The sequence below is a fragment of the Variovorax robiniae genome (assembly GCF_037889955.1).
In the GTDB taxonomy this organism is placed as follows: domain Bacteria; phylum Pseudomonadota; class Gammaproteobacteria; order Burkholderiales; family Burkholderiaceae_C; genus Variovorax; species Variovorax robiniae.
Genome location: NZ_JBBKZS010000016.1, coordinates 57,672 through 140,819 on the forward strand (window position 1 = coordinate 57,672; position 83,148 = coordinate 140,819).

General features: G+C 63.9%; 78 protein-coding genes (1 of these 78 cut by a window edge). 37 read left to right on the forward strand and 41 right to left on the reverse strand.

Annotated features, from left to right (window positions below; all coding sequences use genetic code 11):
* The 6 genes from WKW79_RS27535 to WKW79_RS27560 all read left to right on the forward strand — a co-directional run.
* On the forward strand, positions 1–396 hold the 3' portion of the coding sequence (locus tag WKW79_RS27535; protein WP_340338413.1) for a GspH/FimT family pseudopilin. The gene continues 225 nt to the left of window position 1, outside the view; the window shows 396 of its 621 coding nt (coding positions 226–621); the start codon falls outside the window, past its left edge; its stop codon occupies positions 394–396.
* 17 nt (positions 397–413) lie between these two features.
* Positions 414–866, forward strand: a complete 453-nt coding sequence (locus WKW79_RS27540; protein WP_340338414.1) for a type IV pilus modification PilV family protein — start codon at positions 414–416, stop codon at positions 864–866.
* A gap of 1 nt (position 867) precedes the next feature.
* Positions 868–2,046 (forward strand): PilW family protein, encoded by a 1,179-nt coding sequence (locus WKW79_RS27545; RefSeq protein WP_340338415.1) that lies wholly within the window; start codon positions 868–870, stop codon positions 2,044–2,046.
* Between the two features lie 2 nt (positions 2,047–2,048).
* A complete protein-coding gene (locus WKW79_RS27550; protein ID WP_340338416.1) occupies positions 2,049–2,711 on the forward strand; it encodes a pilus assembly PilX family protein in 663 nt (220 codons plus the stop codon).
* 35 nt (positions 2,712–2,746) lie between these two features.
* Positions 2,747–6,739: a PilC/PilY family type IV pilus protein gene (locus WKW79_RS27555; RefSeq protein WP_340338417.1), complete on the forward strand. Its 3,993-nt coding sequence runs from the start codon at positions 2,747–2,749 to the stop codon at positions 6,737–6,739.
* 505 nt (positions 6,740–7,244) lie between these two features.
* Positions 7,245–7,529 (forward strand): energy transducer TonB, encoded by a 285-nt coding sequence (locus tag WKW79_RS27560; protein ID WP_340338418.1) that lies wholly within the window; start codon positions 7,245–7,247, stop codon positions 7,527–7,529.
* Between the two features lie 30 nt (positions 7,530–7,559).
* Here WKW79_RS27560 and WKW79_RS27565 read toward each other — a convergent pair whose 3' ends face one another.
* From WKW79_RS27565 to WKW79_RS27590, 6 genes are read right to left on the reverse strand one after another with little or no spacing between them, the layout of a single operon-like run.
* Positions 7,560–8,006, reverse strand: a complete 447-nt coding sequence (locus WKW79_RS27565; protein ID WP_340338419.1) for a type IV pilin protein — start codon at positions 8,004–8,006, stop codon at positions 7,560–7,562.
* Between the two features lie 11 nt (positions 8,007–8,017).
* The gene (locus WKW79_RS27570; RefSeq protein WP_340338420.1) at positions 8,018–12,661 is read right to left on the reverse strand and encodes a pilus assembly protein; all 4,644 of its coding nucleotides are present in this window, start codon (positions 12,659–12,661) and stop codon (positions 8,018–8,020) included.
* Positions 12,658–13,230, reverse strand: a complete 573-nt coding sequence (locus WKW79_RS27575) for a pilus assembly PilX family protein (protein ID WP_340338421.1) — start codon at positions 13,228–13,230, stop codon at positions 12,658–12,660. Before WKW79_RS27575 ends, WKW79_RS27570 begins: the two co-directional genes overlap by 4 nt.
* 5 nt (positions 13,231–13,235) lie before the next feature.
* The gene (locus WKW79_RS27580; RefSeq protein ID WP_340338422.1) at positions 13,236–14,150 is read right to left on the reverse strand and encodes a PilW family protein; all 915 of its coding nucleotides are present in this window, start codon (positions 14,148–14,150) and stop codon (positions 13,236–13,238) included.
* Positions 14,151–14,170: 20 nt separating this feature from the next.
* Positions 14,171–14,788, reverse strand: coding sequence for a type IV pilus modification protein PilV (pilV, locus tag WKW79_RS27585; RefSeq protein WP_340338423.1), 618 nt, complete (start codon positions 14,786–14,788; stop codon positions 14,171–14,173).
* Between the two features lie 15 nt (positions 14,789–14,803).
* The gene (locus tag WKW79_RS27590; RefSeq protein ID WP_340338424.1) at positions 14,804–15,394 is read right to left on the reverse strand and encodes a GspH/FimT family protein; all 591 of its coding nucleotides are present in this window, start codon (positions 15,392–15,394) and stop codon (positions 14,804–14,806) included.
* A gap of 363 nt (positions 15,395–15,757) precedes the next feature.
* On the opposite strand from WKW79_RS27590, the gene WKW79_RS27595 reads away from it, so the two are divergent.
* From WKW79_RS27595 to WKW79_RS27645, 12 genes are read left to right on the forward strand one after another with little or no spacing between them, the layout of a single operon-like run.
* The gene (locus WKW79_RS27595) at positions 15,758–17,245 is read left to right on the forward strand and encodes a lipid II flippase MurJ (protein WP_340338425.1); all 1,488 of its coding nucleotides are present in this window, start codon (positions 15,758–15,760) and stop codon (positions 17,243–17,245) included.
* 14 nt (positions 17,246–17,259) lie between these two features.
* Complete coding sequence (locus WKW79_RS27600) at positions 17,260–18,087, forward strand: aldolase/citrate lyase family protein (protein WP_340338426.1); 828 nt, start codon at positions 17,260–17,262, stop codon at positions 18,085–18,087.
* Entirely contained in the window at positions 18,087–18,641 is a 555-nt protein-coding gene (locus tag WKW79_RS27605; protein ID WP_340338427.1) for a sugar transferase, read from the forward strand. The genes WKW79_RS27600 and WKW79_RS27605 overlap by 1 nt, the downstream gene beginning before the upstream one ends.
* Entirely contained in the window at positions 18,642–20,468 is a 1,827-nt protein-coding gene (asnB, locus tag WKW79_RS27610; RefSeq protein WP_340338428.1) for an asparagine synthase (glutamine-hydrolyzing), read from the forward strand.
* A complete protein-coding gene (locus tag WKW79_RS27615; RefSeq protein ID WP_340338429.1) occupies positions 20,428–21,711 on the forward strand; it encodes a hypothetical protein in 1,284 nt (427 codons plus the stop codon). Before asnB ends, WKW79_RS27615 begins: the two co-directional genes overlap by 41 nt.
* Entirely contained in the window at positions 21,701–22,732 is a 1,032-nt protein-coding gene (locus tag WKW79_RS27620; RefSeq protein ID WP_340338430.1) for a hypothetical protein, read from the forward strand. The genes WKW79_RS27615 and WKW79_RS27620 overlap by 11 nt, the downstream gene beginning before the upstream one ends.
* A 3-nt stretch (positions 22,733–22,735) precedes the next feature.
* Positions 22,736–23,410, forward strand: a complete 675-nt coding sequence (locus WKW79_RS37080) for a class I SAM-dependent methyltransferase (RefSeq protein ID WP_422823976.1) — start codon at positions 22,736–22,738, stop codon at positions 23,408–23,410.
* Positions 23,407–24,126, forward strand: coding sequence for an acylneuraminate cytidylyltransferase family protein (locus WKW79_RS27625; protein ID WP_340338431.1), 720 nt, complete (start codon positions 23,407–23,409; stop codon positions 24,124–24,126). Before WKW79_RS37080 ends, WKW79_RS27625 begins: the two co-directional genes overlap by 4 nt.
* Positions 24,123–25,172, forward strand: coding sequence for an N-acetylneuraminate synthase (gene neuB, locus WKW79_RS27630; RefSeq protein ID WP_340338432.1), 1,050 nt, complete (start codon positions 24,123–24,125; stop codon positions 25,170–25,172). The genes WKW79_RS27625 and neuB overlap by 4 nt, the downstream gene beginning before the upstream one ends.
* Positions 25,169–26,311 carry a UDP-N-acetylglucosamine 2-epimerase gene (neuC, locus tag WKW79_RS27635; protein WP_340338433.1) on the forward strand — a complete coding sequence of 381 codons (1,143 nt, stop codon included), beginning with the start codon at positions 25,169–25,171 and terminating at the stop codon, positions 26,309–26,311. Before neuB ends, neuC begins: the two co-directional genes overlap by 4 nt.
* A 22-nt stretch (positions 26,312–26,333) precedes the next feature.
* Positions 26,334–27,839, forward strand: coding sequence for a DegT/DnrJ/EryC1/StrS family aminotransferase (locus tag WKW79_RS27640; protein ID WP_340338434.1), 1,506 nt, complete (start codon positions 26,334–26,336; stop codon positions 27,837–27,839).
* Positions 27,826–29,637: a polysaccharide biosynthesis protein gene (locus tag WKW79_RS27645; protein WP_340338435.1), complete on the forward strand. Its 1,812-nt coding sequence runs from the start codon at positions 27,826–27,828 to the stop codon at positions 29,635–29,637. Before WKW79_RS27640 ends, WKW79_RS27645 begins: the two co-directional genes overlap by 14 nt.
* A gap of 14 nt (positions 29,638–29,651) precedes the next feature.
* Here WKW79_RS27645 and WKW79_RS27650 read toward each other — a convergent pair whose 3' ends face one another.
* The 9 genes from WKW79_RS27650 to sucC form a co-directional block, all read right to left on the reverse strand.
* The gene (locus WKW79_RS27650; RefSeq protein ID WP_340338436.1) at positions 29,652–31,403 is read right to left on the reverse strand and encodes a PglL family O-oligosaccharyltransferase; all 1,752 of its coding nucleotides are present in this window, start codon (positions 31,401–31,403) and stop codon (positions 29,652–29,654) included.
* Between the two features lie 41 nt (positions 31,404–31,444).
* Positions 31,445–31,885, reverse strand: coding sequence for a pilin (locus WKW79_RS27655; protein WP_340338437.1), 441 nt, complete (start codon positions 31,883–31,885; stop codon positions 31,445–31,447).
* Positions 31,886–32,090: 205 nt separating this feature from the next.
* Positions 32,091–32,897, reverse strand: coding sequence for a 3',5'-cyclic-nucleotide phosphodiesterase (locus tag WKW79_RS27660; protein ID WP_340338487.1), 807 nt, complete (start codon positions 32,895–32,897; stop codon positions 32,091–32,093).
* 26 nt (positions 32,898–32,923) lie between these two features.
* Positions 32,924–35,197, reverse strand: coding sequence for a CHASE2 domain-containing protein (locus WKW79_RS27665; RefSeq protein ID WP_340338438.1), 2,274 nt, complete (start codon positions 35,195–35,197; stop codon positions 32,924–32,926).
* Positions 35,198–35,209: 12 nt separating this feature from the next.
* Positions 35,210–35,854, reverse strand: coding sequence for an FHA domain-containing protein (locus WKW79_RS27670; RefSeq protein WP_340338439.1), 645 nt, complete (start codon positions 35,852–35,854; stop codon positions 35,210–35,212).
* Positions 35,855–35,933: 79 nt separating this feature from the next.
* The gene (locus WKW79_RS27675) at positions 35,934–36,743 is read right to left on the reverse strand and encodes a Stp1/IreP family PP2C-type Ser/Thr phosphatase (protein WP_340338440.1); all 810 of its coding nucleotides are present in this window, start codon (positions 36,741–36,743) and stop codon (positions 35,934–35,936) included.
* Positions 36,744–36,768: 25 nt separating this feature from the next.
* Positions 36,769–37,449, reverse strand: a complete 681-nt coding sequence (locus WKW79_RS27680; RefSeq protein ID WP_340338441.1) for a TerC family protein — start codon at positions 37,447–37,449, stop codon at positions 36,769–36,771.
* Between the two features lie 108 nt (positions 37,450–37,557).
* Positions 37,558–38,451 (reverse strand): succinate--CoA ligase subunit alpha, encoded by an 894-nt coding sequence (gene sucD / locus WKW79_RS27685; protein WP_340338442.1) that lies wholly within the window; start codon positions 38,449–38,451, stop codon positions 37,558–37,560.
* Between the two features lie 8 nt (positions 38,452–38,459).
* On the reverse strand, positions 38,460–39,632 hold the full coding sequence (sucC, locus tag WKW79_RS27690; RefSeq protein WP_340338443.1) for an ADP-forming succinate--CoA ligase subunit beta: 1,173 nt from the start codon (positions 39,630–39,632) through the stop codon (positions 38,460–38,462).
* A 182-nt stretch (positions 39,633–39,814) separates the two neighbouring features.
* Here sucC and argC point away from each other — a divergent pair, with 182 nt between their 5' ends.
* Positions 39,815–40,738: an N-acetyl-gamma-glutamyl-phosphate reductase gene (gene argC, locus WKW79_RS27695; protein WP_340338444.1), complete on the forward strand. Its 924-nt coding sequence runs from the start codon at positions 39,815–39,817 to the stop codon at positions 40,736–40,738.
* Between the two features lie 236 nt (positions 40,739–40,974).
* Positions 40,975–41,412, forward strand: coding sequence for an inner membrane protein YiaA (yiaA, locus tag WKW79_RS27700; protein ID WP_340338445.1), 438 nt, complete (start codon positions 40,975–40,977; stop codon positions 41,410–41,412).
* Positions 41,413–41,481: 69 nt separating this feature from the next.
* Here yiaA and WKW79_RS27705 read toward each other — a convergent pair whose 3' ends face one another.
* The 3 genes from WKW79_RS27705 to recA form a co-directional block, all read right to left on the reverse strand.
* Positions 41,482–42,168, reverse strand: a complete 687-nt coding sequence (locus tag WKW79_RS27705) for a hypothetical protein (RefSeq protein ID WP_340338446.1) — start codon at positions 42,166–42,168, stop codon at positions 41,482–41,484.
* Positions 42,169–42,279: 111 nt separating this feature from the next.
* Complete coding sequence (gene recX / locus WKW79_RS27710) at positions 42,280–42,732, reverse strand: recombination regulator RecX (protein WP_340338447.1); 453 nt, start codon at positions 42,730–42,732, stop codon at positions 42,280–42,282.
* Between the two features lie 13 nt (positions 42,733–42,745).
* On the reverse strand, positions 42,746–43,855 hold the full coding sequence (gene recA / locus WKW79_RS27715; RefSeq protein ID WP_340338448.1) for a recombinase RecA: 1,110 nt from the start codon (positions 43,853–43,855) through the stop codon (positions 42,746–42,748).
* 143 nt (positions 43,856–43,998) lie between these two features.
* On the opposite strand from recA, the gene WKW79_RS27720 reads away from it, so the two are divergent.
* The 3 genes from WKW79_RS27720 to WKW79_RS27730 all read left to right on the forward strand — a co-directional run bounded on the left by WKW79_RS27720 (position 43,999) and on the right by WKW79_RS27730 (position 46,830).
* Positions 43,999–44,472 (forward strand): MarR family winged helix-turn-helix transcriptional regulator, encoded by a 474-nt coding sequence (locus tag WKW79_RS27720; protein ID WP_340338449.1) that lies wholly within the window; start codon positions 43,999–44,001, stop codon positions 44,470–44,472.
* Between the two features lie 83 nt (positions 44,473–44,555).
* Positions 44,556–45,230, forward strand: coding sequence for a response regulator (locus tag WKW79_RS27725; RefSeq protein ID WP_340338450.1), 675 nt, complete (start codon positions 44,556–44,558; stop codon positions 45,228–45,230).
* A gap of 166 nt (positions 45,231–45,396) precedes the next feature.
* Positions 45,397–46,830, forward strand: a complete 1,434-nt coding sequence (locus WKW79_RS27730; protein WP_340338451.1) for a sensor histidine kinase — start codon at positions 45,397–45,399, stop codon at positions 46,828–46,830.
* An 89-nt stretch (positions 46,831–46,919) separates the two neighbouring features.
* Here the strand turns inward: WKW79_RS27730 and WKW79_RS27735 are convergent, their stop codons facing one another.
* The 3 genes from WKW79_RS27735 to WKW79_RS27745 are packed head-to-tail and all read right to left on the reverse strand — an operon-like array spanning position 46,920 to position 48,693.
* Positions 46,920–47,222 (reverse strand): hypothetical protein, encoded by a 303-nt coding sequence (locus tag WKW79_RS27735; protein WP_340338452.1) that lies wholly within the window; start codon positions 47,220–47,222, stop codon positions 46,920–46,922.
* Positions 47,219–48,028: a biotin--[acetyl-CoA-carboxylase] ligase gene (locus WKW79_RS27740; RefSeq protein WP_340338453.1), complete on the reverse strand. Its 810-nt coding sequence runs from the start codon at positions 48,026–48,028 to the stop codon at positions 47,219–47,221. The genes WKW79_RS27735 and WKW79_RS27740 overlap by 4 nt, the downstream gene beginning before the upstream one ends.
* Positions 48,025–48,693 carry an SET domain-containing protein gene (locus tag WKW79_RS27745; RefSeq protein ID WP_340338454.1) on the reverse strand — a complete coding sequence of 223 codons (669 nt, stop codon included), beginning with the start codon at positions 48,691–48,693 and terminating at the stop codon, positions 48,025–48,027. Before WKW79_RS27745 ends, WKW79_RS27740 begins: the two co-directional genes overlap by 4 nt.
* Before the next feature lie 89 nt (positions 48,694–48,782).
* On the opposite strand from WKW79_RS27745, the gene WKW79_RS27750 reads away from it, so the two are divergent.
* Positions 48,783–51,740, forward strand: a complete 2,958-nt coding sequence (locus WKW79_RS27750) for a DNA topoisomerase III (RefSeq protein WP_340338455.1) — start codon at positions 48,783–48,785, stop codon at positions 51,738–51,740.
* A 75-nt stretch (positions 51,741–51,815) separates the two neighbouring features.
* Here the strand turns inward: WKW79_RS27750 and phaZ are convergent, their stop codons facing one another.
* The 3 genes from phaZ to WKW79_RS27765 form a co-directional block, all read right to left on the reverse strand.
* Entirely contained in the window at positions 51,816–52,709 is an 894-nt protein-coding gene (gene phaZ, locus WKW79_RS27755) for a poly(3-hydroxyalkanoate) depolymerase (protein ID WP_340338456.1), read from the reverse strand.
* Between the two features lie 59 nt (positions 52,710–52,768).
* Complete coding sequence (locus WKW79_RS27760) at positions 52,769–54,742, reverse strand: alpha/beta fold hydrolase (protein WP_340338457.1); 1,974 nt, start codon at positions 54,740–54,742, stop codon at positions 52,769–52,771.
* A gap of 297 nt (positions 54,743–55,039) precedes the next feature.
* Entirely contained in the window at positions 55,040–55,927 is an 888-nt protein-coding gene (locus WKW79_RS27765; protein WP_340338458.1) for a gamma-glutamyl-gamma-aminobutyrate hydrolase family protein, read from the reverse strand.
* 413 nt (positions 55,928–56,340) lie between these two features.
* Between WKW79_RS27765 and WKW79_RS27770 the strand changes: the two genes are divergently transcribed.
* The 3 genes from WKW79_RS27770 (at position 56,341) to dbpA (ending at position 58,617) form a co-directional block, all read left to right on the forward strand.
* Positions 56,341–56,586 carry a hypothetical protein gene (locus tag WKW79_RS27770; protein WP_340338488.1) on the forward strand — a complete coding sequence of 82 codons (246 nt, stop codon included), beginning with the start codon at positions 56,341–56,343 and terminating at the stop codon, positions 56,584–56,586.
* A 57-nt stretch (positions 56,587–56,643) separates the two neighbouring features.
* Entirely contained in the window at positions 56,644–56,910 is a 267-nt protein-coding gene (gene infA / locus WKW79_RS27775) for a translation initiation factor IF-1 (RefSeq protein ID WP_340338459.1), read from the forward strand.
* 321 nt (positions 56,911–57,231) lie between these two features.
* Entirely contained in the window at positions 57,232–58,617 is a 1,386-nt protein-coding gene (gene dbpA / locus WKW79_RS27780; RefSeq protein ID WP_340338489.1) for an ATP-dependent RNA helicase DbpA, read from the forward strand.
* Between the two features lie 20 nt (positions 58,618–58,637).
* Here dbpA and WKW79_RS27785 read toward each other — a convergent pair whose 3' ends face one another.
* The gene (locus tag WKW79_RS27785; protein WP_340338460.1) at positions 58,638–58,901 is read right to left on the reverse strand and encodes a hypothetical protein; all 264 of its coding nucleotides are present in this window, start codon (positions 58,899–58,901) and stop codon (positions 58,638–58,640) included.
* Between the two features lie 213 nt (positions 58,902–59,114).
* Here WKW79_RS27785 and WKW79_RS27790 point away from each other — a divergent pair, with 213 nt between their 5' ends.
* On the forward strand, positions 59,115–59,429 hold the full coding sequence (locus WKW79_RS27790) for a hypothetical protein (RefSeq protein ID WP_340338461.1): 315 nt from the start codon (positions 59,115–59,117) through the stop codon (positions 59,427–59,429).
* Positions 59,430–59,456: 27 nt separating this feature from the next.
* On the opposite strand, the gene WKW79_RS27795 is transcribed toward WKW79_RS27790, so the two are convergent.
* From WKW79_RS27795 to WKW79_RS27815, 5 genes are all read right to left on the reverse strand, one after another.
* Positions 59,457–59,798 carry a DUF6176 family protein gene (locus WKW79_RS27795; RefSeq protein WP_340338462.1) on the reverse strand — a complete coding sequence of 114 codons (342 nt, stop codon included), beginning with the start codon at positions 59,796–59,798 and terminating at the stop codon, positions 59,457–59,459.
* A gap of 127 nt (positions 59,799–59,925) precedes the next feature.
* Positions 59,926–60,804 (reverse strand): carbohydrate ABC transporter permease, encoded by an 879-nt coding sequence (locus tag WKW79_RS27800; RefSeq protein ID WP_340338463.1) that lies wholly within the window; start codon positions 60,802–60,804, stop codon positions 59,926–59,928.
* Positions 60,801–61,703 carry a carbohydrate ABC transporter permease gene (locus WKW79_RS27805; RefSeq protein WP_340338490.1) on the reverse strand — a complete coding sequence of 301 codons (903 nt, stop codon included), beginning with the start codon at positions 61,701–61,703 and terminating at the stop codon, positions 60,801–60,803. Before WKW79_RS27805 ends, WKW79_RS27800 begins: the two co-directional genes overlap by 4 nt.
* Positions 61,704–61,763: 60 nt before the next feature.
* Positions 61,764–63,095 (reverse strand): ABC transporter substrate-binding protein, encoded by a 1,332-nt coding sequence (locus tag WKW79_RS27810; protein WP_340338464.1) that lies wholly within the window; start codon positions 63,093–63,095, stop codon positions 61,764–61,766.
* Between the two features lie 57 nt (positions 63,096–63,152).
* Entirely contained in the window at positions 63,153–64,226 is a 1,074-nt protein-coding gene (locus tag WKW79_RS27815) for an ABC transporter ATP-binding protein (RefSeq protein WP_340338465.1), read from the reverse strand.
* Between the two features lie 169 nt (positions 64,227–64,395).
* Between WKW79_RS27815 and WKW79_RS27820 the strand changes: the two genes are divergently transcribed.
* The 3 genes from WKW79_RS27820 to WKW79_RS27830 are packed head-to-tail and all read left to right on the forward strand — an operon-like array spanning position 64,396 to position 68,068.
* Positions 64,396–65,178 (forward strand): FadR/GntR family transcriptional regulator, encoded by a 783-nt coding sequence (locus WKW79_RS27820; RefSeq protein WP_340338466.1) that lies wholly within the window; start codon positions 64,396–64,398, stop codon positions 65,176–65,178.
* Positions 65,175–66,191, forward strand: a complete 1,017-nt coding sequence (denD, locus tag WKW79_RS27825) for a D-erythronate dehydrogenase (protein WP_340338467.1) — start codon at positions 65,175–65,177, stop codon at positions 66,189–66,191. Before WKW79_RS27820 ends, denD begins: the two co-directional genes overlap by 4 nt.
* Positions 66,191–68,068, forward strand: a complete 1,878-nt coding sequence (locus WKW79_RS27830; protein ID WP_340338468.1) for an IlvD/Edd family dehydratase — start codon at positions 66,191–66,193, stop codon at positions 68,066–68,068. The genes denD and WKW79_RS27830 overlap by 1 nt, the downstream gene beginning before the upstream one ends.
* 90 nt (positions 68,069–68,158) lie before the next feature.
* Here the strand turns inward: WKW79_RS27830 and WKW79_RS27835 are convergent, their stop codons facing one another.
* From WKW79_RS27835 to WKW79_RS27850, 4 genes are all read right to left on the reverse strand, one after another.
* Positions 68,159–69,196 carry a hypothetical protein gene (locus tag WKW79_RS27835; protein ID WP_340338469.1) on the reverse strand — a complete coding sequence of 346 codons (1,038 nt, stop codon included), beginning with the start codon at positions 69,194–69,196 and terminating at the stop codon, positions 68,159–68,161.
* Positions 69,197–69,402: 206 nt separating this feature from the next.
* A complete protein-coding gene (locus tag WKW79_RS27840; protein ID WP_340338470.1) occupies positions 69,403–69,792 on the reverse strand; it encodes a hypothetical protein in 390 nt (129 codons plus the stop codon).
* 4 nt (positions 69,793–69,796) lie between these two features.
* Positions 69,797–70,369 (reverse strand): GAF domain-containing protein, encoded by a 573-nt coding sequence (locus WKW79_RS27845; protein WP_340338471.1) that lies wholly within the window; start codon positions 70,367–70,369, stop codon positions 69,797–69,799.
* Between the two features lie 119 nt (positions 70,370–70,488).
* Complete coding sequence (locus WKW79_RS27850) at positions 70,489–70,797, reverse strand: UBP-type zinc finger domain-containing protein (protein WP_340338472.1); 309 nt, start codon at positions 70,795–70,797, stop codon at positions 70,489–70,491.
* 181 nt (positions 70,798–70,978) lie between these two features.
* Between WKW79_RS27850 and glgX the strand changes: the two genes are divergently transcribed.
* Complete coding sequence (gene glgX / locus WKW79_RS27855; RefSeq protein ID WP_340338473.1) at positions 70,979–73,147, forward strand: glycogen debranching protein GlgX; 2,169 nt, start codon at positions 70,979–70,981, stop codon at positions 73,145–73,147.
* Positions 73,148–73,256: 109 nt separating this feature from the next.
* On the opposite strand, the gene WKW79_RS27860 is transcribed toward glgX, so the two are convergent.
* The 4 genes from WKW79_RS27860 to mnmH form a co-directional block, all read right to left on the reverse strand.
* Positions 73,257–73,790, reverse strand: coding sequence for a hypothetical protein (locus tag WKW79_RS27860; RefSeq protein WP_340338474.1), 534 nt, complete (start codon positions 73,788–73,790; stop codon positions 73,257–73,259).
* Positions 73,791–74,380: 590 nt separating this feature from the next.
* A complete protein-coding gene (locus WKW79_RS27865; RefSeq protein WP_340338475.1) occupies positions 74,381–75,340 on the reverse strand; it encodes a tripartite tricarboxylate transporter substrate-binding protein in 960 nt (319 codons plus the stop codon).
* A 37-nt stretch (positions 75,341–75,377) separates the two neighbouring features.
* Positions 75,378–76,580, reverse strand: a complete 1,203-nt coding sequence (locus WKW79_RS27870; RefSeq protein WP_340338476.1) for a M20 aminoacylase family protein — start codon at positions 76,578–76,580, stop codon at positions 75,378–75,380.
* A gap of 119 nt (positions 76,581–76,699) precedes the next feature.
* Positions 76,700–77,761 (reverse strand): tRNA 2-selenouridine(34) synthase MnmH, encoded by a 1,062-nt coding sequence (gene mnmH / locus WKW79_RS27875; protein WP_340338477.1) that lies wholly within the window; start codon positions 77,759–77,761, stop codon positions 76,700–76,702.
* An 18-nt stretch (positions 77,762–77,779) separates the two neighbouring features.
* Here mnmH and selD point away from each other — a divergent pair, with 18 nt between their 5' ends.
* The 4 genes from selD to WKW79_RS27895 are packed head-to-tail and all read left to right on the forward strand — an operon-like array spanning position 77,780 to position 80,117.
* On the forward strand, positions 77,780–78,835 hold the full coding sequence (selD, locus tag WKW79_RS27880; protein WP_340338478.1) for a selenide, water dikinase SelD: 1,056 nt from the start codon (positions 77,780–77,782) through the stop codon (positions 78,833–78,835).
* A gap of 20 nt (positions 78,836–78,855) precedes the next feature.
* A complete protein-coding gene (locus WKW79_RS27885; RefSeq protein WP_340338479.1) occupies positions 78,856–79,332 on the forward strand; it encodes an FKBP-type peptidyl-prolyl cis-trans isomerase in 477 nt (158 codons plus the stop codon).
* A gap of 13 nt (positions 79,333–79,345) precedes the next feature.
* Positions 79,346–79,609 carry a hypothetical protein gene (locus WKW79_RS27890; protein WP_340338480.1) on the forward strand — a complete coding sequence of 88 codons (264 nt, stop codon included), beginning with the start codon at positions 79,346–79,348 and terminating at the stop codon, positions 79,607–79,609.
* 25 nt (positions 79,610–79,634) lie between these two features.
* Positions 79,635–80,117, forward strand: a complete 483-nt coding sequence (locus tag WKW79_RS27895) for a GNAT family N-acetyltransferase (protein ID WP_340338481.1) — start codon at positions 79,635–79,637, stop codon at positions 80,115–80,117.
* Here the strand turns inward: WKW79_RS27895 and WKW79_RS27900 are convergent.
* Together WKW79_RS27900 and WKW79_RS27905 are read right to left on the reverse strand one after the other, a co-directional pair.
* Complete coding sequence (locus WKW79_RS27900; protein ID WP_340338482.1) at positions 80,107–80,886, reverse strand: aspartate dehydrogenase; 780 nt, start codon at positions 80,884–80,886, stop codon at positions 80,107–80,109. The genes WKW79_RS27895 and WKW79_RS27900 overlap by 11 nt on opposite strands.
* 1 nt (position 80,887) lies before the next feature.
* Positions 80,888–81,742: a DMT family transporter gene (locus WKW79_RS27905; RefSeq protein WP_340338483.1), complete on the reverse strand. Its 855-nt coding sequence runs from the start codon at positions 81,740–81,742 to the stop codon at positions 80,888–80,890.
* A gap of 89 nt (positions 81,743–81,831) precedes the next feature.
* Here WKW79_RS27905 and WKW79_RS27910 point away from each other — a divergent pair, with 89 nt between their 5' ends.
* Positions 81,832–82,863: an aldo/keto reductase gene (locus WKW79_RS27910; RefSeq protein WP_340338484.1), complete on the forward strand. Its 1,032-nt coding sequence runs from the start codon at positions 81,832–81,834 to the stop codon at positions 82,861–82,863.
* Between the two features lie 101 nt (positions 82,864–82,964).
* On the opposite strand, the gene WKW79_RS27915 is transcribed toward WKW79_RS27910, so the two are convergent.
* The coding region (locus tag WKW79_RS27915; RefSeq protein WP_340338485.1) for a hypothetical protein at positions 82,965–83,148 on the reverse strand (184 nt) is incomplete at its 5' end.

Below are 83,148 nucleotides of genomic sequence, written 5' to 3' on the forward strand. Positions count from 1 at the left end.
GATGCCAACACCATGGACAACAGCTGCGCACTTTCTGCAGCCAGCGGCTCATGGGTGGTGGCAGCGGCTTCGCCGGCCACCAAGTGCGGCGACAGCACCGTGGTGCTGGCCGGGCGGCCCATCGGCGACGCGGGCGGCAAGGTTGTCGTCACCGCAAGGTACTCGACCAACAACACCGACAAGACGGTGCTGGGAACCACCGCCGCCAATACGGTGACCTTCAACGGCTTCGGCCGCGTTGTCAATGTCGGCAGCGCGGTGAACCGGATCCAGGTCACGGGACCGGTGAGCACGACCAACTACCTCAACCTGATGCTGATCGTCGATGCGGGAGGCGGCGTGCGCATGTGCGATCCGCGCAGTTCGATCGCGTCCAACGATCCGCGCAAGTGCTGATAAATCAACGAACCGCCATGCGCGCTCACTACTCCGCCCATTCACCCAAGCGCCACGATGCACCCCGTCGGATGGGCAGCCGGGGCATCGCCCTGATCGAGGTGCTCGTTGCGCTGCTGATCTTCCTGTTCGGCATCCTCGGTTTCATCGGCCTGCAGACCGCCCTGACCAAGGTACAGACTGAAACGGACTTGCGCGCCACCGCCGCATACCTGGCCAACGAGGTCGTGGGCCGCATGTGGGCAGAGATGAGCAACCTGAACGGCTATGCCGGCACCACCTCCTGTTCCGCCACGGGCTGCACCGAATGGCGCAGCAAGGTGGCGCAGTTGCTGCCCAGCGGCGCGGCCACGATCACGGCCGACACCACGACCGGCAACGTGTCGGTCCAGCTCCGCTGGACCTTGCCCGGTGGCATCACGCACAAGTTCGAGACACAGAGCAACGTTTCTGCCAAGGCGGCCTTTTGACATGCGCACCCATTTCCTGAGCGGCCCCGCCGCCTCATTCGCGCCCAGCCGGCGCGCGCGCAATGGCGGCTTCACATTGGTCGAGCTCATGGTCGGGCTGCTCTTGGGCATGCTCACCGTCCTGGTGATCTCGCAGGTGCTGGCCATGTCGGAGGGCAAGAAGCGCTCCATCGCCACGGGCAGCAATGCGATGGTCAACGGTGCGCTCGCACTTTACACGCTGCAGCGCGAACTGCAGATGGCGGGCTACGGCCTGGCCTACAAGCCGGAGGCGCTGGGCTGCCCGCTCCAGGGCACCTTCACCGCACCCGGGACGCCCGCTGTCTCGGAAACCTTTACCGGCACCTTGGCCCCGGTCATCATCACCGACGGCGGAACCGACGGGTCGCCGGACACGCTGACGCTGCTGCAAAGCCGCAAGGCCAGCTATGCCGTTCCGGTGATGGTGAACTCGCAGAGCACCACCTACTACACGGTGCTGTCGTCGCTCGGCACCCAGGCCGGAGACCTGATGGTGGCCGTGCCCAGCGCCTGGAACGCGACCACGCCTTGCCGCTTGTTCAATGCGACCGATGACGGCGCGGGCTCTCCCAGCAATACCGGGCTGTGGGCACTGCGCGTGCCGCATACGGAGAGTACAACCACCACTTCCTGGAACAACAACACCACGCTGGCACTCTCGCCCGCCAGCTACCTGCTCAACCTGGGCAGCCTCGGCTACAGCACCTTCTCGATCAACTCCAGCACCCAGGCGCTGCAGACTACGACCCGCACTGCGACCGCTGCAAGCTCGACCTCGGAGTTGTTCCCGCAGATCGTCAACCTGCAGGCGATGTACGGCAAGGACACCAATAGCGACGGCGTGGTCGACACCTACAACAACGTCACGCCCGCCAACAACGCCGAGTGGCGGCAGGTGCTGACCATCCGCATCGCCGTGGTGGCGCGCAGCACGCAGTACGAGAAGAGCAAGGCGGACGAATCCGACGCGGTCACGCAGACCGCGCCGCTGTGGGACCTGGGCGCCAGCAGCACTGTCACGGGCGCCGCGGCTTGCCACAGCGGCAGCAAGTGCGTGGCATTGAAGATCGACCAGGTCCCGGACTGGAAACACTACCGCTACAAGGTCTACGACACCATCGTTCCGCTGCGAAACATCCTGTGGAACACCGCGAGCTAAACATGCGCCAACCCTCTTCACTCCGGCGCGCACGCGGCGCCACCCTCATCTTTGCGTTGCTCACACTGGTGGTGCTGGGACTGGCCACACTGGCGCTGGTGCGTTCCGTGGACACCAGCGCGCTGATGCTGGGCAACGCGACCTTCAAGCAGGACGCGACCGTGTCCAGCGACCAGGCGGTGCGGGCCGCATTCGTCTGGCTCAAGAACCAGACCGCCACGACACTGGGCGCCGACGTGACCGGACAGGGCTACTACGCGAGCACGCGCGACCTGGACCCGACCAAGCCGGTGGATACCACCGGCCAACAATACCCCAGCAACGCGCTGCGCCAACTGATCGACTGGGACGGGGATACCTGCGGCTACGTCTCGACCAACAAGAGCACTTGCGCGCTGGTTTCCAAGGATGCCGGGTCCACGCCGAACAGCAACAGCAAGTTGCGCTACGTGATCTTTCGCCTGTGCGGACTGACGGATGCCGCGGCCGCGGCCAGCGGCATCGCCAACAACTGCGCCACGCCCTCGGGCACCGCCGGCGGCGGCCACGAGGCCGGCGAGCGCGGTCCCAAGCTGATCGCCGGTGGCGCGTACTACCGCGTCGTGGTGCGAGTGCGCGGCTCGCGCAACTCCGTCAGCTTCATCGAAACGATCGTCCAACTTTAGCGATGTGCTCCGACGCACGAGAGGAGCCGCCGACCATGCAACGCCCTATGCCCCATCGATCAAGAAACACCGTCCGCCTTCAAGACATGGGGCGCACCTTCGTTTGCGGCGCCAGCCTGCTCGTCCTGAGTGGCATGGTCATCGTTGGCGGCGCGAATGCCACCGAGATTGCCGACACCCCGCTCATCACAAGCCCCAATGTCCAAGCCAAGCCGAACCTGATGTTCGTGCTGGACGACTCGGGGAGCATGGCCAACGACTACATGCCGGACGCCATGAAAGACGACGACAAATATGGCTTCTGGTCGTCTCAGTGCAATGGCGTCGCCTACAACCCGACTTTCACCTACACGCCCCCCATCAAGGCTAACGGCACAAGCAGCTATGCCGACTCGTCATTCGGCGCCGCATGGTCGGATGGATACGCTGGCACTGGCTCCGTCAACCTGGGCGCCGCCAGCACGGTAACGACCAGGCGAACCAGTGCGAGTTCCGTGGCCATCGGATCGGGATCAAAAACTTTCTCGATCAGAAGCTCAAGCGATACCAATACCTTCGTCGTCGGGGGCACGATAACGGCCAGCAACAGCGACAGCCGATGGATGGTCGGTACCGTCACCAGTTGGACCGGGTCCGGCAGCAACTGGACACTCGTCATCAACGTCCCCACGGGACAGTCGAGTGGAAGCTCGACACGGGATGACTGGGACATCAGCCAAGACGTCCAGGTCGGAACCCGCTACTACTACCAGTACACGGCAACGTCACCCCAGACGGCCATGAGTTGGAGCTTTGGCAGCACGGGCAGCGTGAACACCACGACCACGTTCTACAAGGAGTGCATGAGCGACATCGGGGCCTCACCAGGAAACGGCGTGTTCCAGAAGGTTCTCATCCTCGATCAGTCTGCCGCGCAGAAACAGAACTACGCGAACTGGTATTCGTACTACCGCACACGCACGCTGCTGATGCGGACGGCCGTCGGCCGGGCATTCGCGGCGCTCGACAGCGGCTATCGCGTGGGCTTCTCCACCATCAACAGCAGCACGGACGCAACCACTTCCGACGGCTTCCAGCCGCTGGCCGATTTCGACCAGACCCAGAAAAACGTGCTGTACAGCAAGTTGTACGGCGCGAGTGCCAGTGGCGCCACGCCCTTGCGCGGCGCCTTGTCGAAGATCGGCCGCTACTACGCGAACCTGCCTCTCGGCCAGACGAAGGATCCGGTGCAATACGCCTGCCAACGCAACTTCGTACTGCTGTCCACCGACGGCTACTGGAACAAGGGCAGCGGCAACAGTGAAGAAAGCAACTCCGGCTACGGGCCGCTGGATCTGTCGGGCAATCCCGTGGGCAACTGGGATGGCACGGAAAGTCGCCCCATGCACGACGGCGCGACTCCGGTCACCATCTGGCAGCGTACCCGCTACACGGTGACCAAGGGATCGAGGTTTGGCACATGCTCGAGCAGCAGCTTGTACAAGGTGACCTCTCAAGTGCAGACCTCGACAAGCCAGAACGGTACCTATTCCAACTCCGGCGATCCAGTCGACGGCGGATGTGTGGCCGGCACCACAGTGATCGTGGACACGACGGCCAGTGCACTTGCCGGAAACGGCACGGCCACCAAGGATACCGTCGCGACATCGTCGCAATCTACCTCGGGCGGCTCCTCCAACTCGCTGGCGGACGTGGCCGAGTACTACTACAAGACCGATCTTCGCGACGAGCAGAGAGATGGCACGACCAAGTGCACCTCCACCGCCTCGGGCACCTCACAGAACGTATGCGGCAACCTGGTGCCCACTTCGGGACGCGACACCGCCAAATACCAGCACATGACCACGTTCACCATTGGTCTGGGCGTGAGCGGAACGCTGACCTACGATCGGAACTACCTGACGCAACCGTCGGGCTCTTATGTCGACCTCATCAGCGGCGACGCCAGTTGGCCCGCGCCGATCACCAACCTCGCCGACATCAGCGGCAGCTCAGGCGATGCGCGTAACGTCGACGACCTGTGGCATGCCGCCGTCAATGGCCGGGGCCAGTACTACTCGGCGCTGAACGCCGCCCAATTGGCGGAAGCGATCAGCGGCGTCGTGGACACCATCGCGGAAGTGACCGGTTCCTCCTCGGCGGCAACCACCAGCACGCTGGAACTCGTCTCGGGTGACGACAACCAGGTCTACAGCGCGAGCTACACAACCGGCAGCTGGGTCGGCGACCTGAAGGCCTTCCCGCTGGACGGCGATACCGGCGAGATCGGCACAACTGCCACGTGGTCTGCCCAAGCCAAGCTGAGCGCCACGGCCTACACCTCACGCAACATCTACTACCTGAAGCCCAACGCGGCCACGGCCACGCTCGCGGACTTCAACTGGACCAACCTGAACGCGGACGGCTTGGGCAGCAACTTCACCGATGTGTGCCCTGCGCTTCCGGCGGTCGCAAAGCTGTCGCAGTGCACCAACCTCAATGCCGACGAGAAAGGCTGGGCCAACGACGGCACCCGCCTGGTGAACTTCCTGCGTGGCGACAAGAGCAACCAGGCCGCCAATACCACGCTCGGCTCTACGCAAGCCCTCTTCCGCGCGCGGGCCGGCCTGCTGGGCGACATCATCAACGGGGCGCCCAGGTACGTCAGCAAGCCCGCATTCAGCTACAGCGATGCCGGCTACACGGATTTCGTGCAGACGTGGAAGGATCGCAAGGCCATGCTCTACGTGGCGTCCAATGACGGCATGCTGCATGCGATTTCCGCCGGTGGCACCGATGGCGGCACGGAGCTGTGGGCGTATGTCCCCACGGCCGTGATGAAGAACATGTACCGGCTCGCGGATTCGTCCTACGAATCGAAGCATCGCTATTTCGTCGATGGCGCGCCGGTGGTGGGCGACATCTACGTGAACGGCGCCTGGAAGACCATCCTTGTGGGTGGCCTCGGCAAGGGCGGCCGCAGCTACTACGCGCTGGACATCACCGATCCGCAAGCTCCCAAAGCCTTGTGGGAGTTCACCGACAACAACCTCGGCCTGACCTTTGGCAACCCCGTCATTACCAAGCGCGCCAACGGCACCTGGGTTGTCGTATTCGCATCGGGCTACAACAACGATGGCTCCATCGGTGATGGCTCCACAGGCGACGGCCAGGGCCGTCTGTTCGTGCTGAACGCAAACACCGGCGTACGGGCACGGACCGACATCACCACCGGCGTGGGCGCCACCAACGCGTCCAGCGGCCTGGCCAAGATCAACGGCTGGATCGACCAGGACATCGACAACACGTCCAAGCGTTTCTATGGTGGCGACCTGCTCGGCAACCTGTGGCGCTTCGACATCGACGGTGTGGTGGCGCCCAACAATGCGGCACTGGCGTTGGCCAAGTTCCAGATCAATGCGACCACGCCGCAACCCATCACCACGCGGCCCCGCCTGGGCGAGTCCAATGGCAAGCCGGTGATCATCGTAGGCACCGGGCAATACCTGGGCACTGGCGACATCTCCAACACCACCACGCAGACCATCTACGCAGTGAAGGACTCGCTGACCAACACCAGCCTGGGTGACGTACGCGCCAACAACACGATGGTGCGCCAGACGCTCTCCGTGAACCAGGATGGCATCACGGCCTCCATCACCAACAACCAGGTCAGTTGGACCGCCAACAATGGCTGGTGGGTGGACTTGCCGCAGAGCGGCGAGCGGTCGGTGGTCGACATCGCGCTGCAAAGCAACGTGCTGGCCATCGCCACGGCGATTCCCGCCGGCGACGCCTGCAGTTCCGGCGGTAGTTCGTGGAACTACTTCCTCAGCGTGAGCGGCGGCACGGCGCTGCAGAACGTGGCGGGCGCACAGGTGAGCGCCAATGCGCTTGTGGTCGGCCAGAGCTTCGTCCGGATGGCCGATGGAACGATGCGATTGATCCGCCAGTTGAGCGACAGCACGACCAAGCTCGTGGACACGCCCTCCGGCGCCCCGTCGCCCGTCACGCCTCAGCGCACCTCGTGGCGCGAACTGGTGGACTGATCCGGGGGCCAGACAGACGATGACGACTGCCGCATTGGGGGCGGCTTGGGGGCCAGAGCCACACGGATGGCGCAACGCCGACAAGCGATATGCGCTGCCGCTGTGCGCAGCCATCTCGGTGCTCGCGCATGCACTGGTACTTGGGTATCGCGGTGCGCCGGAACCCGGGCTGATTGCAGGACACGCGCCATCAGGAGTGCCGCGGGCAGTTCAGGTGCGCATGGTGTCGCCCCAGGCCGAGACTGCGTCTCCGCCGACGGTGCGCGCAGTTCCGACGGCCCCGGCCACGCATGTCGAGGAGCCTGTGCGTCCTCGATCAGCGTCACGCTTGGCTCCGGCTCCCGCACCGACGCCGGCACCTTCTGACACCGTCTCTGCCACCACTGCGCCGCAGCCCGAAACGGAGACAGAAGCCCCCGCCCCAACACCAGCTGACGACCTCCTGGCGCAAGGCACGGAGTCAGCCGCGATTCGCGCAGGTCGAGACGAATACATTCCCCGGCCCTTGCTGACAGTCGCACCGGTCGCGCAAACGCCGGTCCACCTGATTGCCCCGCCAGACGAGACAGCGATCGCCCGCCACGCTGGCATCCTCGCGCTCTACATCGACGAGCAAGGCGAGGTTCGGCAAGTGACGGCTGACGACTCATCGGTCCTGCCACCCGCATTCGAACAAGCGGCGCGCGAAGCCTTCATGGCGGCACGATTCGCGCCGGGTCAGTTGGATGGCCTGCCCGTCAAATCAAGGGTCCGCGTCGAGGTCGTGTTCGACAACACGCCGCAGCAGTGACGCTCATGCGTCGCGCTGCAAGTCCACCCCTCACTTCAGGCACTTCCCCGGATCATTCGTCGCCGAAGCCAGCGGCGTCGTATTCGTCTTGGTGTACACCCCGCAGTAATCCCCCGCCATCGCACCGGCCGGCGTCGCGGTGATCGTGTAGGTACCCGTATCGGCGACCAGCGTGATGTTGTAGAGCGCGGCCCCCGTCGCCGGCACCGCGCCGAACATCCCGTTGAAGACCGTGTTGGTCGTCGCCGTCGGTGTGCTGCTGTACCGGTTGTTCTCCGTAAAGTACCGCTCCAGCCACCCCTCGCCCTTCAGCACCTCCGCCCTCACCTGGGCCCGGTTGGACCGCTTCACGTATTGCGAATACGCCGGCAGCGCGATGGCCGCGAGGATGGCCACGACCGCCACCACGATCATCAGTTCGATCAACGTGAAGCCGGCCTTGCGCCTGGCATGCGCTGGTAGGGGATGTGCTTTCATGGACAACTCGTTCAGCGGTTGCGGAAGATCTCGCGCCAGGTGATGCGGCCATCGGTGCAGGCGCCGCAGCGGTTGACCGTCCTCAGCGTGCCGTCGCCGGCGGAAATGATGGAGCGGAACAGGCATTGGCCCGCGCAGACGCCCGGCGTGCCGGCGCTGCCGTCCGGGTTGGGCGGCGGTGTCGCGGGGATCCTGAACTGGCCGCCGCTGGCGCCTTCGAAGTAGTTCAGGTTGCTGATTCCGACGGCCCCTGCGGTCGTCACGCCCGGCACCGCGCCGGGGATGGCCACGCCGTTGATCGGGTCGAGCGCCATGTCGAAGGAGTTGCCATCGAAGCGGCAGCCGTTCGACGTGGCCGCCGGGGCCAGCGAGCGGATGTTGACGCGGTTGGTGTCCTCGCCGAAGGGGTTGAACACCACGCCTTCCGATGTCACCGGCAGGTTCGCATACCAACCCAGTTTGCCGCCCGTGTAGCTGACCGTGGCCGAGGTGATGTACCGGATGCCCGAGGTGTCGGTCAGCGTCTGCTGCACCAGGTTGGTCTTGCCCGTGGTCAGCGTGCCCGTGGTGCCCGGCTTGTCGTAGATGCCGTACATGGTGTTGGTGTACACCGAGGTCATCGGGTAGTCGTTCGACTCGAGCGCCTTGCCGGTGCCAAACACCAGTTGGTAACCGCCCTGCGGGTTCGGGAAGGTGGTGATCGGCGTGGTGATCGGTTGCGGCGTGGTGACGGTGCCGACCAGCGTGGTGGCCTTGTACAGCGGCACCGGGTTGTTCGACCCGTCGACGTTGGCGATCTTCCAGTTGGCGGGGTTCGCGTTACTCACGTCGAACTTCCAGACGTTGCCCTTCAGGTCGCCGGCATAGATGCGGTCGATGATGCCGTCGTTGTTGGTGTCGATGGCCGTGGGCGATGCGAGCCCGTTGTCCGCGCCATCGCCCGTGACCACGGGCGTCACGATCTTGATGAACTCCGTGCCCGCGACCCAGCTCGTCGCGCCGGCCGATGCGGGACCATCGGCGAACAGGATGTAGAGCGCGGCCCGGCCGGTGGCGCTGTTGTAGCCATTGCCGTAGATCGCGGCCCACTTGCCGTTGGCCATGTAGCCGGACTGGAAGGGCTGGCCGTTGGAACGGGAGTTGGTGCGGCCGGTGATGTAGCCCATGTCACTGGGTGCGGTCTCCGATGCGTCGGTGAACTCCCACTTGACCAGGTTGGCGCCCGAAGTTTCATTGATGGTGTGCGGCTTGGTCACGTCCAATGCGTAGACGCCCTTCGCGCCGCGGCCAAAGGCGCCGAAGAGATAGGTGGCCCAGTTGCTGCCCAGCTTGACGTCAGCGGCCATGACGCTGCCGTCCATGGTCAGACGCTCGGTCGACTCGCCCAGGTAGAAGTCCTTGGCGGTGAGGGCCGTCAGCTTGGAATACGGCGGCGCCGAGGTGGTGGTGTAGAAGGCGCGCGGCAGGTAGGCGAAGAGTTCACGTCCGTCGTTGCCGTCGAAGGCATGCAGCATGCCGTCGTTGGCGCCGACAAAGACCGCGGCCCGCGCGTTGTTGCCGTTGGCCGCGACGATGCCGGTGCGGAAGGCGCCGTAGCCGCCGCCGTACTGCGCGTTGGTGTAGCCGGCGGACGGCGTGCCCACGTACCAGGGCGTGGAGTTGATGATGGCTCCGAGCCTGGACGTGCGGATGCGGTAACCGGTGGCGGATTCGTTGGATGCGTCGCCGCGCAGCCAGTCGAGGCGGCTGGAGCCGTTCGTGTCGACCACGCCGTTGGCCGGGTTGGTGTTCAGCGCGGTCTGCTGCGTCGTGGAGAGGTTGCCCCATCGGAAGGCGACCGGCCCCGTGTCGCGCAGGGTGAGCACGGTGCGGTTGCCGTTCCATCCGAGGCCGCTGAGCGCGGTCGTGAGCAGGGTGCCGGCCTTCCAGTCCTCGGTGAGCCTGACAACGCCGTTTGCATCGAAGCTGTAGCGTGCGAACTCACCGCTGTTGTCCGCATCGATGGCGCTGCCCACGGTCTTCGGCTTGACGTTGTAGGTGCTGGCATAGACATAGCCGCCGGTCTGCGTCCGGGATGTCGTGGCAGCGGCTGGCGCCGCGCCGCCGGCCGTGAAGACGGCCTTGAACACGCTGGCCAGCGAACGCTCCAGTTGCGCGGGGTCGATGGCGTAGAAGTACTTGTCCGGAATGCCGTCGCTGCCGTCGCTGCCGTCCACCTTCTTCGAATCCCAGGCATTGACCGGCAGCACGGAGCCGGAGATGTAGTTGCTGACCACGTTGCGATCGAAGCCGCCGTACTTGGCCGCGTACCACATCGGGTCGCGCAGGGCTTCGCCGGTGACGCCGGACATGGTGAAAGTGGCCGTCGTCGCCCCTTGTTGGACATAGCAGCCATTGCAACCGCCGCCGCTGAGGTTGGTGGCCGGCGTGACCGTCACGGGCGGATTCGGGTCCGCGTAGGTGGCGCCATTGATGCCGGAGTGCATGTGCACGCCATCCTTGTCGGTGCCCGCGATGGCGTAGCCGAAGCCGAGCGCATAGGGGGTGGACTGGAAGGCCGCATAGGTCTTGACCGCGATCGTACCGTTCAAAACGTTCACGGTGTATTCCAGCGTGCCCCACATGTCCTGGTCGTAGTCGCCGCCCTGCTCCGAGTCTTCCCACTGCACCACGAACTTGCCGCTCGTGGCCGACTGGTTGACCACGCGGAAGTCGACCAGCGCCCCGCCGCCGCCGGTGCCGGAGAACAGGCGCATGGCGGGCTGGATCACGACGAACTTGCCGGCCTGGTTGGGCACCGGGATCTTGATGCGCGGCGTGGAAGTGGCCAGCGCCACGCCATAGGTGTCGACCTTGAAGGCGTCCGTGAAGATGGCGCCCAGCGGAGTCGCGGTGTCCCGTATGCGGTTGGTGTGGGCGTATTGCGCCGCGCCCGCCATCAGGAAGCCGCCGTAGCCGGTGGGCGCTTCAGGGCAGATGCCGACGCTGTCGGCCAGCGCGGAGATGGTCTTGTCGCTGCACAGGTTGTTGGTATTGCCGGTGGTGCGGCCGACCGTCCACTTCTTGCCTGTCGCGTAGAGGCCTTCGGCCGATCCGATCTCGTTGGTGAGCGTGGTGACGATCGCCTGCGACAGGCCCCGCACGCCGGTCGCGCTGGCCCATTGGTCGTTGTCGTAGGAGCTGACGCTGGCATTGAAGTTCACCACGCTGGAGGCCCGGCAGCTCACCGCGCCGAAAGTGGCGACCGTGCTGTCCGCGAAGGGGTCGGTCCAGGCGGCGACGGTGAGGCCCAAGGCCGCATCCTTGCCGCCGCTGGTGTTGAAGTCGCCCGTGGGTGCCCCGCCCGCGAGATAGCGCAGCGACTCCAGGTAGATCTCGCCGATCGGGTTGCCCCAACTGGCGCAGCGGCCCTCGACCAGCCCGATCAAGCCGAAGTCGCACTGGTCGTTGCCGAGGTAGGTGCCGTCGCCGTAGTCGTAGCCGTAGATGCGCAGCTTGTTGAGCGTGGAGACGATGCCGTCGACGTTGTTGAAGATGCCGCTGGGCAGGTCCACTTCCGGCGCGAAGGGCGCGACGTTCTTGCGCAATACGCCGCCCGAGATGTTCTTCTGATAGCTGCCGGTCATCAGGCCGAAGCCGGCCTCGTTGCGCTCGCCGTACTTCTGCAGCAGCCCGACCGGCTTGTAGTTGCCGTTGGGGTAGAGCTTGCAGCGGTTCTTTTCGTCCTCGGTGAAGGTCCAGGAGTTGGGGTTGGCGGTGGTCAGGTCAAGGCCGGTCTTGCAGACCTGCACCCTGACGGTGTACGTGCCTGCGCTGAGGCCGCTGCCGCCGGGGCCGAGGGCCTGGCCACCGGAGCCGCGCGAGGGGTTGCTGCCGCCGGCGGTCAGCCCGGTGACGGAGGAGTTGTTGCCGTTGCTGGCGCCCTTGTCCTCCGCCCAGTAGCACTGCCAGCGCTCGTTGGAGTTCCAGAGGGAATAGTTGCCGCTGGCCACCAGCATGGCCGGCGGGCCGGGTGCGTCGTGCGAGAACTGCAGGCTGCCGTTTCGGAACGTGGCGTTGCAGATGGTGATTTCGTTGGTGGTCGGCGTGAAGGGCGTGAGCTTGTTGATGTCGGTGTTGTTGTAGTACTTGGCGAAGGCATGCGCATCGGTCGGCAGGTGCGCGCGCTCCAGGATGGTGTTCGGCGTGGTGTCGGTGGAACGCATGCCGCCATAGAGGATGCGGCGGATCACGTCCATCCGCGTCATGGTGGCCCAGTTCAGGAAGTTGCCGCTCCACTCGTTGGTCCCGGAGCCATAGTTGCAATAGTTGGTCGCGTCGACCTTTCGCGTCGGCACGTAGACGTTGGCGGCCGTGTCGTAGCTGTAGCAGCGCTGGTTGTCGAAGTAGCCGTAGTACTTGTAGCTGTGGCTGTACTGCGTCTCGATGACGCCGTCGCCGTCGAGGTCGGAGAACTCGTTGTAGGCCTTGTAGGAAAGCTGGTGGTCGCGCGACAGGTTCAGCATCACCATCGGGGAGCCCTTGGTCTCCGTGAGGTAGGGCGGCAAGGGGGTGAGGTTGACGGCGGAGGCGGAGGTCGTGAAGAAGCCGGTGGCCAGCAGCACCATCGCGCCGAGTGCACACATGAGCCAACGGTTCTGGGTGCGTGCGTTCATTTCAGCGCTTTCACGGTGGTTTGCAGCAGGACTTGCGTCGTCGGGTTGTCGCTGGTGCCGCTGGCGCCATAGCCCGTGGCCGAGACGCGGTACACGTAGGACTCGCCCAGCTTGAAGTACTCGATGAGGTAGCGGGGCTGCCTTGCCACCACCGGCAAGGCCGTTGCGCCCGTGTAGGCTCCGTAGACGGCGGCCCGGTCGTCGATGGTCCAGTTGTCCTTCAGCTCCCACACGGGCGTCGTGGCGTTGGGCAGGCACAGGCCCAGCGCGCAGGTGGTGTCGAACTGGTCGGCGGTCTCCGGGGCGATGGGCGTGGTGCGGCACTTGGGCGAGACGCAGGTGCCCTTGATGTCCTTCTCCGCATCGCGCAATGCCGACTCGGCCGCCTGGAAGGCCAGCGTGCGGTCGGCCTCGTTGCCCGCGATGCGCGCCGAGAGCGTGGAACTCTGGATCGCGGTGATGCCGAGGATGCTCAGGATGATGAGGAACATCATCACCAGGAACAGCGAGATGCCGCGCTGCCGTTGCGCGCTGCGGCGAGGCTGGATGCGGGCGTGTCCGAAGGTCATGGGGTTCATGGCGCCGCCGTGTTGCGCAGCGCCACCGTGGCGCGATAGGTGCGGTAGCTCTCGGACGGGCCGGCCGTGATGGCGGTGCCGTAGCAATCCGTGTAGCCGGTGGCGGTGTCGTTGCCCGACGCCTGGATGGTCCGGGCCAGCACGCAGACGTCGACGGCGGCGATGTCTTGCCAGTCGGGCGCGGAGGTCGGGATGGGCACCACCTTGCCCGCCGTCGAGATGTAGTTGAAGGCCAGTTGCTCGATGCCCGGCACCATGGGCTGGCTGCGCAGCACCAGGCCGACCGGCACGCCGTTCACCACCGGCGTGGCGTCGGATGCGCAGCCGAGTTGCCCCATCGACTTGGTGCCGCTCGGCGTCTGCACATTTACTTGCGAGACGAAGAAGTAGGAGCGCACTTCGTAGGTCTGCACGCCGCCCGCGAGCTGCTTGCTCGCGGCTGCGGCATTGGTGCAGTCGTAGCCCTGCTGCTTGCCGCCGGTGGCTGCCGGCGTGTCCGTCTCGTAGCGCGTGAAGATCGCTGCCGAGGGGCGCTGGCCTGTGGGCGTGGCGGTCCGGCAGGCGAGGTCGGCCATCGTCAGGGCTGCGGTGGAATTTGCATTCACGTAGCCGAACTCGCAGCCCGCGAGCTTGTCGCCCAGCGGCAGCGTGGGACCGGGCGCCGTCGGATCCACCATCGCGAAGCCGGCGCTCTGGATCGACTTGGTCAGCAGGTTGATCGCGAAGCGGCCGTTCTCCTCCATCTGCGAGTTCTCGGAGACGGCGTTGTACGACTGCTTGGAGTACAGGTAGATGGCCGAGGCGATGATGACCAGGATCAGGCCGATGGTCAGGGCGACCATGAGTTCGACGAGGGTGACGCCGCGCTGTCGCTGGGGGCGGCGGGGACGGCTGGGCGAATGAGGGCGCATGTCGTCTGGCTCCGCTGCGTTCACGGGATGATCGTGAAGTTGCGGCAGCGCACGCCTGCCGGCGCGGCCGCTGCAGTGGGGCAGCAGTTGCGTGCGTCGATGCCCGTGGGGGTTCCCGAGCAAGTCGGAGTCTGGTCGAGGGCGCCCGCCGTGGTCAGGAAGTCCTTGTCCATGTACATCGAGGTGACCACGAAGCCGTCGACCCGCGTGCCGGTGATCTGCATGGCGCCCTGCGGCAGCAGCGTCTGGGCCTTCAGCAACAGGTCCGTGATGTCGTCCGCGGCGATGTCTGCTGCGCTGCACGTGCCCGTGGTGCGGCAGTTGAGCTTGGTCCGCGTCGCGGCCTTGCCGGTCGCATAGTTTGCGTCGTACTTGTAGTTGGCATCCACCGCCTTGGGATTGGCGCGGATGCGCTCGCCGATGTCACTGGTGATGTCCGTCACGCGATGCATCGACCAGGCGGACTTCTGGAAGGTGAGGCCGCTCGCTTGCAGGCCGGCCAAGCCCAGCAGGCCGAAGGACATGACCAGCAGCGACACCAGCGCCTCGATCAGTGTTGCGCCCTTCAGTGATGTTTGCCGATGCTGGTGCCTTGGCGCGCGTGGCGGCTGGTGGCGGTCAGGAGTGGGTTGGCTCATTTCCGCGTCTCCGGGTCAGAAGTCGGGACAGGTGGTCAGCGCATAGTCGGCGACGCGGATGCGGCCCACCTTGCTGACGCAGATCGTTCGACCGAAACGGGCCTTGTAGGCGCTGTCGGCGGTGATCGCGTAGATCTTGAAGAGCTGAGCCTGGCGCGCGTAGCCGGCGCTGCCGAAGATCAGGATGCCGGTGCCGGAGCGGTCCAGCCCCATCTGTGAGTTGGCCGAATCGACGGCCGGCAGCGTTTTGAGGAGGATGTCGCCGGTGCTGAAGGCGCCATCGGCATCGACGTCGACGAAGGCCTGGATTTCGTAGGTGTTCCAGGCGGTGGTCGAGACACAGGCGTTGCTGCTGGCGTCCTTCGGGCAGATGATCACGTCCTGGTTGCGCACGATGGCCTCGCTGCGCGCGAAGTTGGCGAGGCCAATGAAGCCGTTGACGCTGGAGGAGAGACGGTTGCCAACCACGAAATCTCGCATGCTGGGCATGGCGAGGGCGACGATGACGCTGAGGACGACGACGGTGACGAGCAGTTCCAGCAGGGTCACACCGCGGGACGAGGCCGCGTTCGACTGGGAAAAGGACACAGCGCGTTTGTCACACATGTGTCAGATTGTGACCAAAATGCAACCAAAGTGTTACCGCCTGTCCCCACAACGGTGCCGTTTGTCGAGTAAGTGACTACCAACAGCCTACATTCTTTCTAGAGGTGTCCAACGGAATACTGTTAATCGCGCCGCGGACACCACAGCCCAAAGCAACCTGATCTGTGCATGCCCGCGTTGTTTTTGGCACAGCTTGGGACCTCTGCAGTCATATCGCATTTGCAATTGATTCACAATCTCCTCTAGTCCGGCAGGGCGTTCTGAAAGTCTTCGAAATTCGAAGGCAGGCCGATGCGACAACGTTTCGCATCCCAATCCTGGACAATTGAGTCATGCTTACCTTAGTTGATCGGCACACGAACAATGCTCGCTAGAGCGGGCGCAACCGCGCTGGCGCTGCTGTTGATAAGTCGACTACTCGGGGTGATTCGGGAGTCCGTTCAAGCGGCCGCCTTTGGTGCCTCAGGGTTTGGCGATATCGTCGTCTTGATGCTCGCGCTACCGGATTGGTTGACAGGTATTTCCATAGCCGGGGGCTTGGCCTATGTCCTGCTTCCGCATTGGGCTGCACTTGAGCAGCAGCCCCATTCCGTGACGAACGTTGCGCGTCTGCAGCGGCAAATTGCTAAGACTTTATTAGGGGGCGGCGCTCTTGCAGGACTGGCAATAGGAATTGCGGCACCAGTCCTCCCGGAATGGCTTGCCCCCGGCTTACCGTTAAACCTGACATCGGATGCGATAGCGGGACTGCGTTGGAGCGCTATCGCGCTGCCACTCGCGCTGATTGCCGCGCTCTGGAGCACCCGGCTACAGCATGAGCACGACTTTGCAGGCTTGTACTCGGCAAACCTCGTGGTCAACACGATGTTGATCACCGGCATGATTGCGATGGGAAGCTTGTACGGCGCGCTATCGACTCCCCACGAGATGGGCGTCGTCCTGTTTTGCGCGATGGCCGGTCGCCTCGCATGGCAAGGCGTTCGCTTGAGCAAGCTCAAGCCGCAGATCCTTGTTGCAAGTGAAGCCCCAATGCCGGCATTGAAGCTGCCACCCGTAGCGAGCTGGGTCTGGGCCGCGTTGGCGTCGGGCCTTCCGCTGGCATTGCCGTTCGCAGCGCGATCGCTTGCGTCGTCATCGGGTGAAGGCTCACTCGTGACATTCAATTACGCATGGAAGCTGGTCGAACTGCCTTTGGTGCTGGCCGTGCAGGTCGTCGCAAGCCTCTCATTTCCGTCGCTAACACGCGCTTTCGCAGCAAGAAGCGAGGTTTTCTCTTCGGTCCGCAAAAGCTTCGCGCTTTCTTGGGCAATGGGGTGCGCAACGGCCAGCGCGCTGGTTGTCGCATCGCCCGCACTGTCGCAGATCCTCTTCGGATGGGGGCGGATGACGCCCGACGCCTTGGCACGCATTTCCGACTGGAGCGCAATCGGCGCTTGGGGCCTTCTTCCGCAAGCCTTAACTGCAGTTGGACTTACCGTGCTGGCTACGCTCCGCAAGATGCGTTCTGCCGTGTTTGCCTACGCGATCGCACTGATGTTCCTCGTCGCCTCAGGATCGCAATGGCAAAGCGGAGCGCAACTGATGTGGATCATGAACATTTCATCGCTCTTTGTCGCGACTTCGGTATTGAGCACTATTCGCAGAGCTCTGAACGAACGGACCGACCAGGGTCCGTGGCTACCGTGGCGCGAGATGTTGTGTCCGCTTGCAGTGACATGCCTCGCTGGCACCTTCACCGTACCCACAGACTCTCGCGTTGTCGGCATCTCCGCCGCGGTACTCGCGGGCGCAATCACGATTGCTGCTGCGTGGCTTAGCGGCCCCACACTGCGCGAAGCAGTCCGCCAATAATTCAAGCGGCATACATGCTCGAACTTCTCCAGATCACCAACGACCCAGCATTGGCCCGACGCTGCGATGCAATCGGAGGGTTCAGATTGTTCGTGGACCTTGAGCAACACGGCAAGGCTCAACGACAGGCCGGACGCAACACCTTCATCAGCTCACATGTGCTGGCCGACATCGCTCCCGTCAAATCGGTGTTGACCCATTCAAGACTCATGGTTCGCGTGAACCCACTGCATGGCAGAAGCGCCGAAGAGATCGATGCTGTCATCGCGTGCGGGGCGGACGTGCTGATGCTTCCGATGTTCAACAGCGCGGACACCTTGCGACAATTTTGCGATCTGGTACGCGGCAGGGTCCCGGTCTCGGCATTGCTGGAGACGGCGGGCGCACTGGCAAGCATTGAAGAGTGGGCGTCTACGCCCGGGTTGCAGGAAATCTACGTTGGCCTCAACGACCTTCATATCTCTCTTGGCCTTCGCTTCGTATTCGAACCCTTGGCGCTGGGCTATGTGGAGCAGATAGCGGCCGTCGCCAAACGCCGCGGTCTGGACTTCGGATTTGGCGGCATTGCGCGACTTGCGGAAGGCCTGCTGCCCGGCCGCGACGTACTCGCTGAGCATGTCCGCTTGGGCTCAAATGCGGTCATCCTGTCGAGGACCTTTTATGCGAGCGAGAGCACGGTTTCACTCGAGCAAGAGGTCGCGGCACTGAGGGAAGCCGAGACCCGACTGGCTTCCCGTGACAACGACCAGGCTGCGCGCGAATCGCAGGCCATCAGGGAAAGTGTGGTGACCATAGCGGCGAGCCTGCGTGATCGAGATCGGCAGCAGGAGTTCCACTCTTGATGAAGCGATCATTCGACATTGCGTTTTCGTTGCTCGCAACGATCCTGTTGTGTCCGCTGTTCGTCCTGACCGCGATCGCCGTGTTCGCCGAGAGCGGACTTCCGGTGTTGTTCTCACAACCCCGTATTGGCAGACGGTGCAGGGAGTTTCGAATGTTGAAGTTCAGGAGCATGGTCAAGGACGCCGCCGCCCGCGGACCCTACTTCACGGGCACGAACGACCCACGAATCACGCGTGTAGGCCGCTTTATTCGCAGAACCAGCATCGACGAATTGCCGCAGTTGCTCAACGTCCTAAGGGGCGACATGAGTCTGGTCGGTCCACGCCCTGACGTACCGGCACAGCGGGAACTGTACAACGATGCTGACTGGGCTGAACGTCACAGCGTGCGACCGGGCATCACTGGTCTTGCGCAGGCGTTGCTGCGAAGCGAAGCGTCGCAAGCCGACCGATTGGCGCTGGACTTGCGCTATGTCCGCGAGCTGAGTTTCTCTCTGGACTTGCGTGTTCTGTGGTGGACCTTGGGCCGCTTCAGCGGCAAAGGAGCCAATTGAATGTGTGGCATCTTTGGCTATTGGGATCGTGCGGGCTCCGCATTGGATGACGCTGCGCTTGCCGCGATGGCGGGAATGCTGCGGCATCGCGGCCCTGACGACGAGGGCATCTGCCACACCCCCCAGCGCGGAGTCGCCCTCGGCAATCGCAGGCTCTCGATCATCGATGTCGGCGGAGGGCATCAGCCCTTTGTCAGCGACGATGGCCAAGTGACGGTGGTGCAAAACGGCGAGATATTCAACTACATCGAGTTGGCGCAGCAATTGCGCCGTGAAGGGATTCGGCTCCGCACCCACTCCGACACCGAAGTGATCCTGCGCTTGTACGAGCGAGAAGGAATTGCCTGCCTGACGAGGCTCAACGGGATGTTCGCCATTGCCGTCGATGACGCGCGCGAAGATGCTCTTTACCTGGCGCGGGACCGCGTGGGGGAGAAGCCGCTCTACGTCGCAGAAGACGGTGAAAGGATGCTGTTTGCCTCCGAGATCAAGGCATTTTGGCCTGCGGCACGTGCCGGCCTTTCACGCGACGCGCTCGATCTTGAGGCCATTCATCACTACCTGACTTTCAACTACGTCCCGCCGCCTTGGACTGTTTATCGCAACGTTCGCCATGTAATGCCGGGCACCTGGAAGCGTTTTTCGCGAAGCGGCGTTAAGACTGAGCGTTGGTGGCGACTCGCCGACCAGCGCGAGAGACCAATGGAAGAAGGCGCTTGGCGGGAAGAATTCTTGGCCTTGCTTGACGACGCCACCCGCATCAGATTGCGCGCAGATGTTCCCTGGGGAGCCTTCCTGTCGGGCGGCGTGGATTCGAGCACCATCGTCGGCCTGATGTCACGGCATGTCCGCGACCCAGTCAAGACCTTTTGCATCGGCTTTGAAGACTCGCGCTTCGACGAATCCCGTCACGCCCAGGAAGCCGCCCAACGCTTTGCGTGCGACCACACGAACGAGGTCGCCGAACTCAATATGCTCGACCGTTGGCCGCAAGTGCTTTGGCATCTGGACCAACCGCACGGCGATGCGTCATTCATGCCCACGCTGCGAATAAGTGAGTTGGCGGCCAAGCACGTGAAGGTGGTCCTGACGGGCGACGGCGGGGATGAGTTGTTTGCGGGATACGACAAATACGCAGGCTTTTTTGCGCAATCGGAGATGCAGATCATGGGTGACTCTGATTTCCGGCGCGCCTACTTCGACAGCATTTCGCTGTTTTCGCCAGGCGCCAAGCAAGCCCTATATCGTCCGGAGATTCGAAAAACGTTGAATGGGAGCGAAAGCTATGCTGATGTAGCAGAGCCATGGTTCGAAGAGGGTGCGCACTTTGGGCGTGTCAACCAGGCGCTTCATCTAGACATGCAATTGCTCTTGTCCGGCAACAACCTTGTCAAACCTGATCGCATGGGAATGGCGATGAGTATTGAGGCGCGCGCACCGTTCCTTGATCATCGCCTCGTGGAATTCGCATTCCGCGCACCGGATAACACGAAACTCATACCGACAGAGACAAAACATTGGTACAAAAATGCAGTTGAGTCTCTGATCGGCACAAGCCTTGCCCGTCGACGAAAGCAGATGTTCACGGTGCCGGTAGGTGAATGGTTCCGCAGTCATCGCTATCGTTGGCTTTGCGATGTAATTCGTAACAGCGCCTTGCTGGGCACACTATTCGATGTCGCAGTCATGGACTCGATGATTGAAAGGCACCGCAACGGAACTGCAAACCACACGCGGGAACTGAGAGCGTTGGCCGCGATTGCGCAGTGGGACACAAGAAGCCGACTTGGCCACCCGCGTGGTGCCATTGCTCATGATGATGCGTAGAGATTTGCCGCGTTGGCTGTTCGTATCCTACGGTGGCGGCCATGTGAAGGCGTTGCTGCCGGTGGCGTTGCGGGTGCGTGAGTTGGGTTTGGCGAGCCCCATATACCTGGCACTCACGACTGCTGCGCCGGACGTACGCCGAACCGGCATCCCCACGCTGGGTTTCCGCGATCTTCTTGAACCGGGTGACCAGCGTTCGAGAGAGCATGGCATGCGCTTGGCAGCGGAACTCAAGGTGCACGCGACCGAGTACGAAGAATCTGTCGCGTACTTGGGACTTTCGTACCGCGATTTGGAAGATTCATTGGGACCGCAGGGGGCAACAGCAGAATATGCCCGGTATGGACGGCAAGCGTTCCTTCCTGTTCCAACGCTGAGGCGTGCGTTGGATCTCTACAAGCCATCGCTGGTTGTTGCTACCAATTCACCCCGCGCCGAGCAGGCTGCGATCCATGCAGCCAACCAACATGGAACACCGGCCGTGTGCCTTGTGGATCTGCTTGGCGTGTGGGAGCAAGCTCTGCTTACGCAACCGACCTATGCGGACGCCCTTTGCGTTCTGAACGCAAGCGTCCAACGCCGCCTAATAGAGGCCGGTCGAAAAGAATCGCAAGTGCGAGTAACCGGCAACCCTGCATTTGACACCATCAACAATGTAGAAATGCGAGATCTGGGCAGGCGTTATCGCGCTCAAGCCGGCTGGGGCGCCCTGCATGTGTGCCTTTATGCATCGTCGCCTGAACCAGAACAAATTCCAGGGGTGGCGGGCGTAGGCGATCCTGCCCTTCCTCGACGGATCGAATCGGCACTTGTCGCAGCTGCCCTTAAAAACCCGCACATGGCCTTGTGGATCCGCCGGCACCCGAGCGAGGTTCCAATTGATTCGGAGCGCTATTCACACTTCCGCATCAGGGTATCAACGACCGACATGCCCTTGCACGCCTGCATTCACGCCAGCGACGAAGTGATCGTAACTACGTCAACCGTGGGGATTGAGGCGTCTCTGGCGGGCAAGTCCGTCGTGCAAGTGCGAGGCTCCATCCTGGATCACCTTGCGCCATACCTTGAGATGGGAATAGCACGCAAGGAAACAAAGTGCGAGAGCCTATTGACGTACTACTGTCATCAATTCGGCGAGGAAATTTCGGCACCGGCGGTAACGACGTGGCCCAATTCTGACGACGCTACTGGACAAGTCGTGCAGGTACTTCAGGAAGTCTGGGGCAATTCACATGATCGCTGAAGGCATCAAGTCGGTCGCATTGGAGGAAGCATCGCGCTACTTTGAGCGAATGCCCATATCAGTTCGTCCGTTCAGTCTGCATCCTTGCTATGTGGAAGCTGACGCCGTTCGGACACCACGACTGCAACCAATCCACCTTGTATATGAATCGCAAGGCGATACATGGATGCACAGTTTTCATCGAGGACAAGACCCTGTTAGCGGATTTTGGGACGCAAGCTCACCCTACGGCTACGGCGGCCCCCTCTTTACCAGTTCTGATTCCGAGTTCTTGAACCTGGCGTGGGCCGCCTACGTTCAATGGATGCGTGAACAATCCGTAGTCGTCGAATACCTGCGCTTCCACCCCATGACGGGAAACGATTACTGCTATCCCGGTAAGGTCACACCGAACCGCGAGGTAGTTTGGATTGACTTGGAAGCAGGCGATTGGACGGGACAGTACGCACACCGATTGAGATATTCCCTGAAGAAGGCAAGCAAATTCGCATTGCATGTGGAGGAGACGCCGCTATCCGTACACGTGAGTCGCTTTGGCCGCTTTTATCGCGATGCGATGGCGGAAATGGGCGCAAGTGATTTTTACTTTTTTACTGACCGCTATTTTCAGCTGTTGGCATCACGCCCGGACGCCCAACTAGCCGTTTGTCGCCAAGGCAGTGAGGAAGATGCTCCCTGGCTGGCTGCTTGCGTCTTGCTTCGAGGCTCAAGCATTTCAGAATATCATCTGGCGGGAACTACTGCGGAAGGACGCGCAGTCTGCGCATCCAATTTTCTGTTGCACGCTTGCACACGTTCCGCCAATAAGAGCGAACAGAAGATTTTTTACTTGGGCGGGGGCACTGATCCGTCCTCTGAGAACCCCTTGCTATTTTTTAAAGGCTCGTATTCTCCGCTGCGCAGGACGTACAAGACCGGAACCCAACTCTTTGACGCCGCACGCTACGCGCAGCTTAGAGAGCTTTATCCAGACGCAATCAAAGCTCATCCTGAACGGCCAATTTTCTATCGGATGGTATAGCCAATGACTTGGAATTCTTTGTGGGATGACGTGTTCAGGAGCCGCCCTTGGGGGCAGTATCCCGGGGAGGATGTTGTGCGCTTTGTCGCGCGAAATTTCTACGGCGCGACTCAACGCTCGGCCGTGCGCCTTCTAGAGGTAGGCTGCGGGACCGGAGCGAACTTGTGGTTCATGGCACGCGAGGGTTTCTGCGTTCACGGGATCGATGGTGCTGCAACCGGCGTACAAATTGCGCAGAACCGACTGGACAAAGATTGCCCGGGATGGCGAGACCGCGGAGGTCGAATTGACATCGGGAACATGTACCCACTTGACTACCCGGATGCACATTTCGACGGAGTTTTCGATGTAGCTGCAATCTGCTACTGCGACTGGGACCTGTCGCGGCGCACGTATGCCGAACTGGCTCGAGTCACTCGCCCTGGGGGGCGGCTGTTTGCGAGAACGTTTGCACGAGGGTGCTGGGGTGAAGGCACTGGGCAAGCCGTTGGCCGGCAAATCTGGCATTGCAGTGAAGGACCGCTCGCAAATTTGGGAGCAACACGCTTCACGTCTCATCGTGATGTGCCGTCTCTTTTTACGGATTGGCACATTGATGCCGTGGGAGAGAACATTGCAAAGGAAGATGAGGGCAGTCCGAGCATTCACCAGCTCCTGGTGCAAGCTACACGTAGATGAATACCAAGCGTTCCACTGTTATCGCGACGATCTGCGCGCGTGGCGGCAGCAAGGGTTTACCGCGCAAGAACGTTTTGCAGTTCGGACGCAAGCCGTTGATTGCGCACACGATCGCGCAGGCGCTCGCCTGTCCATCTATCGCCGAGGTCTACGTGTCCACCGACGACGAAGAAATCGCAGAAGTGGCAGCACATTATGGCGCGCAAGTTCCGTATCGTCGGCCATCCGAGTTGGCGACGGATACGGCATCAAAGATTCCTGCGATCGAGCATCTGGTACGTCATCTCGAATCGTATGGCCGACGAATTGAGACAGTGGTGGATCTACAGCCAACGTCGCCGCTCCGTGCTTCATGGGATATCTCGAAAGCAATTGACTTGGCGCACGACGCCGCCCTTGTCGTCAGCGTCACAGAACCCTCGCACAGCCCCTACTACACGCTGGTCGAGCAGAGCATGGATGGCGTCTTGCATTTGAGCAAACGCGCAGCATTCGTGCGAAGGCAAGATGCGCCGCAGGTATGGGGACTCAATGGATCGATCTACGTTTGGCGACGAGATGCTCTGGCAGAGGCAGCGAAACATGGATTTTGGAGCGTTGAAGCAAGACCGTACGTCATGCCGCGGAACCGGTCGGTGGATATCGACACCGCCGAGGACTTTGAATTGGCGCAGTGGCTCTATATGAAACAGCAAACGCAACAGGCACCGATATGAATTCAGACAGAGTTTTTATTATTGCGGAGGCGGGTGTCAACCATAACGGAAGCCTTGCACTGGCAATGGAACTGGCCGATGCCGCGCTCGCCGTCGGCGCAGATGCAGTGAAATTTCAATCGTTCCGGGCGGCAGATGTCGTAACCCCCGATGCCCGGACGGCCGAATACCAACTCAACAATACTGGGGAAAGCAACCAGTTCGAGATGATCAAAAAGCTCGAGCTCAGCGAGTTGGACCATCAAGCGCTCGCGCTGCATTGCAAGAAGATCGGCATCGAGTTCTTTTCCACCCCGTTTTCGGAAGATGCCCTCGCGATGTTGCTCAGGATCGGCGTGAGGCGCTTGAAGATTCCATCCGGAGAGATCACCAACAAGAGACTCATCGTCAGTGCTGCCAAGTCTGGACTGCCGCTTCTCTTGTCTTCCGGAATGTCCACAATGGAAGAGGTCAGCACTGCTGTCGGCTGGGTACACGAAGGGAGATTGATGAGGCCGCGCCAAAGCGACTGCCCAGGCAACTTGGTACTCCTGCATTGCACTTCGGCTTATCCCGCGCCTCCGGACAGCCTGAACTTGAGAGCACTTCAGACAATGTCTGATGCGCTGTTGTTGCCTGTTGGATACTCGGACCACAGTGAAGGGACTGAGGCCGCGCTCGCAGCCGTAGCGCTTGGCGCACGCGTGATTGAGAAACATCTCACCCTGGATGTCAACATGCCTGGACCAGATCATCGTGCATCGGCGGACCCCCGGACGTTTGCGGCGATGGTCCGTGGAGTACGCCTCGTCGAAGTCATGCGTGGTGACGGCGCAAAGCAACCCCAACCGATCGAGCGCAACACGCGCGACGTAGCGCGGCGCAGCTTGGTCTTGAATCGCAATGTGCGTCGCGGTCAGATCGTCGAAGCACAAGATTTGTGCCTCCGTAGGCCGGGCACTGGACTTCCACCCGAAATGTGGGAGTCGCTGCTTGGCAGGCGAATGAAAATCGATGCTGCCGCGCACACACTGCTTACGCTGGAAATGTTGGAGATCAAGGAGTGACTCGCCCGCGCAAGATCCTCTACGTCACCGGAACTCGCGCCGATTACGGGCTGATGGCTTCAACGCTTCGTCAGATCGATGCTCACCCGGCGCTGGATTTACAAGTTGCTGTGACGGGCATGCACCTCGTTCCGGATTTCGGGATGACCGTCCGTGAAGTTGAAGAGGATGGACTGCCGATAGTGGCGCGTATCCCAACGCAAGTTGCGAGGCGCTCCGGCGAGCACATGGCGATTGGCTTGGGTGAAGCAGTCATTGGTTTGACTGGGGCCATCCAGGAAGCACGGCCTGACGTGGTGCTGCTGATAGGTGACCGAGGGGAGATGCTTGCCGGGGCAATCGCTGCAATGCATCTGGGCATCCCAGTCGTGCATTTGCATGGCGGAGAAAGGTCGGGCACTGTCGACGAGTCCATAAGACACGCAATCACCAAGCTCAGCCACTGGCACCTGGTCGCTACCGAGGAGTCACGGGAACGCGTGATCCGCATGGGAGAACGGCCCGAGCATGTTTGGGTGGTTGGGGCGCCGAGCTTGGACGGGCTTGCCGAACAGGGAAATGAGCCACGTGCGAAAGTCTTGAGGGCGCTTGAAATTGACGAAGCCAAGGCGTTCGTCATGGTCCTGTTTCACCCTGTATTGCAAGAACAACTCGATGCTGGGGCGCAGACGCGATCCCTTGCCGAAGCGATCCAGCGAGCCTTGCCACTCGGTAGAGACATGGCGGTTGTATGGCTCGAACCGAACGCAGACGCCGGATCGGCTGAGATTTTGCGGGTGCTGGATGATTTGCCCGTTCGCCGAGTGAAGCATCTCCCCCGAAGACTCTACGTCTCTGCACTTCGTTGCGCTGAATTTCTGATTGGCAACTCGTCGTCCGGAATTATTGAAGCAGCGACTTTCGGGACACCAGTGGTGAATGTTGGCCATCGCCAGCGTGCACGTCAGCGAAATCGCAATATTTTCGACTGCGAGGGCGATGCAGCGTCCATTTGTAAGGCAATACAGCAAGCACTCAAAAAAGGTCGTTTTCCTCCCCACAACTTCTATGGCGACGGATTATCAGGCGAGCGCATTGTGGGTCTTCTCGCGCATCATCCTTTTGCGGAGGACCTGTTGGACAAGGTCAACCGCTACTGACCGTTGATCATCTCTTTGAAAAATGAATGCTGTTCAATTCGCATCAATGTGCGTGCCAATTTCTCTGCCCTGGATGGATGCGTTGGCCACAATGGATTCTGTCGGGTCCGGCATCCTCCTCGCCGTGGATGAATCGGGTCGCCTGATGCGCACGGTCACTGACGGCGATCTCCGTCGTGCCGTCCTTCAGCAGATTCCGCGGACGACCAATCTTGCCGGCTTGCCAGGACGCCCCCCAGTCGTCGCAACAGAGTCCTCGTCGCTGGCGGAGATTCAGCGCCTGATGGAGCTCAACTGTGTGTTGCACGTTCCGGTCCTGGATACACAGGGTCGTCCGGTCGACGTCATAACGGGACTGGAGGCGTCAAACCGGATTTGGCTATCGTCTCCACATCTGGGCGATCAGGAAACTTCGTTTGTGGACGACGCATTCAAAACGAACTGGATAGCGCCGCTGGGGCCACACGTGGATGGGTTTGAAAGGGAAGTCGCGGCACACGTCGGAGTACAGCACGCTGCCGCCTTGAGTTCAGGCACTGCCGCCCTTCACCTTGGCCTATTGTTGCTGGGTGTGAAAGCTGGTGACACCGTGTTTTGTTCAACTTTGACGTTTGTTGCAAGTTGCAACCCGATTGTCTATTGCGGGGCCCAACCTGTCTTCATCGATTCCGAGCCGTCGACTTGGAACATGTCGCCCCAAGCGCTCGAACGGGCATTGCACTGGGCGCGGCGGCGTGGCCAGCTACCGCGCTGCGTGGTTTTGGTCAATCTTTACGGCCAGAGTGCCGAAATGGATGCACTCCTTCCCATATGTTCACACTATGGAGTGCCAGTCCTTGAGGATGCAGCCGAATCCCTGGGCGCCAAATATCGTGGCCAAAGCAGCGGCACATTCGGTCGGCTCGGAGTCTTTTCTTTCAACGGCAACAAGATCATTACTACCTCAGGCGGAGGCATGTTGGTTTCCGACGACGGAGATCTGATAGGTCGAGCGCAGAAGCTGTCGACTCAGGCAAGGGACACCGCGCGTCACTATGAGCATTCCGAACTTGGCTTCAACTATCGCCTAAGCAATGTGCTGGCGGGCATAGGCCGGGGGCAGTTGCGCGTGCTTGACCAGCGGGTTCAGCAGCGCCGCCTTGTCTTCGAACGCTATCGCCAAGGGCTCGCAGATTTTTCATTTGTTGAATGGATGCCAGAGCCTGAGCACCACTATTCAACGAGGTGGCTGAGTTGCCTAACCCTTGACCTTCCTGACGCGGATGCCGCTTGCCTGAGCGTCATGCGCACGCTGGAGCGCCATTCCATTGAGGCTCGGCCGGTGTGGAAACCCATGCACATGCAGCCCTTGTTTGCGTCAGCGCCATACTTCGGCCACGCCGAGGGAGAGGACGTTTCGCGCAGGCTCTTCTTGAGCGGACTCTGCCTCCCTTCAGGGTCCAACATGGATACCCATCAGCAAGATCGAGTCATCAACCTCTTGCGCCGTTCACTGAGCCAGTGGGGTACCAGTCGTGCGGCCGTCTAGACATGTTCTTGCCGCACTGGCAATTGACCTGCTGCTCATCACTCTGGCTTGGTGGCTTGCATTCTGGCTTCGTTTCAATCTCGACGTGCCAGAGGAATTTGCAGATTTGGCTGCTCGGGCCGGAGGATGGTCCGTTGCTGCCTTCGCCGTCGGCCTCGCGACGTCAAAGGTATATCGGCAAATCTGGCGCTACAGCGGGATGGCAGAGCTTGGTCAACTCGTCACCGGTGTGGCAGCAGGCGCTCTGCTGTCTGCAATTTCGATTCTGATGTTGCGGTATCCGAACTTTCCGCGTTCGGTCCTTCTACTTCAGCCACTGATTGTGCTACTGCTTTTGGGGGCAGTCCGCGCTGGCTGGCGAACGCTGACTGAGAGATCGTCGCTCCCCCAGGGAGCGACCCCATTGCTCATTGTTGGGACGCTTTCTGAAGCTGCTGACGCGATGCGCGCACTCAAGACCTCGACTGCGTGGTACCCCGTTGCGATCATGTCTCCCGATTATCATGACCATGGGCGCTCACTCCAGAATGTGCCGGTTTTTGGTGGTAGTCGAACGCTCGACCAAATCGTCAAAGAAACCGAGGTCAAGACCGCACTGATCGCTGGAGCACCAGGCTCACCACAACGTCGAGAGGCACTGCTTCAATCGGCAATGGCGCCCGGCGTCAGGCTCCTCACCATGCCAAGGCCGGACGACTGGCTGAGAAGCGATCGTGGCGGCCCTCGTGAGGCCGAATTGGAAGATCTTTTGGGACGCGCACCGGTCGAGCTTGATTCAAGAGGTCTCTCCGAACTCCTGGGCGGACAAACAGCGTTGGTGACCGGAGCTGGGGGCTCGATCGGGGCAGAGCTCTGCCGCCAGATTGCGCGCTACGGCCCTTCCACCCTCGTCTGTGTGGACTGCTCAGAGTTCGCGATCTATCGCTTGGAACAGGAATTACGCAGTTCGCACCCCAAATTGCGAGTGCACTATTACACAGCAAACGTACGAGAGGCATCGCGGTTGAATGCAATAGCCTCCGAATACAAACCGAGAGCAGTATTTCATGCGGCGGCAAATAAGCATGTACCACTGATGGAAGAGTATAACGAAATAGAAGCTCTTCGCACAAATATTCTCGGCACCATGAATTGCGCAGAGGCCGCCGGAATTTGCGGAGCACTTCGTTTTGTTTTCATATCCACCGACAAAGCGGTCAATCCCACAAATGTGATGGGCGCGACCAAGCGTTTGGCCGAATTGATGGTCCAAGGGATTGCAGCACGTTTTCCTCGTACACAATTTGTTTCAGTCAGATTCGGCAATGTCCTCGGGTCGAGCGGCTCGGTCGTTCCATTATTTAATAACCAAATTGCACGAGGCGGTCCGGTGACCGTAACTCACCCAGATATCGTCCGCTATTTTATGACCATCCCCGAAGCTGTACAGCTAGTCCTTCAGGCAGGCCTCATGGGCGACTCGAAGGAAATTTTCGTCCTTGACATGGGGGAGCCCGTTAAAATTGCAGAACTGGCGCGCCTTATGATTTTTCTGTCGGGCAAAAGTGAATTGGATATTCCAATCGTGTACACCGGCCTGCGTCCAGGGGAAAAGCTTTTCGAGGAATTGTTGGCCAGTGACGAAAGCACCGCGCCAACGGCGCACCCAAAACTTCGGATTTCCAAGTCTTTCCGTACGGATGAAATCAACGTAGGCACCGTACGAAACTGGATAGAAAATTGCGGGGCATCACCCTCTGGCGTCGATATTCGCGAATGGCTTCGCCTCCACGTCCCCGAATACGCGCCACGCAGCTAAGCCAAGAGCAACTGTCAAGGCGCTATTTTTTCGGAGATCCCATTAACGCATTGCTCGGCAGTGCTATTTCTATTTGGCCATACGTACCTCCGCAACAACGAGTTGGAGCTTTGAAATTCGGCCCAAACTGCCGGCAATGCTTGCCGTGTTTTCTCATCCGTGAGATATTGAATTTTAATCATCCATCGACAGGCCTCGCTCGGTTGGTCGCTCAAGGCATAATATCGAATCAAATTAATCATATTTGAAAGCGATGGCATTGCTCGCGTTGCTTTTTCAAAGTCAAGGTGGTCGCCAGCTTGCCGCTCACCAAAATCGGTTTTCATCATGACCAAGCCGGCACGCAATTGATCAAGAACCAAAACTGAAGGAACAGTTGCCGGGACAGTCATTCTAATCCGCGCCTTTTCAAACCTGATCGCCTGCAATGCCGACTCGATTCGAAAATAGTCAATAACGGTCACAGACACCATCATCAAAACGACTGCCGTCCACGCTAGAACCATTTCTTTTCTAACTTTCAGAAGGCTCCGAAAGTTGAATCCAGCAATTTGCGAGCCTACTATTAGTCCCAGCGGCAATAAGAAATAGGCATAGTAAAGCGGGAACTCGAACATGCTATGGATAAATACTACCATCAGCATGGACGCGCAGATGAAGTCAAATACCGTTTCGACGCGGATCAGAACGTAGATTATCCAAAGAACAATTGCAAAACCCAGTGCCATCCCAAGGGGGAGCCCCGTCCAGACAATGAGATCCAAGAACAGATTGTGCGACTGCGCAGCAATCATGTGAGACAGCGACGGATACGCCTCGGCGACGCTCACGTGAGCCTCAATGGCATTGTTCCAACCAAATCCGAAGTAGAAATGATCTTTGAGTGCGTGCGACATCATCGACCATATTTCGATTCTGAGTTCCCTCGTATTTCTTGTCAAAAGATCAACGGGCACGTCAAGATAGAGTTGGGTACTGATAGTTCTGATGCAAAAAAAACTCACCAAAAACAGAGGCAGCAGCCACAGGCCATGTACGAACAGGCTGCGTGAGAAAATTTTGCGCTTTAACAATAACGCCACTCCGCATATGAGTATTGTAAGAAGCGCGGTTCTTGATTGCGTCAGGACTATACCCATGCCCGTAAACAGCAGCAAGAAAATAAACGTTGTTGCTCCAATGAGTTTTCTGGACTGCGCCCATCCAAAGGACAGGCAGCCGAGGAGCAACAAGGTCGCCAATTGATTTGGCTGTCCCAGATTTGCATAGGGTCTTGACCCGTCTTGAGCGAGCACCCAGATATCAAGAATTCCATCACTTTCAGTGAATCTCAGCCACTGGTAGAGTTGCAATCCAACAGAGACGATTGCGGCAATGCCAAAGGCCACCGAAACAAAACTCAACGCAGATCCTGGCAACTCTTCCTGCATTCGACGACCTGTTACGACTGCTGTCAAGAAGAGCAACAGATAACCGGCACCTATCCAAGACTGACCAAAAAAAGCCAATTCACCTTTCAAGTACTGAATGAGCGGTATCAGAGCGCAAAGCAGAACCACGCATTCAACTACGGAGACTCGATAGTTGGCTGCACCGGTCCATGACACGACGAGGGCTAATCCGCAAATTACAAGGCAACTCCATATCTCAGAATGAAACGCCGACCATGGAAATGCGTGGTTCGGTAAGAGCCAAGCGATGGCAAGGAGCCCGCCTCCTAGTGCTAGGCTGATGCTCTTATTGTTGGCGACGGTTTGCAGGTTCATAAAAAAAGGCCCCTTGCGGGGCCCTTATTGACAAGCTACTCTTACTTGCAGCTAGAGGGACGGTATTTAGCGTCAATCGTGCCTGAACAGGCCCACGTGACAACACCGTTGGAATCTGCAGTGCCGGTCAAGGTAATAGTGCCCGTGACACCCGTCGGCAGACCCTGAGAAGTCGCAGTGATAACGCCAGTTGTAGAGGCCGTCGATGAATACGCCACTCCGTTAACATATTTCGACGACTGCGAAGGAATAGTGAAGGACGCGGTGGCCGGGAACCCGCCTGTAGTACTGACGACTTCAGCGAGGTTAGTACGCGCGGCAGAAGCTGCCAGCACGACTTCGGACACCTTGGCGCGCGTCGTGTAGTCTTGGTAAGCGGGCAACGCGACCGCCGCCAAAATACCAATGATCGCCACAACGATCATCAATTCGATAAGGGTAAAGCCGGCTTGGGCGCGGCGGGCAATGGAACGACGGTTCATTCACTTACTCCAGATTGGTTGAGAGAGCCCGGGAACTCCCCGGAGCGATGTCACTATCGCAGCATCTGTGCCACAGGTAGCCACCCCCCTCTGGTCGCCAATTTGTTCACAATCCGCTTACAGCATCTGACATAACTTGTTGGTAGGCCGAAAGCGCAGGTGACATTTTTTGTCAATTGACCCAAACGCGTCATTCCCCGTCACCTCAAAGCGTCAGCACCGCAGCCGCCTTCAGCCATCGAATGTCCCGAGCCTCCACCCCTTCCGCCTTCCACCCCTCCGCCAGCGCATCGATCTGGCTCATGATCTCTTCCGTCTCCGCCGGCTTGGTGTGCGTGATGTAGATCGGGTAGTTCTTCCCCGGCCCGATCTGCGCCAGCTCATGCGCCAGCGTCGTGGGCGACAGGTGCAGGCTGCGTCGAGCGAGCGCTTGTTCTCGGTTGCTGAACGCCGTCTCGATCACCAACATTCCCACATCCAGCTCGTTCACCCGCCGCCAGAATGGCTCATTGCGCTCGGTGTCCCCACTGAAGACCCAATGCCGCGTCCCCTTCGCACAACGCACCGCATACCCACACGCCGGCACCGTATGCACAGCCGGCAGCACCTCGATGTGCTTCGGCAAGCTGCTCCCCAACTGCAAGGTCTCGCCAATCGCCACCGGATGAAAGGTGACAAACGGCGACTCCGTGCTGGGTATGCTGGCGAAGTCCGGCCAGATCACGTTGTTGAACACATGCGCCCGCAGCGCCTCGATGGTCGCGCGCAACGCATGCACGCGCAGCGGCTTGGTCCGCAGGCTCGCCACGGTGTCGAGCATCAAGGGGAGGGAAGCGACGTGGTCGAGGTGCGAATGGGTCAGCAGCACGTCGTCGATGCTGGCCATTTCTTCCAGGGTGAGGTCGCCCACACCGGTGCCGGCGTCGACCAGGAGGTCGTTGTCGATCAGGAACGAGGTCGTCCGGCAGTCCTTGGCAATGGCGCCTGAGCACCCCAACACTCGCACCTGCATGTTGCAGCCGCCTCTTCTCTTGATCGCTACTTGGAATCGAACCGGGTTGCGCCGTCCCATTCCGGGTCAAAGGGGCGCAATTTCATCGAGGCTAAACGCTCCGCATACAACCGGTAAAGGACTTTTTTGGCATCCAGTGCCTGGAGCGCGTCCAAGGCTGTCTGCGCTTCGTCGGGCTGCTGCGTTTGATACGCCCTCAGCATCCGGGCCCACAGGCGGAGTTGGCTGGCCTCTTCCTCGCTGATCCCATCTGCGCGGCCCACTGGCGCGTAGATCGTAACGGCCTGCTGCCGGCCCTTCACGCGCACCCGGTCCAGCTCCTGCCAGGCGTAGGCAGGGCCCGATTGCATCGTGGTTTCGCTGGCCACGACGGTCGCGCCGTAGATGACGCCAAGGCCTTCGAGGCGCGACGCCAGGTTCACCGCATCGCCCACCACCGTGTAGCTGCGCCGCACGGCCGAGCCCATGTCGCCGACGCTCATGACGCCGGTGTTGATGCCGATGCCCACGCTGATTTCCGCCCGGCCGTCCGCGCGATTCTGTTCGCTGAGTTCGCGGATCGACGCGGCCATGTCGATGGCGGCCTGCACGGCCAGCGCCGCATGATTCGGCGCGTCCACCGGCGCGCCCCAGAAGGCCATGACGCAATCGCCCATGTACTTGTCCACCGTGCCCCCATAGCGGTTGATGACCTGTGTGAGGCGGTTGAAGACGGTGTTGAGGAATTCCTGCAGTTCCTGCGGCGCGAGTTGCTCAGAGAGATGGGTGAAACCGCGCATGTCGCAGAACATGACTGTGAGCTCCTTGCTCTCCGCACGCATGCTGTACTGCTCCGGATGCTCGAGCATCTTCTCGACGAGTTCGGGCGGCACGTAGGTGCCGAACAGGTTGGCCAGACCGCGCCGGCCACGCTCTTCCACGAAATAGCCCCAACCCATGTTGGCCGCGAAGGCCAGGGCGATCATGAGCAGCGCCGACGCAATGGGCAGGACGAGCCCGGCCGACACGAACAGCCACGCGTTCAGTGCCACCACGCCAGCGATGGTGGCGATGAAGAGGATCACCGCTCGCGACATCCGCAGCAACGAAAGACCCACCGCCAGAACCAGTCCGGCGACGGTGAGTACGACGACCTCGTAGCCCAGCGCATAGTCCGGCACCGCGAGCAGCCGGCGGTCGAGCAGGGCGGAGACCACGTTTGCATGCACTTCCACGCCCGGGAAGGTCGCGTTCGTCGGCGTGGCGCGCAGGTCTTGCAAGCCCGGCGCGGTGGTGCCCACGAGCACGATCTTGCCTTCGAGCTCGCCGGGCGCGAGCGCGCCGTCCAGGACCGACAGGGCCGACACGTACCGGAACGAACCGCCCTGGTCGCCGCCCGGCCCGCGATAGGGAATCAGCATGCGCGCGCGCTGGTCGACCGGCACGCGCACCGCGTTCTGGTCGTCGCCCAGCAGCAGCGCCTGGAGAGGCGGCCGGTCGTCGTCGCCGCCCAGCGGAAACGCTGCAAAGATCGGCGTCACGCTCGACTTGCCCGACGCCAGCCGAAAGATCGCGAGCCCGAGCGACTCGTAGTACCCGGCCGACGCCGCACCGCCGTCGTACCTGGCCATCAGCGGCGCGGCGCGCAGCAGTCCGTCCCGGGTCAAACCCAGGTCCGCATTGATGAAACCAGCGGTGCTCGCCGCCTGCGCGAGCATGGCGATGTTGCCGCCATAGCCATTCCAATCCGGCGCATAGGCGCCATGCGCCGGAAAGGCCGTCAACGGGAGCACGGGCGGCGGCATCACGCCCTTGGACAGTTGCCGCTCGCTCTGCGTGAAGTAGTAGCCGAGCGCCACCCGATGCCCCTGCATGGCGCGCGCAAAGCTGCCGTCGTAGTCCAGTGAACTTTCGAGCCTTTTCAGCTCGGCCGCCAACGCCGCGTCATGCCGCAACGGACCGCTCGCCAACTCGCGCAGGTTGGCCAGGCCGGAGCTCTTGTCGTCTTCCGCGAACACCACGTCGAAGCCGAGCACCGCCGCCTTTTGCCGGCCCATGAGTTCAGTGGTCAGGCGCGCCAGTTCGTTGCGGCCCCAGGGCCACTGCCCCGTCGCCTGGATGCTCGCGTCATCGATGTCGATGATGACGATGCGCGGGTCGAGCGTCTGCGGCATGGTGGCGCGCAGGCGCCAGTCGTAGACGTAGCTGTCGAGACTGTCGATGAAGGGGCGCCGCGGGAGGGCCACGGCATGGATCAGCACCAGTGCCACCGGCACCAGCGTGATCAGGATGCGCTGCCAGTGTTTCAGCAGCGCAGCCATTGCGGCTCGGAATCAGGTGTGGACGAATTGCATCCGGGTGCCGCCGAGTTCGAGCACGTCGCCGTCCTGCAGCGCGACGGCGTCGGAGCCGAGCGGCTCGCCGTTGAGCACGGTGCCGCCGTCGATCGGCGCCACCACGTAGCCTTGCAGCCGGCGCGTGACCGCGGCCACCGCGACGCCCGGCTTGCCGATGGTGGTGACGACCTTTTGCAGCGAGAGTTCGCGCCCGGCGCCTGCGCCCGAGAGCACGCGGATGACCGCGATGCCGCCTGCCGGCACAAGCGGCGCGATTTCAGTCGGCGCGGTGGACAGGGGAATCGGGGCTGACGCCACATGACTGCGCACTGGCATCGCATGTTCGGACGCGGCACTGGTGGCCAGGTACCGGATCTTGTACTTGCCCACCTCGATGACGTCGTTGTGCTCCAGCGCCTGCTTCTTGATGGCGCGTGCGTTGACGTAGGTACCGTTGGTGCTGTTGAGATCTTCAAGATAGACATCGCTGCCGATCATGTGCAGAACGGCATGCTCCCCGCTGATCGCCAGATTGTCGATCACGATGTCGTTGTAGGGCCGCCGCCCTAGCGTGGTGCGGTCCTTGGCAAGCGTGACTTCCTTGATCACGACTCCGTCGATCGAAACGATCAATTTCGGCATGGCCGACTCCTGGATCTCAGTACGAACGTTTTATGCATCAGCAAGATGCTCGCCAGGCTTCTGTCCGTCCGAAGTCCCTTCAAGCGGTGGCATCGGGTGCGGAAATGTTACCTGCGCGAGCAAGAACCACAGATATGTTGTCCCGGCCGCCATTCTCGTTTGCAATTGCAACCAAAAGAGTTGCTTTTTCAGACAGTTCGATATCTTGTAACAAAAGCGTGAAAAGCTGCTCTTCGAGAACCATTTCACTTAACCCGTCCGAACATAACAGGTAGAGGTCGCCGGGGCGAACGCTGTGCTCGTGCATTTCCAGGTCGACATGGCGTTCGATGCCGAGTGCGCGAGTGACCAGGTTGCGGTGCGGGGACAGGGCGGCCTGCTCCGCCGTGATGGCCCCCGCGTCCATCTGTTCCTGCAGGAGGGAGTGGTCGCGCGTCAGCTGTTCCAGCTTGCCGGCCCGCAACCTGTAACAGCGCGAGTCGCCGATGTGGCCGACGATCACCCGATGCGGCCCAAAGGCCGCGACGACAAGGGTTGTCCCCATGCCCTGGAGTTGCAAATTAGCAACGCCCGCTTCCAGGATGGCGTCGTTGGCCTCGTCCACGCCGGCCTGGAGCGCACGCCGGACCGCGCGGGCATGCGCCCGGGGTCCCGCATGGGCCAGCCAGCGCCCGAAGCTCGCCTGCAGCAGCGCGATGGCCATGCCGCTGGCGACTTCGCCGCCGTTATAGCCGCCCATGCCGTCGGCCAGGATCGCCAGGCCCAGCGCCGGGTCGAAGGCGATGGCGTCCTCGTTGTTGGCCCGGACCCGCCCGGAGTCGGTCAGCGCCGCGAAATCCCAAGGCAAGGACACGGCTCCAGGAGAGTAGGCGGCGCCGGTGATTGCCATGTGCGGGTCTCGGTCCTTTGGAGGGTCAGGTCGCTGCGTGCGAACGTCTTTGCATGGTGCGGCCGACCGCCACCACGATGGCCGCGCCCGCCGCTGCCGCAGCGTAATGCAGCCACGCATTGGCCGCCAGTACATCGTGCAGCGAAGCGTCCTCGATGATCGTCTCGCCGCCGACCCAGCCGATCAGCGCGGCGCCCAGCATCACGATGATCGGGAAGCGTTCCATCACCTTGATCATCAGGGTGCTGCCGAAGATCACCAGCGGAATGCTGATCGCCAGGCCCAGGATCAACAGGATCATGTTGCCGCTGGCGGCTGCCGCGACGGCGATGACGTTGTCCAGGCTCATCACCAGATCGGCAATGAGGATGGTGCGGATCGCGGCCGCCAAGCTCCCGTATTCCTTGCCTTCGCCCTCGCCTTCTTCCTCGTCGCTGAGCAATTGCACGCCGATATAGAGCAGCAGCAAGCCGCCGGCGATCTGCAGGAAGGGCAGCGCCAGCAGCTTGGCGGCCACCACGGTGAGCACGATGCGCAGCACCACGGCCGCGCCGGAGCCGAACATCACGGCCCTCTTTTGCTGTTCTGGCGGCAGCGAGCGCGCGGCGAGCGCGATCACCACCGCGTTGTCGCCGGACAGGATGATGTTGATCCACACGATCTTCATCAAGCCCAGCCAGAAATCAGCCGAATACAGGAAATCCATTCATCGTCCTTCAGCCTGGTCCCGGAACCAAAAAAGCGCCTGCAACCGGGGTTGCGGGCGCTTTTTCTTCTCGGAAGCAGGCGTTTGTGTCGCTCAGCGCAGGCTTGCTTACAGCCGCGACTTCAGCAGTTTGCCCAATTCCGAGAAGTTGCGCGTCACGGTGAACCCGCACTCTTCCATGATCGCCAGCTTGGCTTCCGCCGTGTCGGCGCCGCCCGAGATCAGCGCGCCGGCATGGCCCATGCGCTTGCCGGGAGGTGCCGTGACGCCAGCGATGAAGCCGACGATCGGCTTCTTCATGTTGTCCTTGCACCAGCGCGCCGCGTCGGCTTCGTCCGGGCCGCCGATTTCGCCGATCATGATGACGGCGTCGGTATCCGGATCGTCGTTGAAGGCCTTCATCACGTCGATGTGCTTCAGGCCGTTGATCGGGTCACCGCCGATGCCGACTGCGCTCGATTGGCCCAGGCCGATTTCGGTCAGTTGCGCCACGGCTTCATAGGTCAGCGTGCCCGAACGCGAGACCACGCCGATGCGGCCCTTGCGGTGGATGTGGCCGGGCATGATGCCGATCTTGATTTCGTCGGGCGTGATGAGGCCGGGGCAGTTCGGGCCCAGCAGCAAGGTCTTCTTGCCGCCGGCGGCTTCCTTGGCCTTCATCTTGTTGCGCACTTCGAGCATGTCCCGGACCGGGATGCCTTCGGTGATGCAGATCGCCATGTCGAGGTCGGCTTCGCAGGCTTCCCAGATCGCGGCGGCGGCGCCCGGAGGCGGCACGTAGATCACCGACACGGTGGCGCCGGTCTGCGATGCGGCTTCCTTCACGGAGCCGAAGATCGGGATGTTGAAGATCGATTCGCCGGCCTTCTTGGGGTTCACGCCCGCGACGAAGCAGTTCTTGCCGTTCGCGTATTCCTGGCACTTTTCCGTGTGGAACTGACCGGTCTTGCCGGTGATGCCCTGGGTGATGACCTTGGTGTCTTTGTTGATGTAGATCGACATGATGTTCCTCAGGCCTTCTTGTTCTGAACAGCGGCCACAACCTTCTGGGCCGCTTCCGCCATGGTGTCGGCGCTGATGATCGGCAGGCCCGAATCGGCCAGCAGCTTCTTGCCTTCGACTTCGTTCGTGCCCTTCATGCGCACGACCAGCGGCACTTGCAGGTTCACGGCCTTGCAGGCTGCGATCACGCCGGTGGCGATGGTGTCGCACTTCATGATGCCGCCGAAGATGTTCACGAGGATGGCTTCCACGTTCTTGTTCTTCAGCATGATCTTGAAGGCTTCGGTGACCTTCTCGGGGGTGGCGCCGCCGCCCACGTCGAGGAAGTTGGCCGGCTCGCCGCCGAACAGCTTGATGGTGTCCATCGTGGCCATGGCCAGGCCGGCGCCGTTCACCAGGCAGCCGATGTTGCCGTCGAGGCTGATGTAGGCCAGGTCGAACTTCGACGCTTCCACTTCGGCCGCGTCTTCCTCGTCCAGGTCGCGCAGGGCGACGATCTCGGAGTGGCGGAACAGCGCGTTGCTATCGAAGTTGAACTTGGCGTCGAGCGCCATGACCTTGCCCTTGCTGTCACGGTTGAGCGGGTTGATCTCGACCAGCGAGGCGTCCGTCTCCATGTAGCACTGGTAGAGCTTCTTGAGGATGTCGACCGTTTGCGCGGTGGAATCGGCGGGCATGCCGATGCCGTCGGAGATTTCCTTGGCTTGCGCGTCCGTGAGGCCCACCTTGGGGTCGGCCATGACGGTGATGATCTTCTCGGGCGTGTCGTGCGCGACGGCCTCGATGTCCATGCCGCCTTCGCTGGAGGCGATGAACGCGACCTTCTGCGTGGCACGGTCGGTCACGGCCGAGACGTAGTATTCCTTCTGGATGTCGGCGCCGTCCTCGATGTAGAGGCGGCGGACCTTCTGGCCTTCCGGGCCGGTCTGGTGTGTGACCAGCTGCATGCCGAGGATCTCGCCGGCCAGGCGCTTGACGTCGTCGATGCTCTTCGCAACCTTGACGCCGCCGCCCTTGCCGCGGCCACCCGCGTGGATCTGGGCCTTGACCACCCACACCGGGCCGCCGAGCTTCTGGGCGGCCTCGACCGCCTCCTGAACCGTGTAAGCCGGAATGCCACGCGGCACCGGCACACCAAACTTGGCAAGGATTTCCTTGCCTTGGTATTCGTGAATCTTCATGAGGATGTCTCTCGGAAGAGGATGTTGGGACGGGAGATGGGGAGGCTGCTGTCCGGGGGCCGCGTGCGTTGCAGGACTGGCCGGCGAACAACCGGGGAATGTATCATGGTGCGCTGCACCAACCGCAGGCTTTCACTTGTGGTCAATACGTAGTTTCTCCAGCGACAAAAGAACTCAACACCATGGCCAAGGTCTTCATCGACGGCGAAGCCGGTACCACCGGCCTGCAAATCCGCGAACGTCTCGCCACCATGCCCGACATCGAGGTGGTCAGCATCGCGCCCGCCTTGCGCAAGGACGTGAATGCCAAGCGCGAACTGATGGCCGGGGTCGACCTGGTGATCCTGTGCCTGCACGACGATGCGGCCATCGAGTCGGTGGCGCTGATCGACCAGATGAGCGGCAAGAAGCCCAAGATCATCGACGCGTCGACGGCGCATCGCGTGAATCCGGCCTGGACCTTCGGGTTTCCGGAACTGGTGCCGGGCCACTGGGAGGCGGTGGCCAAGGCGGATCGCGTGGCCAACCCGGGTTGCTATGCCACCGGCGCGATCGCCATGGTGCGACCATTGATCGACGCTGGACTGCTGCGCGCCGACCAGCCGATCGCCCTGCCCTCGGTCAGCGGCTTTTCTGGTGGCGGCCGGACCATGATCGAGGCCTATGAGTCGGGTGCCGCGCCAGCCTTCGAGACCTATGCGCTCGGACTCAAGCACAAGCACATCCCGGAGATCATGAAGTACACGGGGCTCACGCACCGCCCGGTCTTCATCCCCTCGGTCGGCAATTTCAAGCAGGGCATGCTGGTGCAGTTGCCGCTGGACCTGGACGAACTGCCCGGCAAGCCGAAGGCCGGCGACCTGCATGACGCGCTCGCGGCCCACTATGCCAAGAGCAATACGCCGGCCCAGTACGTGAAAGTGCTGCCGCCCACCGACGGCGGCAAGATCGATCCGTTGGCGCTCAACGACACCAACGAGCTCGAGATCCGCGTGTTCCCGAACGAAGACCACCGCCACGCGGTCGTCATCGCGCGGCTGGACAACCTGGGCAAGGGCGCCAGCGGGGCCGCGGTGCAGAACCTGGAATTGATGCTGGGGCTCTGAGCTTCGTCGAAGCGAATGGACGATTGGCCGCCTGGGCGCCGACGCCGCATGCCGGAGCCGAGCGATGCTCGCGGAACCAAGTGCGCCTTTGCCGTCGTCCCGACACGAGGTTAGCTCCTCCTTCTTGTTCGCTACATATTTGATAGCAATCCGTGCAATTGTGGCGGGCATTCCCGCATGTTTTGGCGGAGGAATGTGGCTATCATGCGGCGACCAGAACAAGAGGAGAGCTCAACATGGCCGCCAAATTCCAGAAGCCCACGGGCGCATTCGTCGCTGCCTCGTGGGCCGCACTCTTCGTCGGTGCGATCGTCTTCCTGATCGGGTTGTGGAACGCGTCCATGCAGCTCAATGAAAAGGGCTACTACTTCACCATCCTGATGTACGGCCTGTTCTCCGCCGTGTCCCTGCAGAAGTCGGTGCGCGACCGGCTCGAAGGTATTCCGGTCACCAACATCTACTACAGCCTGTGCTGGTTCTCTCTGCTGCTGTCGGTAGCGCTGCTCGCCGTGGGCCTCTTCAACGCGACCTTGGCGGGGAGCGAGAAGGGCTTCTATGGCATGGCCTTCCTGCTCGCACTGTTCGGCGCGGTGGCCGTGCAGAAGAACGTGCGCGACATCGCTGCGCACAAGGCTGACTCGCCGCTGGGCGCAGACGAGGCTGACGCGGCCTGATCGGCGGAAGGAAGTTCGACGCCACCGCGCAGGAGGATGCGCGGCAATGCGATGGAGCGCAGCACTGCGTCAGCGCGTCAGGTAGAAGCCGGCAACCACCAGGGCGGCGTGTGCACCGATCGCGATCCACCAGATCTTGTGCGAGGGCGTTGCCGCCTCCTGGAGGGCATCGCCGATGCGCTGGGTGAGCATGGAGCGCAAGGCCGGGTCTTCCGCGCCTGCCGCCGCCGCGCCGAATTCGCCCTGGGTCTGCTGCCAATGCGCCACCATGTCCGACAGCGGCAACCGCGCGAGCACGAAGCCGATGGCGGCGCGCACCGCCTTGCTCTCGCCCAGGACGGGCTCCAGTTGACGGCCCAGCGTTTCGACGGTGAGCCAATCCGGCACACGCTGCAATGCGCCGTGCGTGCGGGGCATGGCCTCGATGCGGCCCGCGATAGCCGCCGCCGATCGCTGCGAAATGGTGCGGCCATGCGCCCTGACGATCTGTTGCAGCGCCCCAGCGTGACCCTGCTTGACGCCGATCATCACGTAGAGCGGGACGAACAGCATCATCAACATGGCCACCAGCAAGGGCGGCGAGGCCAGCATCGCCAGCACGCCGCCGACGCTGCCCGCATGGCCTGCCAACATGCCCGGCCCATTGAAGCGGCTCAGGTACCAGGCGAACGCGCCGCCGCCGAACACCAGCGCCAACAGTGCGCCTGCGACAACTGAACTCGCGTAGGCCGCGCTGGCCTTGAGACCAGTGCGCATGAGCGACGGCGAAGCCGCCGATGAAGCATTCGATGACACGATTTCTCTCCCGAATTTGCGGTCTGCGCCGCCTCTTCGAATCATGCCAGCCCACACCTCCGATGGGCACTTTTAATTGTTGTCTGCGTTCGTTTTGAGCACTCTGGCGACCACGTCGGCGGAGAAGCCGCGGGCCAGGAGGAAACGCATCTGCCGGGCTCGATCGGCCGCATCCCCCGGCGGCACGCCGAATCGGCGACGCCAGACTTCCAATGCACGGGGCAGTTCGGTCTCGCGCAGGCTGGCCACCGCATCCGCAATGGCTTCCGGCGCGATGCCCTTGTGGGCCAGTTCCTGCCGGACCCGCGCGGCGCCCATGCGCGACGCACGCTGGTTCAACACGGACTGGACCACGCGCGCCTCGCTGATGAAGTCCTTGGCGGCGAGTTCGTCGAGCGCCCGGCCCAGGGAGCCGGGCTCTTCCTCATGCCGCGCGAGCTTGCGTTCCAGTTCGGCGCGTGAATGCTCTCGTTGGCTCAGCAGGCGCAGCGCACGGCCTTTGAGGGAAGGGGCTGCAAATGCCATCGATGGGTGGCGCTTACTTTTCAGCCTTGTCGGCCTTGTCCGCCTTCGCAGGCTTGGCCGCGGGCGCTTCGGGCGCACCCGCATCGGCCGCCAGCAGCGGAATGCCCAGCGATTCGCGCACCTTGTTCTCGATCTCGCGCGACAGCTCGGGGTTCTCGCGCAGGAACTCGCGGGCGTTGTCGCGGCCCTGGCCGATCTTCTCGCCCATGTAGGCGTACCAGGCGCCGGACTTGTCGACGATCTTGGCATTCACGCCCATGTCGATGATCTCGCCCTCGCGGCTGATGCCTTCGCCAAAGAGGATGTCGAATTCGGCCGTCTTGAAGGGTGGCGAGACCTTGTTCTTGACGACCTTGACCTTGGTCTCGTTGCCGATGGCTTCGTCGCCCTTCTTGATGGTGCCGATGCGGCGAATGTCCAGGCGCACCGAGGCGTAGAACTTCAGCGCGTTGCCGCCGGTCGTCGTTTCCGGCGAGCCGAACATCACGCCGATCTTCATGCGGATCTGGTTGATGAAGATGACCATGCAATTGGTCTTCTTGATCGTGGCGGTCAGCTTGCGCAGGGCCTGGCTCATCAGGCGGGCTTGCAGGCCGGGCAGGGAGTCGCCCATTTCGCCTTCGATTTCAGCCTTGGGCGTGAGCGCGGCGACCGAGTCGACCACGATCAGGTCCACCGCGCCGGAACGCACCAGCGAGTCGACGATTTCCAGGGCCTGCTCGCCGGTGTCGGGCTGGCTGATCAGCAGGTCGGACAGGTTCACGCCGAGCTTCTGGGCATATTGCACGTCGAGCGCATGCTCGGCATCGACGAAGGCGCAGGTGCCGGCCTGCTTCTGCATGGCGGCGATGACCTGCAGCGTGAGCGTGGTCTTGCCCGAGGATTCCGGGCCGTAGATTTCAATGACGCGGCCGCGCGGCAGGCCGCCGACGCCCAGGGCGATGTCCAGGCCCAGCGAGCCGGTGGAGACCACCTGGATGTCTTCCAGCGCCTCGCCCTCGCCCAGCCGCATGATCGTGCCCTTGCCGAACTGCTTTTCGATCTGCGCCAACGCGGCTTGCAGTGCCTTGGCCTTTTCGCTGTTCGGGACCGAGATGCTGGTGCCCTTGACGAGTGCGTCCATGAAAAATCTCCTTGAATATCAACGGGTTGTGTTTGGTTTTGGCATCTGTGTTTGACAACAGGCTGGATGCTTGAACAGTAGTGTATGCGGCTGTATAAATCCGTAAAGGCGATTTTTAGTCAGTTTGCTTTACCATCTGCGCCATGACCACGGCACCCCACGAAGACGACTGGCGGCAGACCCACCTGGGCCGCCTGCTCGGCCATGCGATGCGCCGCTTCGACGAGCGCGTGTTGACGCTGATGGCGCACGACATCGAGGTGCCGCTGGCGTTGTCGAACCTCGCGGCACGGCAACAGGTCAGCGCCGCCCACATCCACATCACCCGGCACCTGGCGCGCAACGGCTCGCGCCTGACCGAACTCGCCGATCGCGCCGGCATGAGCAAGCAGGCGATGGGGATGCTGGTCGACCAGTGCGAGGCCTGGGGCATCGTCACGCGCGGGCCCGATCCGCTCGATGCGCGGGCGCGGCGCGTGATGTTCACCACCGACGGGCTGGCCTGGCTCGATGCCTTCCGCCGCGCCGTCGCGCAGGCCGAGCAGGAGTTTCGCGCCAGCGTGGGCGACGAGGTGGCGACGGTGGTGATGATCGGGCTGGAGGCCTATGCCACGTGAGCGGCAGGGCATGCACGCACTCCTAGAATCTCGGCCTGAAAGCTACAAGCGCAGGGAGGACACAAGACCAACGGGACACCCCCATGCGAATCCTGATTGCCGAAGATGACCAGGTCCTGGCCGATGCCTTGCTGCGCAGCCTGCGCACCTCGGGCGCCGCCGTCGACCACGTGGCCACCGGCTCGCAGGCCGATGCCGCGCTGATGACCAACAGCGAGTTCGACCTGCTGATCCTCGACCTCGGCCTGCCCAACCTGCACGGCCTGGAAATCCTCAAGCGCCTGCGCGCCCGCGGCTCCACCTTGCCGGTGCTGGTGCTGACGGCAGCCGACAGCGTGGAGGAGCGCGTCAAGGGCCTCGACTACGGCGCCGACGACTACATGGCCAAGCCCTTCTCGTTGCAGGAGCTGGAGGCTCGCGTGCGAGCGCTCACGCGGCGCGGCATGGGTGGCACCAGCAATGCCATCCGTCACGGCCCGCTGGTGTACGACCAGGCGGGCAGGGTGGCGACCATCGACGGCCGGATGATCGAGCTGTCGGCGCGCGAACTGGGCCTGCTCGAAGTGCTGCTGCAACGCGCCGGCCGGCTCGTCAGCAAGGACCAGCTGGTCGAGCGGCTGTGCGAATGGGGCGAGGAGGTGAGCCTCAACGCGATCGAGGTCTACATCCACCGCCTGCGCAAGAAGATCGAGAAGGGCCCGATCCGCATCGCGACGGTGCGCGGGCTGGGGTACTGCCTGGAGAAGATCCAGGCGTAGCGAGGCACGGCAGCCTCGAGGCTGCTGGCGCGGCAGATTCGAGATCGCCCCCGCTTCTTGGGTGAACGCGTGGAATCCGTCGCGCGACCATCGGCCCTGTTCCGCTTCGATATGCGGGAACTTGCGAACAATTGACAATCCGTTTCATTTCCATGGAAAACGTCAATTGAGATTCTTCAATCGCGGCCAGCGCTCGCTGTTCGGCGAGATCCTGGACTGGATGCTCACGCCGCTCCTGCTGCTGGTGCCGGTGAGCATCAGCGTGACCTGGCTGGTGGCTCAGGGCATTGCCAACCGGCCCTTCGACCGGGCGCTGGAATACAACGTCCAGACCCTGGGCACGCTGGTCACGGTGCAGGGAGGTAGCGTGCAGTTCTACCTGCCGCAGCCGACGCGCGACATCATGCGGGCCGACGACACCGACCATGTCTACTACCAGGTGCGCAATGCCGAAGGCGACCTGCTCGGCGGCGACGCCGACCTGCCGCCGCCGCCGGACGACGAGTCGCCATCGAACGAACGCGTGCTGATCCGCGAGGACCGGATGCGCGACGAGACGGTGCGCGTAGCCTACACCTGGGTGCAGCCGCGCCTGCCCGGCGCCGGCCTGGTGCTGGTGCAGGTGGCCGAGACGCGCCGCAAGCAGGAGGTGCTGGCCACCGAGATCATCAAGGGCGTGCTGCTGCCGCAGTTCGCGATCCTGCCGCTGGCGATCCTGCTGATCTGGCTGGCGCTGGTGCGCGGCATCAAGCCGCTGTCGGAGCTGGAAGACCGCATCCGCGAGCGCAAGTCCGACGACCTGAGCCCGCTCGACGACAGCGCGGTGCCTGTGGAAGTCGCACCGCTGGTGGCGTCGGTCAACGGACTGCTGAGACGGCTGAACGAAACCATCGCGACCCAGCGCCGCTTCCTGGCCGACGCGGCGCACCAGTTGAAGACCCCGCTGGCCGGGCTGCGCATGCAGGCCGACCTGGCGCAGCGCCAGGGCGCAAGCGCGGAAGACCTGAAGCAATCGCTCAAGCAGATCGGTCGCGCCAGCATCCGGGCCACGCACACGGTGAACCAGTTGCTGGCACTGGCCCGTGCCGAAGGCGGCGGCGTCGCCGTCGCAAGGCAGAGCTGCGACCTGGCGCGCATCACCATCGAGGTGGTGCGCGAGGCGGTGCCGCGTGCGATCGAGCGGCGCATCGACCTGGGCTACGACGGCGTCGAGGCCGGCGCGTCGGGCGTGATGATCCAGGGCAACCCGACCTTGCTGAAGGAACTGGTGCGCAATCTGATCGACAACGCGATCAACTACACGCCCTCATCGAGCGAACGGCCCGGCGTGATCACCGCGCGGGTGCTCTCGGACCCCTTCGGGCGGATCACGTTGTTGCAGGTGGAGGACTCGGGGCCCGGCATTGCCGAGCATGAGCGCGAGCTGGTGTTCCAGCCCTTCTACCGCGTGCTGGGCAACGAGGCCGACGGTTCCGGACTGGGCCTGCCGATCGTGATGGAGATCGCGCGCCATCACAACGCATCGGTGGAGCTGGGCGATGCGCGGCCGGACCGGCAGCCGCGCGGGGCGCTGTTCAGCGTGCGCTTCCAGACGAGTTAAGCCGCGGGGCCGGTGCGCATCCTGCTCGCTTGCGAGCGGGATCCCGTCGAACTCGCGAGCCGCATTCGCGAGGCCGGACCGTGCAGAGGTCAGAGGCCTTCGTGTTCGGCGTGCGGCGTGCTCGGCGTGCCCGGGGCCGACGGGCTCCCCTGAGTGGCCGCTGTTGGCGGCACCAACGGCGATGCCGCGGCGTCGGGCGGAGTTGCCACCGGCTCCGACTCCTTGCGGATCTGCAAGGCCGCAGGCCGGATCTGCCAGGCCATGCGCTGCGGCTCGCGCTCCGACAGCGACGCGGGCGCCGTGCCGAAGATGGCGAGCCAGCCCTGGGTCCATGCGAAGTACAGCACGTTGAGCGCCATCAGGCCGGCCAGCAGCAGGCGCGCCTGCTTCATGCCTGGGCCTCGCCCGCCGGCCGCACGCTGACCTCTGAACTGCTGACCGACTGCAAGCCCGCGGCCGTCCGCACCAGCAATTCACCACCCGGGCCCACGCCCTCGCAGGCGCCTGCCGTGCCGTCGCTCAGGCTGACCGCGCGCCCGCGCAGCGCGTCGCGCGCAGCGAAGTCCTGCGCGAAGGGCGCGAATCCCATTGCGGCAAAACGCAACACGCTGCGCAGCAGCGGCGCCGCGATGGCGGCCAGGGCCTGCGGCGCGCTCGCATCTGGGCGGAATTCCCGCAGCCAGGCGGGTGCCGTGGCCAGCCCCTCGGCCGGACGCGGGCCGATATTGATGCCGATGCCGATCACCATGAAGCGCTGCCCGTCGCCGCCCTGCGGCATGGCCGTCTCGATGAGGATGCCGCCGAGCTTGCGGTCCTGCACGGTCCACAGGTCGTTGGGCCATTTGAGGCGGAGCTGCGTGCCCTCCGGATCGAGACTGGCGGCCACGCTGGCGCCGACGGCCAGCGACAGGCCCGACCAGTCGGCCGGCGCCAGCGGAAGCCCCAGCGAAAAGGTCAGCGATTCATCGAGCGTGCCCGGCCCTGCTTCGGCCGCGCTCTGCCAGGGCCGTCCCAGGCGACCACGGCCCGCGGTCTGGCGCTCGGCCACCAGCAGCACCGGCGCCGCAACGCCCGAACGCGCGCGGCGCATGAGCTCCGTATTGGTCGAGTCGATCTCGGGCACCACCTCGACCGAAAGGCCTGCCACCAGCGCGCCGAGCGCGGTGCGCAGTTCGGTGACGGGCCAGGTGTTCGTCACGACTTGTCAGCCTTTTTCGCGGCCTTCTTGCCCGACTTGCCGGCCTTCTTTTCCTTCTTCGGCTTGTCCGCCTTGCCCGCGGCCTTGGCTTTCTTACTGGCCTTCTCCGCCTTCGCGGCCTTGCCTTCCTTGTCTGCCTTCTCCGTCTTCTTCTTTTTCTTCTTCTTGACCGGCTCCACCCTGGCGCCCTCATCCTCGTCCTTCGGCGACAGCAAGGTGCCGCGGCAGGTCTCGGCACCGCACCAGCACGGGTACTCGGCCAGCAACTCCGGCGTGTACTCCTCGTCGATGATCAGGCCGTAGTCGTAGTTGAGCTCCTCGCCGGCGGCGATGTCGCGCAGGGCCTTGATGAAGATGCGGCCGTCCTGTTCGTCGGCCTCGCAGTTGGGTGCGCAGGCATGGTTGATCCAGCGGGCGGCGTTGCCGTTCACCTTACCGTCGATCACATGCTTGTCGTCGATATGGAAGTAAAAGGTATGGTTCGGCTGCGCCGGATCATGCGGATGACGGCGCAGGGCCTCCTTCCAGCTGATCACCTCACCCTTGTATTCGACGATCGTCTCGCCTTCGGCGATGTCCTGCACGGCAAAAACACCGTTGCCGTGGACTTCGGAGCGGCGCGTCTGGATACGGCGACCTGGGTTCAAAGGGGATTTGGAAGGCATCGCCGAAGTCTGTTAGTTTGAATATGCACACGTATGCGTGCGCGCGCGTACACACGCGAGAAGCGGCAGATTGTAGATAGAGAGAAAAGATGACCAAGACTCTGGTGATTGCAGAAAAACCGTCGGTGGCGCAGGACATCGTTCGCGCGCTCACGCCTACGGCTGGCAAGTTCGACAAGCACGACGAGCATTTCGAGAACGAGCACTACGTCGTGACCAGCGCGGTGGGCCACCTGGTCGAGATCCAGGCGCCCGAGGAATTCGACGTCAAGCGCGGCAAGTGGAGCTTTGCCAACCTGCCGGTGATTCCGCCGCACTTCGATCTCAAGCCCGTCGACAAGACGAAGACGCGCCTCAACGCCGTCGTCAAGCAGGCCAAGCGCAAGGACGTGACGCAGCTCATCAACGCCTGCGACGCGGGCCGCGAGGGCGAGCTGATCTTCCGGCTGATCGAGCAGTACGCGGGCGGCAAGTCGTCCCTCGGCAAGCCGGTCAAGCGTCTGTGGCTGCAGTCGATGACGCCGCAGGCCATCCGCGAAGGCTTCGACTCGCTGCGCACCGAGAAGCAGATGCAGGGCCTGGCCGATGCCGCGCGTTCGCGCTCCGAGGCCGACTGGCTGGTGGGCATCAACGGCACGCGCGCCATGACCGCGTTCAACTCGCGCGACGGCGGCTTCTTCCTCACCACCGTCGGTCGCGTGCAGACGCCGACGCTGTCGGTGGTGGTGGAGCGCGAGGAGCAGATCCGCAAGTTCGTCTCGCGCGACTACTGGGAGATCCACGCGACCTTCGCGGCCGAAGCGGGCGTGTACCCTGGCAAGTGGTTCGACGCCAACTGGAAGAAAGCCAACGCGCCCTTGCTTGCCAATGGCGAACCGGATGCCGAGCAGCGCGCCGACCGCGTCTGGAGCGAACGAGAGGCGCGCGAGATCGCCGAGGCATCGCGTGGCAAGCCGGCCACCGTCACCGAGGAAAGCAAGCCCACGACATCGGCCTCGCCGATGCTGTTCGACCTGACCTCGCTGCAACGCGAGGCCAACAGCCGCTTCGGCTACAGCGCCAAGACGACGCTCGCATTGGCCCAAAGCCTCTACGAACGCCACAAGGCCCTGACCTACCCGCGGACCGATTCGCGCGCGCTGCCCGAGGACTACCTGCCCGTGGTGAAGAACACCATGGCAATGATCGCCAACAGCGGCATGAAGCATCTCGCCCCCTTCGCCAAGCAGGCGGTCGACGGCAACTACGTCAAGCCCAACAAGCGCATCTTCGACAACGCCAAGGTGTCGGATCACTTCGCCATCATCCCGACCTTGCAGGCGCCGAGCGGCCTCAGCGAAGCCGAGCAGCGCCTCTACGACTTCGTGGTGCGACGCTTCCTGTCGGTGTTCTTCCCGAGCGCGGAATACCAGGTCACCACGCGCATCAGCACGGTGGAAACCAACGGCAAGAAGTACCCGTTCCGCAGCGACGGCAAGGTGCTGGTCAAGCCGGGCTGGCTCGCCATCTACGGCAAGGAAGCCGTCTCCGACGACGACGAGAAGGACGGCAAGAACCTGGTGCCGGTGAAGCCGGGCGAGATCGTGAAGAACGAGACCGCCGACATGAAGGGCCTGAAGACGCGGCCGCCGGCACGCTACTCGGAAGCCACCCTGCTCGGCGCGATGGAAGGCGCCGGCAAGACCATCGACGACGACGAGTTGCGCGAGGCGATGCAGGAGAAGGGCCTCGGCACCCCGGCCACGCGCGCGGCCACCATTGAAGGCCTGATCGCCGAGAAGTACATGCTGCGCGAAGGCCGCGAGCTGATTCCGACCGCGAAGGCGTTCCAGCTCATGACGCTGCTGCGCGGTCTCGGCGTGGAAGAACTCTCGCGTGCCGAGCTCACCGGCGAATGGGAATTCAAGCTCGCGCAGATGGAACACGGCAAGCTCAGCCGCGACTCCTTCATGCGCGAGATCGCCAAGATGACGGAGCACATCGTCAAGAAGGCGAAGGAATACGACCGCGACACCGTCCCCGGCGACTACACGACGCTGCAGGCCCCCTGCCCCAACTGCGGCGGCGTCGTGAAAGAAAACTACCGCCGCTATGCCTGCACCGGCAAGAGCGGCACCGGCGAGGACGCCTGCGGCTTCTCCTTCGGCAAGTCGCCGGCCGGCCGCACCTTCGAGGTGGCCGAGGCCGAGGCGCTGCTGCGCGACCGGCACATCGGCCCGCTGGAAGGCTTCCGCTCCAAGGCGGGCTGGCCCTTCACCTCGGAGATCATCCTCAAGTTCGACGAAGAGGCCAGCAACTGGAAGCTGGAGTTCGACTTCGGCGACGACAAGAACGAGGAGAGCGGCGAGATCATCGACTTCAGCGGCCAATCCTCGCTGGGGCCGTGCCCGATCTGCGCGTCGAAGGTGTTCGAGTCCGGCAGCAACTACGTCTGCGAGAAATCGGTGCCGACCAACGAGCAGCCGACGCCAAGCTGCACCTTCAAGAGCGGCAAGATCATCCTGCAGCAACCCGTCGACCATGAGCAGGTCCACAAGCTGCTGACGACCGGCAAGACCGACCTGCTCGACAAGTTCGTGTCGATGCGCACGCGCCGCGCGTTCAAGGCCTTCCTGACCTGGAACAAGGAAGAGGGCAAGGTGACCTTCGAATTCGAGCCGCGCGCCAGCAAGTTCCCGCCGCGCAAGACCTTCGGCAAGGCCGCTGCGCCTGCGAAGACGGCGGCGGCGAAGAAGGCGCCTGCCGCGAAGAAGGCCGCTGCAAAGACCGCCGCGACCAAGAAGGCGGCCGCGCCCAAGGCCCCGCGCAAGACCGGCGCCGGCCTCAAGCCCAGCGCCGAACTGGCCGCAGTGATCGGCGCCGAACCGGTGGCTCGTACCGAAGTCATCAAGAAGCTCTGGGACTACATCAAGGCCAACGGCCTGCAGGATGCGACCAACAAGCGCGCGATCAACGCGGATTCCAAGCTCAAGCCGGTGTTCGGCAAGGACCAGGTGACGATGTTCGAACTGGCCGGCATCGTGGGCAAGCACCTCGCGAGCGACTGACGCCGACGCGCTCCATGCAAAAGGGCCCCGATCGCGAAGATCGGGGCCCTTTTCTTGTGGGTCGCTACGCCCCCGCTACCGCAGGAACTCGCGGATCACCGGCGCCACTTCGGTCGCCTTGTTCATGAGGAACAGGTGCCCGTCATCCACGATGTGCAGCGTGGCATTGCGCATCAGCGAGGCTTGCACGCGCGCATTGACCAGCGGCACCAGCGGATCGTCGCTGCCGGCCATTAACAAAGTCGGATGGTGGATGCGCCAAAGGAAGGGCAGGCTGCTCCAGCCGGCCATGGCCAGCAACTGGTAGCGATAGCCCTTGGGGTCGCCGCCGCGCGCATGGTCGGTGAACAGCTTGATCGCGTCCGGGTCCTTGCGCAGCAGGCCGCCGTAGATGTCCGGGGCGATACGCTTCATGTAGCCCTTTTCCAGGTAGCGCTTCGGATTGGCCATCTTCCAGAGCACGCTGGGCTTGCCGGGCAGCATGGTCGCGCCGCCCATGGTCGTGGCCGCGAGAATCAGCCGCCGCACGCGCGCCGGGAACTGGATGGTGAACTGCTGTGCCAGCCCGCCGCCCCAGGACACGCCCAGCACGTCGACCCGGTCGTAGCCCAGTTCGTCCAGCACCTTCGCCGCGAGGCTCGCCATCATGAAGAGCCGATACGGTCCCTTGGGCGGCGGCGACTTGCCGGCGCCGGGCACGTCGAAGATCACGGCCTCGGTGTCGCCGAGTTCGGCGATGAAGGGGTTGACCAGCTCCAGGTTGGCGCCGATGCCATTGAACAGCAGCAGCGGCGTGCCCGTGAGCGCACCGCCGACGCGCGCGCCGGGCCGGATGCCCACGCGAAGCAGCTGCTCGCCGATCGTCAGCGTGCCGATGTGCATCCCGGATTCGGGATCGAACTTGACGTCCTGCAGCCGGTCCTGGGGCGCGGTGACCGCGGTTCTGGTTTTTTTAGTAGCGGTTCCCATGAATGATGTAGCCCAATTCGCGAAGCGCAGCGGCGCGCAGAGGCGCATGACAGTGCCGCTCACTTTTGCATGACGTATTCGCCCGGCGCAGCAACGCCCGGCTTGTGTTTGGCGTTGCCGACCTTGGCAGGCGCGGCGACCTTGCGTCCGGAGCGCTCCTGCAGCCACTTCATCCAGTGCGGCCACCAGCTGCCATCGATGCGCGTGGCGCCAGCGGACCAAGCCTCCGGATCCGGGCCGCCGACCTTGCCCGTCAGGAAGAAGGATTTGGCCGCACCGGGCGGATTCAGCAGGCTCTGCAAGTGGCCGGCGTTGACCAGCGTGAAGGTGCTCTTGTCGCCGTAGATGCGGGCGGTCGGGTAGCAGGCCTTCCAGGGGGTGATGTGGTCCGTGATGCCGGCCACGATGTAGGCATCGACGTCGACCTTGCCCATGTCGATGGGCTCACCCAGCACCTTCAGCTTGTTGGCGTTGATGAAGGGGCTGTCCTGCATGATGTCCAGCAGGTCGGCATGGAAGCCGGCCGGCAGGCGGGTGGTGTCGGCATTCCAGTACAGGATGTCGAAGGCCGGGGGATCGTTGCCGAGCAGGTAGTTGTTGACCCAGTAGTTCCAGATCAGGTCGTTGGGACGCAGCCAGGCGAACACACGCGCCAGCGCCTCGCCGTCGACATAGCCGCGGGCCTTGGTCGAGGCCTTGATCGCGCCGACGCTCTCCGGCGTCATGAACAGGCCCATGCTGGTGTCCGAGACGTTCTCGGGGTCCAGCGTGCACACCGGGCTCACCAGGTTCACCACCTTGTTCTGCCCGGTGGCGGCGAGCCAGCCGACATAGGAAGCGACGGTCATGCCGCCGGAGCATGCGCCCCACAGCGTGATGTCGGGGCTGCCGGTGATCTCACGCGCGGCATCCACCGCCTCGTCGAGCGCCTTGACGTAGGTCGACATGTCCCAGTCGCGCTGCTCGGCGCTGGGGTTGAACCAGCTCACGCAGAAGATCTGCACGCCCTGCTCGACCACGAACTTGACCAGGCTCTTCTCGGGCGACAGGTCCATCGCGTAGAACTTGTTGACCTGCGGCGGGCAGATCACGAGCGGACGGCTGTAGACCTCGGCGGTCTGCGGCTTGTACTGGATCAGCTCCAGCACCTCGTTCTTGAAGACCACCTGGCCCGGCGTCAGGCACAGGTTCTTGCCGAGCTCGAACTTCGACTTGTCGACCGACGACGGCAGGCCGCCGTTGTCGCGCAGGTCGCCCCACAGGTTCTTCACGCCCTTGACAAGGCTCTTGCCGCGGGTCTCCTTGGCGCGCTTGACGGCAGCCGGGTTGATCAGCGAATTGCTGGGCGCGATCGCGTCGATGTAGATGGAGGCCACCAGCTGGGCACGCGCCTTGGCGCGCGGCTCCAGCTCGATGGAGTCGAGGTAGTTGTTGATGACGCTGCCCGTGGCCGCATGCGCCTGCAACAGGCGCTTGAGGAAGGCACTGTCGCGCCAGGCGGGATCGGCGAAGCGCTTGTCCTTGGGATAGGGCTCGCTGTCGGATTCGCCGGCAATGACCTTGCCCAGTTCCATCGCATAGGTCGACCAGTGCTGCGCGACCTTCATGGGTTGCTTGACGGCCGCGTCGAACAAGGCCTTGACGCCTTCACCCAAGTCCTCGAAGCGCAGGCCCATCAGGGGGTTGACCGCCAGGGTGTTGGCAGCTGCATCCTCGGCCAGGCCCTTGACCAGCTCGGCGGTTTCGGCGCCTTCGGCGGACGCGGCTGGCTGGGCCTTCTTCGCCGGCTTGGCGGCCTTGGCGGGAGCCGCCTTGGCTGGCACCGGCGCCTTCTTGACCGCCTTGGCCACGGCCTTGCCCGCTGGCTTGGCGGTCTTGGCAGGGGCCGACTTGGCGGATGCCGACTTGGCCGACGCCGTCTTGGCGGGCGTCGCCTTCTTGGCGGATGCGGACTTCTTGACCGGGGCGGTGGCCGAGGCCTTCGCACGCTTGGTCGCTGCCGCCTGCTTCTTCGGGGTTGTCTCTTCGCTCATCGAGTTCTCCGCGCTGTGCGCACCATTGTTTGCCTTCGTATCGGTCGGGTCGTTCATGCGATCCAGGCGGGACGGGCCGCGCCTTCGATCCCTACCGTGTTGACCATCGCGACCAGATGCCATCCCTCGCCCCTGGTCCACGACGGACGCCATTGTCGCGCGGGCACGCGCGTACGAAAGCAGCGGAAGTGCGCATTTCGAGAATACCGACCGGTCCGGGGACACTCATTGCCGAAATCCCACAGGCGGGATGTCGCCGCCCTGTGACGGCGGTGTCGCCAAGGTGTCAGCGAGGGGTTACCGGCGCAGCAGCGCCTGTCGCAGCAACCGCGCGGCGCGGTCGCGAATCTGCCCCGGCATGCGATGGCGCCAGCGCTGCGGCTGGCGCTTGGCGGCCGTGCAGGCATTGAGGAAGTCGTTGAGGATGGGCGTGTCGTCCACCGTGGTGATCACGCTGCCGCTGCCATGGAACTCCGGATGCCATTGGGTCGCGGCGATGTAGCCGTGGCCGCCGCGCGTCGTGGTGCGGCGAATGGCCTCGGGCACATGGTCCGGATAGCTCCAGGCCTCGATTTCGAAACCGGGCGCGAGGTCCTTGATGCCCTGGTGGTGGATGCTGTTGACACGCGTGTGCGTCACGCCGGGGTACATGCCGGCCAGGCGCGTGCCCTCGACCAGCACCAGGTCGTGGTAGTTCTTGTCGTAGCTCACCGGGTCGCGGTGCGTGAGCGCGCCGGCATGCTGGGTCTCGATGTCCTGGTAGAGCGTGCCGCCGAAGGCCACGTTGATGAGCTGCAGGCCGCGGCACACGCCGAAGATCGGCTTGCCGACCTGCTCGAAGGCCTCGACGAGCGCCAGGTCGTACAGGTCGCGGATGCGGTCGCCGATCCAGGCGTCCTTGAGCGGCGTCTCGCCGTAGCTGCCGGGCCACACGTCGGCGCCGCCATGCATCACGACGCCGTCGAGCCACTCGGCGTAATGCGAGAGCCGGGTGTCGCCGCGCGCCGTCTCGCCGGTCGGGCACGGCACCATGACCACCATCGCGCCGGCCGACATGAGCCAGTGCGCGATCGACTGCTCCACGTACTGCAGCGTCTTGTTGGTGAACAGCGAGCGCGTGGGATCCGCATGCTGGAAACAGGCGGAGAGGCCGATCTTGAGGCGGCCGGCAACGGTCTTGGGCATGGCGGGTCGATACCTGGCGGGGCAAGGAAGTTCATTGTGCCCACTCACTTCGGCGAGGGGTGATTCCGGGCCAGGCGCGTCCCCTGGATTCGCCATCCGCGCGACACTCAGTTCAATGAGCGAGCAACATTTATGCCCATCGGGCTATAATCGAGGGTTCGCTGACACGACGAAGCACTTTTCGTCATACCGCCGGTTGGCCCGCATCCCGGGCCTCTGACTTCCCTGAAGCCGGCCCACAACAGTGCGTTGGAGCGCCAGACCGGGCGCCCATGATTGCCACCACTGCCTTCTGTCTTGTAAAGCGAATTTCGCGCCTCGTCGGCCGACCTTTCGTCGGCAACCCCGCGCGCCGTTTTCAAACATTTTTAAGGGTGCGTCACGCAGAGCGTGGCCACCGGGCATTGCAATTCATGGATTTCATTCACACCACTGTCGCAGTGGGCAAGTACCTTGTCTCGCCGCTGATCCGGCACACCGACGACGGCGATTTCGCCGCCTCCGTCTCGATCCGTTCCGGCCAGGGCCGCGGCACGCATGACCGCGTGATGCGCTTCACCCCGCGCTTCGACAGCCATGCGCTGGCGCACTCCTATGCCACCGAACAAGGCCTGGGCTGGGTACGCGAACGCACCGGGTCGCGCGTTGTAGTGACGTGACACGGGATAAGCCTTTTTCAGGACAATTCACGATAATCACGCAGAGGTAAAACATACATGGCCAAGGAAGAACTGATTGAAATGAACGGCGCAGTCACCGAGGTGCTGCCCGATTCGCGTTATCGCGTCACGCTCGACAACGGGCACCAGCTCATCGCCTACAGCGGCGGCAAGATGCGCAAGCATCACATCCGCATCCTGGCGGGCGACAAGGTGTCGCTGGAGCTGTCGCCCTACGACCTGACCAAGGGCCGCATCACCTTCCGCCACCTCAATGGTCGCGGCCCGATGCCCCCTTCGACGCCGTCCACTCCCCGTCGCTGACGCCTGCTGCCGGCCTTCAGGCTGGCGCCCGTCGATCGGCCTCCGGGCTCCCGTTGCCATCCGCGGATGGCTCCTGCACACGCAGCACGGGCGCCGGGGGCCTTTTTCTTTGCCCGAAACATCCCCCTGGACGCGCCTTGACGCGCGGCGCCGGGGGCAAGGAACATGTTCTGGACAGTCCCGCGAGGGACGCGCGCCGCCGGCGCCTTCAGTGCCATCCTCACGGGCTTCATTTCCTGCAGCGTGCTGTTCCCCGCCATGACGCTGCGCCGGGCCAAGGTGGCGGCGTCCGCGCCATCCTGGCCCACACTTCGCTCCATCATGACGACTGACACCCAAGACTTCACCACGCTGCCGCTTTCCCCGCAGGCGCTGGCCAACCTCACACAACTCGGCTACACGCGCATGACGCCGATCCAGGCGGCCGCGCTGCCGCTGGCCTTGCTCGGCAAGGACCTGATCGCGCAGGCCAAGACCGGCAGCGGCAAGACCGCCGCCTTCGCGCTGGCCTTGCTGGCCAACCTGAACCCGCGCCGCTTCGCCGTGCAGGCGATGGTGCTGTGCCCGACGCGCGAACTCGCCGACCAGGTGACGACCGAGATCCGCCGCCTGGCGCGGGCCGAGGAGAACATCAAGGTGGTGACGCTGTGCGGCGGCGTCGCGCTGCGCGGGCAGACCGCCAGCCTGGAGCACGGCGCCCACGTCGTGGTCGGCACGCCGGGCCGCATCATGGACCACCTGGAGCGCGGCAACCTCGACCTGGAAGCGCTCAACACGCTGGTGCTCGACGAAGCCGATCGCATGCTGGACATGGGCTTCTTCGACGACATCGCCAAGGTCGCGCGGCAGTGCCCGGCCAACCGCCAGACGCTGCTGTTCTCGGCCACGTACCCCGAGGGCATCGCCAAGCTCAGCCAGCAGTTCATGAAGTCGCCGCAGCAGGTGACGGTGCAGGCCCAGCACGAGGCCGGCAAGATCCGCCAGCTCTGGTGGCAGGTGAAGGAGAGCGAGCGCTTGCATGCGGTGAGCCTGCTGCTGAACCACTACCAGCCCGAGAGCACGCTGGCCTTCTGCAACACCAAGCAGCAATGCCGCGACCTGGTCGAGGTGCTGCAGGCGCAGGGCTTCAGCGCGATGGCGCTGTTCGGCGAATTGGAGCAGCGCGAGCGCGACCAGGTGCTGGTGCAGTTCGCCAACCGCAGCTGCTCGGTGCTGGTGGCGACGGACGTGGCCTCGCGCGGGCTCGACATCGCGCAGCTCGAGGCGGTGATCAATGTCGACGTGACGCCGGACCCGGAGTTGCACATCCACCGCATCGGCCGCACCGGCCGCGGCGACGCCGAAGGCCTGGCGCTGAACCTGGCCAGCATGGACGAGATGGGCTACGTCGGGAAGATCGAGCAGTTGCAGGGGCGCGAGTCGGACTGGCAACAGCTCGCCAGCCTCACGCCCGCGGGCGGCGGCCCGCTGCAGCCGCCGATGGCCACGCTGCAGATCGTCGGTGGCCGCAAGGAGAAGATCCGCGCCGGCGACGTGCTGGGCGCGCTGACCGGCGAGGCTGGCTTTACGCGCGAGCAGGTCGGCAAGATCAACGTGAACGAGTTTTCGACCTATGTGGCGGTGGATCGCCGCATCGCGCAGCAGGCGCTGCAGAAGCTGTCGAACGGACGGGTCAAGGGCAAGAGCGTGAAGGTGCGGCTGCTCTGAAAGCGTGCGCTGGGGGCGGCTTAGAGCGTCCCCGCGATCGTGGTCGGGCCGAAGTCCATCGCGGCGGGTTGCGACATCCGGCCCTGGCGGCCAGAGGCCACGCCGGCGCGCTGTTCGAGTGCGGCAATGCCGGCCATCACGGCCAACCCGTAGCTGGGCATGGGGCGCTCCGCCCGATCCAACTGGGCGTCCTGCGCAGCGCGGATCCGCTGTTCTTCCAGCACCCAGTAAAACTGACCGGGAGCGGGTTCTTCCACGATCAACGCAATGCCATTCGAGACCAAGATAATTCTTTCAAAATGCAAACTGTAGGCACTGTTTGTAAGCGAAGGTTGCGTTGTCGCCCGTGCACAAAGTCACGACCGCACGCGACCAGCGTGCCGGTGGCAAATGTTTGTGCGATATCACCGGAATATGGGAGCGAGATCGCCACGCGACGCACCGAGCGGGAACTTCGCCTTTGCAACATTTGTTGAATTTCTTCTGAAAAAGCTCTCATGTCCGACGACAACCAGATCGAAGTTCCCCCGTCCTTCCTCGCCATCTACGCGGATGCACGCCAGCGCCTGAGCGAACCGATCAGCGTCGTGCGTGAGCGCTACGAGTTGTGCGAAGACCTGGCGCAGCTTCTCATCGACCAGGCGCAACGACTGCACCATGTGGCGGTGCCTTCCGAGGACGAGATCCTGCATCGCTGCCGCGACGGGCTGCTCACGACGGAGTCGGTGGTGTCCGCGGCGGAGGCGACGTGGATCGTGCGGCGGCTGGCGGAATTGCTGGACTGGCGCTGCCCGGACTTCCCGGACGCGTAGGCCAGCCAGCGTCAGGCAGCGCGGCCGTCAGCCCGCGTCGCGGCGCAGGTCCAGCAGCAGTTCGAGCTTTTGCGCAGCGCCCCAGGCCTGGCGCTGGAAGTCCTTGTGATAGCGGTCCAGCTCGGCCGCGGATTGCGCGGCGACACGGTGGGCTTCCTCGTGAGAGGCGGCGCGCATGTAGTAGACGAGGAATTCGCCCTCGGTCGTGATGTCCAGGAACACCGACTCGATCGACACGCCCTCGGCGACCAGCCGCTGCAAGGCATCGGCCCGGTGCGCCGCCATGTGCGCCGCCCATTCGCGCACGCGGGGCACCGCGCCGTTCTTGAGGCGAATCCGGGCACAGACAGGGACATGGGTCGAATTCATGGAGTGCATCGCTGCTTTGGGCCCCTTGGGCCTGTGGCTCCCTGCATCCCGACACGTCGGTGCAGTGTTCCACGTCAAGCCGGCGTCTGCAACGACTCCCAGGCGATGTCGGCACAAGTCCGATGCGCTATTCCTTGACCGACCCCGTCATCCCCGACACGTAGTACTCGACGAAGAACGAGTAGATGAAGGCTACCGGCAGCGAGCCCAGCAACGCCCCGGCCATGAGCGGCCCCCACTGGTAGACGTCACCCTGCACCAGTTCCGTGACCACGCCGACCGGCAGCGTCTTCACCTCGGAGGAAGAGATGAAGGTCAGCGCATAGATGAACTCGTTCCACGACAGCGTGAAGGCGAAGATGCCGGCGGAGATCAGCCCCGGCACCGCCAGCGGCAGCACGATCTTCACCAGGATCTGCCAGCGGTTGGCGCCGTCGATCAGCGCGCACTCCTCCAGCTCGGCCGGGATGGAGCGGAAGTAGCCCATCAGCAGCCAGGTGCAGAACGGAATGAGGAAGGTCGGGTAGGTCAGGATCAGGGCCCAGCGCGTGTCGAACAGGCCGAGGTTGAACACCACGTTGGCCAGCGGGATGAACAGGATCGACGGCGGCACCAGGTAGGCCAGGAAGATCGACAGGCCCACATGCTTCGCGCCCTTGAAGCGCAGCCGCTCGATCGCATAGGCGGCGAACACGGATGCCGCGAGCGACGCAAAGGTGGACACCACCGACACCAGCACCGTGTTCCACAGCCATTGCGGGTACGAGGTCTCGAACAGCAGCTTGTGGAAGTGCGCGAGGGTCGGGTTGATGACCCAGAAGGGATTGCCCTCGCGCGAGAGCAGCTCCGGCTCCGGCTTCACCGCCGTGATCGCCATCCAGTAGAACGGGAACAGCAGCACGATGAGGAAGACGACCAGCGGCAGATAAACCGTCACCACCTTCCGCGGCAAGGTGTCGAGGAAGCTCATGCCGACGGTGTCGACCTGGCTGGATTTGCCGCTCATTTGTCCGACCCTCCCTGTTGCCATGCGCGGCGCTGCAGCCCGAAATACGAGAACAGCACGCAGGCCAGCAGGAAGGGCACCATCGCGATGGCGATGGCCGCGCCTTCGCCGAGTGCGCCGCCCGAGATCGCGCGCTGGAAGGACAGCGTGGCCATCAGGTGCGTCGCATTCAGCGGGCCGCCGCGCGTGATGACGTAGATGAGCTGGAAGTCGGTGAAGGTGAACAGCACCGAGAAGGTCATGACCACCGCGATGATCGGCGTGAGCAGCGGCATCGTCACGTGGCGGAACTGCTGCCACGGCGTGGCGCCGTCGATAGCCGAGGCTTCGTAGTACGAGGGCGAGATGGTCTGCAGGCCGGCCAGCAGCGTGATGGCCACGAAGGGCACGCCGCGCCAGACGTTGGCGATGATGACCGCGATGCGCGCGTTCCACGGCGTGCCGAGGAAGTCGATGTACGCGTCGATCAGGCCCATCTTCATCAGCGCCCAGCTGATGATGGAGAACTGCGAGTCGTAGATCCACCAGAAGGCGATCGCCGACAGCGCGGTCGGCACGATGTAGGGCAGCAGGATGACGGCGCGGAAGAAGGTCTTGAAGCGGATGTTCTTGTTGAGCAGCAGCGCCAGCCACAGGCCCAGCAGGAACTTGAAGACGCTCGCCACCGCCGTGTAGAAGAGCGTGTTGAACAGGGCCAGGCGCGTGACCGCATCGCCCCAGAGGAACTCGTAGTTCTCCAGCCCGATCCATTCGCCGGCCCGGCCCACCTTGGTGTCGGTGAAGCCGAGCCAGGTGCCCAGGCCGAGCGGATAGGTCAGGAACACCAGCAGCAGCAAGGCCGCCGGCAGCATGAACATGAAGCCGAGGGCGTTGCGACTGTTCTGGATTCGCTGGAGCAGTGTCATGCGTTGTGCTTCATGAACTGGCAGCGCGCCACGAGGTCGCGCGCTGCCCAGGGGTCAGACCTTGTAGTAGCGTTCCGCGCGCTTCTGGGCGCGCTCGGCGGCTTCCTTCGGCGTCTTCGATCCGCTCGCGGCTTCTGCCACCATGTTGGGGATGATGAAGTCCGCGGCCGCGCCAGCCGAGGCATAGCCCAGCTTGCCGTCGTAGCCGGCCGGGCGCAGGTTCTTGACCGAGTCGCGGTACGGCGTGTTCTTCGGATCGGAAGTCCAGATCGAATTGGCCTCGTAGGCACGCAGCGGTTGCGCGACGTAGCCGCCGGCGCCCTGCAGCCACGCGTCGAACTGCTCCTTCTCCATCATGAAGCGCAGGAACTCCTTGGAGGCCTGCGGGTACTTGGTGTACTTCATGATCATCTGGTTGAAGAACAGGTGCGACTCCGTCGGCGTGCCGACCGGGCCGACCGGGAAGACGGCATGGTTGATGTCGGCGGCCATTTCCTTGACCTTCGGGTCCGGCGAATTCTTGGCGGCGTAGTAGACCGAGATGCCGTTGTTGGTGACGCTGATCTGGCCATCGAGGAAGGCCTTGTTGTTGTTCGGGTCGAGCCAGGAGAGCGTGCCGGGGATGAAGTTGGCGTACAGCTCCTTCGAGTACTCCAGCGCCTTCAGCGTCTCGGGGCTGTCGATGACGACCTTGTTGTTCTTGTCGACCAGCTTGCCGCCGAAGGCCCAGATCAGCCAGTTGGTCCAGGTGCTGTCGCCCGTCGCGTTGCCGAGCGCCATGCCGCCCGGGGTGCCCTTTTCCTTCAGGGCCTTGTACATCTTCAGGAAGTCGTCGGTGTTTTTCGGGAAGGTGTCGAAGCCGGCCGCCTTGACCATGCTTTCGCGGTACACCATGAGCGAGCCCGAGGCGCCGAGCGGGAGGCCCAGCCATTTCTTGCCGTCGGGGCGCATGAAGGCTTCTGCGGCGGGATACCAGCCACCGTATTTCTTGCCGAGGTATTCGGCCAGGTCGGTGCAATCGAGCAGCTTGTCCGGGTAGAGGTTGGCGTCGTCGTTGGTGGACAGGATGATGTCCGGGCCGGCGCCGGTGTTGGCGGCCACAGCGGCCTTGGGGCGAACGTCTTCCCAGCCTTCGTTGTCCACCCGCACCTCGATGCCGGTGGTGTCCTGGAACTTCTTGACGTTGGCCATGTAGGCGTCGATGTCGCCCTGCACGAAGCGGCTCCAGCGAAGCACGCGCAGCTTGGCGCCCTTCTCCGGCTTGAAGGTCATGTTCTGCGCTTGCGCCAGCGACGAGAACAGGATGGAGCCGGTGCCGACCGTGGCGGCGGCTGCGATGCCGGCGGAGCCTTTGAGGATCTTGCGGCGGTTGTTGAAGTCACTCATGGATGTCGTCTCCTGGGGGTTGAACGGGCCGGTCGGTGAAAGTCAATCTGCGCGGGGTCAGGCCACGAGGCGTTGGCCGTTGCTCGCGTCGAAGAGGTGCGCGCGTTGCAGGTCGGGTTGCAGCAGGATCGTGCTGCCGGGCGCGAAGTCGTAGCGCTCGCGGAACACGGCGGAGAGGTCGGCGCCTTCATGGCGGCAGGCCACGAAGGTGTCCATGCCGGTCGGCTCCATCACCACGACCTGCGAGGGAATGCCGCCCGATTGTGCGAGCGACAAATGTTCCGGTCGCGTGCCATAGACCACCGGTTGGCCGTCGCTGCCGCCCGCATGCACGGGCGCGTCGAGCCGCGTGCCGTCATTGAGTTCCACGTACGCGCCACTGCCGTTGCGGCGCAAGGTGCCGGGCAGGAAGTTCATCGCGGGCGAGCCGATGAAGCCGGCCACGAACTGGTTGGCCGGGTTGTCGTAGAGGTCCAGCGGGCTGCCGGTCTGCTCGATGCGGCCGTCGCGCATGACCACGATCTTGTCCCCCATGGTCATGGCCTCGATCTGGTCGTGCGTGACGTAGATCGAGGTGGTCTTCAGGCGCTGGTGCAGTTCCTTGATCTCGCTGCGCATGGCCACGCGCAGCTTGGCATCGAGGTTGGACAAGGGCTCGTCGAACAGGAACACCTGCGGGTCGCGCACGATGGCGCGGCCCATGGCCACGCGCTGGCGCTGGCCGCCGGAAAGCTGGCGCGGAAAGCGGTCGAGCAAGGGCGTGAGCGCGAGGATCTCGGCGGCGCGCTTGACCTTGGATTCGATGGTCGGCTTGTCGGTCTTGGCCAGCGCCAACGCAAAGGCCATGTTGTCGCGCACGGTCATGTGCGGATAGAGCGCGTAGTTCTGGAAGACCATCGCGATGTCGCGCTCTTTGGGCGGCAGATCGTTGACACGCTTGTCGCCGATGCGGATCTCGCCACCGTTGATCTGCTCCAGACCCGCGATCATGCGCAGCAGCGTGGACTTGCCGCAGCCCGAAGGCCCCACCAGCACTGTGAAGGAACCGTCCTGGATGTCGATGTCCACGCCGTGAAGGATGGGCACATCCCCGAAGTTCTTCTTCACCGCCTGGATCGTGACACTGGCCATTCAATGCGTCCTGATAGTTGCTGGGCAATCGTTTCCAACGGTTAACCCTATTCGCAGCCGCGCAGTATTGGCGGTGGGCCCTGGCAGCGCTATCAGGGCAAACCGTTACGCATTTACCCCCGGAAATTTGTATGATGACCAGATAACTACGACCCGCTCTTCCGCCCCCATGCGGACCTCTGCTCTTTCCGCCCCTCCCCCGCTCACCGTCGATCGCCTGTCAGACCGTCTGGCTGCGCGCCTGGGCGCGCAGATCGAGGCCGGCCAGCTGCGTCCCGGCGACCGGTTGCCGACCGAGCAGCAACTGGCCCTCGCCCATGGCGTGTCGCGCACGGTCGTGCGCGAGGCGGTGCACCAGCTCAAGTCGCGGGCGCTGGTGCAATCACGCCAGGGCTCCGGCGTGTTCGTGGCGCAGCGTCCGGTCAACCAGCCGCTGGTGTTCGATCCGGCAGTGCTCGACTCGGTGCAGTCCGTGGTGCATGTGGTGGAAGTGCGGCGTGTGCTGGAAGGCGAGATTGCCGCGCTGGCCGCTGAGCGCGCGACGCGCAGCCAGATCGCGGCCTTGCGCCGTGCGCTCAAGGGCATCGACGATGCGGTGGCCGCAGGCCACGACGGCGTGGCGGAAGACCTCGAGTTCCATCGGGTCATCGGCGAGGCCACGGGCAACCCGCAGTTCCGCCTGCTGCTCGGCTTCCTGGAGCAATATTTGCGCGAGGGCATGCGCATCACGCGCGGCAACGAGGCCCGTCGCGCCGACTTCATGGTGGCCGTGCAGGCCGAGCACCGGGCCATCTACGAGGCCATCGCGGCGCGCGACCCGGTCGCTGCGCGCCACCATGCGAACGAACACCTGATCCGCGGCGAGCAACGGCTCGTGGAAGGCGGAATCATCCATGGCAGGCGCCGCCAGGCCGCTGTCAAGGCAACCCATCAACTCAAGGAGACCCCATGAAGATCATGATCACCGGCGGCGGTGGCTTCGTCGGCGCGCGGCTCGCGCGCACGCTGCTGCAACGAGGCACGCTGGCCGGGCAGACCATCGACCGCATCGTGCTGACCGACATCGCACCGCCACCGGCCGACCTGCTGGCCGATGCGCGCGTCGAGGCCCGCACCGGCCCGCTGCTCACGCAGACCGATGCGCTGCGCACCGAAAGCTTCGACGGCATCTTCCACCTGGCCTCGGCCGTGTCGGGCGAGTGCGAGCTGGACTTCGACCTCGGCATGCGCTCCAACCTCGACAGCACGCGGGCGTTGCTCGATGCGATTCGCGCCAACGTCACGGCCGGCGGCAAGGTGCCGCGGCTGGTGTTCTCCAGCTCGGTAGCGGTGTTCGGGCCGGATGCGGCGGTGCCCATGCCCAAGCTGGTGTCCGACGACACGCTGCCCGCGCCGCAGACTTCCTATGGCGTGCAGAAGCTGATCTGCGAACACCTGCTGGCCGACTACACGCGCAAGGGCTTTGTCGACGGCCGCGCCGCGCGGCTCATGACGGTCACGGTGCGTCCGGGCCGGCCGAATGGCGCCGCCTCGTCCTTCTTCAGCGGCATCATCCGCGAGCCGCTGGCGGGCGTGGAATCGATCTGCCCCGTCTCGGCCGACGTGTCGCATCCGATGTCCTCGCCGGGCCGCACCATCGATGGCCTGATCGCTGTCTACGAAGCCAGCCGCGAGGCCTTCCAGGGCCGGCTCGCGCTCAACCTGCCATCGATCAACGTGCGCGTGGGTGACATGCTCGATGCGTTGGAAGAAGTAGCTGGCGCCAAGGTGCGCGGCCTGGTGCGCTTCGAGCGCGACGAACGCATCGCCGGCATCGTGGCCAATTGGCCGACTGGCGCGAATGCTGCGCGAGCAGCCAAACTGGGTCTGCACCCGCATGACAATTTCGCCGACATCATCCGGCAGTACGTGGACGACTGTTCGAAGCTTCCGACCGCGAATGAAACCCTGAAGGGAATGAACTGATGAAAACCGACAAGAGCGACAAGAAGTCCAAGGCCGCCAACAAGGCCAGCACCAAGCCCACCAGCAAGCCCTCGAAGGCCAAGGCCGTCAAGGCGAAGGCCGCCGGCCTGCGCTCGCAAGCCTGGTTCGACAACCCCAACAACGCCGACATGACCGCGCTCTACCTGGAGCGCACCATGAACTTCGGCCTGAGCTTCGACGAGTTGCAGTCGGGCCGCCCGATCATCGGCATCGCCCAGACCGGCTCCGACATCGCGCCCTGCAACCGCCATCACATCGTGCTGGCCGAGCGTGTGAAGGAAGGTATCCGCGACGCGGGCGGCATCGCCTTCGAATTCCCGATCCACCCCATCCAGGAGACCTGCAAGCGCCCCACCGCCTCGCTCGACCGCAACCTGCAATACCTCTCGCTGGTCGAGATCCTGTACGGCTATCCGATCGACGGCGTGGTGTTGACCACCGGCTGCGACAAGACCACGCCGGCGCAGATCATGGCCGCGGCCACGGTCGACATTCCGGCCATCGCACTGAATGCCGGCCCGATGCTCAACGGCTGGTTCAATGGCGAGCGCACCGGCTCCGGCACCATCGTCTGGCGTGCGCGCGAGATGATGGCCGCGGGGGAGATCGGCTACGAGGGCTTCCTGAAGCTGGTGGCTTCGTCGGCGCCCTCCACCGGCCATTGCAACACCATGGGCACGGCCTCGACGATGAACTCGCTGGCCGAGGCACTGGGCCTCACACTGCCCGGCAGCGCCGCAATCCCCGCGCCCTACCGCGACCGCCAGGAGATGGCCTACATGACCGGCAAGCGCATCGTCGAGATGGTGCGCGAGGATCTGAAGCCCTCCGACATCCTGACGCGCGAGGCTTTCGAGAACGCGATCATCGTGAACTCGGCCATTGGCGGCTCGACCAATGCGCCGATCCACCTGAACGCGATCGCGCGGCACATCGGGGTGGAACTGACCACCGACGACTGGGAAAAACACGGCTACAAGGTGCCGCTGCTGGTGAACCTGCAGCCGGCCGGCGAGTACCTCGGCGAGGACTTCTATCGCGCCGGCGGCGTCCCCGCCGTGGTCGCCGAACTGGTCGCCAAGGACAAGATCAAGCCCGCGATGACCGCCAACGGCAAGACGCTGAAGGACAACTGCGAAGGCCAATTCACCAGCGACCGCAAGGTGATCTTTGCCTACAACAAGCCGATGAAGAAGGACGCCGGCTTCCTCAACCTCAAGGGCAACCTGTTCGACTCCGCGATCATGAAGACCAGCGTGATCACCGACGAGTTCCGCAAGCGCTACCTGGAAAACGAGAGCGACCCGATGGCCTTCGAAGGCACGGCCATCGTGTTCGACGGCCCGGAGGACTACCACCACCGCATTGACGATCCGAAGATGAAGATCGACGAGCACAGCGTGCTGTTCATGCGCGGCGTGGGGCCGGTCGGCTATCCGGGCGCGGCGGAAGTGGTGAACATGCGCGCGCCGGACTACTTGCTGAAGAAGGGCGTCACCGCACTGCCCTGCATCGGCGACGGTCGGCAGTCGGGCACCTCGGGCTCGCCGTCGATCCTCAACGCCTCACCGGAAGCCGCGACCGGCGGCAACCTGGCGCTGGTGCAGACCGGCGACCGCGTACGCATCGACCTGAAGAAGCGCACGGCCAACATGCTGGTGTCGGACGAAGAGCTGAAGCTGCGCCGCGAGAAGCTCGACGCGGCCGGCGGCTACAAGTACCCGCCGAGCCAGACGCCGTGGCAGGAGATCCAGCGCAGCGTGGTGGCGGAACTGTCGGAAGGGATGGTGCTGAAGCCGGCGGTGAAGTACCAGCGGATTCACGCGACGTTTGGAGTGCCGCGCGACAACCATTGAAGAAGGCGCGAATCTTTCTACTGCGGCCACCGATCTCGGGCCCTCGCTACGAAATCTTCGCACCTTCTTGCGCGCCCGCTTGCTCGCTGACTATTTGCGGACCGCGTTGGGACGAAGCAGAGCCTCAATCGGATCGCAGGTCGCCGCGATGCTGTGCCCCTGGTACCAGTCGAAGGCCGCGCGCGACATGCGCGCGACTTCGGCGGGGGCCGGATCGGTGGACGGGATGCCCTTGAGGTACTGCACGCCGGGCGCGAGGCCATCGTAGGCGCCGTTGTTCGGCGACAGCAGCACGGGCACCGCGCCGTGCGCGCAATAGGAGTTGAAGATGCCGCTCTTGGCCACGTCGTGCGGCGAGTAGGCCACCACGCCATAGGTTGCGCTGCCCATCAACGCCTGGATCTGCTCGACCGACAGCCGTCCATGCTCGACGACGCCGTGCGCCTTCAGCATGGCCGCGACTTCCGCATCTTTCACGGGCGAGCCGATGTCGTGGATTTCCAGCCCGCTGGCGGCGGCCCAGCGAAAGAGCTCTTCGCCACCCGCGCGCCAGGTGTTGACACGCACGGGCGCGGTGCCGAACACGATCAGCTTCTTCTCGCGTACCGTCGGCAATTCGGCCAGCTCGCCGACCGTGGAATAGATCGGCATCCAGAGGTGCGGCAGGTGGCCGGCCTCCTTCTCCAACCAGTCGTGGATGTAATGGGTGTTGGAGATCCAGAACTCGGAGCGCTTGGCCAACTGGCTCGCGATGTAGCGCTGCGCGCGCCAGACCCAGAACACCGATGAGGTGATGCGGGTGGGGACGGCATAGGCCTCGTGCATGAACACGCCGAAGCGCTTCATGCGCGGCTTGTTGCGCTTGACCCAGTTCAACAGGTGGAAGGGGGCACCGTAGCGCGAATAGCCGTAGCCGCTGACATGCAGCAGCACGGCATCGCCGTCGACGTTGAGATCCTTGCGATAGCCGAGCACGCGGGCGTTGCCCATGCGCTCGGCCATCGCGTGGGCATAGTCCATCACGCCGCCGGGCTCGTCGGGAATGACCATCGAGATGCGGTCGCCGAGGCTTTGGTCGCTCGCGGGCATGCCGGGGATGGAGAACTGGGAATTCTGGAGGTTGGGCACGGTTACCGGGGGGTGTTCTGCGCATCCGGGGGCACGGTCACGCGGTTGCGGGGCTCTGTCGGCCATCGGTGCGTGCTCCCTTGTGAAGCGGGAAATGATAGCCGCGGCCCCTCGATTCGCAGCCCGCGCGCGGAGCACGCCAGTCCCGGGTTCATGACAAAAGTCTGCCGACGCGACGCGCGGTGCACGAGCGCGTCGCTTCGCCCTCAGCCATCCGGCCCCAACTGTCCCGCCACCGCTTGCAATTCCTCGGAAAACGCCAGCACCTGTCGCGCGTCCAGTGAATAGGCCATGGTGGTGGCACCGACCAGCAGCAGGACCATCGCGCGGCCGGGTTCGCCTTTCATCACGGCCATCGCGCTGGCGTCCACCGGACGCAAGGTCAGCGTGCCGTCGCCGGCAAAATGCCGCGGCAGCGCCCGGATCTCGCCGGAGGCAATCGACACCTTGGCCAGCATGTGCGTGAGCTTGCTGATTTCTGCCACCGGCACTTCGAGCGGGACCGCGCCGTCCTCCGTCTCAAGGGTGATGTTGAAGGTCAGCCCATCGTCATGAAGCGAAGCATTGCTGAGGCCGGTGTACTTGCGAGCGTTCATGCGGTCAGTGGTCGCGCCTCGGCGGCGGCGTTGAAGGTGCGGCCGCATCTCGCGCACGCACCTCGTCGATGCGCTTGGCCGTGAATTGCGCCGACATCTCCAGTTTCTTGAGGTCGCGCTGCGAGAGGGCATCGTTCTCCGCGAAGCTGAAGCAGCACAGCGTGCCGTACACGCTTCCGTCGCTGAGTACCACCGGCACGCTGAGATAGCTGCCGATCGGGAAGGGCAGCTTCGGCAGGCCCTGCGTGGCCGGGTCGGTGGCCCAGTGCTTGACCATCTGCGGCAGCCTGCCGTCAACGACGCGCTGGCAGAAGGTCACTTCGAGCGGATGCGACTGCCCTTCCTCGAACACGCGCTTGTCGGCATCGGCCTCGATGCGGCGGAACACGCGATGGCCGTCGACGAACTCGGAGACGAACACCACGTCCATGTTGAGTTTGGAGCGCAACAGTTGCAGCACCTCGGTGACGGCGCTGCTGAGAAGCGCGTCGCCGCCCTCGGCGGTGGCGACGAGCAATTCGGACACCCGGACCTCGAAGGCATCGGGCGAATAGTCCGCGGAATGTAGTTCGTACATATGCTTTTCGGCCGGCCACCGAAGGCAAACGCTCGGCCAGCCCTTTTGTCCTTCCCTTGATTCCCACGTTTGCCGACCGAGCAATGTAGCCTGCTCAGCGCCGATGCGCGCGCCCTGGCTCACACGTAGCGCGGAATCGGCCCGTTCTGCGGCGTGGTGTCGTCCCCCAGGTCCAGCGCCACGCGGTCGACATAGCACCAGCCCCAGCCCTCGGGCGGGTCGTAGCCTTCGATGATCGGGTGCTGCGTTTCGTGAAAGTGCGCCGTGGCATGGCGATGCGGCGAGCTGTCGCAACAGCCGACGTGCCCGCAGGTGCGACACAGCCGCAGGTGCACCCAGCGGCCGCCGGTCTTCAGGCATTCCTCGCAACCCAGGGCGCTCGGCACCACGCGCGCGATGCCGCCGGTGTGCGTACAGTGCTTGCTCATGTGACATTTCTCGGGTGTGTCTGCTGAGGGTGCCATGTTCCCATGCGGGCAGCGAACCGGCCAGTCCGTTTGGCGGGCACGCGCCTTGCAGATGCCTGTTGGCCTACGCCAAGTCCCGCAGGCCGTCCATTTCGGCTTTTGCCGCAATATCGCAAAGTACTGCTCTTTGCCTGGAGCCTCGATGCCAGACCCCGGCCACACCCCGGTGCCCCACGCGCCCTACGCGCTCGAAGAAGGCGCTCCGCACCCGCTCGGCGCGACCTACACCGGTCGCGGCGTCAACTTCGCCGTGTTCTCCGCGCATGCCACAAAGGTGCAGGTGTGCTTCTACGACGAGGCCGGCACCACCGAACTGGGCTGCGTCACGCTGCCCGAATACACCGACGAGGTCTGGCACGGCTTCGTGCCCGGCCTCTTGCCCGGCACGCGCTACGGCCTTCGCGTGCACGGCCCCTACGAGCCCGAGAAGGGCCATCGCTTCAACCACCACAAGCTGCTGCTGGACCCCTATGCCAAGGCGCACATGGGCGAGCTGAGGTGGGGCCCCGAGTTGTTCGGCTACACCGTCGGCCATCCCGATGGCGACCTCAGCTTCGACGAACGCGACAGCGCGCCCTTCATGCCCAAGTGCGTGGTGGTCGACTCGCGCTTCCAGTGGACGCAGACCGATGCCGTTCGCGTGCCGTGGAACCGGACCGTGCTCTACGAGACGCATGTGCGCGGCTTCACGATGCAGCACCCTGGCGTGCCGGAACACATGCGCGGCACCTTCGCCGGCCTGGCCCGCGACGAAGTGCTCGACCCGATCCGCGAACTCGGCGTGACCAGCGTCGAGCTGCTGCCGATCCAGATGTTCCTCAACCAGCCCTTCCTCACCGACAAGGGCCTGACCAACTTCTGGGGCTACGACACCATCGGCTTCTTCGCGCTCGACCAGCGCTACATGGACGGGCCGAACATCGACGAGTTCAAGCACATGGTCGACCGCTTCCATGCCCACGGGCTGGAGGTGATCCTCGACGTGGTCTACAACCACACGCCCGAGGGCAACGAACTGGGCCCGACGCTGTCCTTCAAGGGCATCGACAACGCGAGCTACTACCGCCTGATGCCAGGCACGGGCAATGGCGACGGCCCCGGCCCGCGCTACTACATCAACGACACCGGCACCGGCAACACGGTCAACCTGAGCCACCCGCGCGTGCTGCAGATGGTGACGGACAGCCTGCGCTACTGGGTCAGCGAGATGCACGTCGACGGCTTCCGCTTCGACCTGGCCACCATCCTCGCGCGCGAGCCGCACGGCTTCGACGAGGGCGGCGGCTTCCTCGACAGTTGCCGGCAGGACCCGGTGCTCTCCAGCGTCAAGCTCATCGCGGAGCCCTGGGACATCGGGCCGGGCGGCTACCAGGTCGGGCGCTTTCCGCCGGGCTGGGCCGAATGGAACGACAAGTTCCGCGACAACGTGCGCGCCTTCTGGAAGGGCGACGAAGGCATGGCACCGGCGCTCGCGCAATGCCTCACCGCGAGCGGCGACCATTTCAACCACCGAGGCAGGAGGCCGTGGGCCAGCATCAACTTCATCACCGCGCACGACGGCTTCACGCTGGCCGACACGGTGAGCTACAACGACAAGCACAACGAAGCCAACGGCGAGGACAACCGCGACGGCCATTCGCATAACCGCTCGTGGAACTGCGGCGTCGAAGGCGTGACCGACGACGCCGAAGTGCTGGCCCTGCGCGCGCGTCAGCAGCGCAACCTCCTCGCGACGCTGCTGCTGTCGCAAGGCACGCCGATGCTGCTGGCCGGTGATGAATTCGGCCGCACGCAGCAGGGCAACAACAACGCCTACTGCCAGGACAACGAGATCAGCTGGATCGACTGGGCTGCTGCCGGTTCGGAACCCAGCCGTGCGTTGCTGGACTTCACGCGCCACATCATCCGGCTGCGCAAGGACTACCCGGTGCTGCGCCGCAACCGCTTCATGACCGGCGCGGTCAACCAGGCCACGAAGCTGAAGGACGCGACCTGGCTCACGCCCCACGGCACCGAGATGGCCCCGGCACATTGGCACGATGCGCGCACGCGCTGCTTCGGCCTGCTGCTGGAAGGCAGCGTGCCGGGTTCCTCACTGCCGCAACCGGCCACCGACGCCAGCGTGCTGATGGTCTTCAACGCCTGGGAAGGTGCGCTGGAATTCAAGATGCCGCGACGCGGCCGGGCGCGCGGCAAGACCTGGACGCGGGTGGTGGACACGGCGCTGGAGACGCAGGAGGAAGACACCTTCCGGCCCGGGCATCTCTACATGGTCACGGGGCGGTCGATGCTGGTGTTTCACTCGCCGTAGCTCGCAACTGCGCTTGCCGTCACGCTGGCCGGCGCACTTGGCGGTCGTCGATTACCCACAGAGCCTTGAGCACGAATGGCAGCGAGGTTGTAGACCCATTCAGCTGCTCTCACGTAGTCGCTACGGTGGTTGGCTTGCTGCGTTCGCTATCCAGCGTGAGCGTGTCCAAGGCCTTGAAGTGCCCTTCGTCCAGAGCGAGTTCTACCTCTGCGCACCCAGAGTGAAGCTTGGCTGTGAGCTCATAGAGCAGCAAAAGCAGTTGCTGTTTGGACTCTTCTTCCCCTGAGTCCTGGACTTTGATTGCCAGAATGGATGGCAGGCGCAGCATATGAGCCCGCCTTGCTTCATTCGTCAGTCGTCTGTAGGCTTGAGCTGCTTTCGTGACCAGCATCATCCGAACATGATTCGAAAAGAGACCGTCGATGGCGACAGCCACGGCAATTGCAATTCCGATGAACTGTGCATATTCGGACAGGCGACCAGAGGAAATGGCCAGCGCGCCAAACACCGCAATGGCCTTCAGTCCGTAGGCCAGCAGGCGTCGGAGGAAGGAGCTCAGTTGTAATGGCCAACGGGCTTTCTTCGCCTCGGTGAAAGCCGCTTCAAATGCGTTCTGGGCGACCTCCAATGGATTAGTTGTCATGTGGCCCTACCTCGCCATGGCAACCAGGGCCTTGGCGCTATCGTCTCCGTCACCTACTTCAACCTGAAACCTCACGACATCGCCCTCCAAGTCTCGAATCTCGATTTCAAGGCCTCCCTGAGCGCGAGAGAAAAGGCGCTCGCTCGCTCGAATCTCGATAGTCTCGCCCCATTGAATTGCATAGGAGCCGCACTCGGCGCACGGCCGATATCCCGGTGGTCGCGGCGAGGTGACGAAACATCGAACGTGAACTTCGGCAGGCACTTGGCTGGTCAAAGTGAAAGCTCGACTTTCGCCGGCACTCATTGGACTGGTGTCGAAGTCGTACCGGATCGCCATGGATTTGCCCTCCAACGCGTTGGATCCAGCACGGTAGTCGAGCGTTTCCGAGTCGGCCATATGTCAGAAGGCCGACACCGGCGTTTGCCGCTTCAATTGCCGACACCCGTCACGCTGAATCGGCCGCCAAGCTTGTCTCGTTCCCACCCAGCGATTTCACGCGCCAGCCAACGCAAACTGGAAGTCGTCAGGCATTCCAGTCAGATTGCTCCGCCGTCGGGGGCGCGAGCGACGATGCTTTACCAGCCGCGTCAATCCACCTTCGCGCCCGAGGCCTTCACCACCACGCCCATCGCATCCCAGTCACTTCGCAGCAGTTGCTGGAACTCGGCCGCCGTCTGCATGCGCGGCTCCACGCCGAGGCGCGCAAAGCGCTCCTGGATGGTCGGGTCGGCCAGCACCTTGTTGACGGCGGCGTTGAGCTTGTCGACCTCGGCCTTCGGCGTGGCCGCGGGTGCGAGCAGGCCGATCCACGAATCGAAGGAATAGCCGGGCAGGCCGCTCTCCGCCACCGTCGGCAAGTTGGGCAGGAAGGGGCTGCGCTGCGTGCCCGTCGTGGCCAGCAGCTTGATGCGCGCATCGGTCTGGAAGCCGATCACGCCAATGCTCGACGAGATCACCGCCTGCACGCGGCCGGCCAGCAGCTCGTTGACCGCCTCGCCGGTGGACTTGGTCGGGATGTGCGTCATCTGCAGGCCGGCCTTGGCCAGGAAGGACGCCATCGCCAGGTGCGTGGCGCTGCCGTTGCCGGCCGAGGCGTAGTTGTACTTGCCGGGGTTGGCCTTGACCTCCTTGATGAAGTCCGCCGTGTTGCCGACGTTCATCGCGCTCGACACCGCCAGCGCATAGCCCGCATTGCCGAGGTTGGCGACGCCGACGAAGTCCTTCAGCGGGTCGTAGCCCAGCTTGCTGTAGAGGTGGCCGGCGATGTGATGGCTGGCAGCGGCGAGCACCAGCGTGTTGCCGTCCGCGGGCGCCTTCGCAACGAGTGCCGCGCCCACGCTGCCGCCGGCGCCGGCACGGTTCTCCACCACCGTGGTCGCGCCCAGTGCCACGCCCAGCTCGCTGTTGAAAGCACGTGCCACCGTGTCCTGCACGGCGCCGGTGCCGAAGGGCACGATGATGTGGATCACGCGCTGCTGCGCGAAGGCTGGGAGGGCTGCAGCGGCGGAGGCGGCAATGAAGGAACGACGGTCGAGCGCGAAGGGCATGGCGGGATGCTTCTTTCTGCGAGAGAGTGGAACGGGTTCAGGCACCGACAGCCAACCAGCGCTGCGCCAACTTGACGAAGTAGCTGGCACCGATCGGGATGATGTCGTCGTTGAAGTCGAACGAGGTGTTGTGGATGATGCAAGGCCCGGGCCCGTGGCCGTCCATGCGATGGTCGCCATCGCCGTTGCCCAAGAAGGCGTAGCAGCCTGGCCGCACCATCAGCATGTGGGCGAAGTCCTCGGCGCCCATCACGGCGGGCCAGTCGTCGGTGACCATGTCCGCGCCCACCACCTCTCGCATCACGCTGGCGGCGAAGCGCGCCTCGTCCTTGTGGTTGACCACCGGGGGCGAGGCGCGGATGAAGCTCACCTCGGCCGTGCAGCCATGCGCCTCGGCCACGCCCTTGGCAACGGTGCGCAGGCGCTCCTCGATCTTGTCGAGCGCATCGATGGAGAAGGTGCGCACGGTGCCGCCGACGGTGGCCAGGTCGGGGATCACATTGGGCGCGTCGGAGCCTTGCAGTTGGGTGACCGCGAGCAGGGCGCGCTCGGTGCTGGCGATGGTGCGCGGCACGATGGTCTGCAACTGCTGCGCCAGGGTGACCACGGCGGCGACCGGGTCGATGCCCGTGTGCGGCATCGAGGCATGCGTGCCCCGGCCGCGCATCGTGACCTTGTAGGTGTTGCTCGACGCCATCAGCGCGCCTTCGTTGAGCGCGAAGCGGCCGACCTCGCCTACGGGGAAGTTGTGCAGCGCGAACACCGCGTCGCAGGGGAAGCGATCGAACAGGCCGTCCTGGATCATCTTTTTCGCGCCGGCCTTGCCCATCTCCTCGGCGGGCTGGAAGATGAAGTGGACCGTGCCGTCGAAATCATGAGGGCCTTGCTGCGACAGGTGCCATGCGGCCGCCAGCAACATGGTCGTGTGGCCGTCATGGCCGCAGGCATGCATGCGGCCGGCATGGGTGGACTTGTGCGGGAACTCGTTGGCCTCGTGCAGGGGCAGGGCGTCCATGTCGGCGCGCAGGCCGATGGTGCGGGTGCTCGTGCCCTTGCGCAGCACGCCGACCAGGCCGGTGCCGGCAATGCCGCGATGGACTTCGATGCCCCATTCGGCGAGCAACTGCGCGACCTTTTCCGAAGTGCGGTGCTCCTCGAAGCCAAGTTCTGGGTGGGCATGGATGTCGCGGCGGATGTCGATGAAGCGGGCGACGTTGGCGAAGGAGTCGACGATGTTCATGAGGGGTGGTGATCGGGAGGTGCGGAAGATTTTGCCGAGGATGCCCGCACGCTGCACCAGCGCAGACCCTTGCCGCCCGATGATTGAAGGGCGCGGTCGCGCCGCAATGGCAAGGTGAGCTACGCGCGAGTGGTGTCGAGCGCCAGCACCGCTTCGGCCACGCGCGCAATGCCCTGATCCGAAAGTTCGTCCGCTACCACCTGGCACCGCTGCGCCCAATGGCTGAAATGGCGCGCCTGCGACCGCGCGTAATGGGGGTCGTAGTGCAGCCGCATCAGTTCATCGAACAGCGGTGGCAGCGAATGATCGCGCGCCCAGGCCTGCCAGCGCGTGACGGTTTCCTTGCCCTGCATTTCCTTGAGCTTTCCGAGTTGCGTCGCGAGCGCCTCGCCGTCGTCGCCGAGGTAGGCGTAGTCGCGCAGCAAGTAGGCCAGGCGTGCCTCGGGCGTGGCCACGATCTCGATGCAGTCGGCGGCCCGCATGCGCTCGACCAGCGGGATCGGCAGGGCGATGCGGCCGATGCGCGGGCTCTCTCCTTCGACGTACACGACACGCGCCAGGTCGAAGGCTTCGAGCACCGTGGCCATCTGCGTTTCGAAGGCCTTCTGCGAGGGTTGCGGCACCCCGGGCAAGGCGCCGAGCAGGGAGCCTTTGTGCCGTGCCAGCCCTTCCAGGTCCAGCACCTGCGCGCCGCGCGACGCCAGGGCTTGCAGCACGCGCGTCTTGGCACTGCCGGTAGCGCCACAGATCACCCGCAGGCTGAGCCGCGGAAGGCACGCGGCCAGTTGGTCCAGCACGTGGTGCCGGAAGCTCTTGTAGCCGCCCGCCAGTTGCTGCGCATCCCAGCCGACCAGCCGCAGCCACGTCACCATCGATCCGCTGCGCAGCCCGCCGCGCCAGCAATACACCAGCGGCTTCCAGCCCGGCGGCTGATCGGCAAAGCGCTCGCGCAGGTGCCGCGCCAGGTTGGCTGCCACCATCGCGCCGCCCACGCGGCGTGCTTCGAAGGCGCCGGTCTGCTTGTAGATCGTGCCGACGATGCGGCGCTCCTCGTCGTCGAGCACGGGGCAGTTGATGGCGCCGGGGATGTGGTCGAGCGCGAACTCGGCCGGCGAGCGCGCATCGATCAGCAAATCGAATTGGTGGCGATCGGCGACGGTGACGGGGCCGCGGTGGGTCATGGGTTTATTCTCCGCGCCATGGAACAGCTTGCGCTCACACGTTTTTCCCACGGCGGCGGTTGCGGCTGCAAGATCGCGCCGGGCCTGCTCGCCGAGATCCTCGCGCGCGCGCCGCAAGGCCTGGTGCCACCGGAACTGCTGGTCGGCACCGAGACCAGCGACGATGCCGCGGTCTACCGCCTCAACGACACGCAGGCGCTGGTCGCCACCACCGACTTCTTCACGCCGATCGTCGACGACCCCTTTGACTTCGGCCGCATCGCCGCGACCAATGCGCTGTCGGACATCTACGCGATGGGCGGCACGCCGATCATGGCGCTGGCGCTGGTCGGCATGCCGATCGACAAGCTGCCGCCCGAGGTGATCGGCCGCGTGCTGGAGGGCGGCGCCAGCATCTGCCGCGAGGCCGGCATCCCGGTCGCGGGCGGGCACAGCATCGATGTGCTGGAGCCGATCTACGGGCTGGTCGGGCTGGGGCTCGTTCATCCGGAGCGCGTGCGCCGCAATTCGGCGGCGCAGGCGGGCGACGTGCTGGTGTTGGGCAAGCCGCTGGGCGTGGGCATCCTGTCGGCGGCGCTCAAGAAGGGGCTGCTGGACGCGGCCGGGTACGCGGAAATGATCCGGCACACGACCCAGTTGAACCGCGTGGGCATCGAGCTGGCGGGCCTCGACGGCGTGCATGCGATGACCGACGTGACCGGCTTCGGGCTGGCCGGCCATCTGCTGGAAATCTGCCGTGGCTCGGGGCTGTCGGCCGAGGTGTCGCTGGGTGCGCTGCCGCTGATCGCGAGCGCCGTACCGTTCGCGCAGCAGGGCATCGTCACGGGCGCGTCGGGGCGCAACTGGGCGGGCTACGGCGGGCAGATCGCATGGCCCGGAGCGGCGTCGGACTGGCAGCGCGCGCTGGTGTCGGACCCACAGACCAGCGGCGGGCTGCTCGTCAGTTGCAAACCCGATGCAGCGCCAGACGTGCTCGACGCGTTCCGCCGCGCGGGCTTTGCGCAGGCCGCTGCCATTGGCGCGTTGCATCCCGTGCCCGCCGGCGAAAAAGCCGGCGCGACCTTCCACCCCTAGCCTTGCGGGACAATCCCCCCATGCAAATCACCAAAGACACCGTCGTCACCCTCCGCTACAAGGTCGCGGATGCCAAGGGCAAGCTCATCGAGGAGAGCAAGGACCCGATGGTCTATCTCCACGGCGGCTACGGCAACACGCTGCCCAAGATCGAGGCCGCGCTGGAAGGGCGCCAGCCCGGCTACCAGGTCACGTTGGAACTCAAGCCCGAGGACGGCTTCGGCGAGCGGGACGAGTCGCTGGTGCGAACCATCCCCAAGTCCGAGTTCCCGCCTGGCGTGAAGGTCGGTGGCCAGCTCGAAGGGCGCAACGACAAGGGCGAGCCGCAGGTCTTCAACGTGGTCAAGATCAAGGGGCCGGTGGTGATGCTCGACGGCAACCATCCGCTCGCGGGCATGGACCTGCGCTTCAGCCTCAAGGTGACCGAGGTGCGCGCCGCCTCCGAGGAAGAGATCGCGCACCGCCATGTGCATGGCGAGCATGGCCACCACCATTGATCGGCCTCCACCCATGACCACCCTCGACCCCAAGCGCTCCGCCCGCGCGGCCGACCAGAAGAAGATGCCGCTGTGCGCCAGCTGCGCCGGCATCCAGCGAAACTGGCGCAAGGCGCCGGGCCATGCCGAGCTGGTGCAGCAGTCCACCCGCAAGGAGGAGCGCGAGGGGCATTCGGTGAACGTCACCACCTATCGCTGCGACGCCTGCGGCACGAAGTGGGAGTACGAGAACGACAAGACCAACCAGAAGGCGGGTTGGTCGGTGGTGGGGCAGTAGCGTGCCATCGCGCGGTGCCGATCCCATGCGCATCCGCGACTTCCGACCCGGCGCCGACGAAGCCGCTCTTCGCGCCGTCTTCCGCGCCTCCGTCCACCAGATGGGCACGGCCTGGTACACCCCGGCGCAACTCGAAGCCTGGGCGCCGCAGGACTACGACCTCGCCGAATGGGCGGAGCGGCTGCGCAGCAACCGGCCCTTCGTCGCCGAATTCGCAGGGCGCATCGCCGGCTATGCCGACCTGCAGGACACGGGCCTCATCGATCATTTTTTCGTGGACGGCGCATTCGGCGGCTGCGGCGTCGGGACCGCGCTGATGGCGCATCTGCACCAGTCGGCCCATGCACGCGGCATCGGCGAGCTTCACGCGAACGTCAGCCTTTCCGCCGAAGGCTTCTTCATCCGCTTCGGCTTCGTCGTCGAACAGCGCCAGCAGGTCGATGTGCGTGGCGAACGCCTGCGCAACGCGCGCATGCGCAAGCTGCTCGGCACCTCACCTACGACCTGAACGCGCTCACCCGATCCAGCACCGCCCGCACCACACTCCATGCCGCGAGCGCGGAGGTCTTGGGGTTGTCCGGCGAGGCCAGGTTGTGCGAGCAGAAGTCGAGCCGGCCGAAGGCGCCCGAGGCTTCGATGTGATGCACGTTGCAGTCCACGCACGGGTCGGCGATGAGGGTGACGCGGGTCTTGTCGAGGCCCAGGCCGGACAGCGCGATGGTGGCCGCGACGTTGGCGTTCTGCGGATACTTGAGCGCCGCGTCGCGCGCGCTGCCTTCGAAGATGACGGTGGGCGAGGTCAGCTTGTCCAGCGCCCCTTGCGCCTCGGCGGGTGTGCCCTCCCAGGCCGCCGGTGGCTTGCGGCCGGTGTAGTGGACGCGGTCGAGCCCGCCGACGGCCGCTGCCGCCAGCGCGTCCAGCGAGCCGATCGCCCCGCTCATGAGTTGCGCGGTGGTACCGCCCTGCTGCGCCGCGCCGCGCACCGCCGCCTGCACCTGCGGCGCCGCCAGCGCGCCGACCGAGCAGATGAAGCAGGGCACGCCGTTGCGCAAGGCCGGCACCACATGCTGGGTCACGGCGGCCTCGCCGGCCATCTCGATGACGAGGTCGCAGTAGTCCCTGGGCACGGAGGCATGCACCGGCACGTCGTTCCAGGTGCGGCTCGACGTATCGGAGCGCACAACGGCCATGATCTCGAGCGCGTTGTGATACGGCGCGAGGCGGTTGTAGACCTCGGTTGCAATGGCACCGGCACCGATGAACGTCACATGCATCATGTCAGGTCCTTCGCTTCGGGGACCGTGCGAACAGCACCAGCGCAATACCGCCGAGGATCGCCGCGGAGCAGGCGATTAAGCGCGGTGTGATGGCTTCCGTCAACATCAGCGCGCCGCCCACTGCGGCGATCAGCGGCACCGACAACTGGACCGTGGCGGCGCGCATCGCGGAAAGATGGGATAGCGCGGCGTACCAGATCACGTAGCCCACGCCCGAGGTGATCGCACCGGACGCAACGGCCAGTGCAATGCCGGTGGCGTCCGCATGCACGCCCGCAATGAACAAAAGGTTGAGCCCCAAGGCCAGCGGCGCCGCCCACACGAAATTGCGCGCCGTGGCAGCCAGCGGATCGGCCACACCACGACCGCGCAGCGAATACACGCCCCAGGCCACGCCGGCCGCGGCCATCAACGCGGCGCCCAGCGGCGACGGCGCGGTGACGCCCGGCGACACCAGGTAGACGAGCCCGCCCACGGCCAGCGCCAGGCCCGCCAGCGCCACCTTGTCGAAGCGCTCGCCCGCGTACAGCCCCGCACCGAACATCGTCAGCTGCACCGCGCCGAACAGGATCAGCGCCCCCGTGCCGGCCGACAGGCTCAGGTACGCGAATGAAAAGCAGGCCACGTAGGCGAACAGCATCAGCGGCGCAACCCGGTCGACCGGGCCACGCGATGCAGGCTGCGAACGCATCCGCACGATGAGCGCCAGCGCCAGCGCGCCCGACACCAGCCGGATGCTGCCGAAGCTCGCCGGGTCGACGCCGCCATGCTGCAGCGCGGCCCGGCACAACAGCGAGTTGGCCGCGAAGGCGAGCATCGCCGCGATGGTGAGCGCGATCGTCCGGAGGTTTGGCATGGGGTGCCGATCTTGCCGCCTGCACGCCCGCGCGCAAAGGGATAGATTGCGGGGCTTCCTTCATCGCAAGCAAGACAAGGATTCATCCCATGGAACATCGGCGTCTCGGCCACTCCGGCCTGCGCGTGCCCGCGCTCAGCTTCGGCACCGCCACCTTCGGCGGCGGCAACGACTTCTTCAAGGCCTGGGGCGCGACCGACGCGGGCGGCGCGTCACGGCTCATCGACGTGTGCCTGGACCACGGGGTGTCGATGTTCGACAGCGCCGACGGCTACTCGTCGGGGCTGGCCGAGGAGATCCTCGGCGCGGCCATCAAGGGCAAGCGCAACCGGCTGCTGATCTCGACCAAGGCGACCTTTCCGACGGGGGACGGGCCGAACGACTATGGCTCTTCACGGCAGCACTTGATCGACGCGGTCGACAAGGCGCTGACGCGGCTGGGCGTCGAACACATCGACCTGCTGCAACTGCACGGGCAGGACTACAACACGCCGGTGGAGGAGACGCTGTCCACGCTCGACCAGATCGTGCGCTCGGGCAAGGTGCGCTACATCGGCTGCTCGAACTTCTCGGGCTGGCATTTGATGAAGTCGCTGTCCGTGTCGGACCGCCATGGCTGGCCGCGCCATGTGGCGCACCAGGCGTACTACTCGCTGCTGAACCGCGACTATGAGTGGGAGCTGATGCCGCTCGGCCGCGACCAGGGCGTGGGCGCGGTGATCTGGAGCCCGCTGGGCTGGGGCAAGCTCACCGGCAAGATTCGTCGAGGCCAGCCCGCGAAGCCCGGCACGCGGGCGCATGACATCGCCGGCACCGGGCCGAAGTTCGAGGAGGAGCGGCTGTTCCGCATCGTCGATGCGCTGGATGCGGTGGCGAAGGAAACGGGCAAGACCATTCCGCAGATCGCCTTGAACTGGCTGCTGCAACGGCCGACCGTGACCAGCGTGATCATCGGTGCGCGAGACGAGGCGCAACTGCTGGAGAACATCGGCGCCGTCGGGTGGAAGCTAAGCACCGAGCAGATCGCGGTGCTCGATGCGGCAAGCGATGTGGCGGCGGCTTATCCGGTGTGGCACCAGCGGGGGTTTCCGATGCTCAACGAGCGGGGTGGGATCAGTTGAGGCTGGCCCCGGCCGGGCTCGCCAAATGGCGCATCGCCTGGCAATCGAGTACCCGGCCACTTTCGCGTTTGCTGGGTACGCGAAAAGCCACGTCCATCGGCTCACGCCCGGCCGCGGACCATGTCGAGCAGGCGACCCACGATGCGCTCGCCATCGGCCCGCAGGCCGTTGTGCGCGTACTCGTTGGTCACCCAGGCCCGCAGTCCACGAACGCCACGGGCCGTCTCCTCGGCAAATGATCGCTCCACGTAGACGTCGTCGACGTACACGGTCGCTGCCACCGGG

Excerpts from the sequence above, each read along its gene's own strand:
- WKW79_RS27540 (WP_340338414.1), top strand. The coding sequence starts at position 414 with ATGCGCGCTCACTACTCCGCCCATTCACCCAAGCGCCACGATGCACCC.
- WKW79_RS27545 (WP_340338415.1), top strand. The coding sequence starts at position 868 with ATGCGCACCCATTTCCTGAGCGGCCCCGCCGCCTCATTCGCGCCCAGC.
- WKW79_RS27550 (WP_340338416.1), top strand. The coding sequence starts at position 2,049 with ATGCGCCAACCCTCTTCACTCCGGCGCGCACGCGGCGCCACCCTCATC.
- WKW79_RS27555 (WP_340338417.1), top strand. The coding sequence starts at position 2,747 with ATGCAACGCCCTATGCCCCATCGATCAAGAAACACCGTCCGCCTTCAA.
- WKW79_RS27565 (WP_340338419.1), bottom strand. The coding sequence starts at position 8,006 with ATGAAAGCACATCCCCTACCAGCGCATGCCAGGCGCAAGGCCGGCTTC.
- WKW79_RS27570 (WP_340338420.1), bottom strand. The coding sequence starts at position 12,661 with ATGAACGCACGCACCCAGAACCGTTGGCTCATGTGTGCACTCGGCGCG.
- WKW79_RS27575 (WP_340338421.1), bottom strand. The coding sequence starts at position 13,230 with ATGACCTTCGGACACGCCCGCATCCAGCCTCGCCGCAGCGCGCAACGG.
- WKW79_RS27580 (WP_340338422.1), bottom strand. The coding sequence starts at position 14,150 with ATGCGCCCTCATTCGCCCAGCCGTCCCCGCCGCCCCCAGCGACAGCGC.
- pilV (WP_340338423.1), bottom strand. The coding sequence starts at position 14,788 with ATGAGCCAACCCACTCCTGACCGCCACCAGCCGCCACGCGCGCCAAGG.
- WKW79_RS27590 (WP_340338424.1), bottom strand. The coding sequence starts at position 15,394 with ATGTGTGACAAACGCGCTGTGTCCTTTTCCCAGTCGAACGCGGCCTCG.
- WKW79_RS27595 (WP_340338425.1), top strand. The coding sequence starts at position 15,758 with ATGCTCGCTAGAGCGGGCGCAACCGCGCTGGCGCTGCTGTTGATAAGT.
- WKW79_RS27600 (WP_340338426.1), top strand. The coding sequence starts at position 17,260 with ATGCTCGAACTTCTCCAGATCACCAACGACCCAGCATTGGCCCGACGC.
- WKW79_RS27605 (WP_340338427.1), top strand. The coding sequence starts at position 18,087 with ATGAAGCGATCATTCGACATTGCGTTTTCGTTGCTCGCAACGATCCTG.
- asnB (WP_340338428.1), top strand. The coding sequence starts at position 18,642 with ATGTGTGGCATCTTTGGCTATTGGGATCGTGCGGGCTCCGCATTGGAT.
- WKW79_RS27620 (WP_340338430.1), top strand. The coding sequence starts at position 21,701 with ATGATCGCTGAAGGCATCAAGTCGGTCGCATTGGAGGAAGCATCGCGC.
- WKW79_RS37080 (WP_422823976.1), top strand. The coding sequence starts at position 22,736 with ATGACTTGGAATTCTTTGTGGGATGACGTGTTCAGGAGCCGCCCTTGG.
- WKW79_RS27625 (WP_340338431.1), top strand. The coding sequence starts at position 23,407 with ATGAATACCAAGCGTTCCACTGTTATCGCGACGATCTGCGCGCGTGGC.
- neuB (WP_340338432.1), top strand. The coding sequence starts at position 24,123 with ATGAATTCAGACAGAGTTTTTATTATTGCGGAGGCGGGTGTCAACCAT.
- WKW79_RS27640 (WP_340338434.1), top strand. The coding sequence starts at position 26,334 with ATGAATGCTGTTCAATTCGCATCAATGTGCGTGCCAATTTCTCTGCCC.
- WKW79_RS27650 (WP_340338436.1), bottom strand. The coding sequence starts at position 31,403 with ATGAACCTGCAAACCGTCGCCAACAATAAGAGCATCAGCCTAGCACTA.
- WKW79_RS27655 (WP_340338437.1), bottom strand. The coding sequence starts at position 31,885 with ATGAACCGTCGTTCCATTGCCCGCCGCGCCCAAGCCGGCTTTACCCTT.
- WKW79_RS27660 (WP_340338487.1), bottom strand. The coding sequence starts at position 32,897 with ATGCAGGTGCGAGTGTTGGGGTGCTCAGGCGCCATTGCCAAGGACTGC.
- WKW79_RS27665 (WP_340338438.1), bottom strand. The coding sequence starts at position 35,197 with ATGGCTGCGCTGCTGAAACACTGGCAGCGCATCCTGATCACGCTGGTG.
- WKW79_RS27670 (WP_340338439.1), bottom strand. The coding sequence starts at position 35,854 with ATGCCGAAATTGATCGTTTCGATCGACGGAGTCGTGATCAAGGAAGTC.
- WKW79_RS27675 (WP_340338440.1), bottom strand. The coding sequence starts at position 36,743 with ATGGCAATCACCGGCGCCGCCTACTCTCCTGGAGCCGTGTCCTTGCCT.
- WKW79_RS27680 (WP_340338441.1), bottom strand. The coding sequence starts at position 37,449 with ATGGATTTCCTGTATTCGGCTGATTTCTGGCTGGGCTTGATGAAGATC.
- sucD (WP_340338442.1), bottom strand. The coding sequence starts at position 38,451 with ATGTCGATCTACATCAACAAAGACACCAAGGTCATCACCCAGGGCATC.
- sucC (WP_340338443.1), bottom strand. The coding sequence starts at position 39,632 with ATGAAGATTCACGAATACCAAGGCAAGGAAATCCTTGCCAAGTTTGGT.
- argC (WP_340338444.1), top strand. The coding sequence starts at position 39,815 with ATGGCCAAGGTCTTCATCGACGGCGAAGCCGGTACCACCGGCCTGCAA.
- yiaA (WP_340338445.1), top strand. The coding sequence starts at position 40,975 with ATGGCCGCCAAATTCCAGAAGCCCACGGGCGCATTCGTCGCTGCCTCG.
- WKW79_RS27705 (WP_340338446.1), bottom strand. The coding sequence starts at position 42,168 with ATGCGCACTGGTCTCAAGGCCAGCGCGGCCTACGCGAGTTCAGTTGTC.
- recX (WP_340338447.1), bottom strand. The coding sequence starts at position 42,732 with ATGGCATTTGCAGCCCCTTCCCTCAAAGGCCGTGCGCTGCGCCTGCTG.
- recA (WP_340338448.1), bottom strand. The coding sequence starts at position 43,855 with ATGGACGCACTCGTCAAGGGCACCAGCATCTCGGTCCCGAACAGCGAA.
- WKW79_RS27720 (WP_340338449.1), top strand. The coding sequence starts at position 43,999 with ATGACCACGGCACCCCACGAAGACGACTGGCGGCAGACCCACCTGGGC.
- WKW79_RS27725 (WP_340338450.1), top strand. The coding sequence starts at position 44,556 with ATGCGAATCCTGATTGCCGAAGATGACCAGGTCCTGGCCGATGCCTTG.
- WKW79_RS27735 (WP_340338452.1), bottom strand. The coding sequence starts at position 47,222 with ATGAAGCAGGCGCGCCTGCTGCTGGCCGGCCTGATGGCGCTCAACGTG.
- WKW79_RS27745 (WP_340338454.1), bottom strand. The coding sequence starts at position 48,693 with ATGCCTTCCAAATCCCCTTTGAACCCAGGTCGCCGTATCCAGACGCGC.
- WKW79_RS27750 (WP_340338455.1), top strand. The coding sequence starts at position 48,783 with ATGACCAAGACTCTGGTGATTGCAGAAAAACCGTCGGTGGCGCAGGAC.
- phaZ (WP_340338456.1), bottom strand. The coding sequence starts at position 52,709 with ATGGGAACCGCTACTAAAAAAACCAGAACCGCGGTCACCGCGCCCCAG.
- WKW79_RS27760 (WP_340338457.1), bottom strand. The coding sequence starts at position 54,742 with ATGAGCGAAGAGACAACCCCGAAGAAGCAGGCGGCAGCGACCAAGCGT.
- WKW79_RS27765 (WP_340338458.1), bottom strand. The coding sequence starts at position 55,927 with ATGCCCAAGACCGTTGCCGGCCGCCTCAAGATCGGCCTCTCCGCCTGT.
- WKW79_RS27770 (WP_340338488.1), top strand. The coding sequence starts at position 56,341 with ATGGATTTCATTCACACCACTGTCGCAGTGGGCAAGTACCTTGTCTCG.
- infA (WP_340338459.1), top strand. The coding sequence starts at position 56,644 with ATGGCCAAGGAAGAACTGATTGAAATGAACGGCGCAGTCACCGAGGTG.
- dbpA (WP_340338489.1), top strand. The coding sequence starts at position 57,232 with ATGACGACTGACACCCAAGACTTCACCACGCTGCCGCTTTCCCCGCAG.
- WKW79_RS27790 (WP_340338461.1), top strand. The coding sequence starts at position 59,115 with ATGTCCGACGACAACCAGATCGAAGTTCCCCCGTCCTTCCTCGCCATC.
- WKW79_RS27795 (WP_340338462.1), bottom strand. The coding sequence starts at position 59,798 with ATGAATTCGACCCATGTCCCTGTCTGTGCCCGGATTCGCCTCAAGAAC.
- WKW79_RS27800 (WP_340338463.1), bottom strand. The coding sequence starts at position 60,804 with ATGAGCGGCAAATCCAGCCAGGTCGACACCGTCGGCATGAGCTTCCTC.
- WKW79_RS27810 (WP_340338464.1), bottom strand. The coding sequence starts at position 63,095 with ATGAGTGACTTCAACAACCGCCGCAAGATCCTCAAAGGCTCCGCCGGC.
- WKW79_RS27815 (WP_340338465.1), bottom strand. The coding sequence starts at position 64,226 with ATGGCCAGTGTCACGATCCAGGCGGTGAAGAAGAACTTCGGGGATGTG.
- WKW79_RS27820 (WP_340338466.1), top strand. The coding sequence starts at position 64,396 with ATGCGGACCTCTGCTCTTTCCGCCCCTCCCCCGCTCACCGTCGATCGC.
- denD (WP_340338467.1), top strand. The coding sequence starts at position 65,175 with ATGAAGATCATGATCACCGGCGGCGGTGGCTTCGTCGGCGCGCGGCTC.
- WKW79_RS27830 (WP_340338468.1), top strand. The coding sequence starts at position 66,191 with ATGAAAACCGACAAGAGCGACAAGAAGTCCAAGGCCGCCAACAAGGCC.
- WKW79_RS27840 (WP_340338470.1), bottom strand. The coding sequence starts at position 69,792 with ATGAACGCTCGCAAGTACACCGGCCTCAGCAATGCTTCGCTTCATGAC.
- WKW79_RS27845 (WP_340338471.1), bottom strand. The coding sequence starts at position 70,369 with ATGTACGAACTACATTCCGCGGACTATTCGCCCGATGCCTTCGAGGTC.
- WKW79_RS27850 (WP_340338472.1), bottom strand. The coding sequence starts at position 70,797 with ATGAGCAAGCACTGTACGCACACCGGCGGCATCGCGCGCGTGGTGCCG.
- glgX (WP_340338473.1), top strand. The coding sequence starts at position 70,979 with ATGCCAGACCCCGGCCACACCCCGGTGCCCCACGCGCCCTACGCGCTC.
- WKW79_RS27860 (WP_340338474.1), bottom strand. The coding sequence starts at position 73,790 with ATGACAACTAATCCATTGGAGGTCGCCCAGAACGCATTTGAAGCGGCT.
- WKW79_RS27865 (WP_340338475.1), bottom strand. The coding sequence starts at position 75,340 with ATGCCCTTCGCGCTCGACCGTCGTTCCTTCATTGCCGCCTCCGCCGCT.
- WKW79_RS27870 (WP_340338476.1), bottom strand. The coding sequence starts at position 76,580 with ATGAACATCGTCGACTCCTTCGCCAACGTCGCCCGCTTCATCGACATC.
- mnmH (WP_340338477.1), bottom strand. The coding sequence starts at position 77,761 with ATGACCCACCGCGGCCCCGTCACCGTCGCCGATCGCCACCAATTCGAT.
- selD (WP_340338478.1), top strand. The coding sequence starts at position 77,780 with ATGGAACAGCTTGCGCTCACACGTTTTTCCCACGGCGGCGGTTGCGGC.
- WKW79_RS27885 (WP_340338479.1), top strand. The coding sequence starts at position 78,856 with ATGCAAATCACCAAAGACACCGTCGTCACCCTCCGCTACAAGGTCGCG.
- WKW79_RS27890 (WP_340338480.1), top strand. The coding sequence starts at position 79,346 with ATGACCACCCTCGACCCCAAGCGCTCCGCCCGCGCGGCCGACCAGAAG.
- WKW79_RS27895 (WP_340338481.1), top strand. The coding sequence starts at position 79,635 with ATGCGCATCCGCGACTTCCGACCCGGCGCCGACGAAGCCGCTCTTCGC.
- WKW79_RS27900 (WP_340338482.1), bottom strand. The coding sequence starts at position 80,886 with ATGATGCATGTGACGTTCATCGGTGCCGGTGCCATTGCAACCGAGGTC.
- WKW79_RS27905 (WP_340338483.1), bottom strand. The coding sequence starts at position 81,742 with ATGCCAAACCTCCGGACGATCGCGCTCACCATCGCGGCGATGCTCGCC.
- WKW79_RS27910 (WP_340338484.1), top strand. The coding sequence starts at position 81,832 with ATGGAACATCGGCGTCTCGGCCACTCCGGCCTGCGCGTGCCCGCGCTC.